The sequence below is a fragment of the Rhizobium sp. M1 genome (assembly GCF_002531805.1).
GTDB lineage: Bacteria > Pseudomonadota > Alphaproteobacteria > Rhizobiales > Rhizobiaceae > Rhizobium > Rhizobium etli_C.
In genome coordinates this window covers 1-113,351 of sequence record NZ_NWSW01000015.1, presented here as the reverse complement: position 1 = coordinate 113,351, position 113,351 = coordinate 1, and the positions used below count along the sequence as shown (strand labels likewise).

General features: G+C 61.5%; 111 protein-coding genes and 2 tRNA genes (1 of these 113 running past the window's edge). 45 read left to right on the top strand and 68 right to left on the bottom strand.

Annotation, left to right across the window (positions count from 1 at the left end):
- Positions 1-1,037, top strand: the 3' portion of a protein-coding gene (trmFO, locus tag CO655_RS16200) for a methylenetetrahydrofolate--tRNA-(uracil(54)-C(5))-methyltransferase (FADH(2)-oxidizing) TrmFO (RefSeq protein WP_097665451.1). 394 nt of this gene lie to the left of the window's left edge; only the last 1,037 of its 1,431 coding nucleotides appear in the window; its start codon lies off the left edge, out of view; the stop codon is at positions 1,035-1,037.
- 9 nt (positions 1,038-1,046) lie between these two features.
- On the opposite strand, the gene CO655_RS16195 is transcribed toward trmFO, so the two are convergent.
- From CO655_RS16195 to yajC, 5 genes are all read right to left on the bottom strand, one after another.
- Complete coding sequence (locus CO655_RS16195) at positions 1,047-1,514, bottom strand: hypothetical protein (RefSeq protein WP_097665450.1); 468 nt, start codon at positions 1,512-1,514, stop codon at positions 1,047-1,049.
- Positions 1,515-1,585: 71 nt separating this feature from the next.
- Positions 1,586-2,443, bottom strand: a complete 858-nt coding sequence (locus tag CO655_RS16190) for a phytoene/squalene synthase family protein (RefSeq protein ID WP_097665449.1) — start codon at positions 2,441-2,443, stop codon at positions 1,586-1,588.
- A gap of 2 nt (positions 2,444-2,445) precedes the next feature.
- Entirely contained in the window at positions 2,446-2,832 is a 387-nt protein-coding gene (locus CO655_RS16185; RefSeq protein ID WP_039619395.1) for an Mth938-like domain-containing protein, read from the bottom strand.
- Positions 2,833-2,836: 4 nt separating this feature from the next.
- The gene (gene secDF, locus CO655_RS16180; protein WP_097665448.1) at positions 2,837-5,377 is read right to left on the bottom strand and encodes a protein translocase subunit SecDF; all 2,541 of its coding nucleotides are present in this window, start codon (positions 5,375-5,377) and stop codon (positions 2,837-2,839) included.
- Between the two features lie 44 nt (positions 5,378-5,421).
- Positions 5,422-5,769: a preprotein translocase subunit YajC gene (gene yajC, locus CO655_RS16175; RefSeq protein ID WP_064683514.1), complete on the bottom strand. Its 348-nt coding sequence runs from the start codon at positions 5,767-5,769 to the stop codon at positions 5,422-5,424.
- A gap of 202 nt (positions 5,770-5,971) precedes the next feature.
- Here yajC and CO655_RS16170 point away from each other — a divergent pair, with 202 nt between their 5' ends.
- Positions 5,972-6,844, top strand: coding sequence for an ATP-binding protein (locus CO655_RS16170; RefSeq protein ID WP_097665447.1), 873 nt, complete (start codon positions 5,972-5,974; stop codon positions 6,842-6,844).
- Positions 6,845-6,897: 53 nt separating this feature from the next.
- Here CO655_RS16170 and CO655_RS16165 read toward each other — a convergent pair whose 3' ends face one another.
- The 13 genes from CO655_RS16165 to CO655_RS16105 all read right to left on the bottom strand — a co-directional run bounded on the left by CO655_RS16165 (position 6,898) and on the right by CO655_RS16105 (position 22,303).
- Entirely contained in the window at positions 6,898-8,487 is a 1,590-nt protein-coding gene (locus CO655_RS16165) for a peptidoglycan DD-metalloendopeptidase family protein (protein ID WP_097665446.1), read from the bottom strand.
- Positions 8,488-8,626: 139 nt separating this feature from the next.
- Positions 8,627-9,280 carry a protein-L-isoaspartate(D-aspartate) O-methyltransferase gene (locus CO655_RS16160; protein WP_097665445.1) on the bottom strand — a complete coding sequence of 218 codons (654 nt, stop codon included), beginning with the start codon at positions 9,278-9,280 and terminating at the stop codon, positions 8,627-8,629.
- Positions 9,277-10,050: a 5'/3'-nucleotidase SurE gene (surE, locus tag CO655_RS16155; protein ID WP_017964058.1), complete on the bottom strand. Its 774-nt coding sequence runs from the start codon at positions 10,048-10,050 to the stop codon at positions 9,277-9,279. The genes CO655_RS16160 and surE overlap by 4 nt, the downstream gene beginning before the upstream one ends.
- A gap of 4 nt (positions 10,051-10,054) precedes the next feature.
- Positions 10,055-11,338 carry a serine--tRNA ligase gene (gene serS, locus CO655_RS16150; RefSeq protein ID WP_097607038.1) on the bottom strand — a complete coding sequence of 428 codons (1,284 nt, stop codon included), beginning with the start codon at positions 11,336-11,338 and terminating at the stop codon, positions 10,055-10,057.
- A gap of 99 nt (positions 11,339-11,437) precedes the next feature.
- Positions 11,438-12,265, bottom strand: coding sequence for a twin-arginine translocase subunit TatC (gene tatC / locus CO655_RS16145; RefSeq protein WP_038688492.1), 828 nt, complete (start codon positions 12,263-12,265; stop codon positions 11,438-11,440).
- Positions 12,262-12,879 (bottom strand): Sec-independent protein translocase protein TatB, encoded by a 618-nt coding sequence (tatB, locus tag CO655_RS16140; RefSeq protein ID WP_097665444.1) that lies wholly within the window; start codon positions 12,877-12,879, stop codon positions 12,262-12,264. The genes tatC and tatB overlap by 4 nt, the downstream gene beginning before the upstream one ends.
- 51 nt (positions 12,880-12,930) lie before the next feature.
- Positions 12,931-13,122: a twin-arginine translocase TatA/TatE family subunit gene (locus tag CO655_RS16135; RefSeq protein ID WP_097607036.1), complete on the bottom strand. Its 192-nt coding sequence runs from the start codon at positions 13,120-13,122 to the stop codon at positions 12,931-12,933.
- Positions 13,123-13,304: 182 nt separating this feature from the next.
- Positions 13,305-14,009 (bottom strand): SMC-Scp complex subunit ScpB, encoded by a 705-nt coding sequence (gene scpB, locus CO655_RS16130; RefSeq protein WP_097607035.1) that lies wholly within the window; start codon positions 14,007-14,009, stop codon positions 13,305-13,307.
- The gene (locus tag CO655_RS16125; protein ID WP_097579086.1) at positions 14,006-14,863 is read right to left on the bottom strand and encodes a ScpA family protein; all 858 of its coding nucleotides are present in this window, start codon (positions 14,861-14,863) and stop codon (positions 14,006-14,008) included. Before CO655_RS16125 ends, scpB begins: the two co-directional genes overlap by 4 nt.
- Positions 14,864-14,881: 18 nt before the next feature.
- Entirely contained in the window at positions 14,882-15,895 is a 1,014-nt protein-coding gene (gene nagZ, locus CO655_RS16120) for a beta-N-acetylhexosaminidase (RefSeq protein WP_097665507.1), read from the bottom strand.
- A gap of 110 nt (positions 15,896-16,005) precedes the next feature.
- Positions 16,006-19,203 (bottom strand): SPOR domain-containing protein, encoded by a 3,198-nt coding sequence (locus CO655_RS16115; protein WP_097665443.1) that lies wholly within the window; start codon positions 19,201-19,203, stop codon positions 16,006-16,008.
- A gap of 61 nt (positions 19,204-19,264) precedes the next feature.
- Positions 19,265-21,022, bottom strand: coding sequence for an arginine--tRNA ligase (gene argS / locus CO655_RS16110; protein WP_097579084.1), 1,758 nt, complete (start codon positions 21,020-21,022; stop codon positions 19,265-19,267).
- Between the two features lie 63 nt (positions 21,023-21,085).
- Positions 21,086-22,303 (bottom strand): deoxyguanosinetriphosphate triphosphohydrolase, encoded by a 1,218-nt coding sequence (locus tag CO655_RS16105; RefSeq protein WP_097665441.1) that lies wholly within the window; start codon positions 22,301-22,303, stop codon positions 21,086-21,088.
- 220 nt (positions 22,304-22,523) lie between these two features.
- Between CO655_RS16105 and erpA the strand changes: the two genes are divergently transcribed.
- Together erpA and xth (CO655_RS16095) are read left to right on the top strand one after the other, a co-directional pair.
- A complete protein-coding gene (gene erpA / locus CO655_RS16100; protein ID WP_009996185.1) occupies positions 22,524-22,856 on the top strand; it encodes an iron-sulfur cluster insertion protein ErpA in 333 nt (110 codons plus the stop codon).
- A gap of 125 nt (positions 22,857-22,981) precedes the next feature.
- Positions 22,982-23,773, top strand: coding sequence for an exodeoxyribonuclease III (gene xth, locus CO655_RS16095; protein ID WP_010031084.1), 792 nt, complete (start codon positions 22,982-22,984; stop codon positions 23,771-23,773).
- Positions 23,774-23,834: 61 nt separating this feature from the next.
- Here the strand turns inward: xth (CO655_RS16095) and exoR are convergent, their stop codons facing one another.
- From exoR to CO655_RS16060, 7 genes are all read right to left on the bottom strand, one after another.
- Positions 23,835-24,632 carry an exopolysaccharide production regulator ExoR gene (gene exoR / locus CO655_RS16090; RefSeq protein WP_097607030.1) on the bottom strand — a complete coding sequence of 266 codons (798 nt, stop codon included), beginning with the start codon at positions 24,630-24,632 and terminating at the stop codon, positions 23,835-23,837.
- A 19-nt stretch (positions 24,633-24,651) separates the two neighbouring features.
- Positions 24,652-25,116, bottom strand: a complete 465-nt coding sequence (locus CO655_RS16085; protein WP_097607029.1) for a hypothetical protein — start codon at positions 25,114-25,116, stop codon at positions 24,652-24,654.
- A 238-nt stretch (positions 25,117-25,354) separates the two neighbouring features.
- Positions 25,355-26,602: an OmpP1/FadL family transporter gene (locus CO655_RS16080; protein ID WP_097665440.1), complete on the bottom strand. Its 1,248-nt coding sequence runs from the start codon at positions 26,600-26,602 to the stop codon at positions 25,355-25,357.
- A gap of 401 nt (positions 26,603-27,003) precedes the next feature.
- Positions 27,004-29,847 carry a valine--tRNA ligase gene (locus CO655_RS16075; protein ID WP_097665439.1) on the bottom strand — a complete coding sequence of 948 codons (2,844 nt, stop codon included), beginning with the start codon at positions 29,845-29,847 and terminating at the stop codon, positions 27,004-27,006.
- Between the two features lie 117 nt (positions 29,848-29,964).
- Entirely contained in the window at positions 29,965-30,834 is an 870-nt protein-coding gene (locus CO655_RS16070) for a DUF2497 domain-containing protein (RefSeq protein ID WP_097665438.1), read from the bottom strand.
- 366 nt (positions 30,835-31,200) lie between these two features.
- Entirely contained in the window at positions 31,201-31,866 is a 666-nt protein-coding gene (locus tag CO655_RS16065) for a protein-L-isoaspartate O-methyltransferase (protein WP_176539264.1), read from the bottom strand.
- Between the two features lie 468 nt (positions 31,867-32,334).
- A tRNA-Cys gene (locus CO655_RS16060) sits at positions 32,335-32,408 on the bottom strand.
- A 259-nt stretch (positions 32,409-32,667) separates the two neighbouring features.
- Between CO655_RS16060 and CO655_RS16055 the strand changes: the two genes are divergently transcribed.
- Positions 32,668-33,006 (top strand): KTSC domain-containing protein, encoded by a 339-nt coding sequence (locus CO655_RS16055; RefSeq protein ID WP_009995503.1) that lies wholly within the window; start codon positions 32,668-32,670, stop codon positions 33,004-33,006.
- Between the two features lie 54 nt (positions 33,007-33,060).
- On the opposite strand, the gene CO655_RS16050 is transcribed toward CO655_RS16055, so the two are convergent.
- Complete coding sequence (locus CO655_RS16050; RefSeq protein WP_097665436.1) at positions 33,061-33,348, bottom strand: hypothetical protein; 288 nt, start codon at positions 33,346-33,348, stop codon at positions 33,061-33,063.
- 96 nt (positions 33,349-33,444) lie between these two features.
- Positions 33,445-33,762: a PGPGW domain-containing protein gene (locus tag CO655_RS16045; RefSeq protein WP_097607131.1), complete on the bottom strand. Its 318-nt coding sequence runs from the start codon at positions 33,760-33,762 to the stop codon at positions 33,445-33,447.
- A 117-nt stretch (positions 33,763-33,879) separates the two neighbouring features.
- Between CO655_RS16045 and CO655_RS16040 the strand changes: the two genes are divergently transcribed.
- Positions 33,880-33,954, top strand: a tRNA-Asn gene (locus CO655_RS16040).
- A gap of 120 nt (positions 33,955-34,074) precedes the next feature.
- Here CO655_RS16040 and CO655_RS34345 read toward each other — a convergent pair.
- The 3 genes from CO655_RS34345 to CO655_RS34340 all read right to left on the bottom strand — a co-directional run bounded on the left by CO655_RS34345 (position 34,075) and on the right by CO655_RS34340 (position 35,281).
- The gene (locus tag CO655_RS34345; protein ID WP_097607026.1) at positions 34,075-34,377 is read right to left on the bottom strand and encodes a hypothetical protein; all 303 of its coding nucleotides are present in this window, start codon (positions 34,375-34,377) and stop codon (positions 34,075-34,077) included.
- 388 nt (positions 34,378-34,765) lie between these two features.
- A complete protein-coding gene (locus CO655_RS16030) occupies positions 34,766-34,969 on the bottom strand; it encodes a CsbD family protein (protein ID WP_097607025.1) in 204 nt (67 codons plus the stop codon).
- 132 nt (positions 34,970-35,101) lie between these two features.
- Complete coding sequence (locus CO655_RS34340) at positions 35,102-35,281, bottom strand: hypothetical protein (protein WP_097665435.1); 180 nt, start codon at positions 35,279-35,281, stop codon at positions 35,102-35,104.
- 306 nt (positions 35,282-35,587) lie between these two features.
- Here CO655_RS34340 and CO655_RS16020 point away from each other — a divergent pair, with 306 nt between their 5' ends.
- The 4 genes from CO655_RS16020 to CO655_RS16005 all read left to right on the top strand — a co-directional run bounded on the left by CO655_RS16020 (position 35,588) and on the right by CO655_RS16005 (position 37,798).
- On the top strand, positions 35,588-35,797 hold the full coding sequence (locus CO655_RS16020; protein ID WP_176539263.1) for a hypothetical protein: 210 nt from the start codon (positions 35,588-35,590) through the stop codon (positions 35,795-35,797).
- Positions 35,794-36,063 carry a hypothetical protein gene (locus CO655_RS16015; RefSeq protein WP_097665432.1) on the top strand — a complete coding sequence of 90 codons (270 nt, stop codon included), beginning with the start codon at positions 35,794-35,796 and terminating at the stop codon, positions 36,061-36,063. Before CO655_RS16020 ends, CO655_RS16015 begins: the two co-directional genes overlap by 4 nt.
- Before the next feature lie 194 nt (positions 36,064-36,257).
- Positions 36,258-37,178, top strand: a complete 921-nt coding sequence (locus tag CO655_RS16010) for a hypothetical protein (RefSeq protein ID WP_010031620.1) — start codon at positions 36,258-36,260, stop codon at positions 37,176-37,178.
- A 266-nt stretch (positions 37,179-37,444) separates the two neighbouring features.
- Positions 37,445-37,798: a low affinity iron permease family protein gene (locus CO655_RS16005; protein ID WP_010031619.1), complete on the top strand. Its 354-nt coding sequence runs from the start codon at positions 37,445-37,447 to the stop codon at positions 37,796-37,798.
- An 11-nt stretch (positions 37,799-37,809) separates the two neighbouring features.
- Here CO655_RS16005 and CO655_RS16000 read toward each other — a convergent pair whose 3' ends face one another.
- Both CO655_RS16000 and CO655_RS15995 read right to left on the bottom strand, forming a co-directional pair.
- Positions 37,810-38,214: a low affinity iron permease family protein gene (locus CO655_RS16000; protein WP_010031618.1), complete on the bottom strand. Its 405-nt coding sequence runs from the start codon at positions 38,212-38,214 to the stop codon at positions 37,810-37,812.
- A 159-nt stretch (positions 38,215-38,373) separates the two neighbouring features.
- Positions 38,374-38,673, bottom strand: a complete 300-nt coding sequence (locus CO655_RS15995) for a DUF6074 family protein (protein WP_097579066.1) — start codon at positions 38,671-38,673, stop codon at positions 38,374-38,376.
- 193 nt (positions 38,674-38,866) lie between these two features.
- Between CO655_RS15995 and CO655_RS15990 the strand changes: the two genes are divergently transcribed.
- The gene (locus CO655_RS15990) at positions 38,867-40,135 is read left to right on the top strand and encodes a glycerate kinase (protein WP_097607020.1); all 1,269 of its coding nucleotides are present in this window, start codon (positions 38,867-38,869) and stop codon (positions 40,133-40,135) included.
- Positions 40,136-40,146: 11 nt separating this feature from the next.
- On the opposite strand, the gene CO655_RS15985 is transcribed toward CO655_RS15990, so the two are convergent.
- The 3 genes from CO655_RS15985 to CO655_RS15975 form a co-directional block, all read right to left on the bottom strand.
- On the bottom strand, positions 40,147-41,100 hold the full coding sequence (locus tag CO655_RS15985; protein WP_097665431.1) for an NAD-dependent epimerase/dehydratase family protein: 954 nt from the start codon (positions 41,098-41,100) through the stop codon (positions 40,147-40,149).
- Between the two features lie 97 nt (positions 41,101-41,197).
- On the bottom strand, positions 41,198-42,154 hold the full coding sequence (locus CO655_RS15980) for a lytic transglycosylase domain-containing protein (protein WP_097665430.1): 957 nt from the start codon (positions 42,152-42,154) through the stop codon (positions 41,198-41,200).
- Positions 42,155-42,309: 155 nt separating this feature from the next.
- The gene (locus CO655_RS15975) at positions 42,310-42,969 is read right to left on the bottom strand and encodes a peroxiredoxin (RefSeq protein WP_097579062.1); all 660 of its coding nucleotides are present in this window, start codon (positions 42,967-42,969) and stop codon (positions 42,310-42,312) included.
- A 404-nt stretch (positions 42,970-43,373) separates the two neighbouring features.
- Here CO655_RS15975 and CO655_RS15970 point away from each other — a divergent pair, with 404 nt between their 5' ends.
- The 6 genes from CO655_RS15970 to CO655_RS15945 all read left to right on the top strand — a co-directional run bounded on the left by CO655_RS15970 (position 43,374) and on the right by CO655_RS15945 (position 52,381).
- Positions 43,374-43,961, top strand: coding sequence for an ANTAR domain-containing response regulator (locus tag CO655_RS15970; protein ID WP_097607018.1), 588 nt, complete (start codon positions 43,374-43,376; stop codon positions 43,959-43,961).
- Positions 43,962-43,995: 34 nt separating this feature from the next.
- Positions 43,996-45,279, top strand: a complete 1,284-nt coding sequence (locus tag CO655_RS15965) for a CmpA/NrtA family ABC transporter substrate-binding protein (protein WP_170964998.1) — start codon at positions 43,996-43,998, stop codon at positions 45,277-45,279.
- Between the two features lie 394 nt (positions 45,280-45,673).
- Positions 45,674-46,915, top strand: coding sequence for a nitrate/nitrite transporter (locus tag CO655_RS15960; RefSeq protein ID WP_097607017.1), 1,242 nt, complete (start codon positions 45,674-45,676; stop codon positions 46,913-46,915).
- Between the two features lie 18 nt (positions 46,916-46,933).
- Complete coding sequence (nirB, locus tag CO655_RS15955; protein WP_097665428.1) at positions 46,934-49,384, top strand: nitrite reductase large subunit NirB; 2,451 nt, start codon at positions 46,934-46,936, stop codon at positions 49,382-49,384.
- Between the two features lie 4 nt (positions 49,385-49,388).
- The gene (gene nirD, locus CO655_RS15950; RefSeq protein WP_170964722.1) at positions 49,389-49,724 is read left to right on the top strand and encodes a nitrite reductase small subunit NirD; all 336 of its coding nucleotides are present in this window, start codon (positions 49,389-49,391) and stop codon (positions 49,722-49,724) included.
- Positions 49,724-52,381 (top strand): nitrate reductase, encoded by a 2,658-nt coding sequence (locus CO655_RS15945; protein WP_097665427.1) that lies wholly within the window; start codon positions 49,724-49,726, stop codon positions 52,379-52,381. The genes nirD and CO655_RS15945 overlap by 1 nt, the downstream gene beginning before the upstream one ends.
- 28 nt (positions 52,382-52,409) lie before the next feature.
- On the opposite strand, the gene CO655_RS15940 is transcribed toward CO655_RS15945, so the two are convergent.
- On the bottom strand, positions 52,410-53,087 hold the full coding sequence (locus tag CO655_RS15940; protein ID WP_097665505.1) for an HAD family hydrolase: 678 nt from the start codon (positions 53,085-53,087) through the stop codon (positions 52,410-52,412).
- 118 nt (positions 53,088-53,205) lie between these two features.
- Complete coding sequence (locus tag CO655_RS15935; protein WP_097665426.1) at positions 53,206-53,523, bottom strand: hypothetical protein; 318 nt, start codon at positions 53,521-53,523, stop codon at positions 53,206-53,208.
- A gap of 198 nt (positions 53,524-53,721) precedes the next feature.
- On the opposite strand from CO655_RS15935, the gene CO655_RS15930 reads away from it, so the two are divergent.
- Together CO655_RS15930 and CO655_RS15925 are read left to right on the top strand one after the other, a co-directional pair.
- Positions 53,722-54,048 (top strand): hypothetical protein, encoded by a 327-nt coding sequence (locus CO655_RS15930; protein WP_097665425.1) that lies wholly within the window; start codon positions 53,722-53,724, stop codon positions 54,046-54,048.
- A gap of 253 nt (positions 54,049-54,301) precedes the next feature.
- Positions 54,302-55,561, top strand: a complete 1,260-nt coding sequence (locus tag CO655_RS15925; protein ID WP_097665424.1) for a cyclopropane-fatty-acyl-phospholipid synthase family protein — start codon at positions 54,302-54,304, stop codon at positions 55,559-55,561.
- Here CO655_RS15925 and CO655_RS15920 read toward each other — a convergent pair whose 3' ends face one another.
- Complete coding sequence (locus CO655_RS15920) at positions 55,562-56,395, bottom strand: SDR family NAD(P)-dependent oxidoreductase (protein ID WP_097665423.1); 834 nt, start codon at positions 56,393-56,395, stop codon at positions 55,562-55,564.
- A gap of 98 nt (positions 56,396-56,493) precedes the next feature.
- Positions 56,494-57,153: a ChrR family anti-sigma-E factor gene (locus CO655_RS15915; protein WP_176539262.1), complete on the bottom strand. Its 660-nt coding sequence runs from the start codon at positions 57,151-57,153 to the stop codon at positions 56,494-56,496.
- A 223-nt stretch (positions 57,154-57,376) separates the two neighbouring features.
- On the opposite strand from CO655_RS15915, the gene CO655_RS15910 reads away from it, so the two are divergent.
- The 5 genes from CO655_RS15910 to CO655_RS15885 all read left to right on the top strand — a co-directional run bounded on the left by CO655_RS15910 (position 57,377) and on the right by CO655_RS15885 (position 61,495).
- Entirely contained in the window at positions 57,377-58,414 is a 1,038-nt protein-coding gene (locus CO655_RS15910; RefSeq protein ID WP_097665422.1) for a cysteine synthase A, read from the top strand.
- A 5-nt stretch (positions 58,415-58,419) separates the two neighbouring features.
- On the top strand, positions 58,420-59,157 hold the full coding sequence (locus CO655_RS15905; RefSeq protein WP_097607010.1) for an alanyl-tRNA editing protein: 738 nt from the start codon (positions 58,420-58,422) through the stop codon (positions 59,155-59,157).
- Between the two features lie 14 nt (positions 59,158-59,171).
- Positions 59,172-60,041: a 3-mercaptopyruvate sulfurtransferase gene (sseA, locus tag CO655_RS15900; RefSeq protein ID WP_097665421.1), complete on the top strand. Its 870-nt coding sequence runs from the start codon at positions 59,172-59,174 to the stop codon at positions 60,039-60,041.
- 5 nt (positions 60,042-60,046) lie between these two features.
- Positions 60,047-60,607, top strand: a complete 561-nt coding sequence (locus tag CO655_RS15895; RefSeq protein WP_097579049.1) for a GNAT family N-acetyltransferase — start codon at positions 60,047-60,049, stop codon at positions 60,605-60,607.
- Positions 60,608-60,991: 384 nt separating this feature from the next.
- Positions 60,992-61,495, top strand: a complete 504-nt coding sequence (locus tag CO655_RS15885) for a DUF1203 domain-containing protein (protein ID WP_097665420.1) — start codon at positions 60,992-60,994, stop codon at positions 61,493-61,495.
- A 16-nt stretch (positions 61,496-61,511) separates the two neighbouring features.
- Here CO655_RS15885 and ald read toward each other — a convergent pair whose 3' ends face one another.
- Positions 61,512-62,630 (bottom strand): alanine dehydrogenase, encoded by a 1,119-nt coding sequence (ald, locus tag CO655_RS15880; RefSeq protein WP_097665419.1) that lies wholly within the window; start codon positions 62,628-62,630, stop codon positions 61,512-61,514.
- Positions 62,631-62,786: 156 nt separating this feature from the next.
- On the opposite strand from ald, the gene CO655_RS15875 reads away from it, so the two are divergent.
- The 4 genes from CO655_RS15875 (at position 62,787) to CO655_RS15860 (ending at position 66,930) form a co-directional block, all read left to right on the top strand.
- On the top strand, positions 62,787-63,248 hold the full coding sequence (locus CO655_RS15875) for an Lrp/AsnC family transcriptional regulator (RefSeq protein ID WP_097607006.1): 462 nt from the start codon (positions 62,787-62,789) through the stop codon (positions 63,246-63,248).
- A 72-nt stretch (positions 63,249-63,320) separates the two neighbouring features.
- Positions 63,321-64,202 (top strand): DMT family transporter, encoded by an 882-nt coding sequence (locus CO655_RS15870; RefSeq protein ID WP_097607005.1) that lies wholly within the window; start codon positions 63,321-63,323, stop codon positions 64,200-64,202.
- 85 nt (positions 64,203-64,287) lie between these two features.
- A complete protein-coding gene (locus CO655_RS15865; RefSeq protein WP_097607004.1) occupies positions 64,288-64,689 on the top strand; it encodes a PilZ domain-containing protein in 402 nt (133 codons plus the stop codon).
- A gap of 252 nt (positions 64,690-64,941) precedes the next feature.
- Positions 64,942-66,930 carry a bifunctional 2',3'-cyclic-nucleotide 2'-phosphodiesterase/3'-nucleotidase gene (locus tag CO655_RS15860; protein WP_097665418.1) on the top strand — a complete coding sequence of 663 codons (1,989 nt, stop codon included), beginning with the start codon at positions 64,942-64,944 and terminating at the stop codon, positions 66,928-66,930.
- Positions 66,931-66,969: 39 nt separating this feature from the next.
- On the opposite strand, the gene CO655_RS15855 is transcribed toward CO655_RS15860, so the two are convergent.
- On the bottom strand, positions 66,970-67,938 hold the full coding sequence (locus tag CO655_RS15855) for a LysR family transcriptional regulator (RefSeq protein ID WP_097607002.1): 969 nt from the start codon (positions 67,936-67,938) through the stop codon (positions 66,970-66,972).
- 139 nt (positions 67,939-68,077) lie between these two features.
- On the opposite strand from CO655_RS15855, the gene CO655_RS15850 reads away from it, so the two are divergent.
- Positions 68,078-68,692 (top strand): FMN-dependent NADH-azoreductase, encoded by a 615-nt coding sequence (locus CO655_RS15850; RefSeq protein ID WP_097665417.1) that lies wholly within the window; start codon positions 68,078-68,080, stop codon positions 68,690-68,692.
- Positions 68,693-68,740: 48 nt separating this feature from the next.
- On the opposite strand, the gene CO655_RS15845 is transcribed toward CO655_RS15850, so the two are convergent.
- Entirely contained in the window at positions 68,741-69,316 is a 576-nt protein-coding gene (locus CO655_RS15845; RefSeq protein ID WP_097665416.1) for a TetR/AcrR family transcriptional regulator, read from the bottom strand.
- A gap of 93 nt (positions 69,317-69,409) precedes the next feature.
- Between CO655_RS15845 and CO655_RS15840 the strand changes: the two genes are divergently transcribed.
- The gene (locus tag CO655_RS15840) at positions 69,410-70,186 is read left to right on the top strand and encodes an SDR family oxidoreductase (RefSeq protein ID WP_010033986.1); all 777 of its coding nucleotides are present in this window, start codon (positions 69,410-69,412) and stop codon (positions 70,184-70,186) included.
- Positions 70,187-70,226: 40 nt separating this feature from the next.
- On the opposite strand, the gene CO655_RS15835 is transcribed toward CO655_RS15840, so the two are convergent.
- The 5 genes from CO655_RS15835 to CO655_RS33425 all read right to left on the bottom strand — a co-directional run bounded on the left by CO655_RS15835 (position 70,227) and on the right by CO655_RS33425 (position 74,961).
- The gene (locus CO655_RS15835) at positions 70,227-71,417 is read right to left on the bottom strand and encodes an MFS transporter (protein WP_097665415.1); all 1,191 of its coding nucleotides are present in this window, start codon (positions 71,415-71,417) and stop codon (positions 70,227-70,229) included.
- 187 nt (positions 71,418-71,604) lie between these two features.
- On the bottom strand, positions 71,605-72,873 hold the full coding sequence (locus tag CO655_RS15830; RefSeq protein WP_097665414.1) for a GGDEF domain-containing protein: 1,269 nt from the start codon (positions 72,871-72,873) through the stop codon (positions 71,605-71,607).
- Between the two features lie 244 nt (positions 72,874-73,117).
- The gene (locus tag CO655_RS15825; protein ID WP_097606997.1) at positions 73,118-73,441 is read right to left on the bottom strand and encodes an HlyU family transcriptional regulator; all 324 of its coding nucleotides are present in this window, start codon (positions 73,439-73,441) and stop codon (positions 73,118-73,120) included.
- 37 nt (positions 73,442-73,478) lie between these two features.
- Positions 73,479-74,729, bottom strand: a complete 1,251-nt coding sequence (ilvA, locus tag CO655_RS15820) for a threonine ammonia-lyase (protein ID WP_097606996.1) — start codon at positions 74,727-74,729, stop codon at positions 73,479-73,481.
- Positions 74,716-74,961, bottom strand: a complete 246-nt coding sequence (locus CO655_RS33425) for a hypothetical protein (protein WP_141514328.1) — start codon at positions 74,959-74,961, stop codon at positions 74,716-74,718. The genes ilvA and CO655_RS33425 overlap by 14 nt, the downstream gene beginning before the upstream one ends.
- Here CO655_RS33425 and CO655_RS15815 point away from each other — a divergent pair.
- A complete protein-coding gene (locus tag CO655_RS15815) occupies positions 74,948-75,322 on the top strand; it encodes a VanZ family protein (protein WP_097665412.1) in 375 nt (124 codons plus the stop codon). The two genes, CO655_RS33425 and CO655_RS15815, sit on opposite strands and share 14 nt — an antisense overlap.
- 1,003 nt (positions 75,323-76,325) lie before the next feature.
- Here the strand turns inward: CO655_RS15815 and CO655_RS15810 are convergent.
- A complete protein-coding gene (locus tag CO655_RS15810) occupies positions 76,326-78,320 on the bottom strand; it encodes a glycosyltransferase family 39 protein (protein ID WP_097665503.1) in 1,995 nt (664 codons plus the stop codon).
- A gap of 471 nt (positions 78,321-78,791) precedes the next feature.
- Between CO655_RS15810 and CO655_RS15805 the strand changes: the two genes are divergently transcribed.
- The 4 genes from CO655_RS15805 (at position 78,792) to CO655_RS15790 (ending at position 85,662) form a co-directional block, all read left to right on the top strand.
- Positions 78,792-79,568, top strand: a complete 777-nt coding sequence (locus CO655_RS15805; protein ID WP_097665411.1) for a competence/damage-inducible protein A — start codon at positions 78,792-78,794, stop codon at positions 79,566-79,568.
- A 105-nt stretch (positions 79,569-79,673) separates the two neighbouring features.
- On the top strand, positions 79,674-80,516 hold the full coding sequence (locus CO655_RS15800) for a universal stress protein (protein ID WP_097665410.1): 843 nt from the start codon (positions 79,674-79,676) through the stop codon (positions 80,514-80,516).
- A gap of 200 nt (positions 80,517-80,716) precedes the next feature.
- On the top strand, positions 80,717-81,211 hold the full coding sequence (gpt, locus tag CO655_RS15795) for a xanthine phosphoribosyltransferase (RefSeq protein WP_097665408.1): 495 nt from the start codon (positions 80,717-80,719) through the stop codon (positions 81,209-81,211).
- Between the two features lie 635 nt (positions 81,212-81,846).
- A complete protein-coding gene (locus CO655_RS15790; protein ID WP_097665407.1) occupies positions 81,847-85,662 on the top strand; it encodes a vitamin B12-dependent ribonucleotide reductase in 3,816 nt (1,271 codons plus the stop codon).
- 142 nt (positions 85,663-85,804) lie between these two features.
- On the opposite strand, the gene CO655_RS15785 is transcribed toward CO655_RS15790, so the two are convergent.
- Together CO655_RS15785 and CO655_RS15780 are read right to left on the bottom strand one after the other, a co-directional pair.
- A complete protein-coding gene (locus CO655_RS15785; protein WP_097665501.1) occupies positions 85,805-87,073 on the bottom strand; it encodes a patatin-like phospholipase family protein in 1,269 nt (422 codons plus the stop codon).
- An 86-nt stretch (positions 87,074-87,159) separates the two neighbouring features.
- Positions 87,160-88,512 carry a hypothetical protein gene (locus tag CO655_RS15780; protein WP_097606991.1) on the bottom strand — a complete coding sequence of 451 codons (1,353 nt, stop codon included), beginning with the start codon at positions 88,510-88,512 and terminating at the stop codon, positions 87,160-87,162.
- A gap of 319 nt (positions 88,513-88,831) precedes the next feature.
- On the opposite strand from CO655_RS15780, the gene CO655_RS15775 reads away from it, so the two are divergent.
- On the top strand, positions 88,832-89,302 hold the full coding sequence (locus CO655_RS15775) for an MEKHLA domain-containing protein (RefSeq protein WP_010033034.1): 471 nt from the start codon (positions 88,832-88,834) through the stop codon (positions 89,300-89,302).
- Positions 89,303-89,356: 54 nt separating this feature from the next.
- On the opposite strand, the gene maiA is transcribed toward CO655_RS15775, so the two are convergent.
- The 4 genes from maiA to hppD form a co-directional block, all read right to left on the bottom strand.
- Entirely contained in the window at positions 89,357-89,989 is a 633-nt protein-coding gene (gene maiA / locus CO655_RS15770) for a maleylacetoacetate isomerase (protein WP_097665405.1), read from the bottom strand.
- Positions 89,986-91,011: a fumarylacetoacetate hydrolase family protein gene (locus tag CO655_RS15765; RefSeq protein ID WP_097665404.1), complete on the bottom strand. Its 1,026-nt coding sequence runs from the start codon at positions 91,009-91,011 to the stop codon at positions 89,986-89,988. The genes maiA and CO655_RS15765 overlap by 4 nt, the downstream gene beginning before the upstream one ends.
- An 18-nt stretch (positions 91,012-91,029) precedes the next feature.
- Positions 91,030-92,391 (bottom strand): homogentisate 1,2-dioxygenase, encoded by a 1,362-nt coding sequence (gene hmgA, locus CO655_RS15760; RefSeq protein WP_097665403.1) that lies wholly within the window; start codon positions 92,389-92,391, stop codon positions 91,030-91,032.
- A gap of 63 nt (positions 92,392-92,454) precedes the next feature.
- Positions 92,455-93,564, bottom strand: coding sequence for a 4-hydroxyphenylpyruvate dioxygenase (hppD, locus tag CO655_RS15755; RefSeq protein WP_097665402.1), 1,110 nt, complete (start codon positions 93,562-93,564; stop codon positions 92,455-92,457).
- Positions 93,565-93,692: 128 nt separating this feature from the next.
- Here hppD and CO655_RS15750 point away from each other — a divergent pair, with 128 nt between their 5' ends.
- Entirely contained in the window at positions 93,693-94,193 is a 501-nt protein-coding gene (locus tag CO655_RS15750) for an Lrp/AsnC family transcriptional regulator (RefSeq protein ID WP_010030249.1), read from the top strand.
- 24 nt (positions 94,194-94,217) lie between these two features.
- Here CO655_RS15750 and CO655_RS15745 read toward each other — a convergent pair whose 3' ends face one another.
- Positions 94,218-94,679, bottom strand: a complete 462-nt coding sequence (locus tag CO655_RS15745; protein WP_010030248.1) for an Lrp/AsnC family transcriptional regulator — start codon at positions 94,677-94,679, stop codon at positions 94,218-94,220.
- A 122-nt stretch (positions 94,680-94,801) separates the two neighbouring features.
- Here CO655_RS15745 and CO655_RS15740 point away from each other — a divergent pair, with 122 nt between their 5' ends.
- Positions 94,802-95,593 (top strand): phenylalanine 4-monooxygenase, encoded by a 792-nt coding sequence (locus CO655_RS15740; RefSeq protein ID WP_097606984.1) that lies wholly within the window; start codon positions 94,802-94,804, stop codon positions 95,591-95,593.
- A 43-nt stretch (positions 95,594-95,636) separates the two neighbouring features.
- Here the strand turns inward: CO655_RS15740 and CO655_RS15735 are convergent, their stop codons facing one another.
- The 7 genes from CO655_RS15735 to CO655_RS15710 all read right to left on the bottom strand — a co-directional run bounded on the left by CO655_RS15735 (position 95,637) and on the right by CO655_RS15710 (position 100,307).
- Entirely contained in the window at positions 95,637-96,629 is a 993-nt protein-coding gene (locus CO655_RS15735; protein WP_097665401.1) for a L,D-transpeptidase, read from the bottom strand.
- Positions 96,630-96,726: 97 nt separating this feature from the next.
- Positions 96,727-97,602 carry a hypothetical protein gene (locus tag CO655_RS15730; protein ID WP_097665400.1) on the bottom strand — a complete coding sequence of 292 codons (876 nt, stop codon included), beginning with the start codon at positions 97,600-97,602 and terminating at the stop codon, positions 96,727-96,729.
- Positions 97,603-97,703: 101 nt separating this feature from the next.
- On the bottom strand, positions 97,704-98,018 hold the full coding sequence (locus CO655_RS15725) for a hypothetical protein (protein ID WP_097606981.1): 315 nt from the start codon (positions 98,016-98,018) through the stop codon (positions 97,704-97,706).
- Between the two features lie 114 nt (positions 98,019-98,132).
- Positions 98,133-98,714, bottom strand: a complete 582-nt coding sequence (locus tag CO655_RS15720) for a BA14K family protein (protein WP_097665398.1) — start codon at positions 98,712-98,714, stop codon at positions 98,133-98,135.
- Positions 98,711-98,875: a hypothetical protein gene (locus tag CO655_RS33860; protein ID WP_176539261.1), complete on the bottom strand. Its 165-nt coding sequence runs from the start codon at positions 98,873-98,875 to the stop codon at positions 98,711-98,713. Before CO655_RS33860 ends, CO655_RS15720 begins: the two co-directional genes overlap by 4 nt.
- Positions 98,876-98,928: 53 nt before the next feature.
- The gene (locus tag CO655_RS15715) at positions 98,929-99,795 is read right to left on the bottom strand and encodes a DUF1236 domain-containing protein (RefSeq protein ID WP_097665396.1); all 867 of its coding nucleotides are present in this window, start codon (positions 99,793-99,795) and stop codon (positions 98,929-98,931) included.
- Between the two features lie 113 nt (positions 99,796-99,908).
- On the bottom strand, positions 99,909-100,307 hold the full coding sequence (locus CO655_RS15710) for a DUF1236 domain-containing protein (RefSeq protein WP_097606978.1): 399 nt from the start codon (positions 100,305-100,307) through the stop codon (positions 99,909-99,911).
- 198 nt (positions 100,308-100,505) lie between these two features.
- On the opposite strand from CO655_RS15710, the gene CO655_RS15705 reads away from it, so the two are divergent.
- A complete protein-coding gene (locus CO655_RS15705) occupies positions 100,506-100,778 on the top strand; it encodes a hypothetical protein (RefSeq protein WP_010030741.1) in 273 nt (90 codons plus the stop codon).
- Positions 100,779-100,835: 57 nt separating this feature from the next.
- Here CO655_RS15705 and CO655_RS15700 read toward each other — a convergent pair whose 3' ends face one another.
- On the bottom strand, positions 100,836-101,687 hold the full coding sequence (locus tag CO655_RS15700) for a methyltransferase domain-containing protein (RefSeq protein WP_097665395.1): 852 nt from the start codon (positions 101,685-101,687) through the stop codon (positions 100,836-100,838).
- A 161-nt stretch (positions 101,688-101,848) separates the two neighbouring features.
- Between CO655_RS15700 and CO655_RS33855 the strand changes: the two genes are divergently transcribed.
- The 3 genes from CO655_RS33855 (at position 101,849) to CO655_RS15690 (ending at position 104,106) form a co-directional block, all read left to right on the top strand.
- Entirely contained in the window at positions 101,849-102,025 is a 177-nt protein-coding gene (locus CO655_RS33855) for a hypothetical protein (RefSeq protein WP_010030989.1), read from the top strand.
- A 64-nt stretch (positions 102,026-102,089) separates the two neighbouring features.
- On the top strand, positions 102,090-103,478 hold the full coding sequence (locus tag CO655_RS15695; protein ID WP_097665394.1) for a sensor histidine kinase: 1,389 nt from the start codon (positions 102,090-102,092) through the stop codon (positions 103,476-103,478).
- A gap of 4 nt (positions 103,479-103,482) precedes the next feature.
- Entirely contained in the window at positions 103,483-104,106 is a 624-nt protein-coding gene (locus tag CO655_RS15690) for a response regulator transcription factor (protein WP_097665393.1), read from the top strand.
- A 93-nt stretch (positions 104,107-104,199) separates the two neighbouring features.
- On the opposite strand, the gene CO655_RS15685 is transcribed toward CO655_RS15690, so the two are convergent.
- On the bottom strand, positions 104,200-104,700 hold the full coding sequence (locus tag CO655_RS15685) for a hypothetical protein (protein ID WP_097665391.1): 501 nt from the start codon (positions 104,698-104,700) through the stop codon (positions 104,200-104,202).
- 289 nt (positions 104,701-104,989) lie between these two features.
- Between CO655_RS15685 and CO655_RS15680 the strand changes: the two genes are divergently transcribed.
- From CO655_RS15680 to CO655_RS15665, 3 genes are all read left to right on the top strand, one after another.
- Entirely contained in the window at positions 104,990-105,457 is a 468-nt protein-coding gene (locus CO655_RS15680; RefSeq protein WP_097579018.1) for a hypothetical protein, read from the top strand.
- A 168-nt stretch (positions 105,458-105,625) separates the two neighbouring features.
- Positions 105,626-106,417, top strand: a complete 792-nt coding sequence (gene xth, locus CO655_RS15670; protein WP_097665500.1) for an exodeoxyribonuclease III — start codon at positions 105,626-105,628, stop codon at positions 106,415-106,417.
- A 210-nt stretch (positions 106,418-106,627) separates the two neighbouring features.
- Entirely contained in the window at positions 106,628-106,810 is a 183-nt protein-coding gene (locus CO655_RS15665; RefSeq protein WP_064683424.1) for a hypothetical protein, read from the top strand.
- Positions 106,811-106,828: 18 nt separating this feature from the next.
- Here the strand turns inward: CO655_RS15665 and CO655_RS15660 are convergent, their stop codons facing one another.
- The 4 genes from CO655_RS15660 to CO655_RS15645 are packed head-to-tail and all read right to left on the bottom strand — an operon-like array spanning position 106,829 to position 113,304.
- Positions 106,829-108,913 carry an FAD-binding protein gene (locus tag CO655_RS15660; protein WP_097665390.1) on the bottom strand — a complete coding sequence of 695 codons (2,085 nt, stop codon included), beginning with the start codon at positions 108,911-108,913 and terminating at the stop codon, positions 106,829-106,831.
- A gap of 6 nt (positions 108,914-108,919) precedes the next feature.
- Positions 108,920-110,089 (bottom strand): Gfo/Idh/MocA family oxidoreductase, encoded by a 1,170-nt coding sequence (locus CO655_RS15655; protein ID WP_097606971.1) that lies wholly within the window; start codon positions 110,087-110,089, stop codon positions 108,920-108,922.
- 11 nt (positions 110,090-110,100) lie between these two features.
- Positions 110,101-111,756, bottom strand: a complete 1,656-nt coding sequence (locus CO655_RS15650) for a GMC family oxidoreductase N-terminal domain-containing protein (RefSeq protein ID WP_097606970.1) — start codon at positions 111,754-111,756, stop codon at positions 110,101-110,103.
- A gap of 9 nt (positions 111,757-111,765) precedes the next feature.
- Positions 111,766-113,304, bottom strand: a complete 1,539-nt coding sequence (locus tag CO655_RS15645; RefSeq protein ID WP_097606969.1) for a GMC family oxidoreductase — start codon at positions 113,302-113,304, stop codon at positions 111,766-111,768.
- Positions 113,305-113,351: the final 47 nt, after the last annotated feature.

Sequence of the window (113,351 nt, the reverse complement as noted above, 5' to 3'; positions counted from 1 at the left end):
CGCGCGACTGGGATCTTGCCATCGTCGCCACCGGGCCGCTGACAGCGCCGTCGCTCGCCAGCGCCATCCAGGCGCAAACGGGCGAGGATTCGCTCGCCTTCTTCGACGCCATCGCGCCGATCGTCTACCGCGACAGCATCGACATGGATATCTGCTGGTATCAGTCGCGCTACGACAAGGTCGGCCCCGGCGGCACTGGCAAGGATTACATCAACTGCCCGATGGACGAGGCGCAGTACAATGCCTTCGTCGACGCTTTGATCGCTGGCGATACTGTCGGCTTCAAGGAATGGGAAGGCACGCCTTATTTCGACGGCTGCCTGCCGATCGAGGTGATGGCCGAACGCGGCCGTGAGACGCTGCGCCACGGGCCGATGAAGCCGATGGGGCTGACGAACGCGCATAATCCGACAGTCAAGGCCTATGCCGTCGTGCAACTGCGCCAGGACAATGCGCTCGGCACGCTCTACAATATGGTCGGTTTCCAGACGAAGCTGAAATACGGCGCGCAGGCGGAAATCTTCCGGATGATCCCAGGCCTGGAAAATGCCGAATTTGCCCGTCTCGGCGGCCTTCATCGCAACACCTACATCAACTCCCCGACCCTGCTCGATCCGTCGCTGACGCTGAAGTCGCGGCCCGGCCTGCGCTTCGCCGGCCAGATCACCGGCTGCGAGGGTTATGTGGAAAGCGCCAGCGTTGGGCTGATGGCCGGCCGTTTTGCCGCCGCCGAACGCAAGGGCGAAGCGATCTTGCTGCCGCCGGCGACAACGGCGCTCGGCTCGCTGCTCGGTCATATCACCGGCGGCCACATCGTCACCGACGAAGAGCCCGGCAAACGCTCGTTCCAGCCGATGAACATCAATTTCGGGCTGTTTCCGGAGCTTGAGCCCGGCTCGATCGTCAAGCCCGAGGGCGTCAAGCGCTTCCGCGGCAAGGATAAGACGATCATGAAACGGCAGTTGATCGCGCGTCGCGCGCTTGCGGACTGCGCCGCCTGGCTCGGCCAGACACCGAGCTTTGCCGAAAGCGCCTGAGCAGCTGCCCTACTGCTTGTTGGCCGCGGATATATGGCCGGCTGGCAGGTCCTTATCCGGCTCAGCGATGTAGTTGCCGAGCAGCCACAACGCAACTTCGGAAGCCTCCTTCGGCGAAGCGAACTCGAATTGTCCGTTGTGACTGGGCGCATCGAGAAATTCGATCGCCAGCCCCCTGCCCGTCTCCGAGCTTACCACGCGCACACGGCCGGGCTCGATCAGATGGCAGGAGAAGTGGCGCGCCATGTTGCGCATCAGCCCGGCCTTGTTGTCGTGGAGGCGCACGAAGATCGCCTGACCGTTTTCAGTCGCCTGCAGCTGGCGGATCGCCTCGTTGGGAAAGGCGCGGCCGAACTCGATGATGGCGAGACCGGTGTCGTGCAGGCCGTCTTCCTTGTTTTGCGCAGCCATGCGTGTTGCCACGAAGGCAAAGAAAATGACGATGGCGAAAAGGACGCACCAGACGATAATGCCCACGCCGAGTCTCCGTTCAAAGGGTAGCGGTCAGGCCCTTGTAGCGCGCGAGACTTGCGCGAATTTGACCGATATCAGATTTTCCTGCGCGATGCAGCCAGCGCCATTGCGAGCTGGCGGCGCCATTGCGGCGGCTGCAGCGGCCGGTCGAACAGCAGGGCGCCCCGCCTCTGCGCCTTCCGGAGCACCGGCTCGGCCAGTGTGACCGGCAGGAAGGCCGGAAAGACGGCTGGCGCAATCGCCCCTGCCCCCCTCGCCTTTGCCAGATGCTCGCGGCCGAGGCCGGCGAAGGCCTCGATGGCGGCGGAGATGCGCGGTCGGTCTTCGCCGGCAAGGAAGGCATCGCGGTCGAGGCCGGTGGCTGAAAGGATCTGCAGCGGAATATAGAGCTGGCCGCGGCGGCGATGCAGCGGCATCAAAAGCAACAGGCCGGCAATCGCCTGGGCGACGCCGGCATGGCCGGCGGCATCGGCCGATCGTGAGGCATCCTCCGGCGAAAGCACAAGGCTTGCAAGCTGGATCAGCGCGGAGGCGGTTTCGCCGGCATAACCTTCGAGCGTCAGCCGCGTTTCCATCGGGTCGTCATAGAGGTCGAACGTGCGGGCCTCGATCATGTCGACCAGCGTCTTGCGCGGCAGGCGATAAGTTTCGATTGCCTCCAGAAGCGCGGCGGCGCCGGGATTGGCCGCCGTCGAACCATGCGCACTGCCTTCCAGCAGGTCATGCCAATATTGCATGCGCACCTCGCCGGGCAGCGGCTCGTGCACCAGGTCGCGGATGCGGGCAAGCTCGGCATTGAACGCGTAAAGCGCCGCAAGCGCGCCGCGCTTGTCCTGCGGCGATAGAAGGCAGGCGAGATAGCGGTCGCGATCATTGTCGCGCAGCATCGCCAGGCAGATATCCTGGTTCGTCGCAATATTCGCGTCAGCCATCGTCAGACCGCAATCAAGGCCGCCGCGACGGCGCGCTGCTCAGACAGCATGATATTGAAGGTGCGCACCGCGGCACCCGTGCTCATCGGATCGGAGGAGATGCCGCGCGCCTTCAGCGCCTGCTTCAATTCGTCGGGCAGACGGCGAAGCTCGGTTCCCGTGCCGACGAGCAGAACCTCTATATCGGCGGCCTCCTCCAACACGCGGCGAAAATTTTCAAGCGACAGCGGCTTCGACATGTCCATGTCCCATCCATGAATGCCGGAGGGCAGGCAAAGGATCGAGCCGCGATGCGACATGTCGGCAAAACGGAAGCCGCCATTGCCGTAAGTGTCGATCGGAGCGCGCCCGGGAAAATGCGCGGCGCGGATTTCTATGCCTTTTGCCATGTTTTCAAACCACTGTGCCGGATTTAACACCGGCATCCGTCTTGCTGCTCTCTTCCCCGTCGGGGCTCTCCGGCCGCAGCCGGAAGACGATCAGTACGGGAGCGGCGATATAGATCGAAGAGAAAGTGCCGAGAGCGACGCCGAAGAGCATCGCAAAGGCAAATGAGCGCATGACGTCCCCGCCGAACAGGCAGAGCGCCAGCAAGGCAAGCAGCGTCGTCGCCGCCGTCAGGACAGTGCGCGACAATGTCTGATTGATCGAGGCATCGATCAGGATCGGCAGCGGCATCCTCGTGTATCGCTTCAGGTTCTCGCGCATCCGGTCATAAACGACGACGGTGTCGTTCAGGGAATAGCCGACAATGGTCAGCACCGCGGCGATACTCGTCAGGTTGAATTCGATGCCGGTCAGCACGAAAAGCCCCAGCATGATGATGACGTCGTGCAGCGTTGCGACGATGGCGCCGACGGCGAACTGCCACTCGAAGCGAATCCAGATGTAGAGCAGGATTGCCGCGAGCGCGGCAGCGACACCGAGCGTCGCCATCATCGTCAATTCGCCGGAGATGGCCGGGCCGACGACTTCGACGCGGCGGAAATCATAATCCGCCTCGAGCTCGCCGCGCACCAGCGTCGCTGCCGATTGCTCGGCATTCTCTCCGCCGCCCTGGGACGCGATGCGGATCCGCGCGTTCGCCGGCCCGCCGGTGCGTTCGACCCCGACCTCGCCGAGATTGAGATCGTTGAGGCGCGATCGGAGATCGGCGATGTCGGCATTGCCCTGTTTCGCCGTCACCTCGATGAGCGAGCCGCCGGTGAAGTCGATGCCGAGCTGCAGGCCGACGGTGGCAAAGGCCGCCATGGCGATCAGCGAGATTGCAGCCGACGCCGTGAAGACATAGCGGCGGATGCCCATGAACCGGATATTGGCGTGCTCGAAGAGATGGGTCAGGACGCCTTTCGGCAGGTGCCGCGGATGGCGTCGCGCCAGCCAGGCAGCAACAATCGAGCGGGTCAGCGTGAATGCCGTGAAGACGGTCGTCAGAATGCCGACCGCCAGCGTCACGGCAAAACCACGAATGGATTCGCTGCCGAGGTAAAAGAGAATGACGGCGGCGATGAAGATCGTGACATTCGCATCGACGATGGTTGCGAAGGCGCGCGAGAAGCCGCGGCCGACCGCCTGCGCAAAGGAGGGGCCGGTTTTCTCCTCCTCGCGGATGCGCTCGTAGATCAGCACGTTGGAATCGACCGCCATGCCGACAATGAGCACGATGCCGGCAATACCGGGCAAGGTCAGCGTCGCGCCGGCAAGGCTCAGCACGGCAATGATCAGGATCAGATTGAAGAAGAGCGAGACGACGGCAACGAGGCCGAGAATCCGATAAAGCGCGATCATCAATGCTGCGACCAGCAGCACGGCGACGAGGCCGGCAATGAGGCCGGAGAAGATGGAGTCAGCGCCGAAGCTCGGGCTGACGCTGCGTTCCTCGACGCTCGTCAGCGTTGCCGGCAAAGCCCCTGCCCGCAGCATTACCGCAAGGTCGCGGACGCCATCTTCGGAGAAGTTCGCCGATATCCGGCCCTCACCGCCGGTGATCGCCGCATCGATGACCGGCGCCGACATGACCTGGTCGTCGAAGACGATGGCAAGATGCTTGCCGATATTCTGCCCCGTCGCCTCAGCCAGCCGCCGCGTGCCTTCCGCATCCAGACGATAGGCAATGGAGGTATCCTGCGTCTGCGGATCCACGACCGGCTGGATGTCGACCATGTTGCTGCCGGTGACGAATGCCGTACGGTCGACGAGATAGGGAACCGGCGGATCGTCCAGCGAATAGAGCACCTGCGAGGTCGCCGGCCAGCGACCGTTCAGCGCCTCCTGCCCCGACATGCTTTCATCGATCAGATGAAAAGAAAGCTTGGCCGGCTGGTTGAGGAGGTTCTTCAGCCGCTCGGCATCGACCGATCCCAGCACCTGCACGGTGATCCGGTCGTCGCCATTGGGACGAACGAGGAAATTCTCGTAGCCGAATCCGGCGATGCGGCGGGCGACGATATCGAGCGACCGGGTCCGGGCGGAGGCGACGTCAGCGGTAATGCCGGCGTCGGAAATCTGCAGGGAAAGCTGCCCTTCGCCGCCCTGCTGCAGCGCGAGCCCAGGGGCGGAATCTCCGCCGGTCGTCGTCAGGGATTTCAGACGATCGACCGCTTTCTGCGTCTCGGCGGGATCGGTGATCCGGACAGTGACGGTCTGGTCGTTGCCGGTCAGCCCGGTATAGCGGATGCCGGCGCCGCGCAGCGCGTTGCGTACATTCGCGACGGCCTCTTCCAGGCGGTCCTTGACGATATCGGAACGCTCGACCTTCAGAACGATATGGGAACCGCCCTGCAGATCGAGGCCGAGCATCAGGCGATCGTTTCGCAGCCAATCCGGCAGAGAGGCACGCTGTGCCTCGCTCACCAGATTGGGCGCAGCGATGACGACGGCCGTAAGCGCAACCAGCCAAATCAGAAGTGTTTTCCAGCGGGAAAAATGCAACATTCTCTCGACGATCTTCCGATCCGGCGGTTTGCCGTTATCGCCTGTTACGCCGCGTCGGCCTTGACAGGTTCACCCTTGACGCGAACTTCCGAAATGCCACTGCGGACGATGCGGACGCGAACGCCTTCGGCAATCTCGACTTCGACTTCCTTGTCGTCGACGACCTTCGTCACCTTGCCGACGAGACCGCCGCCGGTCACGACCTGGTCGCCGCGACGGATCGCCTTCAGGGTTTCCTCACGCTTCTTGGCCTGGGCGCGCTGCGGACGGATCAGCAGGAAGTACCAAACGACCATCAGCGGCACGAACAGAATGATCATTTCGAAACCTGAGCTGCCGAAACCGGTTGCGGTGTCGGTCGCACTCTGGGCGAATGCCGGGGTGATGAACATGCTAAACTCCTCAGGCTTGGCGGCGGAACTCCGCCTCATTTTTCAGGTTGCCGGACTATAGTTGCCGCTTCGATGAATGCAACAGAAACAGCCGGAAACAGTACCGATTCCGCTGCCTCATAACCTTTCCGGCGGCAAAACGCCATGCTACCCGCATCGAAAGATAAAGCGGATTGCCGCAGCAAGAAATCAGGAGCTTGCGATGACCGAGGAAATCAACACCGCCTTGCTTGCCGAGCTGAAGCGGCTCGCTGATGCCGTCCAGCGTCTTGCCGGACCGGCACCCGCCGTCAACGACTGGAACGCGGCAGACTGTTTCGTCTGGGCGCCGCTGCGCCAGCATCTGCAGCCCGTTAAGAAACCCAACCGGGTGGCGCTGAAGCTCATCCGCGGCGTCGACCACGTGCGCGACATCCTGCACGAAAATACGGTGCGTTTCGCCGCAGGTTATGCGGCCAACAATGTGCTGCTCTGGGGTGCGCGCGGCATGGGCAAATCGTCGCTGGTCAAGGCTGTGCACGAGGACGTCAGGCACGAAAGCGGCGTCGCGCTGAAGCTGGTCGAAGTTCACCGCGAGGATATTGCCAGCCTGCCCAACCTGCTCGACCTCCTGAAAGATACCCCCTACCGCGTGATCGTCTTCTGCGACGATCTCTCCTTTGATCACGACGACACCGCCTACAAGTCGCTGAAGGCGGCGCTTGACGGCGGCGTCGAAGGACGGCCGGACAACGTGCTCTTCTATGCCACGTCGAATCGGCGCCATCTTTTGCCGCGTCACATGATGGAAAACGAACAGTCGACAGCGATCAATCCGTCCGAAGCCGTCGAGGAGAAGGTTTCGCTGTCCGATCGCTTCGGCCTCTGGCTTGGATTTCATAAATGCAGCCAGGAAGACTATCTCGGCATGATCGACGGCTATGCCGATCACTTCAAGCTCGGGCTCGCACGCGACAAGATGCATGCCGAGGCGCTGGAATGGGCAACGACGCGCGGCGCGCGCTCCGGCCGCGTCGCCTGGCAGTATATCCAGGACCTGGCAGGACGCATGCGCGTCCATATCGATAGAGTCTAAATGACAAAAGCCCGGCGGTTGGCCGGGCTTTTGCGCTTCCTGGTACGCTCTACCTATTCCAGGAAAGTCATCGGGTTGACCGGGGACGCGTCCTTGCGCACCTCGAAATGGACCTGCGGCTGCTTGACGTCGCCGCTCATGCCGGAGACGGCGACGGTCTGACCACGCTGGATCTTCTGGCCGCGGGCAACGCTCAGCGTGTCGGCATTGCCATAGACAGTGACGGTGCCGTCGTCGTGACGGACGAGAACCGTGTTACCGAGTTCCTTCAGGCCGTTGCCGGCATAGATGACGACGCCGTTTTCGGCGGCCTTGATCGGCGTGCCCTGCGGGACCGAGATATCGATGCCGTCGTTGCGGTTGCCGTTGACGTTGGCGCCATAGGCGGCAATGACCTGGCCGCGGACCGGCCAGCGGTATTTGCCGATGCCGGTCGATTCCGGCGCGTCGGAGCTGACGTCGGCCTTCTTCTCGACCTCGTCGACGGTCTGGGTGGCGACCGGCGCCTTATAGGGCGCGGGCTGGACGGAAGCCGTCTGCTGGGCAGGCGCCGGATCAGCCGGCTTCGACTCGACCTTTTCGGCCGGGATCGAGGCGGTCTTGATCGTGTCGGCTCTGCCGTTCGGGACCTTCAGGGCCTGGCCGACACGCAGCGAGCTCGCCGAAAGATTGTTGGCCGCCTTGAGATCGTCGATATTGGCGCCGGTCGCCTTGGCGATCTTTGCCAGCGAATCGCCCTGCTTGACGACATAGGTGCCGGCAGGCGCCTTCGGGTCCTTGCCGGCGCCGGCCGGAAGCTTGCCGGTTGGATCGGCGCTCGCCATCGTCTTGTCGCGGGCGGAATTGGCGCCCGGGACGACCGCGACCTTCTGTTCAGGCGCCTTGGCCGGCCCCGGCATATTGCCGGGTTTGGAAAGGTCGGCTGCCTGCGAAGCTGCCTTGGCGGCATTGCCGCCATTGAACGTCGGGATCAGGATCGCCTGACCGGGTTGGGCGGCAGAGGCCGTCTTCAGATTATTGACGCGCAGGATTTCCTTTTCCGGAACACCGAAACGTCTGGACAGCGTGGCGATGTTTTCGCCCGGACGCAGCGTCACGGAAGGCGCATTGGTCGCCGACCAGCCGGAAACCTTCGGCGTCGTGCCTGTTGTCAGCGAATCGGGCGTCGCCTTGGGTGCTGCCGGTGCCACGAGCCGCGGCTTTTCAGCCTGCGGCGAAGCCGGGAACGGCTGGGCGAGCGCCACTTGCTTTTCCCGCTGCCGGGACGGTGCGGCAGCCGTCGGCGCCGCAAGCTCGGAACGCTGTATCGCGACCGGCGAGGAAGCCAGGCGTGCGCTCGATGGACGGACCGGCTCGTAGCCCGGGTTCGCCGGATAGGGCTGGTTCAGCGCATTGTTGCCGCCGTAACCGGACTGGCTGGCAACGGCCGTACCGCTAAGATCGGCGCGCGGCACCGGATCGCCCTGGACGCCGCCCCTGCGCGGAATGGAACTTGTGGTGATCTGATCCTGCCCGGAGGAGGAAAACAAACCGCCAAACCGTGTCACATCGGAACTGCAGCCCGTTGCGGCACTCGCCAGCAGGCCCACAACCAGAAGATTACCGGCCGACTTACCGAACTTCGGCGAAAGACTGAAACGCATTGACTCGACCCACTGAGAACGCAACCATTTGTGAGTCTATTAAAACGCGTTAGTATTACCACGCGGTTAAGATGCTGGAATCAGTGCGATATTTTTGAGAAGTTGATAACCATAGCTTACGGGTGAAAAATCGCAGTGCCTACAGCAGCGAGGCAAGACGCGGAACGATCGGCAGATAAGGGGCTTCGAACAGTTCCTCGCGTTCGAAACGACTGCCGGTTTTCGTCAGCCGCACCATGCGACATTCGTTCTCGGAAATCATCAGCGGCGCGATCATCGAGCCGCCGGAAACGAGCTGGTCTGTATAAAAACGCGGCATCGCATTGAAGGCCGCCGTCACCAGGATACGATCGAACGTGCCCTCGCCCTGCATGCCGGCGCTGCCGTCGGCCTGGCGGATGACGACGTTGCGCAGGCCAAGCGATTCCATGCGCCGCTGTGCAGCCGTCGTCAGCGTCTTGTAGCGATCGATCGACAGAACGCGTTCGGCCAGGCGGCCCATGACCGCAGCAGTGAAGCCGCTGCCGGTGCCGATTTCCAGAACACGCTGTCCCGGTTTGAGCCTGAGGTGATGGAGGATGCGGACGACAAAATCGATGCCTTCGAGGAAGGAGCCGCATTCGATCGGAATCGTCCGGCTCGAATAGGCGTCGTCGGCAAATTGCGCCGGCACGAACAGCGAGCGCTGCGTCTGCTCGACCGCCGTCAGCAGATCGAGGTCGGAGATGCCTTCGGCACGCAGTCTGAGGACGAGCGCCGCAAAGCCCTCCTTCTCCGCCAGTCTTGCCGTCAAACCTGTGCTCCGTATCCCAGGGCCCGCGCCACGCGGTCCGTTACGGAATAATCGGTCAGATCCAGTTTCAAAGGCGTTACCGAAATCTTGTTATGCTTGAGGGCGTGAATATCGGTGCCTTCGATGAAGGCGCCGGCGCGTTCGCCGAACTTCAGCCAGTAATAGGGAAAGCCCCGACCATCGGAGCGGGCATCGACCTGCAGATTGAAAGCGAGCTTGCCCTGCATGGTCACCTCCGCGCCATCGACCTCGTCGGGACGGCAGTTCGGGAAGTTGAGATTGAGGAACGTGCCCTCCGGCAGGTCCAGAACCATCAGCTTTTCCAGAAGAGCCGGCGCATGCGTCTCGCAGACCTCCCAGGGCACGATGCGCGCGCCATCCTCATAGAGATAGGCCTGGCTCAGCGCGAAGGAGCGCACGCCTTGCATAGTGCCCTCGATGGCGCCGGCGATCGTGCCGGAATAGGTCACGTCGTCGGCGACATTCGAGCCCGAATTGACGCCGGAGAGAACGAGGTCTGGCTTGATGTCCATCACCTGCCGGATGCCCATGATGACGCAATCGGTCGGCGTGCCGCGCAAGGCGAAATGCTTGTCGGAGATTTTGCGCAGCCGCAGAGGTTCCGACAGGCTCAGCGAATGGGCAAGACCGCTCTGGTCCGTCTCAGGCGCCACGATCCAGACATCGTCCGACAGCGTGCGGGCGATCCGCTCCAGCGCGGCCAAGCCTTCCGCGTGAATGCCGTCGTCATTCGTAAGCAGGATGCGCATCGCCTCAGGCCGCCCGTTCGATCTTGGTCAATCCGCCCATATAAGGCAGCAAAACGTCCGGAATCGTGACCGAACCATCCTCGTTCAAATAATTTTCAAGCACGGCGATCAGGCAGCGTCCGACGGCGGTGCCGGAGCCGTTCAGCGTGTGGACGAACCTGTTGCTCTTGTCGTCCTTGCCGCGATAGCGCGCATTCATGCGGCGGGCCTGGAAATCGCCGCAGACCGAGCAGGAGGAGATTTCCCGGAAGGCATTCTGCCCGGGCAGCCAGACTTCGAGATCGTAGGTCTTGCGCGAGCCGAAGCCCATGTCACCGGTGCAAAGCGTCATGGTGCGAAAATGCAGGCCGAGCCGCTTCAGCACTTCTTCGGCGCAGGCGGTCATCCTTTCATGCTCGGCAATGGCGCTCTCGGCATCGGTGATCGAGACGAGCTCGCATTTCCAGAACTGGTGCTGGCGCAGCATGCCGCGGGTGTCGCGGCCGGCCGAGCCCGCCTCCGAACGGAAGGACGGCGTCAACGCGGTAAAGCGAAGCGGCAGCTTTTCCTGGTCGAGGATTTCCTCGCGCACCAGATTGGTCAGCGTCACCTCGGCCGTGGGAATGAGATAGCGGCCATCCGTCGTCTTGAAGAGATCCTCTTCGAACTTCGGCAGATTGCCGGTGCCGTACAACGCTTCAGCCCGCACCATCAGCGGCGAGCTGACTTCGGTATAACCGTGCTCGCGGGTGTGGAGATCGATCATGAACTGGCCGAGCGCGCGCTCGAGCCTGGCGAGCGGCCCGGTCAGCACCGTGAAGCGCGAGCCGGAGAGTTTGGCGGCGCGCTCGAAATCCATATAGCCGAGCGCCTCGCCGATTTCGAAGTGCTCCTTCGGCGTGTGGTTCCAGCGCGGCTTTTCGCCGACGGTGCGGGTGATGACATTGTCATGCTCGTCCTTGCCGACCGGGACATCGTCGAAGGGTATGTTGGGGATGCGCGAGAGCGCGTCGTTGAGCTCGGCCGTAAGCTGCCGGTCCTCTTCCTCGACCATCGGCAGCAAGGTCTTCAGCTCAGCGACCTCGGCCTTCAGCTTCTCGGCGAGTTCGCCGTTCTTCTGGGACAGCGCCGCACCGATCTCCTTGGAGGCGAGATTGCGGCGGGACAGCAGGTCCTGCGCCTTCTGCACGGCGGAGCGGCGCTTTTCATCGAGGGCAATGAGGCTTTGGGCAAGAGGCTCCGCACCGCGCTTGGCAAGGGCGGCATCGAGCGCTTCGGCATTCTCACGGATCCATTTGATATCGAGCATCGTCGTTCCAGGTCGTTGCAACAGAAGTGACCCGGCCAAAGCCTGATCGGGCTTCGACCGGATGGGACGGCGCTCATGAAGGGATTGCCGGATTGCCGCTCAGACGCTGTCCGTCTTGGCAACGTCTGCGGATCCGGTTTCCTTCTCGACCGCCTGCCGGGCACGCTGGCGCTCCACGAGTCGCGCCGCATAGATGGCAATCTCGTAGAGAAGGATCGCCGGTATCGCAAGGCCGATCTGGGATAAGGGGTCCGGCGGCGTCAGCACGGCAGCGACGACAAAGGCCAGCACGATGGCGAATTTACGCTTTTCGGCGAGCCATTCCGACGTCAGCAGGCCGACACGGGCAAGCAATGTCGTGACAACGGGCAGCTGGAAGACGAGGCCGAAGGAGAAGACCAGCGTCATGATCAGACTCAGATATTCCGAAACCTTCGGCAGAAGCGAGATTGCGACCTCGTCGTGGCCCGGCGCCTGCTGCATCGACAGGAAGAACCACATGACCATCGGCGTGAAGAAAAAATAGACCAGCGCGGCGCCCAAGAGGAACAGAAGTGGGGAAGCGATCAGGAACGGCAGGAAGGCCGCCCGTTCATTCTTATAGAGGCCTGGCGCTACAAACTTGTAGATCTGGGCGGCGATGATCGGAAAAGCGATGACAAGGCCACCGAACATGGCGACCTTGACCTGCGTGAAGAAGAATTCCTGCGGCGCCGTGTAGATGAGCTGCGCCTTCTCGACATCGAGGTTGGCCCAGCTGACGGCGAGCTTATAGGGATAGACCAGGTAGTTGAAGATGTGCTTGGCGAAAAAGAAGCACACGACGAAGGCGATGAAGAACGCGCCGATCGACCACATCAGCCGCGTGCGCAGTTCCATCAGGTGCTCGATTAACGGCTGCGGCTTGTCTTCGATATCACCGCTCATGCCTCGTCCTTCTTCTCAGTCTGCGCCGGCGTTTTCGGCGTTGCGGGCTTCCTGGCTGCCGTCGCGCGCTTCGGCTTTTCGACCGGCGCGGCAATGGCGGCGACCGCATCAGCTTTGTCAGCGGCCTTGACGCGCGGCTTGCGCGGAGCCTTCGGCTTGGCGGCAATCGTATCGGCCTGGACGGCCGCGGCGGCGACGGGTTCCGGCGCCGGTACGGGTGCCGGCATTAGCGGCGGCGTTTCCGGCAGGCTCATCGACGGCGTCGGGGCGGATACGGCTGCCGGCGGCACTTCGGTCTTATTCTCAGAGGGCGTGCTTGCTTTCTGCAGGTCGGCCTTGATCTCGTTGCCCATCTGACGAAGCGGGTTCATGGCCTCGCGCAGACTGTTGACCGGATTGAGCTTCTGGGCGTCGGTGATCGTCTGGCGGACATCGTCGAGCTCGGCCTCACGCAGCGCTTCGTCGAACTGCGCGCGGAACTCACCGGCTACCTTGCGGGCGCGCTGCGTCATCTTGCCGAAAGCGCGCAGCATCGGCGGCAAATCCTTGGGACCGACAACGACGATCAGCACGACCGCGATGACCAAAAGCTCGGTCCAGCCAATATCGAACATGCAAGGCTCCTGGACGGGAAGCGCGGGGGCTGCGCTTTTTCCCGGACTTGGTTACTTCGTTTCGTCGGCCTTGTGATCGACGGTCTTTGCCGATTCCGGCGCATCTTCGTCGGTCATGCCCTTCTTGAAGCTCTTGATGCCCTTGGCGACATCGCCCATCAGTTCCGGAATCTTGCCGCGACCGAACAACAACAGCACGATGACCAGAACGATCAGCCAGTGCCACATGCTTAAAGAACCCATTACCTTAACTCCCTGTTGCGATGTTCCCTCGATGTAAGGATTTCCCACACCGTTTCCAACATCAAGCCCTTCGAACTGAGCTTAATGTCACGGTATCGCCCTTTGTGACAAGCCACAGACCCGCCGAAAAATGGTGAGCACCATTGTTTTCGTCATGCATGGCAAAAGCAAGACGAAGTCCTTCAATCTTCGGAGGTAGAGCGCGGGGCGAGCAACCCAAGTTCTTCGAGATCCATCTGGGTAATGGGGTCTTCGTCCTCGCTCAGCTCGTCGTTCATCAATGGCGAGGGAATATTGAAATTCGCCGGAATCCGGCCCGACAGCAGGCCTGCTCCCTTCAATTCTTCGAGACCGGGCAGATCGCGCAATTCCTCGAGGCCGAAATGGTCGAGAAAATCCCGCGTCGTGCCCAATGTCACCGGCCGGCCCGGCGTGCGCCGGCGGCCGCGAAACCGCACCCAGCCGGCTTCCATCAGCACGTCGAGCGTGCCGCGCGAGGTCTGTACGCCGCGGATATCCTCGATTTCGGCGCGCGTTACCGGCTGGTGATAGGCGATGATCGACAGCACTTCCAGCGCGGCGCGTGACAGCTTCTTCACCTCATTGTCATCGCGGCGGATGACGAAGGAGAGATCGGCGGCGGTGCGGAAGGCCCAGGCGCCCTCCACCTGCACGAGGTTGACGCCCCGCGGCGCATATTGTTCCTTCAGGCGCAGCATGATCGCGCGAACGTCGGCATCCCTGGGGAGGCGCTCGGCGAGGAAACCTTCGGGCACCGGCTGCGAGGAGGCAAAGACCAGGGCCTCGGCAATGCGCTCGGCCTCGATCTCGGCCTGCAGGTCGCGACCTTGGTCCTCGTAATCCTCTTCGCTCTTCAGATCGATCAAGCCGGCCGCTCCTGTTCCACCACTTGCAGCGTCGCATGTTTCGGGCCGCGGCGCATATAGATCGGCTGGAAGGCGCCGTCCTGGCGGATTTCGAGCTTGCCCTCGCGAACCAGCTCCAGCGAGGCGGCAAAGGCGCTGGCGATGGCCGTGACGCGCTCCTCGGGCGCTGCGAGATAACGCAGCAGATAATGCTCCATCGCCGTCCAGTCCCCGACCTCGCCGATCATCTGGGTCAGCAGCTCGCGCGCGTCGGTCAGCGACCAGACATTGCGCCTCTCGATCGTCACCTGGGTAACGGCGTGGCGCTGGCGCAGCGCCGCATAGGCGGTCAGGAGATCGTAGAGGCTCGCCGCGTAAGCCGACTGCTGCCGATCGGGAATATGCTCGGGCGCGCCGCGCGCGAAGATATCGCGGCCGAGGCGGTTGCGGTTAACGAGGCCTTCGGCCGCCTGGCGCATGGCTTCGAGGCGTTTCAGGCGGAAGGCAAGCGTTGCCGCCATCTCCTCGCCCGAGGGCCCGTCATCCTTGACCTGTTGGGGAATGAGCAGCCGTGACTTCAAATAGGCAAGCCAGGCCGCCATGACGAGATAATCGGCGGCGAGCTCGATGCGGATCCGGCGGGCGCTTTCGACGAACTGCAGATATTGCTCGGCAAGCGCCAGCACCGAAATGCGCGACAGGTCGACCTTCTGGTTGCGGGCGAGATAGAGCAACAGGTCGAGCGGACCTTCGAAGCCGGCAACGTCGATCACCAACGCCGGCTCGTGGCTGGCGCGCTCGGCGCCGTTGTCCTGCCACAGCTTGTCCATCGGCGTTGCCGCCTGCGGACGTTCCGTGCCCTTGACCGTGTTCACCACCCTGCTCCTCTGCGATCACACGATCGCAAACATTGCCTCGAACTCCGCCCGCAGTTCGGCTTCGTCAACCGTATCCGGCGCGGCGAAGCCTGCTTCCACCGCCTTGGCGCGGGCAAGCGACACGCCGGCGAGCGGTGGAACATTTGCCACGACATCCACCATCTCGTCCATCTTGCCATTGCAATGCAGCACGATATCGCATCCGCCTGCAATGATATTCGCCGCACGTTCGCCGATCGTGCCCGAAAGAGCGTTCATCGAGCTATCGTCGGAAAGCAGCAGACCGCTAAAGCCGATATGCTCGCGGATAACGCCGTCGATCACCTTGCGCGAGGTCGTCGCCGGATTGTGCGGGTCGATGGCGGTGAAGACGACGTGACAGGTCATCGCCATCAGTTCGTCCTTCATCGCGACGAAGGGCGGGAAATCATGGGTTTCGAGCTCATCGCGCGAGACGGTGACGACGGGCAGCTCCAGATGGGAATCGGCAAAACCGCGGCCGTGGCCGGGCATATGCTTCATCACAGGCAGCAGGCCGCCGGCCTTCAGCCCTTCGGCAGCCGCCCGGCCCATGGCGATGACGGTCTCGGGATCGCCGCCATAGGCGCGGTCGCCGATGACATTGCTGCTGCCTTCGACCGGCACGTCGAGGACCGGCAGGCAATCGACATCGATACCAAGCCTCGAAAGGTCGAAGGCGTGCAGCCGCGACATCGCCCAGGCGGCGCGCAGCCCGAGCGCTGGGTCGCGGCGATAGAGATCACCGAGCGCCTCGCCCGAGGGATAGCGTGAGAGAATGGGGGGACGGATGCGCTGGACGCGGCCGCCCTCCTGGTCGATCAGCACCGGCGCATGCCAGCCGACGCTGTCGCGCAATTCGGCGACGAGCTCGGCAATCTGCGAGGCTTCGGAAATGTTGCGCCCGAAGAGAATGAAGCCCCAGGGCCGTTCGCCCCGAAAGAAGGCCTTCTCTTCGGATGTGAGGACAAGGCCGCTGCAGCCAAGGATCATCGCTTTTGATTCGGTCATATAGGAATCATAGACCGCCCCGGGCCAAATGCGAGCAAGCGCGGGCGCGATGCACAAAAAAGAGCGGCGGGCCGATCGGCCCGCCGCTCTCATAATTCCGTGACCTGATTTTACTTGGAGATCAGGCAGCTTCCGCCGGCTGCGCGATACTGTTCGCAAAGTGCTGCGGCCTCATCCTTGGAGCCGACCGGGATGCGAACACGGTAGAAAGTGCCCTTGCCGGCGATATCGGCCCTGCGGATTTCATGAGCGCGGCCACCCAGCACCCCGGCGAATTTCTTCGAGAGGTTGGCATAGGACTTGTTGGCCTCGTCCTCCGACGGCAGTGACGCGATTTGGAGGCCGTAGCCGCCGGGGGATGCGGCCTGCTGCGGCTGGGCGGCGGCCGGGGCGGCAGAAGCAACCTGCGTCGGCTTCGGCTGCTGCGCCGGCGTGCGGACATTGCCCTTTTCGGTGACGGTGCCGACGACATTGACCGGCTGATCGGCCGGGCGGGCAATCGGAACCGGGGCCGTATCGGCGATCGTCGTCGTCTTAACCGGCCGTACCGGCGCATCGGCCGAGGCGGGATTTGCCGTCTGCGCATCGGCAGTTACGGCAGGTGATCCTGGTGCCGGTGCGGGTTCGACCGGTGCTGCGGAACGCGCATCGGCGGAAGCAACCTCGGCGCTTGCCGGGAAACTTGCAGCCGTTCCGCTAACCGGCGGCACGGTTGGGGTCGACGGCGCGGACTGGGCCGTGACCGGCGGCTGGGCAGACGGCACCGGCTGGGCAGACGGCGTTGCCTGGGCAGACTGTGCCGACGGCTCCGGCTGATCGACGGGCGCAGCCTCCTCGCGGGCGACCAGGGTGCCGTCAGGCTTGACGATCATCGTGCGGACCTTGCGCGGCGAAACGGACGGCGTCTTGTCGGCGCCGCTTGCGGGCGTGTCCTCGGCGTTTGCCTGGTTCGGCAGCAGACGCGGATCCTCCGTCTCACCGACCGCGGTCGGCGTGACCTGATCGGCGGCGGCGGCGTTCTCGTCGTCCTCGGGCAGCGCTTCCGGTGTCAGTGTGCGCTGGACGACATCGACGGGCGCCTCGTCGGACGACACGAGCGCCTTCTGTTTCGGTTCCTCGGCGGAACCCGCGACACGGTCATAGACGGCCTTGTCCTGGTTGGGCACGGTCTTGCCGCCGGGATTTTCCGGAACGACCTTGACCGGCTCCTTGTCGGCGGTGATCACGCGCGGCTCGCCGGATGCGACAATGCCAAGCCCCTCGCCGTTCCAGACGGAGGAATAGACGCCATAACCGACGCCAGCGAAGACCACCAGCACGACAGCCCCGGCAAGCAGCCGGCGCATCGAGCGGGCGCGGCTGAAATCGGCGGCCTGGCTTGCCGATTCGATGTGGACCTCGGACGTCTGGCGGCGCTCGACCGGCTCGCGCACACTGCGGCGGAAATCCTCCTCCAGCGCCCGTTCGAAATCATCGAGGCCGTCGGCAATGGTCGGCTTGACCGGCTTGGCCGCGGCAGCGGTATCACGGGGCGGCGCCGGCATTTCCCGCGGCTTGGCCGGTTCGAAGAAGCTCGCGATCTCTGCGTCGAGATCGAAATCGAAATCCGCCGTTTTCGCCACCGGCGCGGGCTGCTCGACCGGCGGCAGCGCCGGCACGTGCATGTCGTCGACGGTCTCGGGACGTTCCTCCGGATCAGAGATCATCGCCGGATCGAAAGGCAGGTCTTCGGTCGATTCTGCGACGGGCACTTCTGGGGCGGGCGCTTCTGGGGCGGGTGTCCAGTTGAAAACAGGCGCAGGAGCTACGGCCGACGGTTCGGCCGCAAAGACCGGCGCGGACCGCGTGGGCGCGGTCGCCTGCTGGAGCGCAGCGGGTGCCGGCTGCGGCTTCGGCTGCGGTGCAGGCTCGGACGCCTCGGAAAAATCGAGATCGGCAAGTTCCAGCTCGATGCCGGCAAGATCCAGTTCGAAATCGTGGCCGGCAAAAGGATCGTCAGCCTCCGGCGCCCGGGCATATGCCGTTGCGGCAGGCTGGGGCGCGGTGACCTCGGCAGGCTGGGGCGCGACCGGCTTTACCGCTTCGGCGACATCGGCAGGAACCATTTCGACGGGAGCGGACAGGACCGGCGCAGCGACGACCGGCGCAGGCTGAACCGGTGCGGCGGCTACCGGGGCGGCCTCGGCGGCGGACTGCGGCGAGACAGGCGCCAGATTGGCGCGCTGCAATACCGGATGCGGCACCGGATAGCGCGAGACGTCGGCCAGCAGATCGTCGAGATCGAAAGTGCCGGCGGTGTGCGGAACTTCCGGTACGACTTCGGTCAGGGCGGCATCAGCCTGGATCTCGCCTTCCACAGCGGCAGCGAGATCGAAACCGACGTCGGAGCTGAACTCCTCCGGGCCTTCCTCGACGTCAAAGAACTCTTCGGCTTCGGCAGTCTCTTGCGGCGCACTTGCCTCATCATGACGATCGAGTTCGGCGGGAAACCCAAATGACGGCGAAGCGGAGACGAATTCCTCGGCGGGCTCAACAGCGGCGACGGGCGCCGACTGCTCGACCGCAGGCTGCGGCTCTACCGCCACAGGATCGGCGAGCGATGATTCAGCCACCGGTTCGTCGGCGACCTCTGCCACCGGCGCGGCGACGGTTTCGGCCGCCGGCTCGACCATATCCGCCGGCGGAGCAACCGGCTCCTCGCGTTTCGGAGCGTGGAAATTGGCAAGCGGCAGCCGGATGCTGGCGGCCGACCATTGCGGGGCTTTGGCAGACTGCGGCACGGAAGAGACGGGCGCCGCACCGATCGACAATTCGAGCTCTTCGATCAGATCGCGGGCGCCACCGAAGGCGGCTTGGATGGGCGCCTCGGAAACGGGATCGACGGAAAGCTGCTGCGGGCCGGCCGGCCAGTCCGCAGCGGCAACGTCCCAATTTCTTGCTGCAGGCTGCGCTGCTTCTTCAGCGGCGGCAGGAGCAACGGAGAGAGGCTCCGGAGCCTGCGGGCTTTCGACAGCAGGGGCGACATCGAGAACGGGCTCGACATAATCTTCGGGCGCAATGCCATCGGAAATCGGCTCGGCCGGATGGTCGAGCTCTGCGAGCGGACGCGGAGAGTCGTAACGGTCGAACTCGCGGCCGAGCTCATCCTCAAGATTGAAGGCGGGCTCGCGCCGTGCGGCTTCGCTCACCGTATTCGCTGCAACACGCGGTTCGAAGCCGACGATACGAGCAAGCTCGGCCAACGGATCGTCGTCAGCAAACAGATCGTCTTTTCCGCGCGTATCATACGCAAGTTGTTTCTCAGCCATGCCTATCCCACTCGCAAACGCCAACGCTCAAATGCCAGCGCATTGTGGGGAAATGGTGACGTTATCGCATTTCGTCAGGTGCGGCAGTGCCTGTAATGGCAAGTCCCGACTTCAAAACCGACGCGACGGCGTACACCAGCCCAAGTCTGGCAATACTTGATTCTCGGTTTTTATCATTAACAAATCGTAATTCCGTCTGATCTTTACCTTTGTTCCAGTGCGCGTGGAAGGAACTGGCGAGGTCGTAGAGGTAAAAAGCGATGCGATGCGGCTCCTGCGACTGGGCCGCCGCTTCGACGATACGCGGGAATTCGGCAAGCTTGGCGACGAGCTGCAATTCGGCCGGATCGCCAATGCCAGCAACGGCTTTCGCAAGATCGTCAGACGAAACATCGAGGCCGGGGAAAGCCTCCCTCGCCTGCCGGAAGACCGACATGCAGCGGGCGTGCGCATACTGCACGTAAAAAACAGGATTGTCCTTCGATTGCTCCGTCACTTTGGCGAAATCGAAGTCCAGCGGTTCGGAATTCTTGCGGTAAAGCATCATGAAGCGGACCGAATCACGGCCGACTTCCTCGACGACGTCCCGAAGCGTGACAAAATCGCCGGAGCGTTTCGACATCTTCACCGGTTCGCCGTTGCGATAGAGCTTGACGAGCTGGCAGAGCAGCACCGTCAGCTTCGCCTTGCCATCCGAAACGCCGCGCGCCACCGCCTCCAGGCGCTTGACATAGCCGCCATGGTCGGCGCCGAGCACATAGATCATCTCGTCGAAACCGCGATCGAACTTGTTCTTGAAGTAGGCGACGTCGGCGGCGAAATAGGTGTAGGAGCCGTCCGACTTGATCAGCGGCCGATCCATGTCGTCGCCCACCTCGGTCGAGCGGAACAGCGTCTGTTCGCGATCTTCCCAATCCTCGGGCAACTGGCCCTTCGGCGGCGGCAGAGTGCCCTTGTAGACGTAACCCTTGAAGGTCAGGTCGTTGATCGCCGTGCGGATCGCGGCCGCACCATTGGCATGCAAGGTGCGTTCGGAGAAGAAGATATCGTGATGGACGTTCAGCGCCGCCAGATCCTCCCGGATCATCACCATCATCGCGCTGATGGTGCGATCCTTGACGATCGGCATCCATTGCTCTTCCGGCATATTGTGCAGCCGCACGCCGTAATCGGCGGCAAGCGACTGGCCGACGGGGACGAGATAATCGCCGGGATAGAGACCCGAGGGGATTTCGCCGATCCGTTCCCCGAGCGCTTCGCGATAACGCAGGAAGACCGAGCGGGCGAGCACGTCGATCTGCGAGCCGGCGTCGTTGATGTAATATTCCTTCTCGACGCCGTAACCGGCAAAAGCGAGCAGGTTGGCGAGCGCGTCGCCGACAACGGCGCCGCGGCAATGGCCGACATGCATCGGGCCGGTCGGATTGGCCGAGACATATTCGACATTGACCTTGCGGCCTGCACCGAGGGTCGAGCGGCCGTAGTCGGTGCCGGAGGCGATCATCGAGGCGAGCAGCCGTTGCCAGTAGCCGACGGCGAGACGGATGTTGATGAAGCCGGGACCTGCGACCGAGACATCGGCGACGTCGGCATCCTCTTTGAGCTTGGCGATGATGACGTCGGCAAGCGCGCGAGGATTGGACCCGAGCGGCTTTGCCAGGACCATCGCGGCGTTGGTCGCAACATCGCCATGGCTCGCATCGCGCGGCGGCTCGACGGTGATGCGGCCGAAATCGAGCTCGGATCGCTTTTCCCTGACCAGATCGATCTGTTCAAGGGCGGTTTTGATCCTGGCTTCGAAGTCGGTAAAAAGGTTCATCGCACTCTTCCATGCATAGGCTGTGCCAAAGGCGCAAATCGGCCTTCGGCGGGCGACCGCTGCCTATCGCAAATCCGGAGTGTGGTCAAACAATCGCCTGTGGGCACTGATTGCATAGGTGTCGGTCATGCCGGCCAAATAGTCGCCGACATGACGAGCCTTCGGCGCATCGGCGAGGCCGGCGATATGATCGACCCAATAATGGCTTTGCATCTCCTTGGGGCTGGCCATGTAGGCGCCGAAAAGATCGGTAACGATCTGGGCGGCGCCGGCGCGGATACGCATGATATCGGGATTGCGGTAGATGCGTTTGAAGAGCATCGCCTTGATTTGCCTGTCGGTTTCGGCCATCGCGTCGGAGAAGGTGGCAATAACCCGGTCGGCAGCGCGAATGTCACCTGCGCTCTCAGGGCGAAGAAGTGAAAGACGCTGCTGCGCGACGCCGATCACGTCTTCGACCATACGGGTGATCTGCCGGCGCATGATCTCGTGAGTGAAGCGGCTCGGCTCCAGATGCGGGTATCGCGCCCTCACCTCGGCCATCAGCCCGGCCAGAAACGGGATTTCCTCCAGCATGTCGAAAGTCAGGTAGCCGGAGCGCAGGCCGTCATCGATATCGTGGGTATTATAGGCGATATCGTCGGCAATCGCCGCGACCTGGGCCTCAAGGCTGGCGTAGGTTGCAAGCTCGAGATCGTGCAGTTCGCAATAATCGAGGATCGGCTGCGGAACCGGGCCGCGTGTGCCGACACCATTCGGCGTCAGCAGCGGACCATTGTGCTTGACGAGGCCTTCAAGACTTTCCCACGTCAGGTTGATGCCGTCGAATTCGGCATAACGGCGCTCCAGCTTGGTCACGATGCGCAGCGATTGGGCATTGTGGTCGAAGCCGCCATAGGGCAGCAGCACCTCGTGCAATGCGTCCTCGCCGGTATGGCCGAACGGCGTGTGGCCGAAGTCGTGCACGAGCGCCACGCCCTCGGCCAGATCCTCGTCGAGTTTCAGGGCGCGGGCGAGCGCGCGGGCGATCTGCGCCACCTCGATCGTATGCGTCAGCCGGGTGCGGTAGTGATCGCCATCCTGGGCGATGAAGACCTGGGTCTTGTGCTTCAGCCGGCGGAAGGCCGTCGTATGGACGATGCGGTCGCGGTCGCGCTGAAAATCGGATCGCGTCGGACTTTCATCCTCTTGGTAGAGGCGCCCGCGCGTCGTCCAGGGGTCCGCCGCATAGACCGCCCTTTCGCTGTTGCCGAAACCCAAAGCCCGCCTGTCAACCGTCATTCTTCACCGTCATTCTACCTGTTGCCGCATCTGCCCATTGACGCCGCTTTGCCCTGTTCATACCTATAGCCCGACGAAACGACAAAGAGGCGCCCGCCGACCGTTTCGCACATCATGGCCTTTTTGCGAAGATCATGGTAAGTTCTTTTGATATCAGGCATTTGAACATTTCAGTGCCAAAACCCATTCTCTCCGGATCTTGACCCCGGCAGGAGGAAACATGACGGATACGAGTGTAACCCTTTCAGATGCCGCGGCAAAGCGTATCGCTGCGATCATCGGCGCGGAGGCCGGCAAGAGCGCGTTGCGCGTTTCGGTCGAAGGCGGCGGCTGTTCGGGCTTTTCCTATAAGTTCGACCTTGCCGACAGCGCGGGCGACGATGACATCATCGTCGAAAAGAACGACGCGAAAGTGCTGATCGACAGCCTGTCGCTCGTCTATATGGCGGGCTCGGAGATCGACTTCGTCGACAATCTGCTTGGTCAATCCTTCCAGATCAAGAACCCGAATGCGGTGGCAAGCTGCGGCTGCGGCACCAGCTTCTCGATCTGACCATCCAGAAACATTTCGCTGTGCGAACGAACCGGCCGAAGAAGCGCTTCCGGCCGGTTTATCGTCTTGTCCTGTTGTGAAAGACCACGATAAAAGAAGCGCACGCAGCGAAACAGGACGAAGAGATGAAGATCGCGACTTGGAACATCAACGGCGTCAAGGCGCGCATCGACAATCTGACGCAATGGCTCAAGGATTCCGATCCCGATATCGTCTGCCTGCAGGAGATCAAGACGATCGACGAAGGCTTTCCCAGGCTGGAGATCGAGGCGCTCGGCTATCACGTCGAGACGCACGGCCAGAAGGGCTTCAACGGCGTGGCGATCCTCTCCAAGACTTCGCCTTCCGAAGTCAACCGCGGCCTGCCCGGTGATGCGCTGGACGAACAATCCCGTTTCCTCGAGGCGGTGTTCACACTGCCGGACACGCGCATTCTGCGCGTCTGCTGCATCTATCTGCCGAACGGCAATCCGGTCGACACGGAGAAATATCCCTACAAGCTCGCCTGGATGGAGCGGCTGCGGATGTTTGCGGCCGAGCGCCTCGCCTATGAGGAGATTCTGGTACTTGCCGGCGATTACAACGTCATCCCCGAGCCGCACGACTGCTTCGACCCCAAGGTCTGGGAAAGCGATGCGCTGTTTCTGCCGCAGACGCGGGAGGCATTCCGCAGGCTCGAAAATCTCGGGCTGACCGATGCGGTGCGCGCGACGACCGATGCGACGCGGCTCTATTCATTCTGGGACTATCAGGCGGGTGCGTGGCCAAAGAATAACGGCATCCGCATCGACCACCTGCTGCTATCGCCGGAGGCTGCCGACCGAATGACATCGGCGGCAATCGAAAAACATGTGCGGGCCTGGGAAAAGCCGTCCGACCACGTGCCTGTCGTCGCCTATTTCGATTTTGCGGCCTGACATCCGCAGCCCATAGCACCGCGTCATTGCGAACGCGCGACAAGGCGCTGCATGGCAGGCTTCAGTCGTCGGAGCCGCTCGCGATGGCGTGCGACAGCGATACCGCTGTGCGCCGGTCGGCCTCGTTCGAAACCGAGAAAGCCTGCTCCTGCAGCGCTTCCATCCAGCCGCAGTCTTTCGGCTTGCAGCGATCGAGAGCGGCGGTCATCAGCGCGAGACCGCGGGCCGTCTGGCCTTCGTCGAAAAGAATATTTCCGAAAACCGCCATGGCGCCGGGATGGCCGCTCTTGCGCGCCTGGTTCAACCACTTCTTCGCCTGCTGCGGGCTGGCATTGCCGCCCTCGCCGGCCAGCATCATCTGCGCCAGCTGGAACTGCGCCTCGGGAACGCCAAAGGTGGAGGCCACCTGGAAATAAAGCTGGCGGGCCTGGGTGAGATCGATCTTGACCGGGCTGCCCGATATGCCGTGCTTGTAGTAATTGGCGAGCGAGAGAAGCGCGTTGACGAAGAAGCCGGTGTCTTCCGAGCCGGGTTCGACACCCTGCTGGGCAATCTCACTGTAGATCTTGAAGGCTTCGAAATCATCCTGGGTCACGCCGTCGCCGTCGGCATACATATTGGCGAGCGCCCAGCGCGAACCGGTATGACCTTTTTCGGCGGCGTATTTGTAAGCTTCGACCGCCTCCTCCTTCTGTCCGTTTTTATAGGCCTTGAAGCCGAACTTGAAGAGGTCGAAAGGACCGGACTCCTTGCTGACGTCGCTTTTGATGTCGAACGCGCGAACCGGGCCGGACATTGCCAGCGCGATCCCTAAACCCATCAGCATGAATTTGAACAATTTGAACTCGGACGTTACCATTTCAACCGATTTCTTTCGTTCATCGCAGGCAGCCGGCGCCGGCGCCGGGCAGACCGTGGATGTATTCATTCGAGGCGAGCGATCCCGCGGCGAGCTCCATGGCTCCTTTGCCCGCGTCGCATCCAGCCCATTGGCCTTTTCCGAAAGGCCGAATTTTCAGCATGTCATCTAGAACCACCCGGCTCCCGGCATGGCCCGACTGCAATCTGCCTGGCATTCCTTTGGCAGGCGCGGCATCCGCCTTCCTGCCCTTATTGCTTTCGTAAACAGCAAATGTGACGAAACCAGTATCGGCTTCTCCGCCAAAGCAGCGCCGCTCAGGCGCGCGGGTCGAAAAAACCGGCATTGGATGAATCGACAACTTCATTGCAAGGTCGGATCTGCGGCCGGAACAGCCTCGTTCAAAAAGCGAAACGGCCGCAATCGAACGACTGTCGCCAATCGCGTCGCATGATCTGTTGTTGCCGGAAAAAAATCGACCCATGCTACTCTTTACACGCACCTTCAGTCTGCCGTCTCGTCGCCTGCCAATAGCGCTGCGCCCTCTTTGTGGCGGGAAATAGACAAAATCGCCCCGCCGCCACCATATGCCAACCGTCGTAAAAAAGTGTTGCTGAATCGTCACAAATTCGGCGCGGGAATAGTATGAATAAGTATGATTAACGGGCGCCAAAATAGAAGAGCCCGGCAGGGCCGGGCTCTCAATTCTTCAAACCGGAGTATTAGAACTTAATCTTTAGGCTCGTCGACAGTGCAGTGACCAGATCGTTGCCAAAGGAATAGGAGACCTTATCTCCATAGGTGACGCCGTCCTGGGTCACAACGCCGGACGAACCGCTCGTCAACAGACCCACGGCGCCGGCGATGCGCCATTCGATATGTTCGGTCGGCGTATAGGCTGCGCCGACACCCAACGTCCAGCTGTCTGTCTGCGCACCGTAGCCATGGCTGGTGCCGCGGTCCCAGGTCAGGCTGACCGCACCGGCCCACTGATCCGTGAACTTGTGGCCGACACCGCCGGAGATCGTCCAGCCGTCACGATAGAGAAGGTCGAGCGAGGTCAGACCACCCGCGGGGCACGACAGGCCGTTGGTCGGGCAGAATGCTACCGACTGCAGGACGCTCCAATTCGTCCATTTAACCGATCCGAATGCAAGCCAATCCGGAGCTATACCAGTCTGAACCTTCAACTCCAGAGAGTCCGGAGCTTCTGCGGAACCGGACACGGGCGTGATTAGGCCTCCATATATCGGCACAACCGGAACCTGACGCAGATCAACAGTTCCGGTCAAGTCGTCGTACTTGACGCGGCTGTTATAAACCAGGCTCGCACGCATAGCATATTCCGGGATCTCGTAAGCAAGACCAGCGCGCCAGCCCCAGCCGCTGTCTTCGAGGTCAAGGCGACCGACGCCGGTGCCGGTGCCGAGCAGAAGCGGAAGTGTTGAAACCAGACGTTCCTTGAAGCCCTCGACTTCCTGATAGAAGGCGCCGCCAATGAAGCGAAGCTGCCCGGGACCGACGTCAAAACGATAGGAGCAAGTGCCGCCATAGTTGCGGGTCTTGATTTCCGTTTCGATGTTGTCGTTGGCGCCAGCCCAGTTCAAACCGGGATCGGAATGCCCGCCGAAGGGCTCGGAATAGTCGACAAGGCAGTCGATCGTATCGGCGAAGCCGGCTTTGAAGCCGATATAAGGAATGGTGTAATTCGCCGTCTCGTCGGCGGTGTCCGAACGGGTGTTGAGATTGCCACCCCCAGTTAAGACGGAGGTATTCGTGTCACGGACGTCCTTCAGCCTGCGCTGCGGGGTGACGTAGATCACACCCGACTGAAACGAGAAAGGCGACGTATCGAACAGCTGATCGATATTGTAGCCGCCGCGCTCCAGACCGCCGGCGAAGGCCGGCGATGCAAGCGACGAAAGAAGAACGAGCGACGTTACGCCCTTGGAAAACCTACGCGATGCCATTGTGTCTCCCCCACTCCAGCAATTGATGTGACGCCACTCTAGTAAGTGTTCGCCTGACATGGCAACGCGCCCCACGGCAGCGCTCCCGGGCATTGCAGTGGCCAACTTACGTAAAGAAATTGACGGACACGTCAAAAAATCTGGTTAATAAAATTTTATTCCAGAGTTATTGCTTTTTCGTGGAGCTTTTGGGTTTTCATTCCAAACATTGCGGAAGCTGTATCAATCCGACAACAGTGGCAGTTTTCGCCCGCCGGATGCCGGTAGAGCCCCAATCCACAGGCTGAGCGCCTGAAATCAGCCGCTTTCAGGACCGAATCACGTGGGCGCCCCGAACGACAAAAGACGCGCCCGAGACCGGGCGCGTCTTTGAAATAACTTACCAAAATGGGCGACGAAACTTATCCGGCTTCGCTCACCCTGGAAAGGGCGATCTTCAGGCTCGCCATCTGACCCTTCAGTTCCTCTAAACGCTCGCGCTCAGCCTCGACCACTTCGGGATTGGCATTGGCGACGAACTTCTCGTTGGAGAGCTTGCCGTCGATGCGCGACATTTCGCCTTCCATCTTGGCAATCGCCTTTTCGAGACGCGCCTTTTCGGCGGAGAGGTCAATCAGATTGCCGAGCGGCAGGCAGATGGTGGCCTCGGCGACGACGATCTGAGCTGCTCCCTTCGGCGCATCGTCGGCCAGCGATATCGCCTCGACACGCGCGAGCCGCTTGATGGCGGCGTCGTGGCGGAACAGCCTTTCGCGCGTCAGGTTGTTGGCCTTGACGACGACGAGCGGCGCTGTCGCCGATGGCGGCACGTTCATTTCGGCGCGCACCGAGCGGATGCCGGAGACGAGGTCGATCAGCCAGTTGATCTCGTCGGCCGCGGCGTCATCGGCATAGGAGGGCGCCGGCCATTCGGCATGGCAGACCAGCGTGTCGCGCTCTTTGCCCTCGCCTGCCGTATGCGCCCAGAGCTCTTCCGTCATGAAAGGCATGAAGGGATGCAGCAGCTTGTAGATCTCTTCGAGGATATAGGCGCTGCAGGCCTGGGCTTCGGCCTTGGCGCCCGCATCCTCGCCGTTGAAGACCGGCTTCAGCAGCTCGAGATACCAGTCGCAGACCTCGTTCCAGACGAAACGGTAGAGCGCGCCGGCGGCATCGTTGAAGCGGAAGGCTTCAAGCGCTTCCGTTACGTCACGTTCCGTACGGGCAAGCTCCGTCAGGATCCAGCGGTTGATGGTGAGTTCGGCCGCCTCCGGCACGAAATGCGGGTCGCTCTTGGCGCCGTTCATCTCGGCAAAGCGCGTGGCGTTCCAGAGCTTGGTGCCGAAATTGCGGTAGCCGGCGATGCGGGCCGGATCGAGCTTCACGTCGCGGCCCTGTGCGGCCATGATCGCCAGGGTGAAGCGCAGCGCGTCGGCGCCGTATTCGTCGATCAGTTCCAGGGGGTCGATGACGTTGCCTTTCGACTTCGACATCTTCTGCCCGTTCTTGTCGCGCACCAGCGCGTGAATGTAGACGGTATGGAAGGGTTCGACGGGATCGCCATTGTCGTCCTTCATGAAATGCAGACCCATCTGCATCATGCGAACCACCCAGAACGGGATAATATCGAATCCGGTGACCAGAACATTCGTCGGATAATAGCGTGCAAGTTCCGGCGTCTGCTCGGGCCAGCCGAGCGTCGAGAAAGGCCAGAGCGCAGAAGAGAACCAGGTGTCGAGCACGTCCTCGTCACGCGTCAGGATTTCGCCGGGCTTGAAGTTTTCGAGCAGGTCCTCGACATAGGCCTTCATCGGCCCTTCGTGCGAGAGGTAATGCTGAATCGCCGCCTGCAGCGCCTCTTCCTCGGTCTTTTCGACAAAGACCTGACCGTCGGGACCATACCATGCGGGAATCTGATGCCCCCACCAGAGCTGACGCGAAATGCACCACGGCTCGATGTTCTCCAGCCAGTTGAAATAGGTGTTTTCCCAGTTCCTGGGAATAAACCGCGTTCTTCCCTCGCGAACGGAATCCAGGGCGGGCTGCCCCAATGTCTTGTTGTCGACAAACCATTGTTCCGTCAGCCGCGGCTCGATCGGCACGCCGCCTCGGTCACCATGCGGGACCATATGCTTATGCGGTTCGATCTTGTCGAGGAGGCCGGCCTCTTCGAAGATCTCGACGATGACCTTGCGCGCATAGAAACGGTCCTGCCCTTCCAGGCGGTCCCAGGCGCCGTGGAGTGCGGCCGGATTGTCGAGGCCCTCGAGGAAATCCTCATTGTCCTTGATTGCAATGGTGCCGTCGACGTTCATGACGTTGATGGCGCGCAGCTTGGCGCGCTTGCCGACGTCGAAGTCATTGAAATCATGGGCCGGTGTGACCTTCACCGCGCCCGTGCCGGCCGTCGGATCCGCATAGGAATCGGTGACGATCGGAATCTTGCGGCCGACGATCGGCAGGATGACATGTTTGCCGACGATCGGTTTGTAACGCTCGTCTTCGGGGTTCACGGCAACGCCGGTATCGCCGAGCATCGTTTCCGGCCGCGTCGTCGCGACGACGATATAGTCACGCGTCTCGAATTCGGTCGGCTTGCCTTCCTCGTCGAAAGCAACCGGGTATTGATAAGTGACACCCGGCTCAAGGGGATAACGCAGATGCCAGAGATGGCCTTTCACCTCGTGCTGCTCGACCTCCATGTCGGAGATCGCCGTCAGCAGCTTGGGGTCCCAATTGACGAGGCGCTTGTCCTTGTAGATCAGGCCCTCCTTATAGAGCGTGACGAAAACCTCGAGAACCGCCTGTGACAGTCCTTCATCCATGGTGAAGCGTTCGCGGGACCAGTCGCAGGACGCGCCCAGGCGCTTCAGCTGGTTGAAGATCAGGCCGCCCGATTCGGCCTTCCACTCCCAGATCTTGTCGATAAAGGCTTCGCGGCCCATTTCACGGCGGCCCGGCAACTGCTGTTCCATCAGCTTGCGCTCGACGACCATCTGGGTGGCGATGCCGGCGTGATCCATGCCCGGCTGCCAGAGCACGTCCTTGCCGCGCATGCGCTCGAAGCGCACCAGGATGTCCTGCAGCGTGTTGTTCAGTGCGTGCCCCATGTGCAGCGAACCGGTGACGTTCGGCGGCGGGATCACGATACTGAAGGTCTCGGCCCCGGGCTTGGCGTTCGTGCCGGCGCGGAAGGCATCCGCTTCATCCCATTTGGCGGCGATTTTCGGTTCGACGGCAGCGGAATCATAGGTCTTGTCGAGCATTTTCTGACCAATTTCGAGGTTCGAGGATGGGCGTTTGTAAATAGGATGGCCACAGCCAAGTCAATAAAAAAGCCGCCCCGGAGACCGGAGCGGCTTTTCCAGGAAAAAGCAATCCGATCAGCGGCGCGGGCCGCGCGCCACGCGTTCGATTTCCTCGCGCACCAAGCGCTCGACCAGCGTCGGCAGATTATCGTCAAGCCATTCGCGCAGCATCGGGCGCAACATATCCTCGGCGATTTCGTCCAGCGAGCGGCGTTCCGCACCGTCGATCGCCGCGGCAAGCTCCTCGAAGGAGCGGCTGATCTGCAGGCCGGCATCTTCCGAAAGCAGCGTCGGCTGGACCTCCTCGACGACGCTCGGCAGAAAACGCTCGGTCGACGAACCAGCGGGTTCCAAAGCCGGCGGCGGCGGTTCGACGGCGGCGGCCGGCGCGGCGACGGCGACCCGCGGCGTTTCGACAAATGCCGGCTCGGTTGGCTGCGGGGGCGCAACAGGGGGAACGGGTGCGGCGGCGGCCGGGAAAACAGACTGTGCCGGCTGCGGCTGCGGGGCTGCGGCGCGCGGCGGTTCCGGCATTACGGTGGGCTGCGGTTCGGGCTGGCGGAAGCCGCTCGGAATTTCGCGCAGGGCCTGGCCGGCCTGCACGGCGCTGCGCTCGGAAGCGGCACGCACACGGGCGGCGACATCGGCAAGCGACAGCGCGCGGGCCGGCGCTTCGGTCTCGGGGGCAGTGCCGGCCGAATTGGCGGCGACAAAACGCGGATCGGAAGAGCGCATGGCCGGTTCGGGAAACTCCACGCCGGCATAGGTGTCATCGACCGTCAGATGGATCTCGGAGCCGTTTACGTCCTCATCGGCGCCGTAAACCGGCGGCAGGGATGCGGAAATCGCCTTGCCGGCACCGGGTTCATTGCTTTCGATGATCTGGCGGATGGACGCCAGAATTTCTTCCATGGACGGTTCACGCGCTACACTTGGCTGAGCCATATCTATCCCCGTTATCCCAAAACAACGACCGGATGGTGTGGAGCGTTCATCCGAATCACCACGACCTTAGAATACCCCAGACGTGAAAAAAATCATCGCGAATCAAATGAATGCGGCCATGCACAGTTTTGTTACCCAATGATTGCCGTCGGCAATTCGCGGCCGAGGCGTCAGGATAAATGATGTTTGTGAAGGGTTTCCGGCAGTGCGAACGAATCCGCCCGGAAATCGGAATCGATCCTGAGGGCGGATGCGTCGATTCAAACTGTCACAGCGTCCTTTGCACGCCTGAAAAGACACGCGGCGCGCACAATAAAAACGGGCGCCATCGGCGCCCGTCGCTGAAATTCACCGCGGAGAACAGCGTCAGAAAACGAATTCGCGCGCCTTGGCAAAACCCGGCAGCGGCTTGACCGAAGCGTTGAAGAAGACATTCTCCGAAATGGCGCCGCGCTCGGCGACGAAGACCTTGGCGCGGGCTGCATTGCCATGCCCCTCGACCGTGACCAGACGGCCGCCATCGCGCAATTGACCGAGAAGAGCGGTCGGAACTTCCTCGACCGCGCCATTGATGAAGATCAGGTCATAGGGAGCGCCGGCAGCATAGCCCTTTTCGAGCGGGCCGGTCACGACTTCCACCTTGCCGTAGCCGGCAAGCTTTGCCTTCGCCTCGGCGGCCAGCGCCTCGTCGCATTCGAGCGCGATGACGGAGCCGGCGATGATCGACAGCAGCGCCGATGTGTAACCGGTGCCGCAGCCGACTTCGAGAACGAAATCATCCTTGCTGATGGCCGCCAGTTGCAGCAGCTTGGCGAGTGGCGAAGCCTCCATCAGGAAGCGGGCCGGCTTGCCCGGTGCGGCAGCGGAGATCTCGACGTCGTTGTCGACATAGGCCAGGAGCTTTGCCTTCTCCGGCACGAAAGCCTCACGCGGCACCGTGAGAAACGCCGTCAGCACGGAATGCGAGGTAACGTCCGTCGTGCGAACCTGGTTGTCGACCATCTTTGCGCGCGCTGCTTCGAAATCCATCATGTCCTCTCGCTCTTGAAAAGCGGTTCCTGTCCCCCGTCTCTTAATCCCCGACACGGATGCTTTCAAGGCTTGGCTGCGGTCGGCGAGAAGAATCCGGCGGACGCCTCTTTCGCGCCACAGCAGGGACAAGGCGCTACAGCCCAAACGTGGAATCCTTTGCCCCTTCATGGTATGATTTGCAGCGGAGGAAATAGGAGGAGCAGGCCATGTCTGCGATTTTCGAATATCTCACGCTGTTCGATTTTTTCATCCTCGCAACGCTCATCGGCATCTTCTGCTGCGGGCTGCTGGACGGTGAAACGAGCTGAGAAGCGCGCGCTCCGGCATGGCTCTGATGGCGCCGGCCACAATCTCATGCGGGCGGAGGCGGGCTGCGCACGCCGCTTGAAAGTAAGCTGGAGCGAGCGACGCGCGATCGTCTCGAAATTATCGAGGTTCCGCAATCATTTATCAGCGGTGGGGAGATATTGGAGGCCTCGCCCGGAATTGAACCGGGGTACAAGGATTTGCAGTCCTCTGCGTCACCACTCCGCCACGAGGCCTCACGCGCTCATCATCTGAGCCGTGGCGAGCGTTTAGAATGATCGTAAGGAAATCGCAAGAGGGCATTTTGGAAAAACGCCATTCCGCGGCAGTCGAGAAGACCATTTTTCCATCCGGGCCAGGCCCCGCCCGGGCTGAAATTTCCTCTCGGCGATCACGCCCTGTTTCGCACCAACCACAGCATTTGAACCAACTCTTAACTTGACTTCGAACGCCTACCCGCCATCTTCCGCCCCGGGAGGGTATAGGAGCTGCTGTATGAAATGGGCTGCCCTCAAGTCAAATCAGGGACGTGCGGCGTATAATGCCGAAACCGGCGATCTCCGCGTAAAGTTCTCCGGTTCCGCGGCGGTACGACATGCCGACATTCCGCCGCATGTCTATCAGAACCTGCTGGAAACGAACGATCCCCATTTCTATTACCAGTACTATATCGCGCCATCGCGCGTCTCGCCGGCTCGTCGAGGGCCGATCTCGATGGTCTCCTACGGACTGAAGCTCGTTCTGCTTCTGGCCGCCTGCAGCCTGTTGATGGCAACCGACCTCGATCCGGGCCATGACGTGATTTTCGAGGAAAGCCAACTGAGATCGAATTAGAACCGCATGCGCCCGGATCCATGCGTCTCGATTCCGGCAGGCTACAGGGCGCAATCAGGCAACGATGCTGACCGTCGCAAGCGAGGTCCTGCTCCGGGAGCGGTAGCGGCGATCATCCCGGCCACGGTCGTTCTCGCCGTCGCGCTCATTGCGGCCGTTAAAATTGCGATAGTTGCGAGGCCCGCTATAGCCGCCGCCCTGGCCTTGGTCGATGACGCAGCCTTCCGGACGGCGGCAGATACCGCTGGCATCAAATCCGCGGCTGTCGACGGGCTGGGCTCCGGCGGAGCCTGCCGAAAGAAACGCCGCCGCTGACAGGACGACAATCAAGAACACCTTCATTACCTCACCCCGGACGATCGTGGCGCGCTTGGAGCTCCATAAATCACGAATGCAAAAGGCGATCCACAGTTCCGCGGAGCTCTGCGGCGAGGGCCGTCACCCGGCCGGCCCACGCCGCCTGTGCCACCAGACGGCCAGCCGGCGCCGAAGCCGGCGCGCTATGGGAAGATCATGCGAGAGCACCAAGAGGCCGAGCGGCAGCATCCAAAAACCGAGGATCGGAAGAAAGCCCAGCAAGCCGCACAAGACGAGCGCCATGCCGATTGCCATCCGCCCGATGCGCGAACGCGGCATACCGATGCTGAAGGAGCCGAGCATAAGCCTGTGGCTTGCGTGATCGATGCCGAAGCGCCGTGCCTGCACCCTGCGCTTCTCGCTGCCCTTGCTGTCCCGGAGATCATCCCTATTTGTCATTTCCCAGAGATGGGCATAGGCCACCCAAATACAAGTTCATTTCATTTTTTTGAAAAAACCGCTTGGCAAATCGGGCAAGCATTTGTATTAGCCCACTCACACCGCGCCAAGCAGTGATCCCTGGTAGCTCAGCGGTAGAGCATTCGACTGTTAATCGACAGGTCGCCGGTTCGAATCCGGCCCGGGGAGCCATTTTTCAAGTAAGCGCCTTTTTGTTGAAAAATCCGAAAGTAGGCGCTTTTTTCCCACTTTCCCTCCGTTTTAGACCGCCGGCATTCGCGCCGACGGCTCAAGTGGCCCGGGCACTGCCAACTAAAAATTGAAATACACACTCACACCTGACCGACGGCGGGGGTAATAGTCGCGATAACCGTAATAGTCGCGATACCGCGGACGGTAGCAAGAGTCGTAGTACCGGCAGTCACGGTGAGCGTACCGGCGTTTCTTCCAGTGGCCGTACGCATGTCCATTACCATGACGACGGTGTTTGACCTGCTCGACATCGGCGGTGTGCATAGCTACCGCTTTTGGCACTGCGATCGGAGTGGCGTTTAGCGGCAGGGCGAAACATGCAGCCAAGACTGTCGCTGCGACTGCGGGGAAAAGCTTGTTCATCGGCGCATCCTTTCAGCCCGCGAGTCTGGGTTAATAGGCATTAACCTAACATGAACGGCTCTCCGCCGTGGACTTTCCAGAAAGAGATCGGCCGGCGCGATACAGGTCCTAACTATCACTGGTGCGAGTAGCGAAGATCCTCAGTCCGAGACCGGAACCTTGCAGGCGCTCTTTCGTTAAAACAGTAGGATTGCACGGTGTTCCTCCGTGTGATTCGTTTGTCAGAACTTGCCCCGTCTCGGCGGGGCTTTTTTTGGGTTCGGCGCTCACCGCAGTCGCGGAACGGGGCAGGCCCCAGCAAGTTTGAACGTCGAGATATGCCTTTTGGATAGGCGCGGAAAATCACCGGACCGAAGACCGACGGAGTCCCCTGCCCGGTGCATGCCGATTACCAAGTCTGGCGACTACACCAGTCATCGATATCTTTCTTGGCACGGTCTTTCTCGTAGCCGTAGCGCTCTTGGATCTTGCCTTCGAGCTGATCGCGCTTACCATCGATGACATCAAGGTCATCGTCGGTCAGCTTGCCCCACTGCTCCTTGACCTTGCCTTTCACCTGCTTCCAGTTACCTTCGACGCGGTTCCAATCCATGGTTATTTCCTCCTATCGTCAGAATAGAGGAACGGAGGCGAACGATAAGTGTTCCGCTTCGTCGGGCTGCCAACCATTGCAGATCGACATTCGTCCACAGGTCAGGACCGGCATTTGGAACCTGTACTGCCGCTAATAGCTGCACGAACGGCCGTCGCCAGGTCGGAAACCGTCGGCACAGGCCGGGTTCATCGAGTCTCCCGGTTGATATCCGGACGCCGAGCCATAGGAATTCGGCGGCGTCGAGCAGGCGGAGGCAATGGCGACAAGAGTGATTGCTCCGGCGACTGCAAATGCCCGAAATCTGTTCATCGATGTTTCTCCCATTTCCGCTGTGACCCAACCGCGAGAGCTTTCCCCCAGTAATAAGAGGAGAGTTTTCCAGCGCTCATCGCCGCGTCCAAATCATCCTGCGCCTAAAGATATAGGCGCTCTCTCAACCGACGTTAGTTCCAGCCGCGCAGATTCTCTCCGTCCGTTAGGCATTGCGTGCGAGCAGTCGCTATTGGCGGCTGCATCGCGAGTCCTGCTTGACTCGAAGGACAACCAGAACATAATAGGAACATCAGCGCGGCGGCAGATAAAAACCTGGTTGGAGTTCTAAAGGAGATCGAGGTCGTGCGTCCGCAGACAGCTGAAAAACTGGCAGAAGAAGCGCTGAGAGGAGAAGTCGACGCAGTCGTCGCTTTTCACGATGGGGACATTCGTGCCGCCATGACGACGCTGCTGCTGGATTGCCGTCATCTGCGACTTCAGCTTGCCCTTGGCGACAAGGGAATGAGCCGCGGCGTGACAGCTGAGCGGACAACCGATGTCGAAGGGCTATGAAACATCGTCGCGGCATCGGGCTGGCACCCCCTGATCACCATGCCGTCGAAGTCGACAAGGTAACGCTGAGGACCTTACCGCAATGGTTCGTCATTTACGCCCGTTGCCGCGCATGCCGGCGCCAAACGCTTATCGAGCGGCGGGACGTTGCCCGGCGCTGTGGCCAGGACCTGTCTCTTGCGGAGCTCGCCAAGCGCCTCAAATGCCAGCGATGCGACAACCGTTCCGGCAATCTGCTGTTCCTTCAGATGCTGCCCCGCGATTGAATAGACCGCGCGTTTCGAAGCCGCTCGGCGTCGGCCGGGAACAAACACCGTGCAGAAAAGTTGTGTGGCATCAACCACGTAACGTCGACTTTGACAGGAGGTCTCTCATGGGTCGCGGTATTCTACTTTGGCTGCTCGGTGTCCCACTGCCTATCATCATTCTTCTGGCTTTGTTTATGCGATAGGAGCGGATCATGTCGGTCTCAATGACAGGTTCCGGAGAGGTTGCTGCTCCGGTTGAATCTTCCAAATCGGCCATGACATGGGGACCTATCTTTGGCGGCGCGGCCGCCGCCATCGGGGTGACCCTCATCCTTCTGCTTCTGGGATCCGGGCTTGGGTTGACGATGGTGTCGCCCTGGTCGGGGCAAAGCAGTTCGCTCGGCACACTTGGCATCACGGCAGCGATCTGGCTCGTGGTCGTGCAATGGCTCTCCTCCGCACTCGGGGGCTACGTTACCGGCCGCCTGCGCACAAAATGGGCGGCCGTCCACACCGATGAGGTTTTCTTCCGTGACACCGCCCATGGCTTCATCAGCTGGGCTCTGGCGACGATCTTTGTCGCCGGATTCCTTGCCTCGTCGCTGACATCGCTCGCCGGCGCCGGCGCGCAGGCGGTAGGATCGGCCGCGCAAGCCGTCGGCTCGACTGCCGCTGCCGCCGGCACGGCAGCGGCGTCATCGGCAACATCGCCCCTGGATCTCTCCACCGCCTATTTTACCGACGCCTTGCTGCGTCCTGATCAGGCGCGTGCGGCAGCGCCAGAAAACGATGCTGCGGCAACATCGGAAGTCTCCCGCATCCTCCTCAACGGCGCCGCGGAGGGGCAAATTCCCGATGACGACAAGGCCTATCTTGCCACCATCGTCTCTGCGCGGACCGGTCTTTCCGAAGCCGATGCGCGCGCCCGCGTCGACACGGTGCTGAAGCGTATCGACGACGCCAAGGTCGCCACGCAGAAGGCTGCCGATGAGGCACGCAGGGCCGCCTCCACCACCGCCTTGCTCGGATCATTGTCGCTTCTGGTCGGCGCTTTCATCGCCGCTGCGGCCGCGGCTCTCGGGGGATCGCAACGCGACGACGAGGAAGATCTCATCGTCAAGTCCCGGGTCTAAAGATCGAATCGAACGGGGGCGCGAGCGCAACGCTACGCCCCCGTTTACGGCATACCGGCTGACGCTGACTGGCGGCGATCGGCCCGACGCCTTGATGAAGCGGCTCGATTTCGCACTGTGTTGGCATATGGCCGATTGGTTTCGACCTTGCAGGACACAAGCGTGCAGCGGCTTTTTCGTAACGTCTGCAAAAAACGACCCTTCAGAAGCAATGGACACTGCTCCGACCTGCGCCATCTTCTCCTGCAGGGGCTGTGGAGAGCCGTATGCGTTGGCGCTTTCGACAGATTTCTGATCTCTCCTGGACAGGGCATCGTGCGATCCCGGTCGCGCTGATCGCATTGGCTGTCACGTGGACGGCCGTCGGCCTGAGCTTTTCGTTTCCACGACAGTGGTTTTTGCTGACCAACATGGCCGCAACACTCATCACATTCTTTCTTTTGCTGCTGCTGCAACACTCTCAAAATCGGGACATGAAGGCGCTTCACACCAAGCTCGACGAACTGATCCGATCGAGCGAGGCGGGAAATCACTGGATTGCGGCCGAAAAGAAAGACGCCGACGCCATTGAAGGCATGCGCCAGCAACACCAAGACCAGATTTCGCAGGAGCGGGCCTGAACAGCGATCATTTAAAATGACGTCTCTGCGGCGGATTTTTCCTCCGCTTTCTCCTCGACGCATTCGGCCTTGTCAGCAAGGGTCTTGCTCATTTCCCTGAGTTCGCCCTCGTCCAGCTTTTCGATGCCGACAAACTTATTGGCGGCCTGGCTCGTCAGAATAAGCTCATCAAGCTTGGCCTGCAGAGCCTTTCCGTCGCGGTTCTGGCTGTTCTGCAACACAAACACCATGAGGAAGGTAATGATCGTGGTCGTCGTGTTGATCACCAGCTGCCAAGTTTCGGAATAGTCGAAAAAGGGTCCGGAAACCGCCCAGACAAGCACGAGCATCAGGGCCGCGATAAAGGTGAACGGCCTTCCCGACAGCTCGGCGACGGTGGTTGCGAAGGAAGAGAAGAAGTTGGATTTGTTGGACATTTGCGAAGGCTCCCGCAGCGTCAATGCTGTCAATCGACAACATCAACTCCACATCTGCGCGGAAGTTCCTTATGCCGTCGCGGTCGATCCAGACGGCGATGGCAGCCTCGATCCGCTAGATTGCCGCTCAGGCGCACTGCGGTTTTCGGACGGCATGCATCAGCGTTTCTGAGATTTGGCGACCGCCCGCTTTTGATGGCTAAGGACGAGCTCGATCTGCACATCTTGCTGAAACTCCAGCACCTGCTGACCGACGTCGCTCTCCGCGATGCCCGCGGCCAACAGCTGGTCGGCCAGCCTGCGGCATTCGGCCTTCCAGAATTCGATCGCGTCCGCACCATGACGCCGGCCGAGTTCGCGGGCGCAGCGCTCGATATTGGCAATTCCGGTTCCGGAGGGAAAGGCAATAACCTTGCCTTCATGAGAGGCGGCAGGGCGGCGGGTCATTTCAGTGGCCATCGAACACAGGTTTCCTTTGATCCTATGTGTTGTCTACGGGACGATGGTTAATGCTTTCTATTCGTTCGCCTGGTTCGATGGCAAGACTTGGCGCCGCACGGGTCAAATCGCCTCGTCTTCGACCTTGACGGCGGCCCACCGTTGCGCCGACAGTCCCCGCCGTGATCGACACCTCAGCCAGCAGAGACCAAGGATGACCATAACCGCCGCCCCCCGCGATTTCCTGAAAAGCCTGTTCGACGCGGCGGTTCGCGCCGCCGATCCGCTGACCGGCATAAAGGCCCGCCTGCCGGAGAAGCCGAAAGGCAGAACCGTGGTGATCGGCGCCGGCAAGGGCGCGGCGCAGATGGCGCAGGCGCTCGAAAGCGTCTGGGACGGGCCGCTCGAGGGACTGGTGGTCACCCGATACGGCTATGGCTGCGACACCCGCCACACCGAGATCATCGAGGCGGCCCACCCGGTGCCCGATGCCGCGGGGCTTGCTGCCGCAAGGCGGTTGATGGAAACGGTGAACCGGCTGACGGAAGACGATCTGCTGATAGCCCTGATCTGCGGCGGCGGCTCGGCACTGCTCCCCGCCCCACCGGAGGGGCTGACCCTTGAAGACGAGATCGCACTCAACGAAATGCTGCTTGCTTCGGGCGCGCCGATCTCGGCGATGAATGTCGTGCGCAAGCATCTCTCCACCATCAAGGGCGGGAGACTTGCGGCGGCGACGAAGGCGAGGGTCGTCAGCCTGATCGTTTCCGATATTCCGGGCGACAATCCCGCCCATGTCGCCTCCGGGCCGACGGTGCCTGACGGGTCGACACGGCACGAGGCCCTCGAGATCATCAGGCAATACGGTTTGCAGCTGCCGCAGGCCGCCCTCGATCATCTGAACTCGCCGAAGGCCGATGCGCCGCGGCCGGATGATCCGGTGTTTTCACGGCACGAGCACCACATCATTGCCTCGGCCGGCGTATCGCTGGAGGCTGCTGCCGCCCTGGCCAAATCGCAAGGGATCGAACCGGCGATCCTTTCGGATGCGATCGAAGGTGAATCGCGCGATGTGGCGCTGGTGCATGCGGCGATCGCCCGCGAGGTGCTCGGCCGGAACAGGCCTTTTTCGAAGCCGGTCGTTATCCTCTCCGGCGGCGAGACGACGGTGACGCTGCGGGCCAAGGGCGGCAAGGGCGGGCGCAACGGCGAATTCGCGCTCGCCATGGCGCTGGCGATCGACGGACAGCAGGGCATTCATGTCCTTGCCGCCGACACGGACGGCATCGACGGTTCGGAGGACAATGCCGGCGCCTTTGCCGATGGCGGAACGATCAAGCGGCTTCGCGCCGCCGGTCTCGATGCGCGCCGGCTGCTCGACGGCAATGACAGCTATTCGGGCTTTGCCGCCGTCGGCGACCTCTTCGAAACCGGGCCGACCGGAACCAACGTCAATGATTTCAGGGCCATCCTGATCGCTTGAAACCCGGCGGATCAGGTCTTGATCCGCCCCTGCCCGACCAGCCAGCCGACCGATTCCTGCACCGCCTGCAGCGACGTATATCGCGGCGTGTAGCCGAGCCGGTGTGCGGCTTTGGCGATCGAGCAATTCGGACTGCGGGCGATATGCTCCCATGTCGCCTCCGCATCCTCGGCCGTCTGCCCCTCGGCCCAGGCGTCAAACGGTGCGAAGGTGAGGTTCGGCTCCCGCCCGAACCAGCGCGACATGGCTTCCGCATAACCGCGAAGGGTCAGGGCCTGCTCGGAAACCGCGTGGAAACTCTCACCGATCGACGCGTTCCAATGGGCAATTGCATCCATGAACATCGCCGCCACGTCATCGGCGTGGACGTGATGAACGGTCTCCAAGCCGAAATTGGGCAGCGCCAGGGCTTCGCCCCGCGCAAGGGTCGAGAAGACCTGCAGGTTGAAATTGCCGGCCGGATTGAGCGGCGCCCATCCGGTGCCGACAATATGGCCGGGATGGATGATGGTTGCCGGGAAGCCTTGCAGCCTTGCCTGCTGCAGCAGATAGGTTTCGATCGCCGCCTTCTGGATACCATAGTCACCGAACGGGGACTTCGGGGCTTCCTCGCGTGTCGGCACCGTCGTGGGGTACCCATGCGTCCAGATCGTGCCGGTGTGCAGGAAATGGCCGACATGCCCGGACAGGGCCGTCACCAGCTGCTCGGCACTTTTCAGCGTAAAGCAGATCGTGTCGATGACGATATCGGCTTTCAATGCGCGTATGGCCTGGCCGAACTCACCCGTCCGCTCCATGGTCGCCCTGTCCATCTGCCGCTGATCGACGAAGGCCCAGGCGCGGCTTGCCGTATAAGGCTTTGCCGCACCGCGGCTGATGGTGACGACGTCGTGACCCGCCTCCACCAGCCGGGGAACGAGATAGGTTCCGACATGGCCCGTCGCCCCGATGACCAAAACCCGCATTGTCGTTCCTCCTTAGCCGTGATCCCGCGAGACTATGCTGCTCCATCCGGCGATCCCGCAAGCGGACTTTTCGTCTCAGAATGCGGAAGCCGCCCTGCTATCGATTTTTGAAGACAAGGCAGGTGCGGCCGTGCTTTCGGATCTGGTTGCAGACCTCGTTGGCTTCCACACGCGTCTGCCGGGCGATGCGTGCGACGTAACGCGGGCGAAAGCCGAAGCTGCGGTCGCGCTGGCGCAGGATCAGCGGCTGTTCCGCATCCAAAGGTGAAGGCAGATCCTGCACGGCATCGAGAAAAAGACGCCGGGCCACCGCGACATCCGCGTTCGCCGCCAGCTGAACGCCCCAGGGTGCCCAGTCGCCCTCCTGATGGCGGGGCGTGTCCTTCAACCTCCGCCTTTCAGCAAGCGCCACGCAGCCATCGAGAAAGGGCTTGTCCTTGTCGAGCGGGGCTGCCGCATTTTCCGGCGGATTATCCTTCCATTCCTCGACCGTATGGGCGGTGATCGCCATCACATAGCCGCGCGTCTCGTAAGGTAATCTTCCTGACGTAAGATAAGCCGCAAGGCCGTTTTCGCCGGCATTATAGGCGGCGGCGGCAAGACCGAGATTGCCGAAACGATTGCGCAATTCGTCGAGATATTGCGCCGATTTCCGCAGGGCTTCCAACACCTGGTAGCTGTCTTCGAGACCGCGCAGTTTCGCCGTTCCGGGCATGAACTGCGCAATGCCCTGCGCTCCCTTGAAACTCACCGCGTCAGGGCGAAAGGTGCTTTCGCGCCAGATGAGGCGGGCGAAATACGCCGGCGGCAACCGATTGGCCTCGGCGAAATGCTCGATCGCAGCGCAGAGGTCGCGATTGAAACTGTCCTGGCGGATGCAGAGCGTCTCGCCTGAGCCCGAGGCAGCAGGCCCGGAATAGAGGCAGGCCGGTGGCGTATCGCTTCCTTCCGGCTGGGCCTTTGGCGTGTCTGCCGTGGAAAACAGGAAGCAGAGCGAAAGCAGGACCTTCGCCGATCTCCTCCCCATGTCGGACTGACCTTTTCGCCCTATCATCGGATCTCGGCAGGTTCGACTTCCATCGCGACGCTGACCCTAGATAACATCGATCGAGGCGCGAAGCTTCCCCATTTTGCGCAATGCCGGCACGAAAAAAGCCGCCGGACCATATGGCTGCGGCGGCTTGCAAACAGCTTGAAGAAAAACAGCGATCAGGCCGTCGGCTGCTTCGTCTTCCTGAGATAGGGCAGAACCGTATCGAAGGAGCCGAAGCGCGTGATCGCGTCTTCGTTGGACACTGCGGCGGTAATGATGACATCCTCGCCCTGGTTCCAGTTTGCCGGCGTCGCCACCTGGTGCTTTGCCGTCAGCTGGATGGAATCGATGGCGCGCAGGATCTCGTTGAAATTGCGGCCGGTCGTCATCGGATAGGTCAGGATCAGCTTGATCTTCTTATCCGGGCCGATGATGAAGACCGAACGCACCGTCGCATTGTCGGCAGGCGTGCGGCCTTCGGAGCTCTCGCCGGCGCCGGCCGGCAGCATGTCGTAGAGTTTGGCGACCTTGAGGTCCTTGTCGCCGATCAGCGGATAATCGACGTCGAAGCCGGTCGCCGTCTTGATGTCGCCCTTCCACTTGGCATGGCTTTCGACCGGATCGACTGAGATGCCGATGATTTTGACGCCGCGCTTGGCGAATTCGCCCGCAAGGCCGGCCATGACGCCGAGCTCGGTTGTGCAGACAGGCGTGAAATTCTTCGGATGCGAGAACAGAACGGCCCAACCATTACCGATCCAGTCATGGAAGCTGACCGGTCCCTGCGTGGTGTCGGCAGTAAAGTCGGGAGCGATGTCGTTGATACGTAAGCTCATGGTCGGCCCTCCAAAGCCGTTGTTGGGTTTTCGTTATCTCAAATGGCGGTCATGGGAACTGCCTGCCGCAGTCGTGATAAAATTGCGATCGCCAGGGGCGCACCAGCTGCGAGCAAAAAACTCTCCCATCCCAAGGTTTTCGCTGCATTTCTTTAAAATATATACCACGAGAACCGAAGGCATGCTCTTTCGATTTGCAGCCTGCGCCGGCATTATTTTTCCCGGCGGGTCGACGCGACGAAAAGACCGCGTTTTTTTGATCGGCTATTAAACAAGGAGGAGGAGACCAAGGAGCTGGCGCTCGAAAGTGAGGCATACTGATTAATTTTTGTGCGTATTTATTTATGCACAGTTTTCGGGCGGATACCTTGCCAAAATTGCTGCACTGCGTCATAAATAGAAGCATGACGCATCTCGATCTGACGATTCTGGTGATCGACGAAAATGCCATTCGCGCCTCCATTATCGAAGAAGGGCTGCGCGAGGCAGGGCATTCGCGCGTCACCGTGGTGCATGAGGTCAACGGCATCGCCCGAACCATCGAAACGCTGATGCCCGACGTGATCATCATCGATATCGAAAACCCCAACCGCGACATGATGGAGCATCTGTTCCAACTGACGCGCACGGTCAGCCGTCCGATCGCCATGTTCGTCGATCGCTCCGACACGGCCTCGATCGAGGCTGCGGTCGATGCCGGGGTCTCCGCCTATATCGTCGACGGATTGAAGAAGGAACGCGTCAAACCGATCCTCGACATGGCCGTCAGCCGCTTCAACGCCTTCAGCCGGCTGCGGCGTGAGCTTGCCGATGCCCGCTCAGCGCTGGAAGAACGCAAGCTCATCGAGCGCGCCAAGGGCATATTGATGAAGAAACGCGGCCTGTCCGAAGAAGAAGCTTTCGCCCTGCTGCGGCAGACGGCGATGAACGAAAAGAAGAAGATGTCGGAAATCGCCCAGAGCGTTGTCACCGCCGCGGGACTTTTGATGTGATGGCGGGCCGCCTAAATTTCCGGAGGAAACCGGAGTGGATATGATGACGAAGACCGTCAGTTCCAGCGGCGGGCTGCCCTCGCCCGTGCGCATCGACAATGAAGGGCCGAAAGTGCTGCGGGCCGGTTTCATTCCGCTCGTCGATTCGTCGGTGCTGATCGCGGCGGCGGAATTCGGCTTCGCGCAGAAGGAAGGCCTGACGCTTGATCTCGTCAAGGACGTCTCCTGGGCGAATGTCCGTGACCGCCTGGCATTCCGCCAATTCGATATCGCCCATATGCTGTCGCCGATGCCGGTCGCCTCCATGCTCGGCCTCGGCTCCAATCCCTCGCCGACGATCACGCCGTTTTCCCTCGGGCGCGGCGGCAATGCGATCACGCTGTCGACGCGGCTCTTCGACAGGATGCGGGATGACGCCGGATTGCCGGAAACGGCAAGCGCGCTGGATAACGCCCATGCTCTGGCCAAGACGATCGCGGCGATGAAGGCGCGCGGCGAGCCGTTGCCGACCTTCGGGGTCACCTATCCCTTCTCCTCGCACAATTACGAATTCCGCTACTGGCTGGCGGCCGGCGGCATCGATCCCGACAGGCACGTCAAGCTCGTCGTCGTGCCGCCGCCGCTGACATCGGACGCACTGGCAGCCGGGGCGATCGACGGTTTCTGCGTCGGCGCACCGTGGAACATGGTCGCCTCGGAGCGCGGCCTCGGACGCATCGTCGCCGCCAAGCAGGATATCTGGCCGTCAGCCCCGGAAAAGGTGATCGGCATGCGCCCGGATTGGGTGGAAAGCCATCCGGAGACCGTTTCCCGGCTGATCGTGGCGCTCGACGCGGCAGCCCGCTGGTGCGACCTGCCGGACAATCACGATGCGCTGGCCGCCGCTCTCGCCGATCCGCGCTATATCGCCGCCCCCGTCGGCATCATTCGCCGGGTTCTTTCCGGCGAATTCAGCCTCGACGCCAGAGGAAACCGGCGCATCATCGCCGATTATTTCCAGTTTCATTCCGGCTTCGCCAATTATCCCCGGCCGAGCCATGCGCTGTGGATCTACAGCCAGATGATGCGCTGGGGGCAGGCCGAAGCCAGTCTCGTCAAGGCGCGGGCCGCCGCCTCCGCCTACCGCCCCGATCTCTATCGCACCGCTCTCGGCGACGCCAACGCACCTGACGACGCCGATATCCGCATCGAAGGCAATGACGAGGGCGACCGCTTCATGGACGGCCACGTCTTCGATCCGACGGAACTGCCGGACTATGTGGCGCGCTTTGCCGTCAAGAGCGCCCTGCCCTTCGCCTCCGATAGCGAAGAGACCTGATCCATGCCGGCCTGCACAAAACGCCAGCAAAGTTCGACGCCCGCCATCACCGCAACGCACAAAAGATTTGCACGTTTTTTGACAGCCACAAAAACGTGCAGACGGACGCCCATTATAAATTCCGTTTCCATTCAATCACTTAAAGCACAACGACCAAACTGGCACGCAGTTTGCAAGGCTATTAGCGCACAGATCAATGGCGATCAGCGCAGTATGAGAGCGCAATAGGCGCTCGCAGAAGACCAAGAATTGGGCGTCCAACGGCGGGCGCCACCAGCAAAGCCGCTGATCAGGATAGTTCGCGCGCCTCGTGCATGCGCAACCTGACCAGCGGCTTTTTTGTTTTTAACCCCAGCGATGGATCGGCGCGACCTTGTCGGGCCACGGAGAAGCCATGTCTGTCATCGAGAAAGCGCAGCCTATGTCCACCGGCGAACCAGCCAAGGCCCTGTGGATCTCCACGGTCGCCTTCACCCTCTGTTTTGCCGTCTGGACGATCTTCGCGATCATCGGCGTCCGCATCAAGCAGGAACTCAACCTCAACGAGGCCGAGTTCGGATTGCTGATCGGCACCCCGGTTCTCACCGGTTCGCTCGTGCGCATCGTCCTCGGCATCTGGACGGGGCGTTACGGCGGCCGTCTCGTTTACACGCTTACGATGCTTGCTGCGGCAGTGGCGACTTTTCTGCTCTCCTACGCCCACACCTATACGCAGATGCTGATCGCCGGCCTCGGCGTCGGGCTTGCCGGCGGCTCCTTCGCGGTCGGCGTCGCTTATGTCTCGCCCTTCTTCCCGGCAGAGAAGCAGGGAACGGCGCTCGGCATCTTCGGCGCCGGCAATGTCGGCGCGGCCGTGACGAAATTCGCCGCTCCCTTTGTTCTGCTCGCCTGGGGCTGGCAGGCGGTTGCGGAAATCTGGGCCGTCTGTCTGGCGCTGATGGCGGTCGTCTTCTGGTTCACCACCACCGACGATCCGGCCTTCCGTCTTCGCCGCGAGCGCGGCGTCGCCTCCAAGAGCCTTGCCCAGGAATTCGCGCCGCTGCAGAACGTCCAGGTCTGGCGCTTCTCGCTCTACTATTTCTTCGCCTTCGGCGGCTTCGTCGCCCTGTCGCTGTGGCTGCCGCGCTATCTGGTCGGCGTCTACGGCTTCAACCTCGAAACTGCCGGCATGATCGCGGCGGCCTACTCGATCCCGGGCAGCATCTTCCGCGCCTTCGGCGGCGTGCTGTCGGATAAGAAGGGCGCACGCAGCGTGATGTACGCAATGTTTGCCGTGTCGGCCGTGGCCACGCTCATTCTATCGCTGCCGGCTGCGACCATCACACCCGTCATCTTCATCGTCGTCATCTTCGTGCTCGGCTTCTTCATGAGCCTCGGCAAGGCTGCCGTCTACAAGCACATCCCGGCCTACTATGCCGACAGCGTCGGTGCCGTCGGCGGCGTCGTCGGCATGATGGGCGGTCTTGGCGGCTTCATCCTGCCGATCGCCTTCGGCCTCCTCAAGGACATGACCGGCCTCTGGTCCAGCTGCTTCCTGCTGCTCTTCGCAATCGTGGCGATTTCGCTGATCTGGATGCACCTGTCCGTCAAGCAACTGTCGCGCCAGGGGCACTCGGCGCCCGTGGCTGCAACCTAATCCAAGGGACTTGAACGTATGACCGAAAAACTCGTCATCATCGGCAATGGCATGGCGCCCGGGCGCATGCTGGAGCACCTCTTCGAACAGTCGCCCGGACGCTATGACGTCACGATCTTCAACGCCGAGCCGCGCGTCAATTACGACCGCATCATGCTGTCGCCGGTTCTCTCGGGAGAGAAGGACTACGAGCAGATCATCATTCACGGTGACGGCTGGTACATCAAGCACGGCATCATGCTCTACAAGGGCCACAAGATCGTCAACATCGATCGCGCCGCCAAGACGGTCACCTCCGACCACGGCGTCACCGAAAGCTACGACAAGCTGGTGATCGCCACCGGTTCCGTGCCCTTCATCATCCCGGTTCCCGGCAAGGATCTGCCCGGCGTCATCACCTATCGCGATCTAGACGATGTGCAGGCGATGCTGCTCGCCGCCCAGTCGCGCGAAAAGGCGGTCGTCATCGGCGGCGGTCTGCTTGGCCTCGAAGCGGCAGCCGGCCTTGCCCAGCGCGGCATGGACGTCACCGTGCTGCACGTCATGCCGACGCTGATGGAGCGCCAGCTCGATCCCGCCGCCGGCTATCTCCTGCAGAAGGCAGTCGAGGAACGCGGCATCAAGGTCATCTGCAAGGCCAATACCAAGGCGATCATCGGCAATGGCAAGGTCGAAGGCATCGAACTCGACGACGGCCGCATCATCCCGGCAACCCTCGTCGTCATGGCCGTCGGCATTCGTCCGAGCGTCGGCCTGGCGAAGGACGCCGGCCTTGCGGTCAATCGCGGCATCGTCGTCGATGCCGGCATGCAGACCTCGGACGGCGATATTTTCGCGCTCGGCGAATGCGCCGAAGTCGGCGGCATGGTCTACGGCCTCGTCGCGCCGCTTTACGAGATGGCCCGCATTGCCGCGGCACATCTCTCGGACGACCGTTCACCGGCTTTCGTGCATGCGGACACGCCGACCAAGCTGAAGGTCACTGGCATCGAACTCTATTCGCTCGGGGATTTCGCCGATGGCGACGACCGCGAGGAGATCGTGCTGCGCGATGCCAGCGCCGGCGTCTACAAGCGCCTGGTGCTGAAGGACAACAAGATCATCGGCACCGTGCTTTACGGCGAGACTGCCGACGGCGCCTGGTTCAACGATCTGAAGAAGAAGGCGACCGATATTTCGGAGATGCGCGAGACGCTGATCTTCGGTCAGGCCTATCAGGGAGGGTCGCCGCTGGACCCTATGGCGGCCGTTGCAGCCTTGCCGGATGACGCGGAAATCTGTGGCTGCAACGGCGTATGCAAGGGCAAGATCACCTCGACGATCACGAGCAAAGGACTGACGTCGCTGGACGACGTGCGCGCCCATACCAAGGCGTCCGCCTCCTGCGGCTCCTGCACCGGCCTCGTCGAACAACTGATGGCGCTGACGCTCGGCGACGGCTACAACCCGGCTGCCGTACAGCCGATGTGCAGCTGTACCGAACTCGGCCATGACGATGTTCGCCGCCTGATCAAGGCGAAAGGTCTGAAGAGCATTCCTGCCGTCATGCAGGAATTGGAATGGAAGACCTCCTGCGGCTGCGCCAAGTGTCGGCCGGCGCTCAATTATTACCTCGTCTGCGACTGGCCGGACGAATATGCCGACGACTACCAGTCGCGTTTCATCAATGAGCGCGTCCACGCCAACATCCAGAAGGACGGCACCTATTCCGTCGTGCCGCGCATGTGGGGCGGCGTCACCAATTCGAACGAACTGCGCGCCATCGCCGATGTCGTCGACAAGTTCGAGATCCCCATGGTCAAGGTGACGGGCGGCCAGCGCATCGACCTGCTCGGCATCGAGAAGGAAGACCTGCCCGCCGTCTGGGCCGATCTCGGCAAGGCCGGTTTCGTCTCCGGCCAGGCCTATGCCAAGGGCCTGCGTACGGTGAAAACCTGTGTCGGCTCGGACTGGTGCCGGTTCGGTACCCAGGACTCCACTGGTCTCGGTATCCGCATCGAGAAATTCATGTGGGGCTCGTGGACGCCGGCCAAGCTGAAAATGGCCGTGTCCGGCTGCCCGCGCAATTGCGCCGAAGCGACCTGCAAGGATATCGGGGTGATCTGCGTGGATTCCGGTTTCGAGATCCATTTCGCCGGTGCGGCCGGTCTCGACATCAAGGGCACCGAGGTGCTCGGCCTGGTGAAGACCGAGGACGAGGCGCTGGAGCATATCGTGGCGCTGACGCAGATGTATCGCGAGCAGGCCCGCTATCTCGAGCGCATCTACAAATGGGCCAAGCGCGTCGGCCTGGACGAAATCCGCCGCCAGATCATGGACGATGGTGAAAAGCGCAAGGCCTATTATGACCGCTTCGTCTTCTCCCAGAAATTTGCCCAGGTCGATCCCTGGTCGGAGCGTGTTTCCGGCAAGGACAAACACGAGTTCAAGCCGATGGCGACGATCGGCTATCCGCAGGCTGCCGAGTAAGGAGATGGACATGAATTGGATCGCAATCGGTGACATCTCCGATATTCCGCTGCGGGGCGCGCGCTGCGTGAAGACGCCGCAGGGCAAGATCGCCGTCTTCCGCACGGCCGAAAACGAGGTCTTCGCCATCGAGGATCACTGCCCGCACAAGGGCGGCCCGCTCTCCCAAGGCATCGTGCATGCCAAGGCCGTCACCTGCCCGCTGCACAACTGGGTGATCTCGCTGGAAACCGGCAAGGCGCTCGGCGCCGACGAGGGCGCGGTGCGGACCATACCGGTCCGCAACGAGGACGGCGCCCTCTTCATCGCGCTGGAAAGCCTGTTGATGGCGGCTGAATAATGGCGGCTGAGGTCAAGACCACCTGCCCCTATTGCGGCGTCGGCTGCGGCGTTATCGCCACGGTCGACGAAGCCGGCGCCGTCAGCGTCAAGGGAGATCCCGAGCATCCGTCGAATTTCGGCCGGCTCTGCTCGAAAGGTTCGGCGCTTGCCGAAACCATCGATCTCGACGGCCGGCTTCTTTATCCCGAAATCGCAGGCGCACGCAGCGGCTGGGACGAGGCGCTCGATCTGGTCGCCCGGCGTTTTTCCGAAACGATCGCCGAGCACGGACCTGATTCCGTCGCCTTCTACGTCTCCGGCCAGTTGCTGACCGAGGATTATTACCTCGCCAACAAGCTGATGAAGGGCTTCATCGGTTCGGCCAATATCGACACCAATTCCAGGCTCTGCATGTCCTCGTCGGTGGCCGGGCATCGCCGCGCCTTCGGCGCCGATACCGTGCCCGGGACCTATGAGGATATCGAACTCGCGGACCTCGTGGTGCTCACCGGCTCCAACCTCGCCTGGTGCCATCCCGTCATCTACCAGCGGCTGGCCGCCGCAAAAGCGGCGCGGCCGAACATGCGCATCGTCGTCATCGATCCGCGCCGGACGATGACATGCGATATCGCCGACCTGCATCTGGCCATCCGCCCGGACGGCGATGTCGCGCTGTTCATGGGGCTGCTCGCGCATCTTTCGACAAGCCCGGCGATCGACCAGAATTATATCGCCGCCCATACGGAGGGCTTCGCCGGCGCCTTTGCGGCCGCCGCAGCACTTGATATCAACGATCTCCTCGAGCGGACCGGCCTGCCGGCCATGCAGATCCGGGAATTCTTCCGTCTGTTCGAGACGACCTCGAAGGTGGTGACCTGCTACAGCCAGGGCGTCAACCAATCCTCGTCCGGCACCGACAAGGTCAATGCCATCCTCAACTGCCATCTGGCGACCGGCCGCGTCGGCCGCCCCGGCATGGGCCCCTTCTCGCTGACCGGCCAGCCTAACGCCATGGGCGGGCGCGAAGTCGGCGGTCTCGCCAACATGCTTGCCGCCCATATGGCGATCGAAAATCCTGAAGACCGCGACCGCGTTCAGCGCTTTTGGGAATCGCCGGTCATCGCCGCAAAACCCGGTTTGAAAGCGGTCGACATGTTCCGCGCGGTGGCCGACGGGCGCATCAAGGCGCTCTGGATTATGGCCACCAATCCTGTTGTCTCGATGCCGGACGCCGATAGCGTCGAAAGCGCGATTGCCGCCTGTCCCTTCGTCGTTGTCTCCGACATACTGAAAGAGACGGATACGGCCCGGCACGCGCAGGTGCTTCTGCCCTCGCTCGGCTGGGGCGAGAAGGACGGCACCGTCACCAATTCCGAACGGCGCATTTCCAGGCAGCGGCCGTTTCTCGGCATCCCCGGCGATGCCAAGGCCGACTGGTGGCAGCTTGCGGAGGTCGCACGCCGCATGGGATTTGCCACCGCCTTCGCTTTCGATGCGCCGGCCGAAATCTTCGCCGAACACGCCGCCCTGTCCGCCTTCGAAAACAACGGCAGCCGCGACTTCGACATCGGCGCCCGCGCCGGCATGACCGGCACCACCTACGACGAACTGTCGCCGTTCCAGTGGCCGCAGCCGGCAGGGAGCGCGCCCAGCATCACCCGCTTCTTCGCCGATGGCGGTTTCTACCATGCCGACGGCAAGGCGCGCTTCGTCGCGGTGGAGCCGCCGGCAACCGATCGCACCAATGCCGATTTTCCCTTCACGCTGAATACCGGGCGCATCCGCGACCAGTGGCACACGATGACGCGAACCGGAAAGAGCGCGCGGCTTTCCGCCCATATCGCCGAACCCTTTGCGGAGATCCATCCGCGCGACGCGATCGAGACCGGTATATCGAGCGCCGGCCTCGTCGAGATCGACAGCCCGCACGGCAAGGCGATCGTGCGGGCGCTGGTGACCGATCGCCAGGCGCGTGGCGGCATCTTCGCGCCGATGCACTGGAACGACCAGTTCGCGGCAAAAGCGCGGATCGACGCCGTGGTCGCACCGATCACCGATCCCTTTTCCGGCCAGCCGGCGTCGAAGAACGTCGCTGTCGCCGTCCGGCCCTTCCCCGCCAGCCATTACGGTTTCGCCGTCTCGGCGACAAAACCCGTAACACCTGACGCGGCCTATTGGGCGCTGGCGAAAGCCGAGGGCGGCTGGCGGCTGGAGCTTGCCTTCGACCGGACCGTCGAAGACTGGACGGCCTGGTGCCGGGCGGTTTTCGCCATTCCTGATGAGATCGAACCGCTGGGTTATGCCGACCGGCAAACCGGCGACCTCCGGCTCGCCTTCTTCGATGGCGAGACGCTGCTCGCCGCATTGTTCCTTGCTCGCGAGCCGGTCGCCGTCGCGCGCAACTGGGCGATCTCGCAGCTCTCCGCCGCACATGATGATCTGAGGAAACGTTTTGCGCTCGTCGCGGGCCGTCCCGGCGCCGGCAGGCCGGATCCAGGCGCCACCGTCTGCTCCTGCTTCAGCGTCGGGGTCAACCAGATCGCCGCTGCCGTGCGCGGCGGATGCCACAGCGTCGAGGCGGTCGGCAAGGAAACCAGCGCCGGAACCAATTGCGGCTCCTGCCGCGGCGAAATCGGCAGGATCATCGATCGCTGTCTTGCCGCGGCCGCGGAATGAAAGGCAGGAAACCGTAACGCGGCTGATGTCAGGCCGCGTTCGGCACGATAAACATCTTATGGTCGGCTGAGATGCGGACCGAGATCTCGTCATAGGATGCGAAGGTCGGGTGCGGCGTTTCCATCTTGTCATGATGGGTCGCCGTGACGACCATGACATCGGCGCCCGCCGCCTCGCCGGCAGTAATGCCGGCGGCGACATCCTCGAAAACCAGGCAGTCCTGCGTGCTGACGCCGAGGCGTTCGGCGCCGAGAATATAACATTGCGGATCGGGTTTTCCGACCTTCACATCCTCAGCCGTCACCATGAATTTCGGCAGCGACAGGCCTGCCGCCTCCAGCCGCCGGCGGGCAAGTCGCAAAGGCGATGAGGTGACGATCGCCCAGCGATCCGGCGGCAGCGAGCTCAGGAATGCTGCGGCACCCGAAATGGCGACGACATCGCCGACATCGGCGATCTCGGCCTCGGTCACCAGCCTGGCTTCATGTTCGGGATCGACGCCCGGCAGGTTCAGCCGGGCGATCGTGTCGACGCCGCGCGATCCATGCATCTTCGGCAGAAAGTCTGCGACATCGAGCCCCTGACGCCTTGCCCAGTCGCTCCAGACACGTTCGGCAGCACGGATCGAATTGAGAATGGTGCCGTCCATATCGAACAGGAAGGCGGCATAAGGCTTCTCGAAGCCATGGGGCATCGGCTGGGACAAAAGGCTGAATCCTTCGGGAAAAAGAGTCGGGTGGCGATCGCTGGACGCGATGAAACGGCAAATCGCCATGTTTTGCAAGCTTTCGAGAGTGTGACGGCGACGATGTCGCAAATCCGCCCTAGAAAGCGGCGGCGCCCGAAGTGGCGATCAGGTCGCAGGAGAGGCGGAGGCCGATCCGGTCATGGCAGAGGTCGCCGGTGCCGGCGGCAAGCTCCAGTTCGGCCGGCGCGTCGGCCCGCAGATAAGACTGTGCTGTCGGCTCGACGCGCGTCGGAATGGCGGTCCATAACAAGGGGCGGCTGACGTCGATCGCGGAAACGCCGGCTTTTTCGCCGCCCATCGCCGCGGAGGCGATCGCCATGCCACCTGCCGTCAAAGCAAGTGAAAGCGCAATCTGCAGACCGATATCTGCGGCCTCGCGGGGAGAAACGAACATAGTGGCCTCATGCTGCGGATTGGCGTTTCGTCATGCCCTAAGACAGGCAGTGGCAACGATCCAGCGGCTTCGCCCGTTAAGGTTTATGCGTAACCATGCAAGGCCAGCGTGCAGGTTTTTCGCAAATTTCGGAACAATGATTCCGTGACGCAGTTACACCAGGGTCATCCAAGATGAAAATCAAAGGAGGATATCCTCATGACCAAATCCCTTATTGCCGCTTCGCTGCTCGCGATCGGCATGGCGTCGTCGGCCTTTGCCCAGTCGAACCCCGATCCGATCGGGCCGACGAATGGCGGCTCGACCGATCCGAGTTCGGGTAACTATTCGTCGGATTACACCAACAGCGACAATGGCATGTATCCAGTGCAGGTCGCTCCGGTCGATCCGACCACGACGCAGAGCACCGGCCGGCCGCAAACCATGGAATGCCCCGGCATGCCGCAGCAGATGTCGGGCGTCGACACCCGTGGCGGACAGAGCGGCGCATCGATCAGCGAAGCATGCCGCGAATACGACAACTGAGCAGGCCTTCGCCCGCTTTGAGAAAAGGCCGGTTCACGCCGGCCTTTTTCATGTCGCGGCGATCACCAAAAGCCTTTCTCTTCGGATGAAACTCTTGATCCGACCATCCGTAGATTCGTAGCAGCCTGAAAATCGATTCCGATTTTCGGGCCGATGCGCTAGCTTTCAAGGACAATGGCCGGAGGCCGCCCGAGCACATCGTCACGGATGTATCGTCGTCCCTAACCGGCGAAAAAATGCTGGAGGAGGAGAGATGAGCAAGGCGCAGGATTGGAATCTGCTGGCCCGTGACGCGGTGACGCTGACGGCCGACAACATATCCCGTCTGGTGAAGGGTCTGCCATTCAAGGCCAAGCTGGCGCTGCGCGGACTTCTGCGCATGCAGCACGGCTCGCTTGCCGTCACCCTGCCCGATGGCCGCAGGCTGCTGATCGAGGGCAAGCAGGCGGGGCCGAAGGCGGCCCTCAGCCTCTACAACTGGAACCTTGCCTACCGGGCGCTAACAAGCGGCACGATCGGGGTCGCAGAGACTTATATGGACGGCGATTGGGACAGCCCCGACATCGCCGCCTTCCTCGAGCTCTTCCTCGTCAATGGCGAGGCCGCGCACAGCTATGCGCATGGCAAAAGCGGCGTCGGGCGCCTGGTCGAGCGTGTCCGCCATTGGATGAACGCCAATACCAAAGCGGGCTCGAAGCGCAACATCGCCGCCCATTACGACCTCGGCAACGAATTCTACCGGGAATGGCTCGATCCGAGCATGACCTATTCCTCCGCTCTCTATTCCACCGGCGCCAACGACCTGCAATCGGCACAGAATGCCAAATACCGCGCGCTTGCCGAGGCGACCGGCATCAGGCCTGGGGATCATGTGCTGGAGATCGGCTGCGGTTGGGGCGGTTTTGCCGAATTCGCAGCCGGCGAGCTGAACTGCAAAGTCACCGGGCTGACGATCAGCCGCGAGCAGCTCGCCTATGCCGAAGCGCGCATCGAAAAGGCCGGTCTTGGCGATCGCGTCGAATTCCGCTTCCAGGACTACCGCGACGAGACCGGGCTCTACGACCGGATCGTCTCGATCGAGATGTTCGAGGCGGTCGGCGAAAAATATTGGCCGTCCTATTTCTCCAAGCTCCGGCAATGCCTGAAGCCGGGCGGCAAGGCCGGCCTGCAGATCATCACCATCCGGCCCGAAGCCTTCGACCAATATCGCAGCAATCCCGACTTCATTCAGAAATACGTTTTTCCCGGCGGCATGCTGCCGACGCGCAACCACCTGGCCGAACTCGCCGGCAAGGTCGATCTGTCACTGGTCAGGGACTTCAGCTTCGGGCTCGATTACGCCCGTACGCTTGCCGAATGGCGCGAGCGCTTCCGGTCGGTCTGGGAACGCATCCGCCCGATGGGCTTCGACGAGCGTTTCAAACGGCTCTGGGAATTCTATCTGTTCTATTGCGAAGCCGGCTTTCGGGCCCGCAATATCGATGTGCGCCAGGTGGTGTTCTCGCGCAGTTGATCATTCCGCCGGATGCGGTGTCGCCGGATGGTGACCTGCCGATGACGGCCGTTCGCGCCAGCCGGTCAAGCGGTTCACCAGCGGGAAATAAGCGCCGTAGGGAAGCAGACGCGCAAGCTTCAGCATCGTGGTGAAGCGCCCGGGGAAAGTGATCTCGAACGCCTGCGATTTCAGTCCGGCTGCGATCTGCCGGGCAGCCTCCTCAGGCGACACCTGCGCCGTCTTCGGCAAGGCGCTCTTGCCTGTCGCCGGGGCATCGATGAAGCCTGGGCTGACGAGCTGGATGCGGATGCCCATCTTGTCGAGATCGAACTTCAGGCTTTCGGCCATGTTGATCAGCGCCGCCTTGGTGGCGCCATAGGCCGCCCCCGTCGGCAGGCCGCCATAGCCGGAAACGGAGGAGACGATGGCGATCTGCCCCTGCCCTTTCACCTTCATGTGGCGGATCGCCGGCAACAGACAGTTGACGACGCCGGAAAGATTGACGGCGAAGCTCTTTTCGAAATCGGCGCGGTGCAGGTCCTCGGCATGAACAGGCAGATAGACGCCGGCATTGAGGATCGCCATGGCGAGCGTGCCGTGCTCGTATTCGATGGAGGCCATGATATGTTCCATGTCCTCGGCATCGGTGACGTCGCCGTCGAGAACGACGATGCTGCCGTCAAGGCCGCTGGCCTCGGCCTGCAGTTCGACCAATTTTTCATGGCTTCTGGCGGTGACGGCGACCTTGTATCCCTCGCCGGCGAGCTTCAGCGCAAGCGCCCGCCCGATGCCGGAACTCGCGCCCGATATCCAGACGATTCCATGTTCGGGACGGGCGATGAAATCACGCATGACATGTTCCTCCGGCTCAGCCTGACCAACACGAGACAGGTCCGGAAGTTCACATCTCCTCCCGGATTTATGGCTCTATCACACCATTGTGGCTGCTTTCAGCCGATCAGGTCGCCGATCATCTGACGGAGGGATCCGGTGAGCTTGATCGGCCCGTCGGAAACGGCAAAGGCGATGCAGGGCCTGTCCTTCTCGGCGACCGGCCGATGCTCGACCGTCTCGTCGGCAACGGAGATGTCGCCGGGACCGAAACGGCCGCGTTCATCGTTGAAAGCGCCATCGAGGATCAGGATCAGTTCCATGCCTTTATGGGTGTGAGCCGGTAAGGCCCGGCCCGGACGGATCCACATCAGGCTGACTTCGCAGCCCTCCATCCCGAACGAATATTCCTTGAAACCGGGCAAGCGCCGGCGCCAAGGCACGTCCTCGGCTTCGAAGCCGAGGAGATCGCGCAAAGCCTGGGGAAACAACGCCCTTTGTGGCCCCGTGGAAACATGGGATTCGGAGGCAGGAGGCGCAGAGGCAAAGATCGCAGCAAGCCGCTGGTCGCGATCGGCAATGGTGGCTTCCGGCGTGCTTTCCAGGGCTTCCCCGGCCAAAAGCTCGAGGCTGCTCACCAGGCTTCGATTCTCCGGCTTCATTTGCAGATGGGATCGTACGAGCACCCGTGCCGGCCCGGGCAAGGAGCCGGCGACGTAATGCGCCATCAATGCGTCGATCGTATCGATCTGCTCGTGAACCATGTCGGTTTTGGTCACGCCCTGTTGCTGCGCTCCGTTTCGCTTTGTCGTCATCCGTACGGGTAAAGTCAATCTTCGGATCACCGCGCAACCGCCGGATGGCGTGCGGTGCGCCTTTTCGGGCAGGGAAAGCGAAATTTTGTCGTGGCCGACAGAGGCATGGAATAGCATTTCTTGCCAACACAGCCTTGTGAAGGGAAAAGACCGTTCTTAAAGTAAGAGTTCGAAAGAGGCAGATTCCATGACCTTCCACCCCTCCGTCCTCGAAGCCATCGGCAATACGCCCCTGATCAAACTCAAGGGCGCCTCGGCGGCAACCGGCTGCACCATTCTCGGCAAGGCGGAGTTCCTGAACCCCGGCCAGTCGGTCAAGGACCGTGCCGCGCTCTACATCATCCGCGACGCCGAACGGAAGGGGCTGCTCCGGCCCGGTGGCGTCATCGTCGAAGGCACGGCCGGCAATACCGGCATCGGGCTGACGCTGGTGGCCAAGGCGCTCGGCTACCGCACCGTGATCGTCATCCCGGAAACGCAGAGCCAGGAAAAGAAGGACGCGCTGAAACTGCTCGGCGCCGAACTCGTCGAAGTGCCCGCCGTTCCCTACAAGAACCCGAACAACTATGTGAAGGTGTCCGGGCGGCTCGCCGAGCAGATGGCGAAGAGCGAGCCGAACGGAGCGATCTGGGCGAACCAGTTCGACAACGTCGCCAACCGGCAGGCGCATGTCGAAACGACCGCGCCGGAAATCTGGAACGACACCGACGGCAAGATCGACGGCTTTATCTGCTCCGTCGGTTCGGGCGGCACGCTGGCAGGTGTCGCTGCCGGCCTCAAGGCTTTCAAGGCCGACGTCAAGATCGGCATCGCCGATCCCGACGGCGCCGCTCTCTATGAATTCTACCAGAACGGCACGCTGAAATCCGAAGGTTCATCGATCACCGAGGGCATCGGCCAGGGCCGCATCACCGCCAATCTCGAGGGCTTCACGCCGGACTTTTCCTATCGGATCTCCGATGCCGAAGCCCTTCCCTATCTTTTCGATCTCGTCGAAAACGAGGGCCTGTGCCTCGGCGGCTCGACGGCGATCAATATTGCCGGCGCCGTCAATCTCGCCCGGGATCTCGGGCCAGGTCACACGGTGGTGACAATCCTCTGCGACTACGGCAACCGCTATCAGTCGAAGCTCTTCAATCCGGATTTCCTGAGGTCGAAGGGACTGCCCGTTCCGGGCTGGATGGCTAGGACGTCCGACATACACGTTCCCTTCGAACCCGTGTGAGACCCATGCCCGTCAATGCCCTCTACCGTGACGACTTCTATCTCTCGACATGCGAGGCGGTCGTCACCGCCGTTCACGACGACGGGGGCATCGAACTCGACCAGACCTGCTTCTATGCGGCATCGGGCGGCCAGCCCGGTGACACCGGTCAGCTTGAACGGGCCGACGGCAGCAAGATCGGGCTCGGCCAGACGAAACATGGCGCGAGCAAGGATATCATCATCCACGTGCCGCTCGACAATGCGCCGCAGCCTGAGATCGGCGAGACGCTGGTGCTGCATGTCGATTGGCCGCGCCGCTACAGGCTGATGCGCATGCACACGGCTTGCCACCTGCTTTCCGTCGTCTGCTCCTATCCGATCACCGGGGCCGCGGTCGGCGAGGAGGAAAGCCGCATCGACTTCGACATGAGCGAGACGATCGATAAGGACGAGGTCACCGCCAGGCTGATGGAACTGGTCGGCCAGAACCATCCGGTCTACCTGCAATGGATCACCGACGACGAGCTTGCGGCCAATCCTGATATCGTCAAATCGAAGAACGTGCGCCCGCCGATCGGCCTCGGTCGTGTCAGCCTCGTCTGCATCGGCGAGAACTCCTCGATTGACAGCCAGCCCTGCGGCGGCACACATGTCTCGGAGACGCAGGAAGTCGGTCAGATCCATATCGCCAAGATCGAAAAAAAGGGCAAGGAAAACCGGCGCTTCCGCATCCGCTTCGGTGCGCCCGGCGACGAAGCCTGACAAGGGAGACCCAAATGACTGAGAGCAAGAGCCGTTTCGTCGTCTCCGCCGACTGGCTGCAGGCCGAGCTCGGCAAACCGGATCTGCGTGTGCTGGACGCCTCCTTCTATCTGCCGGCGCAGAAACGCGACGCCGATGCCGAATACGCGGCCGGCCATATTCCCGGCGCCATCCGTTTCGACCAGGACAAGATCGCCGACCATTCGACGTCGCTGCCACACACGATCCCCTCGCCCGATTATTTCGCCATTGAGGCCGGCCGGCTCGGCATCAGCGAGAACGATCGCATCGTCGTTTATGACGGCATCGGCGTGTTCGCCTCGCCGCGGGTCTGGTGGCTGTTCCGGGTCATGGGGGCAAAGAACGTCTTCGTGCTCGACGGCGGTCTCGACGGCTGGAAGGCCGAGGGTCGTCCGCTCGAAACCACGGTGCCCGGCCATGCGCCCGCGACCTTCACGCCGAACTTCGATGCGAGCCGCGTGGTGAGGCTCGATGCCATGCGCGACATCGTCTCGAGCGGCGCGATGCAGATCGCCGATGCCCGCAGCGCCGGCCGCTTCGCCGCCACCGAGCCTGAGCCGCGGGCCGGCATGCGCTCCGGCCATATGCCCGGCGCCCGTAGCCTGCCTTCCGGCGTCTTTGCCAGCCAGGGCCGGTTCAAATCACTGCCCGAACTCCGCCAGACGATCGAGGAGGCCGGCATCGATCTTTCGAAGCCAGTCGTCACCTCCTGCGGCTCGGGAATCACGGCGGCCATCATCACGCTGGCGCTGGAATCGCTCGGCCATCACGACAACAAGCTTTATGACGGTTCATGGAGCGAATGGGGCAGCCGTGACGATACGCCCGTTGTCATCGGCCCGCCGACGCCGGTCAAAGCCTGATCGCCATGGGGAAGACACCCGCTTCGCTGAAAGCTCACATCACTCGTCTCGAAATGACGGCGGCGCCGAAAACCAGCATGCCGGTGCCGGTCAATATCCAGACAGCGATCATGCGCGCGCCCGGCATACCGCTACCCTTCTATCGCTATCTCTACCGGCAGGTGGGCGCGCGCTGGCAATGGGTGGACCGGTTGCGCATGAGCGACGAGCAGCTGACCCAGACGCTGAACGACAAGCGGAACAATATCAGCGTTCTCTATGTGAACGGCGCCCCTGCCGGCTTCTATGAATATTTCTGCGAGGACGAGGATACGATCGAACTCTGCCATTTCGGCCTGATCGAACATGCGCTCGGCCTCGGCATCGGCAAATGGTTCCTGCTGCAGGCGCTCTATGCCATCTGGTCGCTCAATCCGAAGCGGGTCACCACCACAACCAACAATCTCGACCATCCGCGCGCGCTGCAGCTCTACCAGATGTACGGCTTCTCCCCGGTCTCGACCGGCACCGGCATCGTCCGGCCGCTGAGCGACAAGGAACTGCTGGAGATCGCGCGGAAAGGCTGAGGGGGTGGTTCCCGGTGCACGTGTCTGCTTGCTACCCATATCGGGTATAGCAGGCTATATGGGGAAAGCGCCTACCCCGGCCGCCCCTCATTCCTGTGCTTGTCACAGGAATCCAGCTACGGCGCGTCTGCGCCGTGAATGAAGCAATACTATAGCGGAAATAGTCTATCGCGCCCAAGGACTTGGGCGCGCTGGATTCCTGTGACAAGCACAGGAATGAGGGAGGCGAGGTGGAAATTTCCTCCACGCGTTGAGGAATTGGCATGCCTGGCTTCACGAACGAATTTGCCGCGGCGATCTCGACAAATAATAGCAGGCGCAAGAAACGGGTGGCTTGGGCGATGACCTGGGCGCATTTCATGGCAACCACCAAGGAGATTTGCCATGACCGCCATCCGTTTTGCCGCCATGCCGACTGCCGATGCCAGAGCCCTTTGGAATGGCGGCCGCGATGCCTATGGGAATTTGCCTGAGACGATGGTTTCCGATGGTGACGGCAACCCCTGCCGCCATTGCCTGCGGAATATCGAAGAGGGCGAGGAACTGCTGGTTTTCGCCTACCGGCCGTTTCCGGAACTGCAGCCCTATGCCGAAACCGGGCCGATTTTCCTCCACAAACAGCCGTGCCGGCGTTACGCCGCCGAGGAGATCCAGCCGCCGATACTGACCATGAGTCCCAATTTCATTGTCCGCGGCTACAGCGCCAATGACCGCATCGTCTACGGCACCGGCGCTGTGACCGCTATCGCCGATATTCCCGCCTATGCCGAGACATTGCTCGCGCGGCCCGACATCGCCTATGTGCATGTGCGCTCGGCGCGCAACAACTGCTTCCAGTGCCGGATCGACAAGGCAAAGGCACCGATCCTGGTGGAGACCGGCGCCTAACCCCGAGTCAGGTAACTTACGCTACGTTAAGCACACTCTCCGGCGCGAAGACCTCATAGCCGAGCGCTTCGGCGACCGGCTTGTTGGTGATGCGGCCCTTATGCACATTGAGGCCGTTTCTCAAGTGCTTGTCTTCGGCAATGGCGCGCAAGCCGCGATCGGCGAGCGCCAGGCCATGGACCAGTGTGGCGTTGTTCAGCGCGTGCGCCGAAGTGACGGGCACAGCGCCCGGCATGTTGGCGACGCAATAATGCACCACGCCGTCGACTTCATAGGTCGGATCGGAATGGGTCGTCGCATGCGAGGTCTCGAAGCAACCGCCCTGGTCGATGGCGACGTCGACGATGACGGAGCCCTTCTTCATGCCGGAGAGCATTTCGCGCGTGACGAGTTTCGGGGCAGCCGCCCCTGGAATGAGCACGGCGCCGATGATGAGATCGGCCGAAAAGACCTCCTCCTCCAATGCCTGGATGCTGGAATAACGGGTGTGCACACGACCGGCAAAAATGTCGTCGAGCTGGCGAAGGCGCGGCAGCGACTTGTCGAGAATGCTGACATCGGCGCCGAGGCCGGCGGCCATCCTGGCGGCGTGCAGGCCGACAACGCCGCCGCCGATCACCGCGACCTTGGCCGGCAGCACGCCGGGTACGCCGCCGAGCAGGACGCCGAGGCCACCATTAGCCTTCTGCAACGCGGTCGCTCCCGCCTGGATCGACAGGCGTCCTGCCACTTCCGACATCGGCGCCAGCAGCGGCAAGCCACCGCGTTCGTCGGTCACCGTCTCATAGGCGATCGCGGTGACGCCGGAGGCGATCAGACCCTTGGTCTGTTCGGGGTCGGGCGCCAGATGCAGATAGGTGTAGAGAAGCTGACCGTCGCGCAGCTGCGCCCATTCGGAGGGTTGCGGCTCCTTCACCTTGACGATCATGTCGCACTTTTCGAAGATATCCTTGGCGGAGGCGGCGATCTTCGCGCCAGCCGCCGCGTAGGCGGCGTCATCGGCGCCGATGCCGGCGCCCGCCTTGGTCTCCACCCAGACCTCGTGGCCATGGGCGACGTATTCGCGCACCGAGGCCGGTGTCAGGCCGACACGATATTCATGGTTCTTGATTTCCTTCGGGCAACCGACACGCATTGGCGTTCCTCTCATTCTGTTTCCGCAGCCGCGGATCTCCTCGCACGATGAATCCAACCACCAAGACAGCGAAATGTCCTTGCAAAGACGATTTGCGAAGAAGCGATTTTTCGCGGATTATTGCGTCATCATCATTATTTTTCGAAAGTTCTTCGAATGACGGATCTCGACGCCATCGATCTTGCGATTCTCAAGGTCCTGCAGGCCAATGCCCGCATAACCAACGCCGAACTTGCCGAAAAGATCGGCCTGTCGCCTTCGGCCTGTTCGCGCCGGCTCGACATCCTCGAAAGAAGCGGTGTCATCGGCGGCTATCATGCGCGGCTTTCGCACAAGGCGCTCGATTACAAGATGATCGCCATCGTGCATATCTCGCTCTCCGGCCAGTTCGCCAAAACGCTGGCGGAATTCGAAGCCGCTGTGAAGCTCTGCCCGAACGTGCTCGTCTGTTACCTGATGTCGGGCGAATACGACTATATCCTCAGGGTCGCCGCCCGCGATCTCGAGGATTACGAGCGCATCCATCGCGACTGGCTGTCGGCGCTTCCGCATGTGGTCAAGATCAATTCGAGCTTCGCACTCAGAGAAATCATCGACAGGCCGAATGTGGGACTTTGAGGCCTTGCTTATTTGCCGAAACGCTGCCCAGACTTTCGGGGCTCGCGGACGTTTTCCCCTTTACGGCATATCATGACATCGAAGACCCACGGTTATATTTTCGCCCTGCTGGCGACCACCATCTTCTCTTTGCAGGACGCCATCTCGAAACATCTGGCGTCGACTTATCCGCCGATCTTCGTGACGATGATCCGCTACTGGGCCTTCGCGCTGTTCACGATCGTCCTCGCTTCGAAGATGCGCGGCGGCCTCCAGGCGACGGCCCGCACAAAGCGGCCGCTTCTTCAGGTGGTGCGCGGCGTGCTGCTGGCCGTCCAGGTGGTTCTGGCCATCACCTGCTTTGCCGTAATCGGCCTTGCCCGCTCGCAAGCGATCTTTTCCGCGACGCCGATCCTGATCGCGCTGCTGTCGATGCCGATCCTCGGCGAGCGGGTCGGATGGCGACGGTGGACGGCGATCGGCGTCGGGCTTTGCGGGGTGCTGCTGATCCTGAAGCCGGAAGGCGAGTTTTTCGACGTGAAATTGCTTCTCGCCATTCTTTCCTGCTTCAACTTCGCCTTCTACGTCATCGCCACCCGTTTCGTCAGCCGCGACGATTCGTCGATGACCAGCTTCTTCTATACCGGCGTTATCGGCGGCATCACGATGACGCTCGTCGGCCCGTTCTACTGGAGCTGGATGTCGCCGGGCGACTGGGGCTGGATGGCGCTCGTCTGCATCACCAGCATTTCCAGCCACTATTTCCTGATCCGCGCCTACGATGTTCTCGATGCCGCCGCCGTCCAGCCGCTGACCTATCTGTCACTGGTCTACGCCTCGATCATCGGTGTGACGATCTATGACGAAACGCTCAGTCTCAACACGGTCATCGGCTCGGTCATCGTCGTTGCCGCCGGCATCTTCACCATCTGGCGCGAACATGTGGTGGGGCGCAGGGCGGCGGCCGCCAACTGAAGTTTCACTGCAATTTTAGCCAAGCCCCTAAAACCATTTCAATTTTCCGGCGCTATGCTCCCCTCGCGTTTCAAAGGGAGACAGCATGAGCAGCAACTTGAAAATCACGGCGCGGAAGGCCGATCGGAAGAATTGCCGCGTCTTCGGCAGCGTGAAATATCTGAACAGCGAAGTGGATGTGCGAATTCTCAACCTGTCGGTGACCGGCGCCGCCCTGGAGACGAAGACCCCGCTCCATGCCGCTTCCGGCAGCAAGGTGCGCATCGAAGCCGAAAACCTTGGAATGCTCGAAGGCATCATCCGCTGGAAGCACAATGGCCGCATCGGCATCCAGTTCGACGTGAATTCGAATGCGCGGGCGCAGATTTCCTCCTATTTCCGCTTTTTCCATAAGGAAATCCGGCCGGTACTCGCGGTGCGTCAACTAAGAGCCATGACCAACGGCGACCGCCCGCCGCATTTGGCGACATTGACGCTGAAATCGTAGGACCGCATCGCTTTTGCGCCGAAGGAGCGGCTGACATCGTTCCGGCAGCTGCCATTGACATTGACGTCGTGCGCAATGGCGGCCTTGCGTCGGCGCCGGACTGGCGCCGCGGTGCGATAAATTGCCTTTTAAAATCATATCGCCTTTCGCTGCCGATTGTTTTGACGTCCTGTCATTTTCGCAGTGTACTCCTCGCCAATTCGTCCTAATTCTGACGGGCCGGACGATTGCATGATCCTATAGGAGAGTTCCATGTCTTCCATTTTTGATGTCGGCGTCATGAGCCGCCGTTCCCTGCTCGGCGGTCTCGCCGCGACTTCCGCCCTGGTGCTGCTGCACCCTTTCAGCGCCCGTGCCAACGCCAACCAGGCGCATCTGCGGCTGATGGAAACGACCGACATTCACGTCAACGTCTTCCCTTATGACTATTACGCCGACAAGCCGAACGACACGATGGGCCTGTCGCGCACAGGAACGATCATCGACAATATCCGCGCAGAGGCCGTCAACTCGCTGCTGATCGACAATGGCGACGTGCTGCAGGGCAATCCGATGGGCGACTACATGGCCTATCAGCACGGCATGAAGGACGGCGACGTCCATCCCGTGATCAAGGCGATGAACACGCTCGGATACACGGTCGGGACGCTCGGTAATCACGAATTCAATTACGGCCTCGACTTCATGTTCAAGGTCCTGTCCGGCGCGAACTTCCCCTTCGTCTGCGCCAACTTGACCAAGGGCCAGCTCGCCTCGGATCCCAAGCAGGACGATCTCTTCTTCAAACCCTACATCATTGTCGAAAAGCAGATCAAAGACGGCGCCGGCAAGGAGAGCCCTGTCAAGATCGGCTTCATCGGATTCGTACCGCCGCAGATCATGCTCTGGGACATCAAGAACCTCGAAGGCAAGGCGCAGACCCGCGACATCGTCGAGGCCGCCAAGGCCTGGGTTCCCGCCATGAAGGAAGCCGGCGCCGATATCGTCATCGCGCTCTCCCATTCCGGCATCGACGGAGCAGCACCGTCCGAAAAGATGGAAAATGCCTCGCTGCATCTTGCCGCCGTCGAAGGCATCGACGCGATCTTTACCGGCCACCAGCATCTCGTCTTCCCCGGCTCGAAGAGCTGGGACGGCATCGCCAATGCCGATCCCGTCAAGGGCACGCTGCACGGCAAGCCCGCCGTGATGGCCGGGTTCTGGGGTTCGCATCTAGGCCTCATCGACCTGCTGCTGGAAAAGGACGGCAACAGCTGGAAGATCGTCGATTTCACCTCGGAAGCGCGGCCGATCTACCATCGCGACGACAAGAAGAAAGTGGTCGCCGACTACGCCGATAAGAAAGACGTGGTCGAAGCCGCCAAGGCCGAGCATGAGGCGACGCTCGCCTATGTCCGCACGCCGGTCGGCAAGACGTCGGCACCGCTCTATTCCTATTTCGCGCTGGTCGCCGACGATCCTTCCGTGCAGGTCGTCAGCCAGGCCCAGACCTGGTACATCAAGCAGATGCTCGCCGACACCGAGTACAAGGATCTGCCGGTGCTTTCGGCCGCAGCTCCCTTCAAGGCCGGCGGCCGCGGCGGCGCCGACTATTACACCGATGTGCCGGCCGGCGATATCGCCATCAAGAACGTCGCCGACCTCTATCTCTATCCGAACACGGTGCAGGCTGTCGCGATCACCGGCGCCCAGGTGAAGAACTGGCTGGAAATGTCGGCCGGCATGTTCAATCACATCGACGCCGGCGCGAAGGATGCGCCGCTGCTCAACGCCGACTTCCCGTCTTACAATTTCGACGTGATCGACGGCGTTACATATCAGATCGACCTGTCGCAGCCGCCGAAATATGATTCGTCCGGCAAGGCGATCAATCCGGATGCCAACCGTATTCAGAACCTCGCCTTCGATGGCAAGCCGATCGATCCGGCCCAGAAGTTCGTCGTCGTCACCAACAATTACCGCGCCGGCGGCGGCGGCAGTTTCCCGGAGATCGCTGCCGACAAGGTGATCTTCCAGGCGCCGGACACCAACCGCGACGTCATCGTGCGCTACGTCCACGAGCAGGGCACGATCAATCCGTCGGCCGATGCGAACTGGACCTTCAAGCCGCTGCCGGGCACGACGGCGACCTTCGAAAGCGGCCCGAAGGCGAAGCAGTTCCTCGCTGCGGTCAAGAGCGTCAAGATCGAGGAGGCCGGCGACGGGGCCGACGGCTTCTCGAAGTTCAGGCTGGTTCTTTAACCGAAGGCATATCGGCGAAGGCGCGGCTCCGCGCCTTCGTCATTCGGCCGCGAGCGGCGGAGCGGTGTCGCGCAGTTCCGCCATCTCGGCATGAAAATCGGCCTGGTTCGGGCAATAGGAAAGCCGCGTACGGAAGGCGTCGATCATCCAGCTGGCGGCCGGTCCGGGCGGATTGGCGAGCTGGCGCATCGAATAGATGCCATACTCGCCCTGTTCATAGGCATCCAGGTCGAGATGGATCAGCGCGCCGCTGCGCAGATCGTCATGTATGATGGATGCCGGAAGACCGCCCCAGCCGAGACCGGCCTTAATCAGCTGGTGCTTTGTCGCAATATCGCTGACGCGCCACGTCTTGTAGGAAAGAACGTTGAAATCCCGCCCCTTCGTCCGGCCTGACGCGTCGGTGACGACGAGCTGCACTTCCTCGCGCACGTCGCCGAGCGTGAGCGGCCGGCCGATCGCGGCAAGCGGGTGGTCGGGCGCGGCGACCGGCAGCATGAAGGAATGGCCGATCCGTTCGGTGACCACCGAATCGTCCGGCTTGAGGACCGCGCCGCCGATACCGATCGTCGCCTTGCCGCTCAGAACGAGATCCATGACCATTCCGAGTTCACCGACATTGAGGTTCAACGAAACGGTCGGGTATCTTTCGCGGAATTCGTGCAGCACATCCACCATCGCGCGGGAAGGCACCATGACGCTGATGGCGACGGAAACCTCGGCTTCGAGGCCTTCCCGCAGGCTCTTGACGCGCGCGCGCATGACCTGCAGGTCGCCCAGAATGCGCCGCGCATCCTCGAGCATCGCCTTACCCGCCTCCGTCAGCTTCGGCTGGCGGGCGCCGGAGCGCTCGAAAAGCGGCATTTCCAGCTGTGCTTCCAGATTGGCGATCGTATAGCTGACGACCGACTGCGCACGGTTCAGCGCCCGCGATGCGGCCGAAAAGCTGCCGGTTTCGGCAACGGTCAAAAACACCTGCAACTGGTCCAAAGTCGGGTTCGGAAGCATCTGCCATCCATTCCATCGATAATTTCGATCGACATTATCACCGTTTTTTCGATAGCGGGCCAGACTTATTTTCCTCCTCGACACCGAGGCTCACCTCCCAGCAACGAGCCGTCAAATTCAATTCGAAAGGAAATGCAGCATGTCGTCCATCCTTCTTCTGACGTCCAGCCCGCGCGCCGAGTCGCTCTCGACCCCGATCGCCGTCGATCTCGCCGAAAAGCTGAAGAACCAGAAGCCGGGCAGCGTCGTCGTTCGCCGTGACCTCGCCTCCAACCCGCTGCCGCACATCGATGACCTGTTCACCGGCGCCATCCGCAAGCCGGCAGAGGCACGCACCGCCGAGGAAGTCGCCGCCATCAAGACGTCGGACGAACTCGTCAATGAACTCTTTGCCGCCGATACGATCGTCATCAGCACCGGCCTCATCAACTTCAACATCTACTCGTCGCTGAAGACCTGGATCGACAACGTCGCCCGCGCCGGTGTGACCTTCAAGTACACGGAAAGCGGCCCGGTCGGCCTCGTCACCGGCAAGAAGGTTTATGTCGTGCTCACCTCCGGCGGCGTCTATTCGCAGGGCCCGGCCGCTCCCCTGAACCATGCCGTGCCGTACCTGAAGTCGATCTTCGGCTTCCTCGGCATCACAGACGTCGAGACCATCTATGTCGAAGGCCTGGCTTTCGGTCCGGAAGCTGCCGAAAAGGCCATCGAAGCCGCCAAGTCGCGCGTCGAGGAAATCGCTCTCGCCGCCTGATCGGTTCTTCAATATTCCATGGGACGGCCGGCCTTCGCCGGCCGTTCGTCATTTGTCGATACCGCCGACAAAATCCCGGACCGTCTCCAGGATTTCGGCCGACAGCGCCTCGTCGGAAGAAATCCTGGCAAGACCGACGCCGCCGGCCATCATGGCGAAGGCCATGATCGCCTTGCGCCGTCTTTCCCCTTCATCGGCTCCCGCGGCCTTGCTCGCCAATCCCTCGAAGTTGCGCCTCAGTCCGCCCGTCGCGATCGCTCGCGCCTTCTCGCCGCTGCGCGATATATCGGAGGTCAGCGCAGCAAAAGGGCAGCCCTCGCCGGGATTGTCGCGGTGACAGGTGCTGACATAACGCTCGGCAATATCGGCAGCCGTCATCTCCGCCGGGTTGATCCCCTCGGCCTCCAGCTTGCGCCCCCATGAATCGAAAGCCGACTGGATCGCCTCGGCGACCAGATCGTCACGGGAGGCGAAGTGCTTGTAGAAGCCGCCGACGGTCAGCCCGGCCTCCTTCATCAGGTCGGCAACGCCGATACCGTCGAGCCCCGCTTCGCGCAGCCGCCTGGACGCGGTCTCGACGATCTTCTCATGCGTCTTCTGTTTTTCCAGCTGCGAACGCCCCATCGGTGCCTCTTGACTTATGTAGATTACAATCATAATCCTTATAGATAACGATCATAATCCAGATCGTTGTCATTTCCAAGAGGAGCATGAATCATGCGTCTAAGAAACAAGGTGGCCCTGATCACCGGCGGCAATAGCGGCATCGGTCTTGCGACCGCCAAGGCCTTCATCGATGAGGGCGCCAAGGTCGTGATTACCGGCCGCAATCCGGAAACGCTGGCCGCCGCCGAAAAGGCGCTTGGCGCCGGCGCAGTGGCCCTGAGGCTCGACGTCACCGATGCCGTCGCCACCGAAAAGGCCTTTGCTGAAGCGGCCGGAACGGCCGGCAAGTTCGATATCGTCTTCGCCAATGCCGGCATCGGCGGCGCGACACCGCTCGGTGACACGTCGCCCGCGCAATTCGACCAGATCATCAGCACCAATCTCACGGCGGTTTTCTTCACCGTGCAGGCGGCCCTGCCGCATCTTAACGACGGCGCTTCGGTCATTCTCAACGGTTCCGTGCACGCCGTGGTCGGGGCTCCCGGCTGGTCAGCCTATGCAGCGAGCAAGGCGGCGGTGCGCGCCATGACGCGCAATATGGCCTCCGAGCTTGCACCGCGCGGCATCCGCGTCAATCAGGTGACGCCCGGCGGCACGAAGACGCCGATCTGGTCGCCGATGGCACAGACGGAAGACGCGATGTCGGCACTCGAGGCCCGGCTTGGCGGCATGAGCCCGCTCGGCCGCATGAACGAAGCCGACGAAATCGCCAAGGCGGCGCTCTATCTGGCCTCGGATGACGCGTCCAACGTCACCGGTATCGAGATCACCGTCGATGGCGGCATGACGAGCGCACCTGCGGGCGCCAAGATCTTCCGGGCTGCCTGAGCGAACGAAGGCTGGGCAAGTCGACCTTGCCCAGCATCGCTTAGCCATTCCTGACGCGGCGGGTAATACGAAACAGGACGATTGCCAAATTGGCGACGGCAAGCAACAGCAGGACATAGAGCATCGTCTGGATGCCCGAGGAGACGATCAGGTTGCCGGCGATCAGCGGAAAGCCGAAAACGCCGATGAAATAGGACAGCGAGAACAAGAGCAGCGATTGCGGCATAAGGCCCGCGGGCGCCTCGTTTGCCGCCAGGCCGTTGATGACGGAATAGGTCAGCCCATAGCCCAGGCCCAGCATCGCCGCGGCGCCGAGATAGGCCAGCTGACTGGATGTCACCACCAGGAACAGCAGGATGGAGACCAGCGTCAGGCTGGTCAGCACCAGAAGCGAATAGAATGGATCCTTCTTGACCACATATCCCGCCACGAACAGCCGGCTCAGGATGGCGGCGGACATGAAGCCGATGAAGAACAGCGAATAGTCAAAACCATGCGCTTTGGCGTAGCTTGTCTGAAAGCTGGACAGCCCGCCGAAGATCGCGCCGCCGATGCCGACCATGACGATGGAATAGATCGCCCGCGAACCGATCACCTGACGGGCCGCGGCAAAGGAGATCTTGTTGACATGCGGGAGAATTTTGCCGGCATAGGTCAGCCGCAGATGCAGCAGGAAATACAGCGCGCCGCCGGCGAGACTGGACAGGAACGCAAAGGCGAAGGCCGTCTCGATCGGCAAGGACCAGCCGGTGGCAATGCGGCCGATGATCGGTCCGGCGCCGATGCCCGACATCATCGATCCCGAAAGCAGAGCAAAGAATCTGATCCGATGCTCCGGCTCGGTGATCGCGGCGACCAGGATGGGGCCGAGCGCATAAAACGTGCCCCAGCCGATGCCGAGGACGAAACCGACGGCCATCAGGCTGAGCCCGGCTGCCGGGACCGTGGCAAATCCCAGCGCGGAGGCGGCAAGAAAGAGCCCGGAAACCGCCACCGCCCGCGCAGAGCCGATGGCATCGGCGATATGGCCGGAGAGGATCACCAGAACGACGGTGCTGACGGTCGCGGCCGAGATGATCAGGCCGGCAAGCGCCTCGTTGCCGCCGCGCTCTCCGACCAGCACCGGGATCAGAAAGGTCACGCCATAGGCGATCGAAAGAAGAAACCCGCCGATGCACAAAACGGCAAATTCGCCGCCATCAACCTTCGTTCGCACCGCTATATCGCTCATGTCTCCACGCCCCTCGCATGCGAAATGTCGAGGCAATGGAGATCACGTTTGCATTATGCCAACAAGCCGTTTTTATTGTTCTTATAAGCTATTGAAAATAAACACATGTGAAGACAGTTGTTTGGGTTTGAGCAACACCTCAAACACCGGCGCCAGACCTATCGTGTTGATCGGGAGATCGGCCGGCTTAGCCGAGTTTCACCACGCCGGAGCGGCCGACGACGCAGTTGCGGCCGCTCTTCTTTGCCGCGTAAAGCCGGCCGTCGGCAGCCGACAGCACCGTGGTGAAACTGGTGCCGTCCTCGTCGGCGGTCGCAACGCCGATACTGACGGTGACCGGATTGTCATCCGGCGTCTTGACGCTGGTGGCGATCGTCCAGCGCAGACGCTCGGCAAGCAGCAGTCCTTCCTCATGGTTCGTGCCGGGGCAGACAGCGACGAACTCCTCGCCGCCGAAGCGGAAGATGCGGTCACTGGAGCGCAGCGTTGTGCCGAGCCGGGCGGCGATCGACTTCAGCACCACGTCACCCTGGAGATGACCGTAACCATCATTGACGTCCTTGAAGTGATCGGCGTCGATAATGAGAACGGTCGCAGACAGCCCCTGCCGCAGCGCCTCGCGCAACATCAGCGGCGCCTCCAGCTCCATGCGCGTGCGGTCATAGACGCCGGTCAGCATGTCGCGGCCGGTGCGCTCCAGAAGATCGTTGTAGCGCTCGCGGAACGTCAGATCGCCGAAGACGTCGCTGATGGAGCGCGCGGCGGCATCGGCGCCGAGGCGGCGGATACGATATTCATAGATCGCAAACATCGCCCCATAGAGGCAGACGGAAAGCATCTTCGCCTTCCAGCCGCCCCAGAATACGGCGACCGGCACATCGAGGAAATAGTGCAGCGCGGCGAAGAAGCCGATCTGGTCGAAAGTCAGCAGCACGAAGCCGGAGATCATGAAACGCAGCACGACACGCCTGCGGAAGAAATCGCCGAGTTTTTCGTAGAGCAGGATGATACCGAGCGCATCGACATAGAGCAGCGCCGTGCCCCAGATCATCAGCCAGCCCATCTCCTTGAGAAAATCGACGTCGGGCGCATGGTTTGACGATAGTTGCAGCGGCTGGTGCAGTTGCAGCACCCAGGCGATGCCGACGGTGAGCAGGTTGCCGAGGAACAGGCCGTAGATCGGCTGGCGCACCGTCGCGGCATCCTCCCAGAGATACAGCATCAGGATCATCATCAGCTTGCCGGAGAAGAAGACGGATGAACCCGGCGACACATCCCCGAACGGCAGCGAGACGTAAAAGACCGCCGCCAGATAGGTCTCCATGAAATGCATGACGCCGAGCGCCGTCAGGAAGACCCCGAGACCGAGCCGATGGCGGAAGTGCAGAAGCGTCACCATCAGCACGAAATAGGCGACGGCTTCGACGACGAAGAGAACGAGGTTGAGCGTCTCCATTACGACACCTCGGCTGCAGGCCGGCGCCGCCGCGCGGATGCGGCGATCGCGGCTGCCGATCCTTTGATCGATTGTCCGAAAAAGTCAAACACGAGGGCGTCCTGCAAATCCTGCAGGCCGTAGCTTTCACTGCAATCCTTTAAGATTGCGTGAGCGCATTCTCATATTTGGGATGACGGCTCAAGTCACACGATTGAAAAGCAAGGAACTTCTGTCCGACACCCCAGTCGGAACGATCGCGGCTTCAGACCTGGCGAAGCTTCTCGCCGTCGCCGAAGAGCGACGGACCATGCTGGTCGATGATCTGGTGCGCCTTGCGCACTGTGCACTCGATCGCGTCGTCGGAGGACGAGAAAAGATCGGCGCGGATGAAATTGCGCACCAGCACCTCGTCGCCGACCTTCTTTTCGATACGGCCGGCCAGACGGTATTGGCTGCCTTCCTTGCGCGGCTCCGCAAAGATCGTGCAATCGCCGTAAAGCTGCGGCTCGCCGGCGGGGCCTGCCGCCTCCGAAGCAGCCTTGCCGCCGGAGAACATCGAAAAGAGATTTGAAAGGAACGAAGCCATGATCCGTCTCTAACACGGCGGTATCGCGCTCGCCAAGTCAAATGATCAGACTGGCGAGGATCTCGTTTTCGGTTATATCCTCGTAACCCATGCCGGCAGCTTCGAAATTTTCGATCAGCCTAGCGAAATTCTCCGGCGCCTTGGTTTCGATGCCGATCAGGATCGAGCCGAAATTGCGCGCCGATTTCTTCAGATATTCGAAGCGGGCGATATCGTCGTCGGGGCCGAGCAGATTGAGGAAATCCCTGAGCGCGCCGGGGCGCTGGGCCAGCCTGAGGATAAAGTATTTCTTCAGCCCTGCGTAACGCATGGCTCTTTCCTTTACGTCAGGCAGGCGCTCGAAATCGAAATTGCCGCCGGAGACGACCGCAACGATGGTCTTGCCGCGGATCGCCTCAGCGTCCATCGCGGCGATCGCCGTCAGCGACAGGGCGCCAGCCGGCTCCAGCACGACGCCCTCGACATTCAGCATCTCCTGAATGGTGACGCAGACGGCGTTCTCGGGCATCAGCTGCACTTGGCTCGCCGGAAAATCGCGAAGCGCGGCGAAATTCAGATCGCCGATGCGGGCGACGGCTGCGCCGTCGACGAAGTTGTCGACCTTGGCAAGCGTCGTCACCTGGCCCGCCTCGATGCTGCGCCTGAGGCTCGGCGCACCGGCCGGCTCGGCAAAGACAAAGGCCGATTTCGGCACGATGCCGTCGAGATAACCGGTAATGCCGGCGGCAAGCCCGCCGCCGCCGACCGGCAGCACGACCATGTCAGGCACCGCTCCATCAGGCAGCTGCTGCAGGATTTCGGCGGCGACGGTCGCCTGCCCCTCGATGATATCGGCGTGGTCGAAGGGCGGCACCATGACGCCGCCGATCGCCTCGACATGGTCACGCGCGGCCTGGTAGCACTGGTCGAAGAAATCGCCGAACAGTCGGATGGTGATGAATTCGGCGCCGAACATGCGCGTCTTGTCGATCTTCTGCTGCGGTGTCGTCACCGGCATGAAGACGACGCCCGGCACGCCGAAATGGCGGCAGACATAGGCGAAGCCCTGAGCGTGATTGCCGGCCGAGGCGCAGACGAAGGTCTTGCCTGAAGCACCCTGCCCGATCGCCTTGCGGAAGAAATTGAAGGCGCCGCGGATCTTGTAGGAGCGCACCGGCGACAGATCCTCGCGCTTCAGCCAGATATCGGCGCCGTAGCGGGCGGAGAGATGGTCATTGAGCTGCAGTGGCGTCGCCGGGAAAAGGCTGCGCATTGCCGCTTCGGCGCTTTCGACTTCAAGTCTTGTCACGGGCGTGGTCCATTCCTAAAGAGTAGCCGCCGCCGCTATGGCACAGGCCGGCCGGCAAAAGAAAGCCGGCTCCCGCCATTTCCGGTTCGCTGACCGAGCCGCTCATCTCCTGATGCCGGTTCCGGCCTCGGGAAGCGTTTCTTAAGCCAATCGCAAAATCGGCGGCAGATGAACTGATTTTAACTGTCAATGCAAAGGCCTGCCACTTATATGGAGCGATGATGATCGTCAAATTCGCAAGACCGCTCGCCTGGCTGCTGCTCGCCTTGATCCTCTTTCTCACGGTTTCGCCGATCGGGCTGAGACCGCATACGGTCACGAGCGTCGATACGGATCGTGGCGGCGCCTATGTTCTCCTCGGCCTCGCCTTCGCGCTCGCCTATCCCAGACAGTGGAAACTGGTGGCCGCGCTGCTGATAACGGGGGCGGTCGCCATCGAATATCTGCAATACTTCACGCCGACCCGCCATCCGCGCCTGCATGACGCCGGCGTCAAGGCGATGGGCGCGGCCCTCGGGCTGCTGGCCGGCTGGGTGATCAACTGGTGGCGCGAAACCAGGGCGCCGCGCCCCGTTCCGCTCACAGAACGCTGACGATTAGAGGGAACAGACCACAGGTAAGCCCGAAAATCCAATTCGGAATCTGTGCGGTTCGGAAGTGATAGAGTGTCCTTAGCGCGTCTTCTCCGACGCGCTAAGGACACTCTAGAAATCGGCCACTTGCACCGCCCACAAGAACAGCGGGATTGCGGCCATCGCAGTTCCCAGAACAAGCGCAACACCGGCCTTGAAGATCCGGATGCGCCGAACCTTAGTCCCACTCCAATCGTAAACCATCGCCTTACTCCCAGAAGACAACACTTACTCAACTGTCGCGGCGCAATGCTTGCACCGAAAATGCACTTGTCAAGCGATAACTCGCCTTTATGCACAATATACATGCATGTTCAACGGAATTATGAAGTGATACGGGCGATCAGATCGAACCCGTATGACCGGGGCCGATAGATTGTCGCTGAGACCCCGGCAGACTTGATCGGCGCCAAGGACGACTTGTGATCACATCGTTGGCGCGTCTGCTCGCTTCTCGACGGCGAGCACTGCCGGACACTCGAAGCGACTAGCGTTTGGAGCGCCATCTGCCCGACGCCTGATATCCGACACTCACCTCTCCCGCCGCGGAATCGCATGTCACCCCCTGAATATCGGTTGAGAATGCCGTCTCTCTTTGTTAGCAGGGAGGTCCCACGCGGACGTGGTGGAATCGGTAGACACAAGGGACTTAAAGCAAAATTGAGTGCACGGGCGGAAACGCCTGATGTAGAACTGCTCAAAGTCGGGGAAACCTGTCAGATGGCAATCCCGAGCCAAGCCCCCTCAGGGGAAGGTGTAGAGACTAGACGGGCAGCACCTAAGGCGGAAGCTAGGGTGAAGGTATAGTCCAGACCACAAACGCCGGAAGGCGGCGGCGAAAGCCGTAGCGGTATGAAAATCCCTCGGCCTAGGCTATGCGGGTTCGACCCCCGCCGTCCGCACCATAAACCGATATAGATCAGGCCACCGATCAGACCTATGCAGCTCCGCAGGCCTGTCGGTTTCATTGCGAGGGAAAACCGTTGAACCGGTAGAGTTCCCACCCAAATCCATCTTTCAGCAGCAAAGTCGATTCCGGCAACATTCGCGATATGGTTTTTTCCGCCAACGCAAACTTGGTGGCGCCGATGCGATCAGCCAACAATTCCTGCTTCTCTGTCACCCGGACAAAGTACCGGATGTTATTGCGTTTGATGAAGGCGTCCACATCGTTTTCGGATTGAGGAAATATATAGGGCCGCAGCAACCATCCCTTATCTCTGCCGCCTGTGTAGGCAGCCGCATATAAAGTGCTGCAGGTGTCGAATGGTTGAAATACCGTCCTCAAATCACTCGCCGCGACATAGCGATAAATGATGTAGCCTTCGCGCTGGGCGCCAAGAAAATCATCGAGTTTTTGCCGGCCAATCAGGACATCCATGACTCCCTGCTCCATCCAGCAATAGGGCTGGCCGCTGGGGCGGTATATGAATTTTGCGGCAGGAAGGCAGAAAACCACAAGCGCTGCGACCGTCACTGCGAAGGCAAACAAATGGCCGCTGACGGCCCTGCGTCCTGCCAGCAGACGGACGGACATATCGAACACAAACCCACCCGGCTGAGCGGTTTTGCTCACTGCAATTTTCTCCGCCATCAAGCTCGCGCCGATATAAGCGGTCGAAAAATAAAGCAAATAAGCCGGCGTCGCCCATCGGATATGGTTGAACATGACGACATACCAGATGATGAACATCGCGGCAGTCATTGCAACCAGCACGAATATCCGTCTCGGCGACGCGATGAAGCCGCCGATGATGAGGATGAGTGCGACGATCGCATAGAGCCTGCGATCCAGAAACCAATCATGCATGATGAAGAAAAAGTCGTGCCAGCCCTGGCGGGTTGTCAGATTGGTGACAAAAACCCGGTTTGCCGGATCGAAAGCGCGTCCGAGCTCAAGCGTATAGTCCGCCATCCATTGATCCGAAAGCCCGGGATGTCCGAACATGAAAGGGTAGATGGGGTTGCCGAGCACGATGAGATTCTTGGCGTACCAATAGCCGGCCAGCGACAAAAAGGCGGCAAGGCATGTCACGAAAAGCGGCAATGGCAGCTTTCCGCGGCAGATCGAAGGCAACAGCGCCAGGCCGATCAACCCAACCATTTGAAGTTCGGTGTATTTGCCGCCGACGGCCCCGCCCAGGACGAGAGCACAGGAGACAAGCTCCGAAGGCCGTGAGGTTTCGAGGTACCGCCAAAGATAAAGGACGGCGGCAACCGAAAAACACGATCTTGGAAGGTCCGTGAGAGGAACCGCAGCCCCCGATGTAAAAAAGGGCTGGAAGGCGATCAGGAAGCAGACCAGCAATGATCCGGCGGCCCGCCAGCGGTGCGCGCAGCTTACAAGCAACAACAGGAATGCGAGAAAAATCACCGCGTTCAGCAAGCCTGCCGCGAACCAGTGATCGACGAACAGCAATGTGCTGGCGAAAAGCACATTAAAGAAAAGCGGTATGTTTCCGTAGAAATTGCTGCCTATCTGCGGCGTTACAAATCCGCCATGGGAAACGATGCTTTGCGCGAGCGGAATCTGGAAAGCCCAAACGTCGGCTGATCCCGCCGGGAAAAGAGCGGCAACCGACAATAGGCAAGCCAGGCCGATAAATGCAACGGCGGCCAGGAGGGGAAACGGATTGCCTTTGGCGATTGCCCGCGCACTCGTCATGGCCAAACCGCTCAAGTCGATAAGGATCGTCAGCACGTCATTCCGGCACAGGATCATCAGGATAGCCGCCAGTGGCAGCACGACTTCCGCGCGCAACAGATGAACCGCTCCAAGAGCGGTTGCCAGACCACCGATGAGCGCGAGTCCCGGCAAGATGCCGCTGAGGAGCGGATCCGTCCCGTCACGAACAGAAGGATCAACACCATGGTTCAACCGACGCACAAACGCACGATGAAGGGTCATCCCGAAGAGCAAAATCGCTGCAATAACCAGCCAGGCGGCGAGGACAGTCATGATCGGATGTTGTTCCCTCTCGCCTATGCGGCTTGCCGCTTCATGAGCGGCATCGATCGCCAAGACCGGATAGGGATCGTTTCTCCTGCCGCCGCGGCGCCGCCCGCATAAATGGGAAATTTTCCCATTTGTCAATTATTGACAGTGGGAAATTCTCCCATTTTTTGCCGCGGATGATGGATGGATTTAAGGCCATCGCTTAAACCATTGAATTTATGGGTAAGTGCGAGGTGGATTACGATTCGGGAGAGGCTTCAAAAGCGAGAGCTGTTCGCATCCAGTATCTCCCGCCCGTCCCGGATCATCTTTACTCGCGTAAGAACTGGCGGGGAGGTTCCGCTGCTTGTAGCGGGTGCCGCGTGTCGCAGATGAAAATTCACTTGCGGTCAGCAAAACGTGCGTAACGGTGCCTGTTTGCAAAGCCGCCGAAGGGCGCTACCTATTGACCAGCCTCACATCACGGAACACCCCATGAGCCATGACACCGTCGTCACCGCCGCCATGCTCGCCATCGGCGACGAACTGCTTTCCGGCCGCACCAAGGACAAAAATATCGGGCACCTCGCCGAGCTCCTCACCCTTTCCGGCATCGATCTCAAGGAGGTGCGCATCGTCGCCGACGATGAGGAGGCGATCGTCGAGGCGCTGAACGCGCTTCGCGCTCGATATGACTATGTCTTCACCTCGGGCGGCATCGGGCCGACGCATGACGACATCACCGCCGATGCGATCGCCAAGGCGTTCGGCCTGCCCTGCGAGCATGACGAGGCGGCGATGACGCTGCTGGCCGAGATGTATCGCCGCCGCGAGATGGAATTCACCGAGGCGCGCCAGCGCATGGCGCGCATGCCGCGCGGGGCGGCCCATATCGCCAATCCGGTCTCGACCGCGCCGGGTTTCATCATCGGCAATGTCTATGTCATGGCCGGCGTGCCGCAGGTTTTTCAGGCGATGGTCGACAATGTGCTGCCAACGCTTCGAACCGGCACGCCGGTGCTCTCGCTCGCCATCGCCTGCCCTTATGGCGAAGGCGATATCGGCACGCCGCTTGCCGCCATTCAGAAAGCCCATCCGGACACCAGCATCGGTTCCTATCCCAGATATATCGGCCAGAAATTCTCGACCGAGATCGTCGTGCGCGGCCGCGCACAGGCGGCGATCGATGCGGCCGGCGCCGAGGTGCATGCGATGATCGACGCCATCCGCCGGAAAAAGGAGGTCACTGAGAACCATTCCGCCGAGGCGTGAGGACAGCACGGGAACTGGCCATCCTTGATATCGGTCAAGGAACAGCAGAGAGGACCGGTGCATTCCATCGCTGGCGCCAGCCGTTTCAGCGCAAGGAGAATTGATATGTCTTACAAAACCATTCTCGCCATTCTCGATACGAGAGACAATAGCGCCGCCGTTGCCGATTTCGCCTTTGCCATTGCCGCCGAAAACGGCGCTCATGTGATCGGACTGCACGCCGAAAACATCTCCGCCGTGCCGCTGGTGGCGCCGATGGAAATTCCTGATCCGGTCGCCGTGCAGGCGCTGCAGGACATGGCGCATAGCGAAACGACCGCCGTCGAGGCCATATTCCGCGCCAAGGCGCAGGCCGCCGGCACCTCCTCCGAATGGCGCAGCTTTGCCACATCGACCGGCTACGGCTCCGCACCGCTGATCGACAGCGCGCACAGCGCCGATCTTTTGATTGCGTCACAAGCCGATCCGGCCAACCCATCTGACAGCCATGTCGATCTCGACAGTTTCCTCTTCGAAACCGGCCGGCCGGTGCTGATGATCCCCTATATCATCCGCCAGCCGAAGCCGATCAAACGTGTGCTGATCGCCTGGAACGGCTCGAAGGAGGCGGCGCGCGCAACCTTCGACGCGCTGCCGTTCCTGAAGGCGGCCGAGGAGGTCGAGATCCTTTCGGTCGATCCGGCCGAGATGGCGCCGCAATCATCGATGATCCCAGGCGCCGAGATCGCCGCGACACTGGCCCGCCACGGCGTGAAGACGACGCTTTTGACAGCCCGAAGCGTCGATAAGAACACCTCGCATGTCATCGAGAACCGGCTTTCCGACGACAGCATCGATCTCCTCGTGATGGGCGCCTATACCCATTCCTGGCTCTGGCAGATGATCTTCGGCGGCACGACGAGGACTTTGCTGCAATCGATGACGGCGCTGACGCTGCTGTCGCGTTGATCCGCTTGCCGGAATAGTTGGCCGCTCTTGCGTTTTGCCGGCAAATCCCGCTAATTGCGGCGACCGATGAGGGCTTCGAGCCTCGGCCGATCTCGCGCAGTTCCGGCTCGCGCGATTTCTTGTTTTGCCGATCGCCGCCGCAAGCCCGTCCGGTCGCCGGCAAACGGCGTGTCATCTCTATCATGCCGCGGAGCAGCCCGATGTCCCTTCCCGATAAAGCCTTTCCCGTTTCCTGGGATCAGTTCCACCGCGATGCGCGCGCCCTTGCCTGGCGGCTTGCCGGCCTCGACCAGACGTTCAAGGCGATCGTCTGCATCACCCGCGGCGGCCTCGTTCCGGCCGCGATCATCTCGCGCGAATTGAACATCCGCCTGATCGAAACCGTCTGCGTCGCCTCCTATCATGACTATGCCAACCAGGGTGACATGGTGCTGCTCAAGGGAATTGCGCCCGAGCTTGCGGAAAACGGCGGCGAAGGCGTGCTGGTCGTCGACGATCTCACCGATACAGGCAAGACCGCCGCGCAGGTGCGCACCATGCTGCCCAGGGCGCATTTCGCCTGCGTCTATGCCAAGCCGAAGGGCGTGCCGACCGTCGATACCTTCATCACCGAAGTAAGCCAGGACACCTGGATCTATTTTCCCTGGGATATGGGCTTCACCTATCAGGAGCCGATCGCCAAGGGCGCGCGCTGACCGCCACCTCTCGGAGTGCGCCGGCAGCGTCGCCGGCGCAGTTCGACAGCCCCGATATTTCCGGCGAATCGCCATGCGCATTTGCGCCGGAAATGCCATCACAAGATTTGCCGCAGGACGCTTTTTTGCCGTTTAAGCCTTTTCCTTAGCCGGCAGCGCCTGCAAGCCATTGTAATTTCAGGGCTCCCCGGCTTTCCCCAATCTCCACAGGCGCATCCACAAGATGTTGTGGTTAGCAATCAATTAAGATCCAGCCCTTGACGGAATCACCCGTTTCAAACTTACTGTCCCTGATGTTGCGGCGGCGACAGGACCGGAGGTAACGAGCCCGGTTCCCTATTGAAAATTAGGACGCGGAATCAGGGCGATGTGCCGGGAACGGTGTCAAGCCTGACAGGATCTCTGCGCGATTTTCAGCCTCCAAAAAAAGTGACGTCGGGACTGGCGATAATAAGCTGTTAATACTATATTTAGCGTTTGCAGCCACCATCACCACAAGATACAGGAAGGACATCTCCGGATGACACCCCTGTGACAATACGGAAACGAGACTGGCTGCACGACGACAATGTGCCGCCGGATAGGAATTTTGCGCCCCGGTCGTGGGGACTGGGCGCCAACACGAGGTCAAGACCATGCGCATCGAACGTCGTTTCACGAAGGCCGGCCAAGGCGCCTATGCGGATATCGAATTCCGCAAGGCGACCAGCGAGATCAAGAACCCCGACGGTTCGATCGTGTTCCGCCTCGAGAATATCGACGTTCCCGCGCAGTTCTCCCAGGTCGCGACCGACGTCCTGGCGCAGAAGTATTTCCGCAAGGCCGGCGTCCCCACCCGGCTGAAGAAGGTCGAGGAAAACGACGTTCCTTCCTTCCTGTGGCGCTCCGTTCCCGACGATGCGGCGCTGAAGGCCCTGCCGAAGGATGAGCAGACCGGCTCCGAAATCGATGCGCGCCAGGTCTTCGACCGCCTCGCCGGCACCTGGACCTATTGGGGCTGGAAGGGCGGCTATTTCTCTTCGGAAGAAGATGCTGCCGCCTTCAAGGACGAGCTTGCCTATATGCTCGCCACCCAGCGCGTCGCGCCGAACTCGCCGCAGTGGTTCAACACCGGCCTGCACTGGGCCTACGGCATCGACGGTCCCGGCCAGGGCCATTTCTATGTCGACCCCTTCACCGGCAAGCTGACCAAGTCCAAGTCGGCCTACGAACATCCGCAGCCGCATGCCTGCTTCATCCAGTCGGTCGAAGACGATCTCGTCAACGAAGGCGGCATCATGGATCTCTGGGTGCGTGAAGCGCGCCTGTTCAAATATGGCTCCGGCACCGGTTCCAACTTCTCGATGCTGCGCGGCGAAGGCGAAAAGCTTTCCGGCGGCGGCCGCTCCTCCGGCCTGATGAGCTTCCTGAAGATCGGCGATCGCGCCGCCGGCGCCATCAAGTCGGGCGGCACGACGCGCCGCGCCGCCAAGATGGTGGTCGTCGATATCGACCATCCCGATATCGAGGAATACATCAACTGGAAGGTCAAGGAAGAGCAGAAGGTCGCAGCCCTCGTCACCGGCTCGAAGGTCGTCGCCAAGCATCTGAAAACGATCATGAAGGCCTGCTTCAATTGCGAAGGCGGTGACAACGGCGATTGCTTCGATCCGGCCAAGAACCCTGCCCTGAAGCGCGAAATCCGCGCCGCCAAGAAGGACCAGGTTCCGGAAAATTACGTCCAGCGCGTCATCCAGTTCGCCCGCCAGGGCTACAAGGATCTTCAATTCAAGACCTACGACACGGATTGGGATTCGGAAGCCTATCTCACGGTCTCCGGCCAGAACTCCAACAACTCCGTCTCGATCAAGGACGACTTCCTGCGCGCCGTCGAAAATGACGGCGAATGGAAGCTGACCGCCCGCAAGGACGGCCGAGTGATGAAGACGCTGAAGGCGCGCGACCTCTGGGAAACCATTTCCTACGCCGCCTGGGCCTCGGCCGATCCGGGCATCCACTTCAACACGACGATGAACGACTGGCACACCTCGCCCGCCGGCGGCCCGATCCGCGGCTCGAACCCGTGCTCGGAATACATGTTCCTCGACGACACCGCCTGCAACCTTGCCTCGCTGAACCTTCTTCAGTTCAAGGACAAGGCCACCAAGCGCATCAATATCGCCGACTACGAACACGCCGTTCGCCTGTGGACCGTCGTGCTCGAAGTCTCGGTGATGATGGCGCAGTTCCCATCGAAGCGCATTGCCGAACTCTCCTACGAATACCGCACGCTCGGCCTCGGCTACGCCAATATCGGCGGCCTGCTGATGTCTTCGGGCATTCCCTACGACTCCACTGAGGCCCGCGCCATTGCCGGTTCGCTGACCGCGATCATGACCGGCATCTGCTATGCGACCTCGGCCGAAATGGCTGCCGAACTTGGGCCCTTCCCGAACTTCGCGCCGAACCGCGATAGCATGCTGCGGGTCATCCGCAACCATCGCCGCGCCGCTTACGGCGAAACGTCGGGCTATGAGGCGCTGTCGATCGACCCGGTCGCGCTGATCCATTCGGAAAACCCGGATCAGGATCTTGCCGCCCATGCCAAATCGGCCTGGGACAAGGCGCTCGCGCTCGGCGAACAGCATGGCTACCGCAATGCCCAGGTCTCGGTCATCGCACCCACCGGCACGATCGGCCTCGTCATGGATTGCGACACGACCGGCATCGAGCCCGACTTCGCCCTCGTCAAGTTCAAGAAGCTTGCCGGCGGCGGCTACTTCAAGATCATCAACCGCGCCGTGCCGGAAGCGCTGCGCACGCTCGGTTATTCCGAGAGCCAGATCGCCGAAATCGAGGCCTATGCCGTCGGCCACGGCAACCTGAACCAGGCGCCGGCGATCAACCCGTCGACGCTGAAGGCCAAGGGCTTGACCGACGAGAAGGTGGAAGCCGTCAACGCCGCGCTGAAGAGCGCCTTCGACATCAAGTTCGTCTTCAACCAGTGGACGCTCGGCGCCGACTTCCTGAAGGAGACGCTGAAGGTTTCCGACGAGCAGCTCGCCGACATGAGCTTTAGCCTGCTCGACCATATGGGCTTCTCGAAGAAGGATATCGAAGCGGCCAACATCCATGTCTGCGGCGCGATGACGCTGGAAGGCGCGCCCTTCCTGAAGGCCGAGCACCTGCCCGTTTTCGATTGCGCCAATCCCTGCGGCAAGATCGGCAAGCGCTATCTCTCGGTGGAAAGCCATATCCGCATGATGGCGGCTGCCCAGCCCTTCATCTCCGGCGCGATTTCCAAGACGATCAATATGCCGAACGAGGCGACCGTCGAGGATTGCAAGAACGCCTATCTTCTGTCCTGGAAGCTCGGCCTCAAGGCCAACGCGCTCTATCGCGACGGCTCGAAGCTGTCGCAGCCGCTGAACGCCTCGCTGATCGAGGACGAGGACGACGAGGACGCGCTGGAGGAACTGCTGCAGGCCCCCGTCGCCGCCCAGGCCGTCACCATCACCGAGAAGATCATCGAGCGGGTGATCGAACGCGTCTCGCGCGAACGCGAGAAGCTGCCGAACCGCCGCCAGGGCTATACCCAGAAGGCAGCCGTCGGCGGGCACAAGGTCTATCTCCGCACCGGCGAATTCGGCGACGGCCGCCTCGGCGAGATCTTCATCGACATGCACAAGGAAGGCGCTGCCTTCCGCGCGATGATGAACAATTTCGCCATCGCCATCTCGCTCGGCCTGCAATATGGCGTGCCGCTCGAGGAATATGTCGAGGCCTTCACCTTCACCAAGTTCGAGCCGGCCGGCATGGTCATCGGCAACGACGCGATCAAGAACGCCACCTCGATCCTCGACTACGTCTTCCGCGAGCTTGCCGTCTCCTATCTCGGCCGTCATGACCTCGCCCATGTCGATACGTCGGACTTCTCCAACACCGCACTCGGCAAGGGCATCCAGGAAGGCAAGACCAACCTGCTGTCGACCGGCTGGACCCGCGGCTACAAGCCGACGCTGGTGTCCGGCACCGGCGGCGAGCGCCAGGCGGGCGAACCCAAGGGTGCCGCCACCGCAGCCCCTGCCCGCGCCGCTTCCACCGGCACCGTGACCGCCTTTGCCGGCAGCGCTGCCCGCAAGCTGGAGCCGACGGCGGCCATCTCCACCTCCGAAATCGTCGCCTTCAAGCGCGATTACGAGGAGCGCGCCAAGGAACTGGCCGAGGAGATCGCCGAAGAGGTGATGGACGAAATCACCAGCGACGCCACCGCCCTCTTCTCCGACAAGGCCGCAGCCGATGCGGCCACGGCCAAGACCGAAGCCAAGAAGGTGGAAGCCGAACGCCGCCAGCGCTCGATCATGCAGGGCTATACCGGCAACATGTGCTCGGAGTGCCAGAACTTCACGATGGTGCGGAACGGCACCTGCGAGAAGTGCGATACTTGCGGGGCGACGAGCGGGTGCAGCTGAGAGAGCCTAAGTAGCGCTCATCCGCAATCATCGCGTTTGAACTCTGACAGCCGACCTTGAGTTGAAGGCCGAGAAAGCCGGGCTGCCACGCCCGGCTTTCTCGTTCACGGTGACCCTTTAGCCGTTGGTCGCGGCCCGGAAGTCACAAAGGCAGGACGTCGAACAGCCGTTTGCTTACCCTCGCCGCCCAAGATGGCTTCACGCTCCCTGCCGCCAGTGGCGACCCAAACGATGGAGCCAGCGGCGAAGGGTAAAACCGGTTGAGCATCGCGTCGCAGACATAGTGCCCCCAATTCGCCAAGCGCTCCGTCTCCCTCGCGCCGAGGAAATGAAGATAGGTGCCGACGTCGGCGGGAACGATCGACGACGGTGGCAGCGTGTAGGATGCGTATGGTTTGAGTTTCGCGTCCTTGCTGTCGATCGACCAATAGACGCCACGCGTTCTCGCGCGCAGGGCCGATTTTGTGAGGTCGTCGAGGCCAAGTATGTCGGCCTGTTTGGCCGCCTTGAAGCCGCCGATCAGGTCTCGCCGCCGCAACGACCTCACCTGATTGTCCGCCGTGTCGAGCACCCGCTTGAGTTGGCTGAAGTAGTTCCAATATCCACGGGTAGAGGACCGCCAAGGCGCGCCGGCGTCGCTGACGAGCAGGCAGTCGCACCGTTTCAGCGCCGGCTCGATGCCGTGATTGTCGTAAACACCGCCGTCGCTCAAGATTGCCCGGCCTGGAGCAACGGCTTCGCCGACCGTGTCGTCGAGTTTTTCCCTCTTCCAGGAAAACTGCGACAGATCCAATCGCAGCGGGGACAACACCGGCGGGAATGCCGCCGAAGCGGTTACCGCGGTTGCGAGCGACAATGCCGGATGAAACGACACGCCGATCCGGTAATCCGCGATATAGCGGTTGGACATGCGGAAGAGCGAACCGGTGCTGAGATTGCTGGCGCAGAAGACGAACCAGGGCGATCCCGGCAGGTCTTTCAGGCTTGGCGACTTTCCGTCGAACAGATGTCGCTCATAGAGTTTGGCGGCTTCCTCCGCCCCGCTCGAGAAGGGATTGAACACGCCTTTCAGGAAGCTCGGAACATCGGCGAATATCTGGCTGAAAGCCAGGATGCGGTCGACATATTCCGTCTTGAAATTGACGGCGACCTCATTCTGAAAGATCAGCCGCGGCCATACATAGGCGAGCAGGCCTGAGGCGATCGATCCGCCTGAGACCGAGGAGATCATATCGAGCTTCGCCAGAAGACCGGCCTCGTTCAGCCTTGCAAGCGATCCCGCATGGAAAAGCATGGCCCGATAGCCACCGCCCGAAAGGCAGAGGCCGAGTTGATAGCGCTCCGCCGGCTTCTCGGGTTCGTCAGATCCAGACAAGGCGCTGTTTTCCTCGGGATGCTCGTCTTCTGACACGCTCGGCCTCATTCAGGAATGTGAGTTTCCCAACATTTCTTCCTCCGGGCAACCACCGGTCGCTCGTCCGCGGACCTGCGCGCTACTTACTTGCCATACCTGCGGGAGTTGGCATCGCATTTGTGCCACGCCCAGTCCATTCCGGCTTCGCCTTCATGGCCGTAACACCAGTCGACGCGATTGAGCAGCGGACCGAGCGCGTCGCGCCGTTTGCAGGCGCGCTCCGTCGCGATGCCGTAACGATCGGTGCTGCCGCGGCAGATGTCGTCCAGTCCTATCCATTGATCTATCAACCGATCCGGCGCCTTGGCTTCCTTGTCCGTGGCGAGCACCTTTCCGGTCTCGGACTCGATCTGCAGAGAGGCCGTGTTCCACACGAAAGAGAATTCCGCCATTCCCGAGGACGTCTTACCCGTGCTCTTGTTTCGGGCAAACCACTCGACTATTCCGGACATCTCGCATTTTCCGGCACAACTGGCAGTCACGGAGCCCGGTTTGACGCTGTAGACGCGCTGCGGCCAGCGTTGGGCGAAGGTCGCCTTGTCCTTTAGCACGACGTCTTTGTCGACCAAGGTTCCGAAGAAGGAGACCTCGTCGGCATAGATGCCCTTCATGAAATCAAGCGCCGAGGCGTTGTCTTTCGACCATTCGTCATTGTATCGGTTGACGAAATCAACCGCTTCCGTGGTCAGGTCGCCGGGTTCGGAGGTCAGGTCGCCGGGTTCGGATGAGGCCACCTCCTCGGAAGCGCTTGGGTCCGATGGCGTGACGGCGGGTGTTGCGCTCACCTCAGGTGCCGGGTCCTGAGGTGGCGGCGCGCTTTCCTGTGGCGAGGGCATGTCCTCAGGCGTGTTGATGTTCCAGTTCCGCATTTCCGCAGCAGTGAGATACCTGATGTCGGTGCTGTCGATCGACAGGCTGAGCTGCAGCAGATTGGGGCTTACCCCCATGTCGGTAAGATATCCGATGATGTCGCCGGTCAGCGATTGAACGGACGAGACTGCCAATTTGTTGTCCATGGGGTCGTCGTCGGATAGGGAAACACGATGCACGCCGATGGAGCCCGGCTCGGCAAACCTTTCGACGCCACCGACGAAGGCGAAGGCGCAGGCCGATGCACATTCCATGGCTCTGATCTGGAGCGTTCTTGCATTCAGCGCGCGGATGGCGCGGCCAAAGCTGATCGCGGCGACCACGTTTCCGCCGGGCGAGTCAAAGCTGATGTAGTCCGCTTGGAACTGCTTGTATTCGTCGACAAGCCTCGTCGGATCGTCGGAGAATTCAAACACGCCCTTTATCACCAGGCCACGCTCTCCCGGCGCGCCTTCCAGACGTTGGTAGGAAATTGCCGCATGCCCCTCTCCGGCCATGGCGACGAACGCCAGCAGCATCGCTGTCAACGAGACGGATTTGCGCATTCTTCCCCAGCCCTCACGCACCTGTATTTCTCCTGTCGTCACTTGCAGCCGGATGATGAAATCAACTGCCCCCGTGAATCCCGGCCGTCCGCGCCCAGCCGACGCCGATTACGGTCTGGAGAACAATCGCTTCGCAGAGAATGTTGATAACTACCCCGGCAGCTTAAGATCAATGCATAACGGGCGATCTTCTGGCAAGCGTCACAATCAGAAGTATTGAGACAAGGTAAATGGTGGTGCTGGCCGGGAAGGATCGCGGTTCACAAGGGGCATCATAGACGTGTGCAATGAATATCGGCTATGTCGCCTGCACCGAAGCATTTGACCAACGAGGCAGTTCGTGACTTCTCCCTATGACAATCACGCCCTCGACCTGACGAGCGACGCCGATTTCTTCTCTCTGCTCACCGGAAGCTACAACCGCATCGTCGGCCGTTACCTTGTCCAGGACGGACAGGGGCCGGACTGGCTTTACAACGACGCTCCTTTCGTCGTCCTCGCCCACAATACCGAGCCCGATCCGCGCTTCATCTACGCGAACCGCACCGCGCAGACCTGCTTCGAATATAGTTGGGATGAATTCATCACGCTGCCGTCGCGGCTTTCGGCCGGGCAGCCGGATCGCGCGGAGCGTCAGCGGCTGCTGGATAGCGTGACCCGCGATGGTTTTGTCGAGGATGGCCGCGGCCTCCGGATCGCGAAATCGGGACGGCGTTTCTGGATCGAGAAGGTGACCGTCTGGCAGCTTATCGACGAAACCGGGACGTGGCTGGGCCAGGCTGCGATCTTCCCTTCGTGGCGGGACGCGTAGGCTCGCCAGCCAGCCGCCTGGCCTCAGGCCGATGCGTTGTACCCACCGGTGACGTCACGACTTCACGCGATCGGGATGCGCTGCCTGGAAGGCCGGCAGTTCGGCGCACATGGCGTCGATCGCGACGATGCGCTTGAAATCCGTGAGATCGACGCCCCAGCGGCGGGCGTTGTAGACTTGAGGCACAAGGCAAAGGTCTGCCACTGTCGGCGCATCGCCGAAGCTGAAGGTTCCGCCGGCTTCGCCGATCATCGCTTCCAGTTTGCGCAGCCCGTCGGCGATGAAATGCTTCATCCATGCCTCGCGTGCATCCGCCTTCTCGGTCAGGGTCATGACATGCGACACGACGTGCATGTTGCAGATCGGATGGATGTCCATGGCAATTGCATAGGCAAGCGCGCGCACATGCTGGCGATCGGCACTGTCTGCCGGCAGCAATCCGCATTCCGGCCCAAGCTCGGCCAGATATTCGACGATCGCCAGTGACTGCGTCAGGGGCCTTCCATCGATCACCAGGGTCGGCACCAGGCCCTGCGGATTGAGCGCGAGATAGTCCGGCGTCCGATGCGCGCCCTCCAACAGATTGACCGGCACCGTCCTGTAGTCGATCTCCAGCAGGTTGAGCGCGATGCGGACGCGATAGCTCGCCGATGATCGCCAGTAGTCGTAAAGAACGACCTCGCTCATTCCGCCCTCGCTCCGCCATAGCGTTCGACGGTCTGCTCGATCGCCCCGAAGATCGAATGGCCGGCACGATCCTTCATCTCGATGCGGACCTGGTCGCCGAACTGCATGAAGGGGGTCTTCGGCGAGCCGCTTTCGATCGTCTCGATCATCCGGATTTCGGCGATGCAGGAATAGCCGTCGCCGCCATCTTCGACCGGCCTGCCCGGGCCGCCGTCCCGCTTGTTGGACACCGTTCCCGAGCCGATGATCGTCCCGGCCGCGAGACTGCGGGTCTTGGCGGCATGGGCGATCAGCTGACCGAAATCGAAGGTCATGTCGATGCCGGCATTGGCCTTGCCGAAAGGCTTGCCGTTCAGGCTGACGAGCAGAGGCAGATGCAGTCTGCCGCCATCCCAGGCGTCGCCAAGCTCGTCCGGCGTCACCGCGACCGGCGAAAATGCCGAGGCCGGCTTGGACTGGAAGAAACCGAACCCCTTGGCGAGTTCTTCGGGGATCAGACCGCGCAGCGACACGTCGTTGACGAGCATCACCAGGCGGATGGCGTCGCGCGCCGCCTGCGAGTCCGATCCCATGGCGACGTCGCCGGTGATGACGGCGACCTCGCCCTCCATATCGATGCCATAGGCATCGTCGGCCGCGACGATCGGATCGCGCGGCGCGAGGAAGACATCCGAGCCGCCCTGGTACATCAGCGGGTCGGTCCAGAAGCTTGCCGGCATCTCGGCGCCGCGGGCCTTGCGCACCAGTTCGACATGGTTGACGTAAGCGGAACCATCGGCCCATTGATAGGCCCGCGGTAGAGGTGACGTAGCGTCATGCTCGTGAAAGCGGAGCGTCGGCTGGGCGCCGGTCTCGATGCCTTCGGCAATCAGTCGGAGTCTCGGCGCCACATGGTCCCAGTCGTCGAGGGCTGCCTGCAGCGTGCGGGCGATGTGGCCGACTTCCGAGCAGCGGGTCAGGTCGCGGGACACGACGACGAGGCGGCCGTCCCTGGTGGAGTCCTTCAAGGTCGCAAGTTTCATGTGCCAATTCCGATGCTATCACTTGATACCGGGGGTTCCGTCGAACTTGCGTTCCAACCCGTCCCAGCACTCGAGGTAATCGTCCTGCAGCGTTTCCAGCTCGGCGGCGTATTTCGTCAGTTGCTGCGGGTATCGGGTCTCGAACATGAAGGCCATGGTGTGATCGAGCTTCACCGGCTTGAGCTCGACATTGGCCGCCTTTTCGAAGGCGAGCGCATCCGGCCCATGCGGCAGCATCATGTTGTGCAGGCTCATGCCGCCCGGCACGAAACCCTCTTCCTTGGCGTCATACTGTCCATGGATCAGACCCATGAATTCGCTCATGATGTTGCGGTGATACCAGGGTGGGCGGAATGTATGCTCGGCCACCAGCCAGCGCGGCGGAAAGATCACGAAGTCGACATTGGCGGTGCCGGCATCCTCGGTCGGCGCGGTCAGCACCGAAAAGATCGACGGATCGGGATGATCGAAGAGGATGGCGCCGACCGGAGAAAATGTCCTGAGATCGTATTTGAACGGGGCATAATTGCCGTGCCAGGCCACCACATCGAGCGGCGAATGGCCGATCTCCGTGACATAGAATTTGCCGCACCACTTCACATGAACGCGGCAAGGCTTTTCCTTGTCCTCGTAGGCGGCGACAGGCGTCTTGAAATCGCGCGGGTTTGCCAGGCAGTTGGCGCCGATTGGGCCACGCTCCGGCAGCGTGAATTTGGCGCCGTAGTTCTCGCATATATAACCACGCCAGGCCGGCTGCTCACCTGATGTGAGGATCTTGAACATCATGCCGCGGGGGATGAGGCATATTTCGGCGGGCTCGACATCCATGATGCCCATTTCGGTGAACACCCTGAGGGCGCCGAGCTGCGGCACGATCAGCAGTTCGCCATCGGCGTTGAAGAAATAGTCATCGACCATGTCCTCGTTGAAGACATAGGCGTGGGCTGACATGCCCACCTGGGTCGTGGCGTCGCCGGCCGTCGTGATCGTGCGCACACCTTCGAGAAAATTCAGCCTTTCCTCGGGCGCAGGGATAGGGTCCCAGCGAAGCTGTCCGAGAGGCCGCGAATGCTCGTCGAGGCAAGGCGCGGTCTTCCAGAGCGGATAGGAGGCGATCGAGAAGCGGCGCGTGTGGCGCACGCTCGGGCGAATGCGATAAAGCCAGGTCCTTTCGTTCGTCCCGCGCGGCGCGGTAAACGGCGAGCCGGAAAGCTGCTCGGCATAAAGACCGTAATTGCATTTCTGCGGGCTGTTCTGGCCCTGCGGCAAAGCGCCGGGAAGCGACTCGGTTTCGAAGTCGTTGCCGAAGCCCGGCATATATTTCACCTTGTCTGCCGCCGCAGCTTCACCGCCGGAAGCCTGGATCGATGTCTGGTCCATTGCTCAACTCCTCCCTCAATCCTCCAGCGCCGCGCCTCTTTCGGAGGCGCGGCGCTGGAGAGTTTACTCCGCCGCAGTGCCGATGACACCACGCTTGATCTGATCGGCCTCGATCGACTCGAAAAGAGCGCGGAAATTGCCTTCGCCGAAGCCCTCATCGCCCTTGCGCTGGATGAATTCGAAGAAGATCGGGCCGATGACGGTTTTCGAGAAGATCTGCAGCAGGATTTTCGTCATGCCGCCATTCACCACGCCTTCGCCGTCGATGAGGATGCCGTGTTTCTTCATGCGCTCGATGGGTTCGCTGTGGCCGTTCACACGTTCATGAGACATGTCGTAATAGGTCTCCGGCGGACCCGGCATGAAGCGCAGCCCGTTGTCGGCAAGCCGGTCGGTGGCCCCATAAATATCCTCGGTGCCGACGGCGATGTGCTGGATGCCCTCGCCCCGGTACTTCTTCAGATATTCCTCGATCTGGCTGGTGTCGTCTTTCGATTCATTCAGCGGAATGCGGATCTTGCCGCAGGGCGAGGTGATGGCGCGGCTGACCAGACCGGTAATGCGGCCGTCAATATCGAAGAAGTGGATCTGCTTGAAGTTGAACAGCTCGCGGTAGAAATCCCACCACTTGTCCATATTGCCGCGGAAGACGTTGTGGGTGAGATGGTCGAGGTAGTAGAAGCCGATCCCTTCAGGGCGCGGGTTACGCTCACCCAACCAATCGAATTCGGCATCGTAGGCTGATCCCTTGGCGCCATAGGTCTCGACGAAATAAAGCAGCGAGCCGCCGATACCTTCAATCGCCGGGACGTCCAGCATCTTGTCATCGCCTTCATAGGGAACGGCGCCTTTCGACACCGCATGGTCGAAGGCGTGTTTGGCGTCGACGACACGCCAGGCCATCGATGCCGCGCAGGGACCGTGCTTTTCGACGAAGCGGGCGGCATGACTGCCGGGTTCGGCATTGACGACATAGTTGATGTCGCCCTGGCGCCATACGGTGATGTCTTTCGTCTTGTGTCTGGCGACCGCAGCGTAGCCCATGCGTGTGAAGAGCTCGCTGAGCTTCTCCGGCTCGGGATGCGCGAACTCGACGAATTCGAAGCCGTCGGTGCCGGCCGGGTTGTCGGCGGTGATTTCCGACGGCGGTGCATCATGCGGGAAAGGACCCATTTTCTCCTCCTGACGATTGGAGTTTGACTGTGCAAAGTGTGGCCCAAAACGCGCGCAAAGTTCTTGCATTCTTTATGCGTGCAGAAGATATTATGCACGGTTCGTGAGTATTTTGGAGATTTTGCGCAATGGATGAACAGCTGGACAAATTGGATCTGCGCCTGCTCCAGGAACTGCAAAAGGATGGCAGGCTGACGAATAACGAACTCGGTGATCGCATCGCCCTTTCACCCTCGCAATGCTCGCGCCGCCGCACGCGACTGGAAGCCGAGGGCTATATCCGCAGCTACCGAGCCTATCTCGATCGGGAGAAGCTGGGGCTGGACATGCTGGTGGTCATTTCGGTGACGCTTGCCACCCACAACAGGGATAATGCCCGGCGGTTTTCCCAGCTGATCAACGGGCTGCCGGAGGTTCTCGAAGCCTATGCGCTGACCGGTGAAATGGACTACCACCTGAAGGTCGCGACCCGCGGGCTCGCCGACCTCTCCAAATTCGTCAACGACGTTCTCCTGCCGCACGAATCGGTGCAGCACGTGAAAACCTCGATCGTGCTCGACACGCTGAAGACATTCGAGGGTTTTCCGGTACGCATGCCGGGCAGTTGGCACGGCGACGGCACACGTTGAATGCCGGTCCGCAGAGGACAGGCGTCAGAGCGGCAGTTCGGTCGAAAATTTCAGCTCGCGCAGCACGAAGCTCGAGACCACGGTGCGCACATGCGGGTTGCGCATGAGGTAACGCGTCATGAAGGCTTCGTAGCTTTCCACGTCGCTGGCCCGGATCTTCAACATATAGTCGAAGGCGCCCGACAAGGCGTAGCACTCCATGATCTCCGGCCGTTCCAGCACCACCGAAGCGAAGGACGCGACCGCCTCTTCGTGGTGATCCTCCAGCGTCACATGGGCGATGACGCAGAGTTTGAGGTCGAGTTTGCCGGGATCGAGCAGCGTCACGCGCTTGCGGATAACGCCATCGGCTTCCAGTTCCTGGATCTTCCGCCAGGCGGAGCTCTGCGACATGCCGGCCTTCTCCGCCAGGTCCGCCAGCGACAGGCTGCCATCGGCCTGGATGAGCTTCAGTAGCTTGCGGCGAAAGTTCCCGGTTTCTTTCATTTTCACTCTCTTGATCGAGAATATTTTTCATCACTATGGCGATACGCGGCACAAAAGAAAAGAAAATCCGCCCGGCACGGAGCATAATCGCAGAAATAGCGCCATTCCGGGAGGATCAGCCGATGACCAAAGAAAGCAGCTATACCGCCAAACTGCCCGGCCCGGACGGCCTCTACGACTACAGCCCCGAAGAAGATGCGATCTGGGGCGAACTCTACCGGCGCCAGATGAAGATATTGGCCGACACGGCCTGCCAGGAATATCTGGATGGCGTCAAACTGCTGGGCTTGAAGCCGGAGAAAGTGCCTCAGCTTCTCGATGTGAACAGACGCCTCAACGAGACCACCGGCTTCGGCGTCGAAGGCGTGCCGGCGCTCATTCCGCCCTCGCGCTTTTACGAACTTCTGTCGCAAGGCAAATTCCCGCTCGCCACCTTCCTGCGCCGCCGCGAACATATCGACTATATCGAGGAACCGGACCTGTTTCATGAAGTCTTCGGCCACTGCCCGCTGCTGACCAATCAGAGTTATGCCAATTTCGTCCGGCATTTCGGCGAAACGGCCATGCGCCTCGGCAAAGGCTATTCATGGCACCTGTTCCGGATTTTCTGGTTCACGGTCGAATTCGGCCTGATCAATACGCCGCAAGGCCGCCGCTGCTTCGGCGCCGGCATCGTCTCATCGCCGAGTGAGGCGAAGGCGGCAACGGAAGGCACGGCCTGCGAATTCCGGCCGTTCGATTTGTTGAGCGTTCTCAGGACGCCCTACCGCATCGATATCCTGCAGCCGATCTATTACGTCATAGACAGCTTCGCCGATCTGGAAGCGATCGTGGAGCAGGATATCGGCGGCACGATCCTCAAGGCGAAATCGCTGGGTGATTTTGCCCCGGCTTTCGAAGCCAAGGCATCGTAATCGCTGACACGGCGGAGCCCAGTGGATTGCAGGCCGGCGCGCCTCACTTCGGAGCGGCCGGGCTGCGATTGACGAAATCGACCAGGACGCCCGGCTTGACCATACCGGCCAGCTCTTCGGCGTCCCAGTTCGTCAGCCGCACGCAACCATGCGAGCCGACCTTGTCGATGAGCTTGGGCTCCGGCGTCCCATGGATTCCATAGGTCGGCTCGGTCAGATCGATCCAGACGCTGCCGACCGGCCCGTTCGGCCCCTTCGGGATCGTCAGGACCTTGTCGTTCTTTCCCTGCTTGAAGTTGCGCTTCGGGTCATATCGGTAGACCGGCATTCTCGCGACGCCCTTGACCTTGTGCTTTCCCGAGGGCGACGGATTGTCTTTGCTGCCGATCGTCGCGGGATAGACGGCCAGCAAAGATCCGTCCTCGGCATAGGCCAGCACCTGGCCTATCTTCTTGTCGGCCTCGATCTTCTTGACCTTGCCCTCCCTTGCGGGGCCGGGGTCGACGACCCACACCGTGTCTCCAGCTGCAAACTGCGAAGCCGGGTTGAGCGCGTTTAACAGATCGAGACCCATATGAAAGCGTTCGGACAACTTCTCCGCAACGCTGGTATAGCCGAGGCTCTGCATTTTTGCCTTCTCGCCGTAATCCTCAGGGATCGTCTCGACGAGACCCGTGGCGTCCTCGGGCGAGACGACGTAGCTTCGGACGATGGCGGCATTGTCTTCCAGGCGGGAAACGACCTCAGGATCTGGCCTGCCGTCGACAGGAAGCTTGTTCATGGCCTCGAAGCCGGCCACGGCCTTATTAACGTTCTCCCCGGACAGGCCGTCGATCACGCCGGGAGATGAACCCGCCCGGTCGAGCAGGACCTGAAGACGGACGATCGCCGGGTCCGGATCTGCGGGCGACGGCTTTGCCGTCTCGATGTCGGCAATCGCGGCGGCATTGATCGCTTCGGGTCGGAGATCCCGCGCGGCGGCGCCGCCAACGGAGATGGCCAGCGCGAGCAGCGACATCGGCAGGGTTGTTTTCATGGACGACAAATGGCCGACGTGGGAATTTGTTCCCACGCGGACTGCGCACGCCCCGGACTGCCTCTGCGGCCGGTCCGGCCCCTTGCGACAGCTGCGGTCACGGCGTCTTCGCGCGCTTCCTGGCCTCGCGTGATCTTGCCGCGCGGCGGGCGGGCCTCAGCTCTTCGATCGTCGGCAGCCACCATCTGGCACCTTGGAGGGGCGGTGTTTTTGCCGGCCACGTACGGACAAGTTCTTCGAATGTCGGCGCCCGCCAATATCCCCAGAGGTCATCCTCGTTGACGCCGGGATAAAAGTCCACAACGGGGTCGGGATCGACCAGTTCGCCGGTGATATCAGTAAACACGACGATCCCATAGGAGGTGGCCACCGGACGTCCTATCGGCGGCAAGTCGCTGGCGGGAAGCGGGTAACGATGGCGCTTTCGCTCAGTCGAGCGAAGCCTGCTGCGCAGATCCTGTTCGCTCCCCTTGCGCTCCTCGGCGCGCCGTCGTCTCTCCTCCGGCTCGTTTCTGCGGGCGGCCGCTTCGATATGAGGCCATCGGCGTCTGAGATCCTCATAGGACCGGAAGGGGACGTGCCATAGACGAAGGTCGCCGTCCCACCGCGAGAACGGCACTTCGCGCAATTCGTCGACGACGGTCTTCGAATAGGGTGTGCGGATTCGAAAACCTGCCTTGCCAAGTTCAAGATATGGACTGTCGATCGGATCGAAGGCGAAGGCATCGCGCCCCTTCGCATCCGCATGCGCGTCGGCCTCGGCCCCCAGCTCGGCCAGCCATCGTCCGATGCGGCGGGATGCCGTGCTGCCGGGAACGAACCAGGCCTTGCGATCATCGCTCCAGCGGGCGCGGGGGAAGCGTCTTCGGAATTGCTCGACAGTCATCCTGTCGTAGGGAAAGGAAACATCCGCGCCGGGCTTTCGATCGTCTTCGCCGGAGGGCGCCGCGTCGGGAGATTTTGTTTCGGTCATGCGAGGAGAACGCTTGCGCACCGGGATCGGTTTCCAGCGCAGTGGGCCGCCGTACAGGTCATATTGAAAGGGTTACAGCCCCGTCATTGCCAGGGCCGAAGCTAGTGAACCGTCCTCGACGGCTTTTCCGGGCGGGAAATGTTATGCAGCGTCGCCATGAGCTTTTCGAACTCGTTCAGAACCCGATTGAACTCGGCGTCCTGCATGGTGACGATTTCCGATATCGTCGAGGAGACCGATGCAATAAGCTTGTCGATCCAGACACAGCGATCGGCCGGCACGTTTCCGAGAACCTCCTGACGCAGCGTCTTCAGCTCACGAAGGATGCGCATGATAAGGGCTCCCCGCTCCGCCCTGCTCAGGAACGGAAGCCTTGTCTGCGCCTGGTGGATTTCTGCTATCAGCGTCGTCGCCATCCCCACTCTCCGCCCTCAAATACAACCGGATATCACAACCGGTACGATTACAACACGGACTTTAGTCTGGCCTGCCCGCTTGGCGCGATTTCGTACGCCTCGCCCCGGCCATGGTTAGTTGCTGGTCGCGACCAGATCCGACATGTCGCAGCTTCGCCGCGGTCCGTCCCAGGGTTGATAGCTATTGTCTTCCGACCGGTATGATCGATAGCGAGCGGCGCATCGGGCAGCTGCCTGCGCATTCACTTTCGTACCGCCGCCTTCATCGCTTTCGGCGATATTCTGCCGAAACGGCGAAGAGCATTCGCGGGTCTCGCCGCGATAGGATCGGTAGCTATTGGTCGCCGGATCGAAGGAGCGGTAGCGCTGCTCACACCAGGCGAGATGCTGGAGGGACAATTCTGGCTGCGGCGTCTGCAGCTTGCTCGCGGGGCGAGCGGGCTGCGCCGTTGACCTTGATGCCACGGTCGCCGGCGCTTCGGTGACATAGCTGGAATACAGCGGGGCAATTCGTTCATAGCGCTGTTGCCGAGGATCGATTTTCACCGGGCTCGCCGTCCATAGATCGCCCGCGGCCAATTCCGGGACCGCGTGCGGTTCGGAATCCGCCACGACGTGCGAGGCAACCGATGCCGCGGCCATACAGGCGCCAACCGAACTGACGATGCCGAAGGCGACGGATGCAACGGCGTTCATTGGCTCGCCTCCTGCTGTTGTGCCTGGGGAACCCAAACGCGCGGCCCGGCACTGCTGTGGCCGCCGGTGGCGACAAGGGCGGCGAGAATGCCGGCGATTGCGAGCAGGATGGCGATCAGCGGCACGGCCAGGCCAGCGGATTTTTCTTCGGAATAGATCATGGTCCTTCTCCCTGGTCCCGGCGGCACAGACTGCCGCCGGGCGCCGCGGCGCTCTACGCCGAGATGATGTAGACGATGGTGAACGACGAGGGATCGACGATGACGATCCGGCCGTCCGCCAGGATGAAGAAACGATAGGCCTTGTACTGCGGCACGATCTCGACGATCCGCGGCGGCAGCGGTTCGAGCCTGATCTTCTTCGGGATGGTGGTACCAACCGAGACCGTAAAATCCGCCTCCCGAACCGGCTCGACGTGAACCTCCTTCACGACGCTGCGGATTTCCGTCTGCTGCTCGACCGAGATGTTCACGTTGGTGGTGGTGTTCGTCTGGGTCTTGCTGCTGTCGACCGAGGTGTTGCTGTTCGACTGGGTCTCGGTCGAACCGCCGGAAGACTTCGCCTCGCCCGACTTCTGGGTTTCGCCGGAGCCCGTCGATGTGCCGGCGTCCTTGCTGCCGGCAGGCTGCTGGCTTTCCGTCGAAGGTTGGCCGGGATCGGTCGTCTTCGAGCTGTCCGAAGTTCCATCGGAGCCGGCTTCGCCGGAGCCTCCGCTCTGTGTCTTCGCATCCGGCTGCGTCTTGGCGCCGGGCTCGGTCGCCTGGCCAGAGGATCCCTCCGTGGTGGTTCCAGAGGATGCACCCGACGAGCTTCCGCCGGAGCTGGAAGGCTGCTGCGTACCCTGCCCAGTCGCTGTGCCCGGGTCAGTCGCTGTGCCCGGGTCAGTCGCTGTGCCCGTGCCGCCCGGCGCGGCGGCGCCCGCATCCGGCTGCTCAGTCGCAGCGCCGCCGGACTGGCCGCTTTGAGCGGCACCCTTCTTCGGAATGATCGGCGCATCCTGCGCCGAGGCGGAGATGAGGCCAACCGGCGAAACGCCGATCGAGAGTGCCGTCATCAGGACGGCAAATGTCTTGGTCTTCATAACTATCTCTCTGCTTTTTTCGGCCGCACGACGACGCTGCCGTCCATCGTGCGGCTGGTTCTGAAAGATGATTTTCGGAAGCAAGACGCGGCAGAGCCGCGTGTACGATCAGGTCACTTGATAACCTGGATCACCTTGCGAGACGACGGTTCGACTATGACGCGCTGGTCATTGACCACCGCGTAAGCATATGTCGGGTCGTCCGGGATGGGCGTCACGACGACCGTTTCCGGCAACGGCTGGCCGACGACAACTTTTTCCTTCACGACCACGCGCGTCGACGGTGCCGGAGCTTCGCGGACATAGGTGACGACCTTTTGCGGCGGCGGATCGATCGCCGTGCCGACAACTGCGCCGGCAACGCCGCCGATGGCAGCGCCGGCGGGACCACCGACGATCGCTCCTGTGACCGCGCCGCCGGCCGCGCCGTTGACGGTCGAGGACTGGGCGAATGCGACGCCCGACATCAGGGACACGGCAGTTGCCGCGCCGGCAATAAGCTTCAAGAGCATATTTTCCTCCTTCTGTTTCAACACGGCCTTCGCGACCGCTGGCAGACCAACTAGCTGCGCACCGGGTCGTTCCAGCTCTCGGACCTCAGTCTGAGGGGGCCCGGCCCTAGGTCCGAAACCCATTTCAATAATCGTTGCCGGCGCTATTTAAGGATTGCAGGGGCTCCGCGTTGTGGGCATGGCAGGAGACTGAGGGAGATGACACGATCCAACCGCCGGGAAGCTGGACGCAGGCGCCTGGCGATGCGCCTGCCGCAAATACGGACGCTGATCATGGAGGCGCGCGAGCCGTGGCAGCTCGAGCTTTTCGAGGCCTATCAGATGGCGGTCGAAGCACGCGATCGTCTTCGGCGGCGACGGTTCAATCTGAAGCTGGTGCGGGAATATGACGAGACCTGCATCGAGATCGAGCAACACGTCATCGACGCGATGCACGAACCCTCCCGTACAAACTACTCGATGGTCCCTTAATCAAAGCCTCCGCGCCGATCAGGCGTCCGCTCTGCATTTTGATCTGCGGTGGAACAGTTACCGAAGGCGGCCGGCGACGATGAACGCGCTCATGTCTCCGCAAGGGCTCGCGCCGTAGCGCGATGCTACCTGCTCCGCCACCTCATCAACGATCTCGGACATGCGCTCCGGCGCCCGCCCTTCGATCTCTCCTCTGAGCGGCGAACCCTTGCAGAATGCCGCCGCAACGTGGTGGGCGGTGGCCGCGACCGAGGTCAACGTCACCCGATCACAGGAAACCGCCTCGAATCCCGCCGACGAAACCTGTGGCTTGATCGCTCCAGGGTCAAAATAGGAGTATGGCAAACGTTCGAGGAAATCAGGGGGATCGGACGGAAAGAGCCTTCTCAGACATTCGTCCACACATCTTGCGAAGTCGTTGGCCGCAAGCGAATCCCATGTCGAAAACAGGAAATGGCCGCCGCTCCGCAAAACTCTTTTCGCTTCGCCATAGGCCTTCGGCTTGTCGGGAAAGAACATGACACCGAACTGACAGATGACGAGATCGAACATTGCGTGGGCGAAGGGCAAGTTTTGCGCGTCCGCATGCATCCAATGGGTCCGCGACAGCGTCAAGGACGGGGCGCCGACGTCGATCATTGCCTGGCTGAGATCGGTGGCGACGATCTCGGCCGCCGGATCGAGCCTGGCGCGCAGAGCACGTGTCAAGGCGCCGGTCCCCGCCGCAACTTCCAGCACGCTGACGGGTTTTAGCCGTTCGGCGACATTCGCCATTTCCGACGCATAGGGTTCGAAGAGGATCGGCACGAGAAGGGCTTGGTAAAGGTCGGCGACGCCCTCACCGAACGGTGTCGAAGAGGGGAAAAATGTGGCGTCTGCGCCGCCTTCGATGTCCGCAGAAATTGTCACGCATACGTCTCCGAAACCAACTCCGTCGAACGGAAAATATGGCTGAATCGGCCATTGTCCACAGTGATCGGACCATGGTCCCAAGCCTGTTCGACCGAAGTCCCCGGCGTGGAACGGGACCCCGACGGCGTCGTTTGAAAGACACGGAAGGAGATCCGCATATGAACCGCAGTAACAGATCCCATGTGAATGAAGCCTGGAGCATCTCCGTCATCGCTCTTGTCGTCATTTTGGCCGGCCTCCTCTATGTCTTCGGCGCAGCCATGTCAGGCGACGGCCTCCCACTGACCGAGAGCATCAGAGGCGCCGAGGTCTTCGATACCAGGAATCTGCCCTGATCCTGTCTGGAAAAACTCTAAAGACGCTGTAGGTTAGTCGGCAAAATCACTTGCCGGTATCAAAATGAATTGGCTTCGCCGCTGGAATGCCCGCTCACTCGCCTCCCAATTTTTCATCGCGGGCGGCCTGGTCTCGATCGCCGTCATGTTTCTGGTCGGTGTTCTCGTGACCCATCTGATCGAGGAAGCCGTCATTCATAATTCCGGCGCGGCAACGGCGCTTTACGTTGACAGCGTCGTGGCGCCGCTGCTTCCCGACATGCAAACGGAATCGCTATTGGATGAAGGCACCGCCCAGGCGCTGGACGAGACGCTCGGCCAGGGCGCGCTCGGCAGGCGCCTTATCTCGTTCAAGCTGTGGCGAAGCGACGGCACCATTCTCTATTCGAACGTGAAAGAACTGGTGGGCCAGAAGTTTCCCGTAAGCGACAAGCTGCAGAAGGCATTCGCCGGGTCGCTCGTTGCCCGCTACGAGATCGCCGAAGACCCGGAAAGCGGCGTCGAGCGCGCGCTCGGCAAACCGTTGATGGAAATCTACAACCCGGTTTTGCAGCCGTGGTCGGGCCAGGCGGTCGCCGTGCTCGAATTCTACGAGACGGCGGAGGGTCTCGCCGACAGCCTGGCACGTGCGAGGCTGCGGAGCTGGGGAGCGGTCGCAGCCCTCACGGGGGTGTTTTTCCTCGTTCTCTCCGCTCTGGTGTTTCGGGGCAGCCGCACGATAGAAGCGCAACGCAAGGATCTCAAAGAACGGGTGACGGAATTGTCGGCGCTGCTCTCCGAAAATCGCGGACTTCAGCGGCGGCTGCAGCGCGCCTCGCAGCGGGTGGCGGCACTGAACGAAACATATCTGCGCAGCATCGGCGCCGATCTGCACGACGGTCCGGCACAGCACATCGCCTATGCTTCACTGCGACTCGACAGCGACCTTTTGATCAACGCGTCTACCAAACCCGAAGCCCGGGAAAAGGAACTTGCCTGGATCCGCTCGAGCCTGGCCGAGGCGATGACGGAGATCCGCAATATCTGCAGCGGATTGGTGCTGCCGCAGATCGAAAAATCCACGATCAGCGAGATCGTGATGCGGGTCGTCGAAGCGCATCAGCACAAGACCGAAACCCTTGTCGAAACAGTCGTCGACGAGGATGGACCCGAACTCGCGACTGCCGTAAAGATCTGTATCTATCGCTTCATCCAGGAAGCCCTGAACAACGCCTATCGCCACGGCGGCGGTGTTGAGCAGACCGTGAAAGCCGTGTCGCACAACGGTCATGTGAGTGTCGAGGTCAGCGATCGTGGCGATGGTTTCGACCCGGCGGAAGTGAGGCCGACAAGCCTCGGCCTGGTGGGGCTTCGCGAGCGCATCGAGAGCCTGGGGGGATCCTTCGATATCAAAACAGGCGAAGGAGGAACGACCGTGACCATGACCTTCGAGCCTATGGAAGTTGGAGACTAGAGAGATGACAGCAATCACCGTCGGCGTCGTGGACGACCACCCGCTTTTTCGCGAGGGCGTAACGCGCAGCTTGTCGGAGATGAGCAACTTCGTCGTTATCGGCGAAGGCGCCAGCAATGAAGACGCCGCCATGATCGCTTCGAACAGCCGCCCCGACGTCATGCTTCTCGATGTCTCGATGCCCGGCGGCGGATTGGCTGCGATCAGCGACGTCCTGGAGCACAGTCCGGCGACGAAAGTGCTGATGTTGACCGTATCCGAAGAAGTGGACACGCTGCTTGGCGCCCTGCAACGCGGGGCGATGGGCTATGTCCTCAAAGGTGTCGGCTCCCGTGGTCTCGCCGAGGCGATCCAGACCGTCCTCAGCGGATCACGATATATCTCGCCGACGATGTCGGCAAAGGTCATGGAGAATTCGCTGAATGGCGCGGCCTCCGACAAGAACGGTCTGACGCCACGGGAACGCGAGGTGATGGATCTTGTCGCTCAAGGCCTTTCCAACAAGCATATCGGCTTGCGCCTCAACCTGCAGGAAAAGACCGTGAAGCACCATATGACCCAGATTCTGAGCAAACTCGGCGTCTCGAACAGGACCGAAGCGGCCCTGCAATGGCGCGAACGGCGGTAACGCCGAGGGCGGCGGAAAATCTGAACCCCGTTCTCAATTAAAGAGTTAGAGTATGATGTCGTCCGAACCGCTTACACTTTTCGGCATCATGCTCTAGCGAAGGAAGCGACTCAGCCGGCGGGTGTCGTTGGCCGTCGCCTGACGACTTATGATCGTCCTGCCTTTCCCGTCCTTCATGACATAGCGGCCGCTGCGCAGGCTCTCGGTGATGCCGTTCGCGTGGCGAACGTTGATCGATCCGTCGGAACCGGCGGTCGCTCTCGCCCCCAATTCTTTCGACGACGCGGCGGCGGAGGAAGAGGATGACGCGTTGCTGTTGGAGTTTCCGCCACCACTGTTGCCGGATCCACCACTGTTGTTTCCGCCCCCACCGCTATTCCCTCCCCCGTTGCCGTTCCCACCCCCTCCGCTATTGCCGCCGCCACCGCTGTTGCCGCCGCCATTGCCGTTATTGCCATCTTTTGCCTGCGCGTGCTTCACCGCCAGATGGGGAAGGGAGCCGCCGAGATTGATCGACAAAGGCGATGCGGCAACAACGAGGGCGACGGCCGCGCTGCCGCCCCATCTCAGAAAATCGCGTTTCGAGATAGTCATGCCGTAGCCTCGTTCATCTGTTCTTCGCCATTCCTACCGTTATTGGACGCATGAGAATTTTCGCCTTTCCGACCATTAAATGCAACCGGACCTAGGTACTACAAAAGGCGGGACTTTGGTCCGGCGCCAGACTACCAAATGGATGGGCGCAGAAAACGCGAGCGGCCTTTGGCTGTAATATTCTCGCCTTTCTTACCAAGGTGTTGCTGCCTGAGGCGTGGACGCATTTTTCTGGAACTTCTTTCTTTGTCATCGCTTTGTTTATCAAAGTGCAACAGAGGAAGCCCCGATGCCAAACCCGAACGAATCCCCTGCCGTCCAATCCATGAAAAAAGAGCAGGCAGAGCAGCGAAAGCAGGCCCGAAGGGGCGAACTCGACAAGGCGATCGAAGACACGTTTCCCGCATCCGATCCGGTGTCGGCCACCCATACCTCCATTCCCGTCGGCCGCAGCGATGTCGAGGCGGCTGAGCGCGTGAAGCGCGAGCCTGATCCGACCGCGCTGGATCAAGATTATCCGCTGGTCGATCAAGCCCTGCGCCCGACCGGCTACGACCGCGAGGAGTTGCGCGCACTGCAGAAAGAAGCCGGCCGGATGGCGGAGTCCGCCTCGGAACTGGCGTCCGGAACGGCCCGTCTGGCAAAGGCGGAAGCCAAAAGTTTCGTCCAGGACATCGAGGATCGGATACGCCGGCAGCCGCTGACCGCCGCAGCGATCGTCGCCGGCATCGCCTTCGTCTTCGGCGCGACGCGTTGAGACCCTCTGCCATGGCCACCCTATGGACCGGCGGCTGCCTGTGCGGATCGGCGGGACATTACGGCGTGGAGAGCCGTCTTGACTGGGCCGATGGTGGGCGCGGACTTCCGGAGGAGGAAACTCAGGAGCGGTTTTAGATTATGGCCGCACCGCCTCGACATGGGTCTCATGAAAATCGCAACCTACAATGTCAACGGGATCAACGGACGGCTGGATATCCTGCTGCGCTGGCTGAAGGAGGATTCCCCGGATGTCGCCTGCCTCCAGGAACTGAAAACCGACGACGCCAGATTTCCCCGGAAGGAGGCCGAACGGGCCGGCTACGGCGCCGTCTGGCATGGACAGAGGTCCTGGAACGGCGTTGCCATTCTGGCGAAAGGCAAGACACCGATCCTGACAAGGCGTGGCCTGCCCGGCGATCCCGACGATACCCATAGCCGCTATATCGAAGCCGTCGTCGACGGCCTTGTGATCGGGTGCCTGTATCTGCCGAACGGCAATCCCTTTCCCAGCGCCAAGTTCGAATACAAGCTCCGCTGGTTCCGTCGCCTGCACGCCTATGCCGCCGAACTTCTCGAAATCGAGGTGCCGTCGATCCTGGCCGGCGATTTCAACGTCATGCCGACCGAGATCGACGTCTACAAGCCGGAGCGCTGGCTGGACGACGCGCTTTTCAGGCCGGAAGTGCGCAAGGCCTATGCACGGCTGGTGGCACAGGGCTGGACGGACGCCGTCAGGCATCTGCATCCGAACGAGCGCATCTACACCTTCTGGAAATACTGGCGGAACAGTTTCGAACGCGACGCCGGGCTGCGGATCGACCACCTTCTGCTCAGCCCGGCAGTGGCGCCGTGGCTTCGATCGGCAAGCGTCCGGCGAAAGCCAAGGGGCTGGGAGCATACGAGCGACCATGCGCCTGTTATGATCGAGCTCGACATCCCCGAGGCTGGCGGCGTTTGAGCCGGGATATCTCGCGGAGGAGCGACGGAACTTCACGATGCCAGCTGGCGTTAGCTTGCAAAGGAGATTGTCTAAAGCGCGTCGCATCAAATTTGATTCACGCAACGCGCTTTAGCTCTTTCGTTTGATGCATGTCGTTGTCCCGGAACCGCTGCCACCTCCGGGGACATGCATTAATGGCTGCCAATTCCATTCCCGGAAGTGATCGTCATGGGTGAAAGCAAGAATTATCTCAACACCGACGAGATCCAGGCCGACGACCAATTATCGCCGAAGCCGATCGAAGGAAAAGATCCGCCAAGGCGCGTGCGCAAGAGCGAAGAGGCCGTCGCCGAAGGCTCCGACGACACGGAGCGCATCCGGGTTCCGCCACCGGTTGCCAATCCCGATTGATTGCGATTGCGGCACGCTTTATTCGCCGGCGCCGAGATCGTGGATGCGGCCCGTCAACCAGGCGGGCCAGTCTCGCTCGAAGAAGGATCTGGCGCTTTCATCGAAATTGCGGTTCGAACGGGTTGAAAGCCTGAGCTTATCGCCGTCGAGCCGAACGACGATCTGCTCGTCCCGATGCGCTTCGCGTTCTTTGCGGAAGCGATATTCCTCCAAAGGGCCAGCATTTGCATATGGAAGGGATTCGCCCTCGGCATCACATATTGCTCGCGCTCCGCGACTGCCGCCGCCATTGCGAATGAAAAAGTCGAGGGCGCTGAGCACGGCTTCCGAGGCGAGCGCCATGTGGCGCCATTGCACGCCGCGGACCGCTTCGGCTGCGCGGCCGTAGGCGACGCCCCCGGCACGAATGTCGGCGTTCAGTTTGCGCGCTTCGATCAAGGCCCGGGCGACGCTCTCCTGATCGCAGACAATGCCGGCCTTCTCGCTCATTCGCGCCTGCACCTCCGAGCGGATCGATTTGAGGGTGAGCGGGCTCTCGCTGCGAAGAGCGGCGAGCAGCGCGGTGATACCTGCCTCTGCGACACCTGACATATCGCCCGTGGCGGCGACCTTCGCCCTTCCGCTAGCGCTGATATGCTCGGCCGCCCGGGTGCCGAAGACCTGCCCTGCATTGAGCGCGGCGCCACCGGGCCGCGTTACGCCATGTGTGCCCGCCGCTTCGCCGACCGCGTAACAGCCGGCAAGATTGCTGCGGCCCCAGGTGTCGACCATGATGCCGCCATTCATGTGCTGGTTGTTGACGGCGAATTCCAGCGGGTCGGCGGCGATGTCGATCTTGTAGCGGCGGTAAAGCTCGATGGCGAGCGGGTTCATGTGCTTCAACCGATCGATCGGCATGTCCTGATCGGCGCCCGCCTTGCCGAGATAGAGGCGGACATCTTCGTCCAGCCTCTCCAGGCTGAACGGCAGGTCGCCCGGCACCGGCAGTGGATTGCGATTGAAGTCCATGAAGACACGCCGCCCCGCGGCGGTTTCGCAATGGATGGCGAGATCCACCAGGCTCGAGCCGAAATCCAGCATACGCGTCGCATGAAATGGCCATTGATAGCCCTTGCGGAAGACGTTCGACGCCAGTTCCTGGGTGCTGCGGTAATATTGCGCCAGGAAATGATGTTCGCCACCCTCGGCATCGACCGAGTAGATATGCGGAATCGCCTGGACGTAGGTGCCCGATAGATTCCACGGGAAGCCTTCCCTGCGCGTTCCGATGCCGAACTGGCTTTCGGTCAGGTTGACGAGCTCGACGCCTGCCTCGAGCGCCAGGCCGAGGGAGCCGAAACAACCATTGGGATAGACGCTGTCGCGATAGAGTTCACCCGGTCCGCCAGCCGCGAGCACGATCACATTACTGACGAACAAGGCGATTCCGAGCGGGTTCTCCTCCATGCGATCAGCGGCGCGCATGGCAAGTATCCCGGCAACGCAGCGATCCGTTCCTTCGCCTTCGGTGAGGATTTTGACTGCGGTGGTCTGGTTGTAGAACGGCACATCGAGACGGAGCGCCTCCTCGGCCAGCACTTTGACCATCAGGCGAGAGGTGCGCGGGCCGCAGCTGGTGGCGCGGCCGACCTCGTCATGGTCGGTCTGATATCGCAGCGTTCCCCCGAGCGGATCCTGCGGCAGCGGCAGGCCGAGAAACTGCAGCGACGCCATCATTCGCGACGAGCCGACGGCCTCGACATAGGCGGTGTCCTCGTCCATGGCGCCGCCGCTGCGGATGGCCCGGGCCATCGCCTTGTAATTGTCACCCTGATCCGCCGTGTTAGCCGTGTGCAGGGTCTGCTTGTCGGAACCGGAGCAGGCTGAGGTTCCGCCCCAGGCGCTTTGGCTGACGATGACGACATCATCACCGCGCCGCTTCATTTCCACAGCCGCACGCAGACCTGCAGCACCCGATCCGACGACGACACAGCCGGCTCGATAGACCGGCACCTCGATGCCGGCGAGCCGAGCTGTGCCGGAAGGGCCAGCTTCGGGGGGAAGCTTGGGCATATCGACATCGGTCAGCGCGTCGAGAATTTCCTGCGGGACGTCTATGGTCATCGGCGTTTATCCGAGCGGGATGTCGACCCAGCGCTTCTGCCGGGAAGACTCCATGCATGCGTCGACGATCTGGCAGATGTGGTGGCCGGTATCGAAGGTCGGCCACATCGGCCTGTTTGAGACGATCGAGCGGATTACCTCGGCGACCTCGATGATCTTGCTTTCGTTGTAGCCGATGCCGAAATTTGGCAGCGGAAGGAAAGCCCTGAAGGTCGGGTTCTCCGGGCCGACGTCGATCTCGCGAAAACCGCGCCGTCCCGTCCGGTCGTCATTGGAATAGAAGCGCAGCCGGTTTATCTCATCATAGGTATAGGCGATGCTGCCTTTCGTCCCGTAGACCTCATAGGTCTGCATGAACTTGCGGCCTGTGGCGACGCGGCTGAAATCGACAATCCCGCCGGCGCCATTGGCAAACCGGCAAAGCAGGTTTGTCGCGTCCGGGTTGGTGATGTCAGCCCAGGACTCGTTGCCTGTCAGTCTCACCTGCTCACCATAGGCCAGGCCCTCGACGACGGGCCGGCGCGGGGTGACGATGAGATTGTCGGCAATCAGGGAAGTGACGCGGCCGACCAGGAAATCCATGAAGCTGAAAATGTGCGAGCCGGTGTCGCCAACGATCCCGGTCGGCGCCAGCTTACCATCGGCGCGCCACATGAAGGGCGCCGTGGGATCACCATACATATCGACATGCTGACAGCCGCGAAACAGCTTGATCTCGCCAATTTCACCTGAATCGATGATGTCTTTCGCCAGATCATGGACGGGATTGCGGGGAAAGGCGTGTCCGACACGGGTGATCACACCTTTCTCTCTGGCGATCTCGGCCAGTTCCCGCGCTTCATCGGCGCTGTTGGCCAATGGTTTCTCGCAATAGACGTGTTTGCCGGCCAGCAGCGCCGCCTTGGCCACCGGGTAGTGAAGATGGTCGGGCAGACAGATATCGATCAGATCGACCTCGGGATCGGCAACCGCCAGATTCCAATCCTGGTAGATTCTAGCCCCCGGCGCCCTGTTGCCAATATCCTGCGCTACGTCAGGGTTGCTGTCGACCAGCGCCACGATCCGCGCCGTTCCGTCCGACACGCCGAAGAAATGCGGAAAGGTCTGATAGGCCATCGTATGGACCTTCCCCATCCAGCCCGAGGCGCCAAGCACTGCAACTCTGACTTCAGACATCGTCGTTCTCCTTACCGGATTTCCGCGCGGGCTCGCGGCCTGGAATCGTTGCGTTCATCAGCGAAGATTGCCGAGGGCAGCGCAGGCAAACCCCTGATTAGATCCGATCCTTTTTCGCCGACCATGATCGTCGGCGCATTGGTGTTGCAGGACGGCACGCGCGGCATGACGGAGGAATCGCAGACCCGGAGGCCTTCAAGGCCATGGACCTTGAGATCCAGCCCGACAACCGCGTCAGGTCCCGTTCCCATCTTGCAGGTGCCGACGGGATGGTGGTCGGTCTTGGCATTGGCGCAGCCATAGTCGAAAAGCTGCTCCTCGGTCATGACCTTCGGACCGGGAAGCCTTTCGGCCATGACATAGGGCTTCAGCGCCGCCTGCTGCATGATCTCGCGGGCGATCTTGAGCCCTTCCAGCGACATCTTCCGGTCGTGCGGATCGGACCAGTAGTTGGGATCGATCAAGGGTGCCGCACCCGGGTCGGCGGATGACAGACGCACCGTGCCGCGCGAGCGCGGATGCAGATAGGCGGAGTTGAGGGTCACACCGGCATTCTTCAGCCGCTCGACGCCGGCTTCGATGCCTGATCCCAGGCCGAGGTGGAACTGGATATCGGGAGACCGCGCTTCGGGATCGGCATACCAGAAGCCGCCGGTCTCGAAGAGCGACGAGGCCACCGGACCAGTGCGGAACAGGACATATTGAATCCCGGCCCAGAGTGTGCGGTGCAGCTTCGCGACGCCGTCATAGGTGTGATCGCCGGTGCACTCGGCGATGACAAAAAGATCCAGGTGATCCTGCAGGTTGCCGCCGACACCGGGCAGATCGTGGTTCACCTTGACGCCCACCGATTTGAGGTGATCGGCCGGCCCGATGCCGGACTGCAGAAGCAGCTTCGGCGATCCGATCGCGCCTGACGACACCAGGACCTCACGTTCGGCGCGGGCAATTTCCAAGCCGCGCGCGGTCGCGATCTCGACGCCTGTCGCTCGGCCTCTTTCGACGATGATCCGCGCGACGCGCGCACCCGTCCGGACGGTCAGGTTCTTCCGGTCCTTGATCGGCGAGAGATAGGCAAGCGAGGCCGAGGACCGGCGGCGGTTGCGCTGGGTGAGCTGGTAGAATCCGACACCCGCCTGCTGTCGTCCGTTGAAGTCGTGATTATAGGGAATGCCGAGTTCCTGCCCCGCGCGGATATAGGCGTCGCAGATCGGCAGCGGAGCAGCCGGCATCGAGACGCCCAGCGGACCGCCATAGGCGTGGTAGTCGTCGGCGAAACGTTGATTGTCCTCCGCCCGTTTGAAATAGGGAAGGATCGAGCGATAATCCCAGCCCTCGCAGCCGTCTTCGCTGGCCCAGAGATCATAGTCGGTCGCGTTTCCGCGCGTATAGAGCTGGGCGTTGATCGACGAGCCGCCGCCGATGACCTTCGCCTGGGTGTAGCGAAGCACCCTGCCCTTCATGTGCTTCTGGGGAACGGTCTGCCATCCCCAGCTGGCCACACCCTTGGTCATCTTGGCGAAGCCGGCAGGCATATGAAAAAGCGGATTCCAGTCGCCGCCGCCCGCTTCGAGAAGCAGCACTCTCACATCTGGATCTTCGCTGAGGCGGCTTGCCAGGACGCAGCCTGCAGGACCGGCACCGGTGATGATATAGTCGAAGCCCATTTTACTGTCCTATGTGAGGCCTGCACGCGCCAACGGATCTGCCCGCGTCTGCAAGTCCTTCGATGCGATGTGATCTGCAACTCTCAGCGCCTGACTGGCGACGGTCAGCGCCGGATTGACCGCAGCCGACGTGGGCAGGAAGCCGGCGTCGACGACGAAGAGGTTTTCGTGATCGTAGGACCGGCAATAGGGATCGAGCGGCGCCGTCGCAGGGTCGTTGCCGATGCGGATCGTTCCGCACTGATGGGACGGCGTGCGCTTATCGAAAGGTCGCGACAACACGATCGGAAATCCGATCGACCGCAGGATCGCCTTCAGCTTGGCGACAAGCGCCAGATGGGCGTCCCAGTTGGTCCTTTGCCATTGCAGGACGATCCGGTCTCCATCGACCATGACGCGGCTTTCGGGATTGGGCACGTCTTCGCTCATGGCATAGAAGTCGATGGCATGGTCCGTCATGAAACGCAGAAGCCATTCCGGAGCCTGCGGCAGGGAGCCCTTCAGAACCTTTTCGGAGATGCGGCCCAGGAGCTGCACATTGCCGAGCGGCGGACCGCCCTCGCCGTCGGAAAGATAGAAATCGTTGAAGGCAAAAGTCTTCTGGTAGACGGCGGTGTTCCTGAACCGTGGCGAAACGCCGATCACGGCGGAAGCGTTGTGGTTCATGAAGTTGCGGCCCACCTGATCGGAAGAGTTGGCAAGGCCCCTGGGGAAGCGGTCGGTTTTCGAGTGCAGCAACAGCACCGACGATTGGACCGCCCCGGCCGAAAGGATCACGATGTCAGGCGAGACGGTCAGCGTCTCGCCGTCCTTGATATAGGTGACCCGGTCGATCCGGCTCCCGGCTCCGGTGTCGAGCCGCGTCACGCGCGCGTTGGTTTCGAGCCGAACGTTCTTGTGTCTCAACGCCACCGCGAGCGCCGCGGTCTCGGCATCCATCTTGCCGTCCCTTGCATTCGGATGGGCATCCCAGGGCGTACGCGCCTTGGACAGCCACGCGTCAAGATCGAGGCCGAGCGGCAGCGAAGACGGATGCAGGCCTTTCGCCTTGAGGCGGGCCCTGACATCGGCGACCGGCGCCTCGTCGGGCACGGGCGGGAACTCGTAGGCAGTCGAGTGATACGGTTCGGTCGGATCGTCGCCGAGACTGCCGCGGACCTGATACATCCGCTCCGCCTTCGAGTACCAGGGCTCCAACTCCTCATAAGGAAAGGGCCAGGCCGGCGACACGCCTTCCCGGTGTTCGATCACACCGAAGTCTTCTTTGCGGTAGCGCGACAAGACGGCGCCGTAGAATTTCGAATTGCCGCCGACATTGTAGTAGTTGCCGGGGTTGAAACCCTTGCCGCTCGCCTCGTACCAGATTTCCCTCGGGCGGAAATGACCTCGCTGGAAGATGGCGCGCTGGTCGCGATTGACGGGAAGATCGGCGATGTGATCGCCGGCTTCGAGGATCAATATGTCAGCGCCGGTCGCGGCCAGGCCGGCGGCGACAGTTGAGCCGCCGACGCCTGAGCCGATGATGACGATGTCTGGTGAACTGCTCATCTTAGCCTCTGGCCATCACGCGATCCGCATCTGGCTGTCTGGATCGA

Coding starts and splice junctions, on each gene's coding strand:
- CO655_RS15960 (WP_097607017.1), top strand. CDS start 45,674: ATGTCTGTCATCGAGAAAGCGCAGCCTATGTCCACCGGCGAACCAGCC.
- secDF (WP_097665448.1), bottom strand. CDS start 5,377: ATGTTGCATTTTTCCCGCTGGAAAACACTTCTGATTTGGCTGGTTGCG.
- nirD (WP_170964722.1), top strand. CDS start 49,389: ATGGACATGAATTGGATCGCAATCGGTGACATCTCCGATATTCCGCTG.
- CO655_RS15875 (WP_097607006.1), top strand. CDS start 62,787: ATGACGGATCTCGACGCCATCGATCTTGCGATTCTCAAGGTCCTGCAG.
- CO655_RS15895 (WP_097579049.1), top strand. CDS start 60,047: ATGGGGAAGACACCCGCTTCGCTGAAAGCTCACATCACTCGTCTCGAA.
- CO655_RS16190 (WP_097665449.1), bottom strand. CDS start 2,443: ATGGCTGACGCGAATATTGCGACGAACCAGGATATCTGCCTGGCGATG.
- CO655_RS33860 (WP_176539261.1), bottom strand. CDS start 98,875: ATGATCTATTCCGAAGAAAAATCCGCTGGCCTGGCCGTGCCGCTGATC.
- CO655_RS16085 (WP_097607029.1), bottom strand. CDS start 25,116: ATGGGTCGATTTTTTTCCGGCAACAACAGATCATGCGACGCGATTGGC.
- CO655_RS16070 (WP_097665438.1), bottom strand. CDS start 30,834: ATGGCTCAGCCAAGTGTAGCGCGTGAACCGTCCATGGAAGAAATTCTG.
- tatC (WP_038688492.1), bottom strand. CDS start 12,265: ATGAGCGGTGATATCGAAGACAAGCCGCAGCCGTTAATCGAGCACCTG.
- CO655_RS15885 (WP_097665420.1), top strand. CDS start 60,992: ATGACCGCCATCCGTTTTGCCGCCATGCCGACTGCCGATGCCAGAGCC.
- CO655_RS16105 (WP_097665441.1), bottom strand. CDS start 22,303: ATGACGGTTGACAGGCGGGCTTTGGGTTTCGGCAACAGCGAAAGGGCG.
- sseA (WP_097665421.1), top strand. CDS start 59,172: ATGACTGAGAGCAAGAGCCGTTTCGTCGTCTCCGCCGACTGGCTGCAG.
- CO655_RS15840 (WP_010033986.1), top strand. CDS start 69,410: ATGCGTCTAAGAAACAAGGTGGCCCTGATCACCGGCGGCAATAGCGGC.
- CO655_RS16005 (WP_010031619.1), top strand. CDS start 37,445: ATGCGTTGGCGCTTTCGACAGATTTCTGATCTCTCCTGGACAGGGCAT.
- CO655_RS16165 (WP_097665446.1), bottom strand. CDS start 8,487: ATGCGTTTCAGTCTTTCGCCGAAGTTCGGTAAGTCGGCCGGTAATCTT.
- CO655_RS15705 (WP_010030741.1), top strand. CDS start 100,506: ATGACACGATCCAACCGCCGGGAAGCTGGACGCAGGCGCCTGGCGATG.
- CO655_RS15850 (WP_097665417.1), top strand. CDS start 68,078: ATGTCGTCCATCCTTCTTCTGACGTCCAGCCCGCGCGCCGAGTCGCTC.
- CO655_RS15765 (WP_097665404.1), bottom strand. CDS start 91,011: ATGAAACTTGCGACCTTGAAGGACTCCACCAGGGACGGCCGCCTCGTC.
- CO655_RS15905 (WP_097607010.1), top strand. CDS start 58,420: ATGCCCGTCAATGCCCTCTACCGTGACGACTTCTATCTCTCGACATGC.
- CO655_RS15925 (WP_097665424.1), top strand. CDS start 54,302: ATGAGCAAGGCGCAGGATTGGAATCTGCTGGCCCGTGACGCGGTGACG.
- CO655_RS15750 (WP_010030249.1), top strand. CDS start 93,693: ATGGATGAACAGCTGGACAAATTGGATCTGCGCCTGCTCCAGGAACTG.
- gpt (WP_097665408.1), top strand. CDS start 80,717: ATGTCCCTTCCCGATAAAGCCTTTCCCGTTTCCTGGGATCAGTTCCAC.
- CO655_RS15920 (WP_097665423.1), bottom strand. CDS start 56,395: ATGCGTGATTTCATCGCCCGTCCCGAACATGGAATCGTCTGGATATCG.
- tatB (WP_097665444.1), bottom strand. CDS start 12,879: ATGTTCGATATTGGCTGGACCGAGCTTTTGGTCATCGCGGTCGTGCTG.
- CO655_RS15815 (WP_097665412.1), top strand. CDS start 74,948: ATGATGATCGTCAAATTCGCAAGACCGCTCGCCTGGCTGCTGCTCGCC.
- CO655_RS15805 (WP_097665411.1), top strand. CDS start 78,792: ATGAGCCATGACACCGTCGTCACCGCCGCCATGCTCGCCATCGGCGAC.
- CO655_RS15745 (WP_010030248.1), bottom strand. CDS start 94,679: ATGAAAGAAACCGGGAACTTTCGCCGCAAGCTACTGAAGCTCATCCAG.
- CO655_RS15645 (WP_097606969.1), bottom strand. CDS start 113,304: ATGAGCAGTTCACCAGACATCGTCATCATCGGCTCAGGCGTCGGCGGC.
- CO655_RS16185 (WP_039619395.1), bottom strand. CDS start 2,832: ATGGCAAAAGGCATAGAAATCCGCGCCGCGCATTTTCCCGGGCGCGCT.
- CO655_RS16015 (WP_097665432.1), top strand. CDS start 35,794: ATGAAACATCGTCGCGGCATCGGGCTGGCACCCCCTGATCACCATGCC.
- CO655_RS15945 (WP_097665427.1), top strand. CDS start 49,724: ATGGCGGCTGAGGTCAAGACCACCTGCCCCTATTGCGGCGTCGGCTGC.
- CO655_RS15735 (WP_097665401.1), bottom strand. CDS start 96,629: ATGAAAACAACCCTGCCGATGTCGCTGCTCGCGCTGGCCATCTCCGTT.
- CO655_RS15830 (WP_097665414.1), bottom strand. CDS start 72,873: ATGGAGACGCTCAACCTCGTTCTCTTCGTCGTCGAAGCCGTCGCCTAT.
- CO655_RS15650 (WP_097606970.1), bottom strand. CDS start 111,756: ATGGGCTTCGACTATATCATCACCGGTGCCGGTCCTGCAGGCTGCGTC.
- CO655_RS15660 (WP_097665390.1), bottom strand. CDS start 108,913: ATGACCATAGACGTCCCGCAGGAAATTCTCGACGCGCTGACCGATGTC.
- CO655_RS15995 (WP_097579066.1), bottom strand. CDS start 38,673: ATGGCCACTGAAATGACCCGCCGCCCTGCCGCCTCTCATGAAGGCAAG.
- hmgA (WP_097665403.1), bottom strand. CDS start 92,391: ATGGACCAGACATCGATCCAGGCTTCCGGCGGTGAAGCTGCGGCGGCA.
- CO655_RS16115 (WP_097665443.1), bottom strand. CDS start 19,203: ATGGCTGAGAAACAACTTGCGTATGATACGCGCGGAAAAGACGATCTG.
- CO655_RS15710 (WP_097606978.1), bottom strand. CDS start 100,307: ATGCTCTTGAAGCTTATTGCCGGCGCGGCAACTGCCGTGTCCCTGATG.
- CO655_RS16045 (WP_097607131.1), bottom strand. CDS start 33,762: ATGACAAATAGGGATGATCTCCGGGACAGCAAGGGCAGCGAGAAGCGC.
- CO655_RS15935 (WP_097665426.1), bottom strand. CDS start 53,523: ATGTTCGTTTCTCCCCGCGAGGCCGCAGATATCGGTCTGCAGATTGCG.
- CO655_RS15740 (WP_097606984.1), top strand. CDS start 94,802: ATGACCAAAGAAAGCAGCTATACCGCCAAACTGCCCGGCCCGGACGGC.
- CO655_RS16030 (WP_097607025.1), bottom strand. CDS start 34,969: ATGGATTGGAACCGCGTCGAAGGTAACTGGAAGCAGGTGAAAGGCAAG.
- CO655_RS15720 (WP_097665398.1), bottom strand. CDS start 98,714: ATGAACGCCGTTGCATCCGTCGCCTTCGGCATCGTCAGTTCGGTTGGC.
- CO655_RS15845 (WP_097665416.1), bottom strand. CDS start 69,316: ATGGGGCGTTCGCAGCTGGAAAAACAGAAGACGCATGAGAAGATCGTC.
- CO655_RS15665 (WP_064683424.1), top strand. CDS start 106,628: ATGGGTGAAAGCAAGAATTATCTCAACACCGACGAGATCCAGGCCGAC.
- CO655_RS15695 (WP_097665394.1), top strand. CDS start 102,090: ATGAATTGGCTTCGCCGCTGGAATGCCCGCTCACTCGCCTCCCAATTT.
- nirB (WP_097665428.1), top strand. CDS start 46,934: ATGACCGAAAAACTCGTCATCATCGGCAATGGCATGGCGCCCGGGCGC.
- hppD (WP_097665402.1), bottom strand. CDS start 93,564: ATGGGTCCTTTCCCGCATGATGCACCGCCGTCGGAAATCACCGCCGAC.
- CO655_RS15985 (WP_097665431.1), bottom strand. CDS start 41,100: ATGCGGGTTTTGGTCATCGGGGCGACGGGCCATGTCGGAACCTATCTC.
- CO655_RS15970 (WP_097607018.1), top strand. CDS start 43,374: ATGACGCATCTCGATCTGACGATTCTGGTGATCGACGAAAATGCCATT.
- CO655_RS16050 (WP_097665436.1), bottom strand. CDS start 33,348: ATGAAGGTGTTCTTGATTGTCGTCCTGTCAGCGGCGGCGTTTCTTTCG.
- CO655_RS16080 (WP_097665440.1), bottom strand. CDS start 26,602: ATGGCATCGCGTAGGTTTTCCAAGGGCGTAACGTCGCTCGTTCTTCTT.
- CO655_RS15800 (WP_097665410.1), top strand. CDS start 79,674: ATGTCTTACAAAACCATTCTCGCCATTCTCGATACGAGAGACAATAGC.
- CO655_RS16170 (WP_097665447.1), top strand. CDS start 5,972: ATGACCGAGGAAATCAACACCGCCTTGCTTGCCGAGCTGAAGCGGCTC.
- CO655_RS15790 (WP_097665407.1), top strand. CDS start 81,847: ATGCGCATCGAACGTCGTTTCACGAAGGCCGGCCAAGGCGCCTATGCG.
- CO655_RS15910 (WP_097665422.1), top strand. CDS start 57,377: ATGACCTTCCACCCCTCCGTCCTCGAAGCCATCGGCAATACGCCCCTG.
- CO655_RS16065 (WP_176539264.1), bottom strand. CDS start 31,866: ATGATGGATTTCGAAGCAGCGCGCGCAAAGATGGTCGACAACCAGGTT.
- nagZ (WP_097665507.1), bottom strand. CDS start 15,895: ATGACCGAATCAAAAGCGATGATCCTTGGCTGCAGCGGCCTTGTCCTC.
- CO655_RS16055 (WP_009995503.1), top strand. CDS start 32,668: ATGAAATGGGCTGCCCTCAAGTCAAATCAGGGACGTGCGGCGTATAAT.
- CO655_RS15680 (WP_097579018.1), top strand. CDS start 104,990: ATGCCAAACCCGAACGAATCCCCTGCCGTCCAATCCATGAAAAAAGAG.
- CO655_RS16075 (WP_097665439.1), bottom strand. CDS start 29,847: ATGCTCGACAAGACCTATGATTCCGCTGCCGTCGAACCGAAAATCGCC.
- CO655_RS15810 (WP_097665503.1), bottom strand. CDS start 78,320: ATGACTGTCCTCGCCGCCTGGCTGGTTATTGCAGCGATTTTGCTCTTC.
- erpA (WP_009996185.1), top strand. CDS start 22,524: ATGACGGATACGAGTGTAACCCTTTCAGATGCCGCGGCAAAGCGTATC.
- CO655_RS15980 (WP_097665430.1), bottom strand. CDS start 42,154: ATGATAGGGCGAAAAGGTCAGTCCGACATGGGGAGGAGATCGGCGAAG.
- CO655_RS15730 (WP_097665400.1), bottom strand. CDS start 97,602: ATGACCGAAACAAAATCTCCCGACGCGGCGCCCTCCGGCGAAGACGAT.
- CO655_RS15655 (WP_097606971.1), bottom strand. CDS start 110,089: ATGTCTGAAGTCAGAGTTGCAGTGCTTGGCGCCTCGGGCTGGATGGGG.
- CO655_RS15825 (WP_097606997.1), bottom strand. CDS start 73,441: ATGGCTTCGTTCCTTTCAAATCTCTTTTCGATGTTCTCCGGCGGCAAG.
- CO655_RS15860 (WP_097665418.1), top strand. CDS start 64,942: ATGTCTTCCATTTTTGATGTCGGCGTCATGAGCCGCCGTTCCCTGCTC.
- CO655_RS15835 (WP_097665415.1), bottom strand. CDS start 71,417: ATGAGCGATATAGCGGTGCGAACGAAGGTTGATGGCGGCGAATTTGCC.
- serS (WP_097607038.1), bottom strand. CDS start 11,338: ATGCTCGATATCAAATGGATCCGTGAGAATGCCGAAGCGCTCGATGCC.
- CO655_RS15975 (WP_097579062.1), bottom strand. CDS start 42,969: ATGAGCTTACGTATCAACGACATCGCTCCCGACTTTACTGCCGACACC.
- CO655_RS34345 (WP_097607026.1), bottom strand. CDS start 34,377: ATGAACAAGCTTTTCCCCGCAGTCGCAGCGACAGTCTTGGCTGCATGT.
- CO655_RS16000 (WP_010031618.1), bottom strand. CDS start 38,214: ATGTCCAACAAATCCAACTTCTTCTCTTCCTTCGCAACCACCGTCGCC.
- surE (WP_017964058.1), bottom strand. CDS start 10,050: ATGCGCATCCTGCTTACGAATGACGACGGCATTCACGCGGAAGGCTTG.
- yajC (WP_064683514.1), bottom strand. CDS start 5,769: ATGTTCATCACCCCGGCATTCGCCCAGAGTGCGACCGACACCGCAACC.
- CO655_RS15930 (WP_097665425.1), top strand. CDS start 53,722: ATGACCAAATCCCTTATTGCCGCTTCGCTGCTCGCGATCGGCATGGCG.
- CO655_RS34340 (WP_097665435.1), bottom strand. CDS start 35,281: ATGAACAGATTTCGGGCATTTGCAGTCGCCGGAGCAATCACTCTTGTC.
- CO655_RS33855 (WP_010030989.1), top strand. CDS start 101,849: ATGAACCGCAGTAACAGATCCCATGTGAATGAAGCCTGGAGCATCTCC.
- CO655_RS15865 (WP_097607004.1), top strand. CDS start 64,288: ATGAGCAGCAACTTGAAAATCACGGCGCGGAAGGCCGATCGGAAGAAT.
- CO655_RS15870 (WP_097607005.1), top strand. CDS start 63,321: ATGACATCGAAGACCCACGGTTATATTTTCGCCCTGCTGGCGACCACC.
- CO655_RS15990 (WP_097607020.1), top strand. CDS start 38,867: ATGACCATAACCGCCGCCCCCCGCGATTTCCTGAAAAGCCTGTTCGAC.
- CO655_RS16010 (WP_010031620.1), top strand. CDS start 36,258: ATGTCGGTCTCAATGACAGGTTCCGGAGAGGTTGCTGCTCCGGTTGAA.
- CO655_RS16135 (WP_097607036.1), bottom strand. CDS start 13,122: ATGGGTTCTTTAAGCATGTGGCACTGGCTGATCGTTCTGGTCATCGTG.
- CO655_RS15690 (WP_097665393.1), top strand. CDS start 103,483: ATGACAGCAATCACCGTCGGCGTCGTGGACGACCACCCGCTTTTTCGC.
- ald (WP_097665419.1), bottom strand. CDS start 62,630: ATGCGTGTCGGTTGCCCGAAGGAAATCAAGAACCATGAATATCGTGTC.
- maiA (WP_097665405.1), bottom strand. CDS start 89,989: ATGAGCGAGGTCGTTCTTTACGACTACTGGCGATCATCGGCGAGCTAT.
- xth (WP_097665500.1), top strand. CDS start 105,626: ATGAAAATCGCAACCTACAATGTCAACGGGATCAACGGACGGCTGGAT.
- CO655_RS15685 (WP_097665391.1), bottom strand. CDS start 104,700: ATGACTATCTCGAAACGCGATTTTCTGAGATGGGGCGGCAGCGCGGCC.
- xth (WP_010031084.1), top strand. CDS start 22,982: ATGAAGATCGCGACTTGGAACATCAACGGCGTCAAGGCGCGCATCGAC.
- argS (WP_097579084.1), bottom strand. CDS start 21,022: ATGAACCTTTTTACCGACTTCGAAGCCAGGATCAAAACCGCCCTTGAA.
- CO655_RS15715 (WP_097665396.1), bottom strand. CDS start 99,795: ATGAAGACCAAGACATTTGCCGTCCTGATGACGGCACTCTCGATCGGC.
- CO655_RS15855 (WP_097607002.1), bottom strand. CDS start 67,938: ATGCTTCCGAACCCGACTTTGGACCAGTTGCAGGTGTTTTTGACCGTT.
- CO655_RS15725 (WP_097606981.1), bottom strand. CDS start 98,018: ATGGCGACGACGCTGATAGCAGAAATCCACCAGGCGCAGACAAGGCTT.
- exoR (WP_097607030.1), bottom strand. CDS start 24,632: ATGGTAACGTCCGAGTTCAAATTGTTCAAATTCATGCTGATGGGTTTA.